This is a genomic window from Tibeticola sediminis, from assembly GCF_003843835.1.
GTDB lineage: Bacteria > Pseudomonadota > Gammaproteobacteria > Burkholderiales > Burkholderiaceae_C > Tibeticola > Tibeticola sediminis.
The window spans coordinates 56293-168547 of record NZ_RKQL01000006.1 but is presented as its reverse complement, the minus strand read 5'-3'; the positions used below and the strand labels follow the sequence as shown (position 1 = coordinate 168547).

Below are 112255 nucleotides of genomic sequence, written 5' to 3'. Positions count from 1 at the left end.
CCGATGCGCATCTTCAGACCCTTCATGTCGGCCAGCGACTTGATTTCCTTGCGGTACCAGCCGCCCATCTGCGCGCCGGTGTTGCCCATGGGGAAGTTCACGATGCCCACGTTGGCGTAGAACTCGCGCATCAGGCTCAAACCGTTGCCCTGATACATCCAGGCGGTCATCTGACGGCTGTTGAGGCCGAACGGAATCGCGCAATCCAGCGCGTAGGTGGGATCCTTGCCGAAGAAGTAGTAGGGCGCGGTGTGCGCCATCTCCACCGTGCCGTTCGAGGTACCGTCGAGCACGCCGAACGGAGGCATCAGCTCGCCGCCGGCGTGCACGGTGATGGTGAACTTGCCACCCGACAGCTCACCGACCTTTTTGGCAAACACTTCGGCCGCGCCAAAAATGGTGTCGAGCGACTTGGGGAAGCTCGAGGCGATGCGCCAGCGCATGGCCTGTTGGGCATGCACGGCCGGGGCCACGCCTGCAGCCAGCACGCCAGCAATGCCGGCGTGTTTGATGAGGGAACGACGATCCATAGAGAGGGTCTCCTGTCAGTAGTGGAACAAACCGGAACGGGCACGGCCTTCCCGGTGACTTTGTCGGTCAGCGCACATTGTAGGAAAGCCCCCGGGCACGCCGGGCCGGGTTTTCCCGCGCAGGGGCGGCCGGGGCAGCGGTTTTTGCCGTTTTCTTGCGCTCGCGCAAGGCAAACACAACATGGATCACACGCGCGTTGACGAGATTTCAAACGCGGTCGTCGCCACGCCGCGACAGCCGAGGCCGCAGCGCGTCCCCGGCCGGGATGCGCGACGCGCAAGGAGCTTGTTCAGCGTTGCCCTAAGCAACCGCCTTGAGCCCCGGACGCCCGCTGCCCACGAGCGCGCCAAAGCGGCTGCGGATGGATGCCTCGATGCCCGCGGCGTCGAGCCCTTGCAGCGCCAGCAGCTTCGCCGGATCGCCATGCTCGATGAACCGGTCGGGCAGACCCAGTTGCAGCACGGGGCGCAGCAACCCCGCCGCGTGCAGCGCCTCGCCCACCGCACTGCCCGCGCCTCCGGCGACGCAGCCTTCCTCGACCGTCACGAGCGCCTCATGCGTGGCGGCGATTTCCTGCAGCAGTTCGAGGTCCAGCGGCTTGGCCCAGCGCATGTTGACCACTGTCGCGTCGAGCCGCTCCGCCGCCTCCAGCGCCGGGTAGAGCAAGGTGCCGAAGGCCAGGATGGCCACCCCCTGCGGGGCGCCTTCGCGTTCGGGCTTGGACAGGCGCAGGCGTCGCAGCTCCGCTTTGCCAAAGGGCAGCCCTTCGAGCCCGGGCAGCGGCGCCACCCCCACGCCCGCTCCACGCGGATAGCGCACGGCGACCGGGCCGTTTTGCGCATAGGCGGTCGAGAGCAGCTGTCGGCACTCACGTTCATCGGCCGGGCAGGCCAGCGCCATGTTCGGGATACAGCGTAAATAGGCGATGTCATAGGCGCCCGCATGCGTCGCCCCGTCCGCACCGACGAGGCCGGCACGGTCGAGCGCGAACACCACCGGGAGATTTTGAATCGCCACGTCGTGGATGAGCTGGTCGTACGCGCGCTGCAGAAACGTGGAATAGATCGCCACCACGGGCTTGAGCCCTTCACAGGCCAGGCCGGCGGCGAACGTGACCGCATGCTGCTCCGCAATGCCGACATCGTGGTAGCGACCAGGGAAGCGCCGATGGAACTCGACCAGGCCCGAGCCCTCGCGCATGGCCGGCGTGATGCCCACGAGCCGCGGGTCCTGCTCGGCCATATCGCACAGCCACTGCCCAAAGATCTGCGTGAAAGTCGGCTTGACCGCTCCCGTGGGCGGCACGATGCCGACCGCCGGATCGAACTTCCCAGGGCCGTGATAGGCCACGGGGTCGGCCTCGGCGAGCTTGTAGCCCTGACCTTTTTTCGTGACCACATGCAGGAACTGCGGGCCCCTGAGCTGGCGCAGGTTCTCCAGCGTGGGAATCAGGGCGTCGAGGTCGTGCCCGTCGATCGGGCCGACATAGTTGAACCCGAACTTCTCGAACAGCGTGGCCGGCCCCACCATGCCCTTGGCGCCTTGTTCGAGCCGGCGGGCGAGCTCGAACAGCGGCGGCACGGGTTTGAGCACGGTACGGCCGACGTTCTTGGCCGCGGCATAAAACTGGCCGCTGAGCAGCTGCGCGAGATAGCGGTTGAGCGCGCCCACGGGCGGGCTGATCGACATGTCGTTGTCGTTCAAGATGACGAGCAGGCGGATGTCCTCCTGCACGCCGGCGTTGTTGAGCGCCTCGAAAGCCATGCCGGCGGTCATGGCGCCGTCACCAATGATGGCCACCGCATGGCGGTCTTCGCCCTTCATCTGTGCCGCGATGGCCATGCCGAGCGCCGCAGAAATGCTGGTCGACGAATGCGCCGTGCCGAAGGTGTCGTATTCGCTCTCGGTGCGCTGCGGAAAGCCCGAGAGCCCACCGAGCTGGCGCAGCGTGGCCATGCGCTCGCGCCGCCCCGTGAGAATTTTGTGCGGATAGGTCTGATGGCCCACATCCCACACCAGCCGGTCGCGCGGGGTGTCGAACACGTAGTGCAGCGCGATGGTGAGTTCGACGGTGCCCAGGTTGGAACTCAAATGCCCGCCGGTGCGCGCCACGCTCTCGAGCAGAAAGCTGCGCAGCTCATCGGCCAGCGGCTTGAGCTGGGCACGCGGCAGCCGCCGCAAATCAGCCGGATCCTGGATCGTTTCGAGCAGCGTGTGGATCATGGATGCCTCAAAAGCTCAATATTCCCGCCGCACCATCGCGTCGGCCAGTGCAGCCAGCGCCGAGAGTTGCGCCTGCGGGCAGGCCCGCTGCAGTTCGGACAGCGCGTCGAGTGCATGGCGATGCAGCTGCGCCGCCTCGGCGCGCGCGCCCTCGAGCCCGAGCAGCGTCACGAAGGTGGGTTTGTTCGCGGCGGCGTCCTTACCCGCGGTCTTGCCGAGCGTGGCCGCATCGGCCGTGACGTCGAGCACGTCGTCGACGATCTGAAACGCCAGGCCCACCGCCTCGCCAAACGCGCTCAGTGCCTGCCAGGCGGGCGTCACGGACGCCAAGCCCGTGGCCGCCGCGCCCAGGAGCACACTGGCCGTGAGCAGCGCGCCGGTTTTCAGGCGGTGCATGTCGCGCAGCGTTGCGGCGTCGAGCGTGCGCCCGACGCTTGCGAGGTCGATCGCCTGCCCGCCCGCCATGCCCGCATGGCCCGCGGCGCGCGCCAGCAAGCCGCACAGGCGGGCCTGGGTGGCGGGCGCGTGCGCGAGGCGCGGGGGCGTCACCGCCTCGGGTGGTGTCTGGGTTGGCGTGCCGGGCGACGCCTCGGGCGTGAGCAGCTCGAAGGCGAGCGCCTGCAGCGCGTCGCCCGCGAGCAGCGCGCCCGCCTCGCCGTAGCGCACATGCACCGTGGGCTTGCCCCGGCGCAGCACGTCGTTGTCCATGCAGGGCATGTCGTCATGCACCAGGGAATAGGCGTGGATGAGCTCGACCGCACACGCCGCGCGCAGCGCCGCATCGTCTTCGGGGTTTGCGCCAAGGGCTTCGGCGCTGGCGAGCACCAGCAAGGGCCGCAGGCGCTTGCCGCCATCGAGCACCGCATACCGCATGGCCTCGCCCAGACCCGCCGCCGCGTCTGCCGGAACCCAGGCTTCGAGCGCGGCTTCCACGCGGGCACGCCGCGCCTCGGCCCAGGCCGAAAAATCGAAGCCGCCGCTCATGACGCCGTCCATGGCTTGATCGCGCCTTCGTCGAGCACCTTGACCTGGTCTTCGACCGCCTGCAGCCGTTCACGGCAAAACGCGAGCAGCGCCGCACCCCGGCGATACGCGCCCAACAGTTCCTCGAGCGGCAACTGGCCCGATTCGAGGCGGGCGACGAGCTGCTCGAGCTCTTCGACGGCCGACTCATAGGTCGCAGGCAAGGGCCGCTCAGCGGGGGCTTTCTTGGCAGCGGGTTTGGCAGGGGTTTCGGACATGGCGGCAGCTGGGGAAACCGGGCATTTTACGGCGGCCGATCTGGAAAAGGGACAAACCCGAGCGCCCCGGGTACAATCGACCCCCCTCCGGAGGTCGGCGCAGCCGGCCTTTTTCGCGCCAAGGCTAGGGCAACACTGGATCAGTTCCCGCGATGGCGCGCGGGACTTGTTCAGCGTTGCCCTAACAGGCCGTTGAAAAACGTAGCGAGGATGGCCAGATGCAAGGCGCACGGAGCGCAGCGACCGAGACATATCAAATAGATAGGCGAGGGAGCGAGCACCGCGCAACGCCGCAGATGGCCCACCGCAGTAGTTTTTCAACGGCCTGCTAAGCAGCACAGCGCCCACCCTGCCCCTTCATAGGGGGAGTCTCTAGGTCAGGTCATCATGTCTGATTTAAGTCTTCAGCTCCAGCAGGCGAACAGCCAACTTCCAGTGTCCAGCTACTTCGACGAGGCGCTTTTTGCGCGTGAGATGGAACGGCTGTTCCAACGCGGGCCCCGTTATGTGGGTAATGCCCACGCGGTTCCCGAGCCGGGCGACTACTTTGCGCTGCCCCAAGAGGGCGAGGGCCGTGCGCTCGTGCGCCAGGCGGACGGCACGGTGGCACTGGTGTCGAACATCTGCCGCCACCGCCAAGCCATCATGCTCAAAGGCCGCGGCAACCTCTACACCGAGGCGAAGGGCCATGCCGGGGGCAACATCGTCTGCCCGCTGCATCGCTGGACGTACTCGGCCGCGGGTCAGCTCGTGGGCGCGCCGCACTTCGCGCAGGACCCCTGCCTGAACCTGAACAACTATCCCCTGCGCGAGTGGAACGGGCTGCTGTTCGAGGACAACGGGCGCGACATCGAGGCCGACCTCGCCGGCATGGGGCCGCGCGCGCAGCTCGACTTCAGTGGCTTCGTGCTCGACCATGTCGAACTGCACGAGTGCAACTACAACTGGAAGACGTTCATCGAGGTCTACCTCGAGGACTACCACGTCGGCCCCTTCCACCCAGGCCTGGGCCACTTCGTGACCTGCGACGACCTGCGCTGGGAGTTCGGGCGCGAGTATTCCGTGCAGACCGTGGGCGTCTCGGCCGCGTTCGACCGCCCCGGATCGGCCGTCTACCGGCGCTGGCATGAGCAGCTCCTCAAATACCGCGGCGGCGTCAAGCCCGAGCGCGGCGCGATCTGGCTCACCTACTACCCGCACATCATGGTCGAGTGGTATCCGCATGTGCTCACCGTCTCCACGCTGCACCCGGTGAGCGTGAACAAGACCCTCAACATGGTCGAGTTCTACTACCCCGAGGACATCGCCGCCTTCGAGCGCGACTTCGTCGAAGCCCAGCGTGCGGCCTACATGGAAACCTGCATCGAGGACGACGAGATCGCCGAGCGGATGGACGCGGGCCGCAAAGCGCTGCTCGATCGTGGCGACAACGAGGTGGGCCCCTACCAGAGCCCGATGGAAGACGGCATGCAGCATTTCCACGAGTGGTACCGCGCCGCCATGGGCATCAAACCCGTGCAAACTTGATCGCACAAGCTGACCACTCCACGCTGGGGTTCGGGGTTGTTTCCTGAAATTGATGCCATGCAGGCCGCGTGGATGGTCGTCGCCTCGCTGATGTTCGCGCTCATGAGCGTGTGCATCAAGTTTGCGTCGGCGCATTTCAACGTTGCGGAAATCGTCGCCTGGCGCGGCGCGATCGGTATCGCCTTCATGGCGGCATGGTGCCGCGCGCAGGGGGTGAGCGTGCGCACCCGAGTCCCGATGATGCATGTCTGGCGCAGCGTCGTCGGCGTCCTGTCGTTGGCGAGCTGGTTCTACGCCATCGCACACCTGCCCCTGGCCACCGCCATGACGCTCAACTACATGAGCGGCGTCTGGGTGGCCGCCTTTCTCGTCGGCGGCACGTTGGCCATGGGGCGGTTGCAAGACCTTGCGCGCCAGGGGCCCATCGTGCTCACCGTACTGGCCGCCTTCACCGGCGTGGTGCTGCTGCTGCGCCCGACGATCGAACAGAACCAGTTGTTCGCCGGGCTCATCGGCCTGCTTTCGGGGCTGGGCGCGGCGTTTGCCTATCTGCAGGTCGCCGCGCTGGGCCGCGTGGGTGAGCCTGAAGCCCGCACCGTGCTCTATTTCTCGGTGGGTGCGACTCTGGCGGGCTTCGTCGGCATGGCCTTCACCGGCACCAGTCCCTGGACCTGGCCGCAGGCGCTTTGGCTGCTGCCGATCGGGGTGCTCGCCGCGCTTGGGCAACTTGCGATGACCCGGGCCTATACCCGCGGTGCGACGCTGGTCGTGGCCAATCTGCAATATTCGGGCATCGTCTTTGCGGCGCTGTTCGGCCTGTGGCTGTTTGGTGACCGCATCGCGCCCATGGGCTGGGCCGGGATGGGCATCATCGTGGCGAGCGGCATCGCCGCAACCGTGCTGCGCGCCCGTGCACTTCCCAACCCACCCGCCGAAGAACACTGAACCTTGGATCCTATGTTCAACACCCTGATCTCCGTTGCCGAACTGCAATCCCTCATCGCGAGCGGCCGCCCGGTCGCTCTGTTCGATTGCAGCTTCGACCTGGCCGACCCTGCGGCGGCGGACCGGCTGTTTGCCGAGGCCCATCTGCCCAGCGCCCAGCAGGCGCATCTGGACCGCGACTTGAGCGCCCATGCCGGCGACGCCCGCGAAAGCGGCGGTCGCCATCCTCTGCCGACCCGAGCGACTTTTGCGCAGTGGATCGGCGCGCACGGCGTGGGCCCAGACACGCAAGTCGTCGTCTATGAGCGCAGCGGCGCCAATTTTTGCGGACGGCTGTGGTGGATGCTCAAATGGCTGGGGCATGAGGCGGTCGCGGTGCTCGACGGCGGGCTCGCGGCCTGGCAAGCCGCGGGCGGCGCGATCGAGCGTGGCCCCGCGGCACGCCCGGTGCCCCGCCGCTTCGAGGCTGGCGAAGCGCGCGCCCGCCTCGTGTGCACCGAAGCCGTCGCGCGCGACCTCGGCCGCCCCACGCAAACCCTGATCGACGCTCGAGCCCCCGCGCGCTTTCGCGGCGAAGTCGAGCCGCTCGACCCGGTGGCCGGGCACATCCCCGGCGCGCTCAACCGGCCATTCACCGAGAACTTCACGCCCGACGGGCGCTTCAAGCCGGCTGAGCAATTGCGCGCGGAATGGACGGCGCTGCTGGGCCTGCGATCGGCGCCGACCATCGTGCACCACTGCGGCAGCGGCGTGAGCGCCATACCCAACCTGCTGGCGATGGAAATCGCGGGTTTTCCGCGCACGGCGCTCTACGCGGGCAGCTGGAGCGAGTGGTGCAACACGCCGGGCCTGCCCGTCGCCCGAGGCTAGCCCAACCAGGAGCCGAGCATGAAAGCCCCCGAACTGCTGCTGCCCGCCGGCGGCCTGGAGCGCATGCGCACCGCCTTCGACTTCGGTGCCGACGCGGTCTACGCCGGTCATCCGCGCTATTCGCTGCGCGCGCGCAACAACGAATTCAGCAAACTCGAGCAGATCGCGCAAGGCATCGAGGAAGCCCATGCGCGCGGCAAGAAGTTCTTTCTCACGAGCAACCTGCTGCCGCACAACGACAAGGTGCGCACCTACCTGCGCGACATCGAGCCCATCATCCATATGCGCCCGGACGGCCTCATCATGGCCGACCCTGGCCTCATCAGCATGGTGCTCGAGCGCATGCACGAAGGGCCGTGGCCCGAGGTGCCGATCCACCTCTCGGTGCAAGCCAACACGCTTAACTCCGCCGCGGTGAAATTCTGGCAGCGCATCGGGGTGCGGCGCATCATTCTGTCGCGTGAATTGAGCCTCGACGAAATCGCCCAGATCCGCGACGATTGCCCGGACATGGAGCTCGAAGTCTTCGTGCATGGCGCGCTGTGCATCGCCTACTCGGGCCGCTGTCTGCTCTCGGGCTATTTCAACCGGCGCGACCCGAACCAGGGCACCTGCACCAACGCCTGCCGCTGGGACTACAAAACCCATGCGGCGACGGAGTCGAGCGACACCGGCGAGGCCGTCCCGCTGGCGCTCGATGCGGATTTCAGCTTTGCCGAGGAGGCCGCCCAAGCCGAGCGCGCCTTCGCCGCGTGCGGCGGAGCCCAGCGCCATCCGGCAGCCGACCGGGTCTATCTGCTCGAGGAAAAGGAGCGTCCGGGCCAGCTCATGCCCATCATGGAAGACGAGCACGGCACCTACATCATGAACAGCAAGGACCTGCGCGCCGTCGAGCATGTGGCGCGGCTGGTGCAGATCGGCGTCGATTCGCTCAAGATCGAAGGGCGCACCAAAAGCCGCTACTACGTCGCGCGCACCGCGCAGGTGTATCGCCGCGCCATCGACGAGGCCGTTGCGGGTCGGCCCTTCGACCCGGCGCTGCTCGGCGAACTCGAGGGTCTGGCCAACCGCGGCTACACGCCGGGCTTTCTGGAGCGCCGAGCGAGCCACACCTACCAAAATTACGAGCGCGGAAGCTCCGAGTCGCAGCGCAGCCAATTCGTCGGCGAAGTCCACGCCGTGCGTGATGGCTGGGCCGAGGTGGAGACGAAAAACCGCTTCGCGGTGGGCGACACGCTCGAACTCATCCAGCCCGAAGGCAACCGCAGCCTGGTGCTCGCGGCCATGCGCGACGCGCAGGGTGCGGCGCTCCGCGTCGCATCGGGCAGCCCGCTGCGGGTGTGGATCCCGCTCGAAGGCGCGCGGCCCGGCGCCATGCTCGCGCGGCGGCTCGACATCGCCGGCTCGATATAAAAAACCCCGACCCCCGGCGTGAATCGGTCGGGTGTTGCTCTACTTTTTGAGGCTCACCGAACCAGCACGGCGCGAAAGTCGTTGACGTTGGTGTGCGTGGGCCCGGTGACGAGCAAGTCGCCCAGCGGCTCGAAAAAACCGTAGGCATCGTTGCGCACCAGATGGTCGGCCAGCTTCAAGCCCAAAGCGCTGGCGCGCGCGAGCGTGTCGGGCGTGACGAACGCGCCGGCGTTGTCCTCGACCCCGTCGATGCCGTCGGTGTCGGCCGCCAGCCCCCAGATGCGCGGGTGGCCGGCCAAGGCCTGCGCCAGGCCCATGCAGAACTCGCCGGCGCGGCCGCCGCGGCCGCGGGGCTGGCCTGCTGCCTGTGGCCGCACCGTCACCGTGGTCTCGCCGCCGCTCAAGATCACGCACGGCGCCTCGAAGCTGCTGCGGCCCAGCGCGGTCGAGCGCGCGATGGCCGCATGCACCTTGCCCACCTCGCGCGACTCGCCCTCGATCTCGTCGCTAAGGATGTAGGCGTTGAGGCCCAGCGCACGCGCGGCGGCGGCCGCGGCCTCCAGGCTCTGCTGCGGCGTCGCGATCAGGTGCGTCATGCAGCGGGCTAGGCGCGGGTCGCCCGGCTTCGGCGTTTCGAGCGCGCCGCTTTGCAGGCCCTCGCGCACCGCCGGGGGGACGGCGATGGCGTAGCGGTCCAGGATTTCCAGCGTGTCGGCGCAGGTGCTGACGTCGGCGACCGTCGGCCCGCTCGCGATCACGCTCGGGTCGTCTCCGGGCACGTCGCTGATGGCGAGCGTCAGCACCCGCGCGGGTGCGCAGGCAGCCGCGAGCCGCCCGCCCTTGATGCGCGACAGGTGCTTGCGCACGGTGTTCATCTGCGCGATGTCGGCACCCGATTCGAGCAGCGCCCGGTTGATGCGCTGTTTGTCTTCGAGCGTGATCCCCTCGCACGGCAGCGTCAGCAGCGCCGAGCCGCCGCCCGAAATCAGGCACAGCACCAGATCTTCCTCTGTCAGCCCCTGGGTCAAGTCCAAAATGCGCGTGGCGGCGGCTACCCCGGCAGCATCGGGCACCGGGTGCGCCGCCTCGACGATCTCGATGCGCTCGGGCACACCGGGCGGGCGCGGCGGCGTGTGGCCATAGCGCGTGACCACCATGCCGGAGATCGGCACATCCCGCGGCCACAAGGCTTCGACCGCCTGCGCCATCGCACTGGCGGCCTTGCCCGCGCCCAGTACCAGGGTGCGGCCTGGCCTGGCTCGATCCGGCGGCGGAGGCAGGTAGGCGGCCATGTTGTGCAGCGGCAGCGCGCGCTGCACCGCTGCCTCGTAGAGGTGGCGCAGCAAGGCGCGCGGGTCGTCGGTGGGGTGCATGGGGGCCTCGCTCAATCCAGCCGCAACATCGAGGTTCTGCGGGGTATTCAGAGGCTGCATCCGTGCTGGCGCAGCCAATCGAGCCCGCGATCGGTCCCGCCCGCGGTCTCGTCGAGCGGGCGGTATTCGCAACCAATCCAGCCCGAGTAGCCTAGCCGGTCGATGTGCTCAAACAAAAATCGATAGTTGATTTCGCCGGTACCCGGCTCGTGCCGGCCCGGGGTGTCGGCGAGCTGCAGATGCCCGATGCGCGGCAACAGGGCCGCCAGGGTGTTGGCCAATTCGCCCTCCATCCGCTGCGCATGATAGATGTCGTACTGCAGCAAGACATGGTCCGCACCCACGGCGTCGATGAGCGCCACGGCCTGTCGCGGCCGGCTCACGAAGTAGCCGGGCATGTCATAAGTGTTGATGGGCTCGACCAACACGACGATCCCGAGCTTGCGGGCCTCGGCCGCGGCATGGCGCAGGTTGGCGATCCAGGTCGCTCGGGCTTCGTCCTCGGGCACGCCCGGCGGTCGTATCCCGGCCATGCAATGCCAGCGCGGCGTACCCAACACCCGCGCGTAGCGAGCCGCAAGCGCCACACCGTCCCGAAACTCCGCTTCTCGCCCAGGGATGCAAGCCAGCCCGCGCTCACCCGCTGCCCAGTCGCCGGGCGGGAGGTTGTGCAGCACGAGCTGCAGCCCATGCCGCCGCAAGCGCTCCGCGATGACCTCGGGCGGGAGCTCGTAGGGGAACAAGAACTCCACCGCTTTGAACCCGGCCCTGGCCGCGGCCTCGAAGCGATCCAAGAAAGGCCGCTCGGGCCAGAGCATCGAAAGGTTGGCTGCAAACCGAGGCATGTTGGAACCCGAAAAAAAAGCCCCGAAGAGCGGGGCTCGACGGGGCGTCGGGGGTGCGAACGATTAGACCGGAACCGCCTTGGCCCGCTCGACGTACTCGCCGATCTGGTCGAAGTTCAGATACTTGTAGATTTTGTCACCATTGGCGTTGATCACACCGATGTCGGCCAGGTACTCTTCCTTGGTGGGGATACGGCCCAGCTTGGAGCAGATCGCGGCCAGTTCCGCCGAGCCGAGGTAGACGTTGGTGTTCTTGCCCAGGCGGTTGGGGAAGTTGCGGGTGCTGGTGGACATGACGGTCGCGCCCTCTCTGACCTGCGCCTGGTTGCCCATGCACAAGCTGCAGCCGGGCATTTCCATGCGCGCGCCGGCCTGACCAAAGACGCCGTAGTGGCCTTCTTCGGTGAGCTGGTGCGCATCCATCTTGGTGGGCGGGGCCATCCACAGGCGCACGGGGATGTCGCGCTTGCCTTCGAGCAACTTGCTCGCGGCGCGGAAGTGGCCGATGTTGGTCATGCACGAGCCGATGAACACCTCGTCGATCTTCGCGCCGGCCACGTCCGACAGCGTCTTGGCGTCGTCGGGGTCGTTCGGGCAGCAGACGATGGGCTCGGTGATTTCGTTGAGGTCGATCTCGATGACCGCCGCGTATTCGGCATCCGCATCGGGCTCGAGCAGCTTGGGATTCTCGAGCCACGCCTCCATCGCCTTGATGCGCCGCGCCAGCGTGCGCGCATCTTGATAGCCGTCGGCGATCATGTTCTTGAGGAGCACGATGTTCGACTGGATGTATTCGATGATGGGCTCCTTGTCGAGCCGCACCGTGCAACCGGCCGCCGAACGCTCGGCCGAGGCGTCCGACAGCTCGAAGGCCTGCTCCACCTTCAGCTTGGGCAGCCCTTCGATCTCGAGGATGCGGCCCGAGAAGATGTTCTTTTTGCCTTTCTTCTCGACCGTCAGCAGCCCCTGCTTGATCGCGTAGAGCGGGATCGCATGCACCAAGTCGCGCAGCGTCACGCCGGGCTGCATCTCGCCCTTGAAGCGCACCAGCACCGACTCGGGCATGTCGAGCGGCATGACGCCGGTCGCCGCCGCAAACGCCACCAGGCCCGAACCCGCCGGGAAGCTGATGCCGATGGGAAAGCGCGTGTGGCTGTCGCCGCCCGTACCCACGGTATCGGGCAGCAGCATGCGGTTGAGCCAGGAGTGGATGATGCCGTCGCCCGGACGCAGCGCCACGCCGCCGCGCGTGCTGATGAACTCGGGCAGCTCGTGGTGCATCTTCACATCCACCGGCTTCGGATACGCCGCGGTATGGCAGAAGGACTGCATCACCAGATCGGCCGAGAATCCCAAACAGGCGAGGTCTTTGAGCTCGTCGCGCGTCATCGGGCCGGTCGTGTCCTGGCTGCCGACGGTCGTCATCTTCGGCTCGCAGTAGGTACCGGGGCGTACACCCTTGCCCTCGGGCATGCCGCAGGCACGACCCACCATTTTTTGCGCCAGCGTGTAGCCCTTGCCACTGTCGACTGGCGGCTTGGGCAGGCGGAAGACCGTCGAGGCCGGCAGGCCCAGATATTCGCGCGCCTTGGCGGTCAGGCCGCGGCCGATGATGAGGTTGATGCGGCCACCCGCGCGGACTTCATCGAGCAGCACCTCGCTCTTGAGCGCGAAGGTCGCGAGCACTTCGCCGTTGCGCTCGATCTTGCCGTCATACGGATAGATGTCGATGACGTCCCCGAACTCGATCTTGCTGACATCCACCTCGATCGGCAAGGAGCCGGAGTCTTCCTGGGTGTTGAAAAAAATCGGCGCGATCTTGCCGCCGAGCGTCACACCGCCAAAGCGCTTGTTCGGCACAAACGGAATGTCGTGGCCGGTGTGCCAGATCACGCTGTTCGTCGCCGACTTGCGCGACGAACCGGTTCCCACGACGTCGCCCACGTAGGCGACGAGGTGGCCTTTTTCCTTGAGCTTGTTGATGACGCTGATCGGGCCGCGCTTGCCGTCCTCATCCGGCTCGAAGGGTGCATCCGGACGCCGGTTCTTCAGCATCGCCAGCGCGTGCAGCGGAATGTCGGGACGGCTCCAGGCGTCGGGGGCCGGAGACAGGTCATCGGTGTTCGTTTCACCCGGCACCTTGAACGCGGTGACTGTGATCTTGTGCGGCACTTCCGCCCGCGAGAGAAACCATTCGGCATCGGCCCAGCTCTGCATCACCGCGCGGGCGTGGGCATTGCCCGCCTCGACCTTCTCGACGACGTCGTGGAAGGCGTCGAACATCAGCAGGGTCTTCTTGAGCGCTTCAGCGGCGATGGGCGCCACCTCGGGGTCGTCGAGCAGATCGATCAGCGGCTTGACGTTGTAGCCCCCGACCATCGTGCCGAGCAGCTCGGTCGCGCGGGCCTTGGAAATCAGGCCGACCTGGATCGAGCCGTGCGCCACGGCGGCGAGGAACGAGGCCTTCACCTTGGCCGCATCATCGACCCCCGGCGGCACGCGATGCACCAGCAGGTCGAGCAGTTCCTGCGGGTTCTCCCCGGCGGGCGGGTTCTTGATCAGCTCGATGAGCTCGGCCGTCTGCTGGGCCGACAGCGGCAGGGGCGGGATGCCGAGCGCTGCGCGCTCGGCGACGTGTTCACGGTAGGCTTTCAACATGGTCTTACTCCAGGGTTTCTCAGGCTATCGAATCAAAATTGAGGGGTCGGGCGGCGCTCCAGGCGAATCAAGGCCTGCATCTCAATTCGGCGCGGCGGCTTCGAGCAAGTGCTGCGGCGGGTTCTTTTTGTAGGCCTCGGCAACCGCCATCTGACGCTCGCTCATGCATTCATCGGCGAGACGCCGGCCGTTCTTTTGATCCATCAGCATCGACTTGTTCGCCAACTGGATCCAGACGGCGCCACGCTGCACATCCTCGAGGCGAATCGCGCCCGTGCGGCTCACCACCGGGTGCAGCCGGTAACGGTAGCTCTGCCCCTCGAGGTCGAAGTAACCGGGCTTGGCGGCATCGGCGACGAGCTTGATGCGCGCACCCAACTCACACGGGATGTTGCCGGTCTGAACCTGCTCGGCCACCGCAAGCTGCTCGGCCTGCAGCGGCTCCTCCGCTGCCGGTGCAGCGACCGCGGGGGTCTTCGCGGTGGCGGCTGGCTGCTTCGGGGCGGGGGCGTGTCTTTTCACGGCAGGCGCGCTCTTCGCCTCTTGCGGCGCGGCCCAAACCGATGGCGCCACAGCCAGACCCAGCAAAACCGCACCGCCCATCAGGCCGCGCACCCGCTTGTTGCAGATGTTCATCACCAGCTCCTTCTCTCGTGTGGCTTCGATCTCCGACGCTCAGGCGTCGAGCAAGGCCTTCATGGTAGACCCAAGCGGGCGGCCCGTGCGATGGGCGCGCTCGATCACCTGCCACCAGTAGCGGTAACTCGCCCGGTCATGCAGCACGCCGCCCACGTTCACGGGCCCCCAGTCCGCGCGCAGGGCCGCCTCGAGAACCGACTGCGCCTGCTCGACCTCGGCCGCATCGGGCGCGAAGGCCTCGACGATCGGCAACACCTGATCGGGGTGGATGCTCCACATCCGGGTGTAGCCGAACTCTCGGGCGGCGCGACGCGCTGCCTCGCGCAAAGCGGCGCGGTCGGCAATCTCGGTCACGACACCGTGCGCGGGAACCTTACCCCAGGCGTGCGCGGCCGAAGCCACCTCGAGCTTGGCGCGCACCACCAGCGGATGCGTAAACTGCCCCGTGGAAGTCATGGCCTGCGCCGGAACGGCTCCCCCGTGCGCCGAAACAAAGTCCATCAGTCCGAAGCTCAGCGACTGCACCCGGGGATGCGCGGCGATCTCGAACGCATGGTGCACGGCCCTCGGGGACTCGATCAAGACATGCAGCGGTAAATCGGCCCCACCCGCTGCGTCGATGGCGGCCACCGCCTGCGCGACGTCGTCGACGCTCTCGACCTTCGGCACCATCACATGACAGAGCCGCTGGCCGGCTTGAGCGACGATCTGCGCCACGTCCGACGCGAAGGCAGGATGGTCGACCGCGTGGACGCGAACGGCAACGCGCGCCCCAGGCGGCGCCGTCCGCGCGAGCTCGGCCACGAGCGCCGCATGTTCGGCCTCGCCACCCACGGGCGCACCGTCTTCGCAGTCGAGCGTGACGTCCATCACGCAGGTGCCGAAGGCCTGCTGCAATTCGGCCTGCAGCTGCAGGCTCTTGCGCATGCGGGCCTCGACGCCGCTGTAGTGATCGCACACCGGCAACAGCGGCGCCGACCGCGCGCCCAGCAGCACCTCGCGAGGATGGGCTTTCACGCTCGAGCGAAGAAGGGCGTGTTTCAGACGAGGTGCTTGACTGCCGCCTGCTCGTCCAGCAGTTCCTTGAGCGTGATGGCGATGCGCTCGCGGCTGAAGTCATCCATCGGCAAGCCTTCGACGACTTTGTATTCGCCGCCTTCGCAAACCACCGGGAAGCCGAACATGGTGTCTTTCGGAATGTCGTACCAGCCGTCGGACGGGATGCCCATCGTGACCCAACGCCCATTGCTGCCGAGCGCCCAATCGCGCATGTGGTCGATGGCGGCATTCGCCGCCGAGGCCGCCGACGACAGGCCACGGGCTTCGATGATCGCAGCACCGCGCTTGCCCACGGTCGGCAGAAACACCTCGCGGTTCCAGGTTTCGTCGTTGATCATCTCCTTGACGGACTGACCCTCGATGGTCGCGAACCGGTAGTCGGCGTACATGGTCGGCGAGTGGTTGCCCCAGACGCAGAGCTTTTCGATGCTGGAGACGGGCTTGCCGGTCTTGGCCGCAATTTGCGACAGCGCACGGTTGTGGTCCAGACGCAGCATGGCGGTGAAGTTCTTGCGCGGCAGATCCGGCGCACTCTTCATCGCGATCCAAGCATTGGTATTGGCGGGGTTGCCCACCACCAGCACTTTCACGTTGCGGCTCGCCACGGCGTTGAGCGCCTTGCCCTGCGCAATGAAGATGGCGCCGTTGACGGCGAGCAATTCGGCACGCTCCATGCCCGGCCCGCGCGGACGCGAACCGACGAGCAGCGCGTAGTCCGTGTCCTTGAACGCGGTCATCGGGTCGCTGTGCGCTTCCATTCCGGCGAGCAGCGGGAAGGCGCAGTCTTCGAGCTCCATCATCACGCCTTTGAGCGCCTTCTGCGCTTTCTCGTCGGGGATTTCGAGCAGTTGCAGGATGACGGGCTGATCCTTACCGAGCATCTCACCCGATGCGATACGGAACAACAAAGCGTAGCCAATCTGGCCAGCGGCGCCGGTAACGGCCACTCGAACGGGTTTTTTGCTCATGGCGAAGACTCCAGGTCAATCAGGAAGATGAAACATTGCACGGGTTCTGCCGCCCGACGCCCCGCGCAGGTGCTGTGCTGGCGAGCGGCCAGGCGCGGGCCATCGCAGGAACGGATTCAGCGTTGCCCGAGCGCGCCCACAGGGACGGCAGTGTACCGCCGATGGGGTCGAACGTCAATTTATCTTATGTCTTATATAAGATATGATAATGGCCGTTTTCGGTCTTTCGATCCTTCGTCTACCCTTCGTCCGTGTGCTGCCGGCACCATGCAACATCTACCCGTCACCCCGGAAGAGCCTGCCTCCGCAGCCGGCGTGGACACGCCGGCCTTCAGCCCGCTCTACCAACAGATCAAGGCACTGATTCTGCGCAGCTTGCAAGCCGGTGAATGGAAGCCGGGCGAAGCGATTCCGAGCGAGACCGAACTCGCCGGGCGTTTCCGCGTCAGCCAGGGAACGGTGCGCAAAGCCATCGACGAGCTCGCCGCCGAAAACCTGCTGGTGCGCCGCCAGGGCAAGGGCACCTTCGTCGCCACCCATTCCGAGCGCCAGGTCGAATACCGCTTCCTGCGGCTCAAGCCCGATGAGGGCGACCTCGACAGCGAAGGCCCCGCGCAGCGATCCATCCTCGACTGTCGCCGCGCCCGCGCGACGGGCGATGTCGCCCGCGGGCTGGGTCTGCGCCCGGGTGACCCGGTCATCCAGGTTCGCCGCGTGCTGTCGTTCAAAGGCGTCCCGACCATCCTCGAAGACCTCTGGTTGCCGGGGGTCGCCTTCAAAGGGCTCACGGCGGACGCCCTGGCCAGCTACCCGGGTCCGACCTATGCCCTGTTCGAGGAAGAATTTGGGGTGCGCATGGTTCGCGCCGAAGAACGCATTCGCGCCGTCGCAGCCGACCCGAGTCAGGCCGAACTGCTCGGCATCGCGCCCGGCTCACCGCTCCTGAGCGTCGAGCGCACCGCCTACACCTATGGCGACCGGCCCATGGAGCTGCGCCGCGGCCTCTACCGCACCGACACGCATCACTACTTCAACGAACTCCAATGAAGTCGGAACCGCCCGCCGTCGCAGGCCAAAGAAGCGCAGAATACTGGCGCGCGCCCCAGGGTCGCTCTGCGGCCGGCGCTCGCAATGGTGCAGCGCAATAGAATTCCCGCTTGCTTCCCCAACTCCCGCACCGATTCCCATAACAAACCGAGGACGTCGACCATGAGCATGACTGAAACCCGACCGCAACGACCCGAGTTCCGGAACATCAATGCCTTCAAGGACCTCACCACCTATCGGCTGCCGCCAGCCGGCTGGGTTTCGATCCTGCACCGAGTCAGCGGCGCGCTGATGTTCCTGCTGTTGCCCCTCATCATCTGGCTGTTCGATACGTCCGTCTCGTCGGAAATTTCCTTTGCGCGTTTCAAAGCCGCGTTCAACGTGGGGCTCGGTTTCGTCCCGGGCTGGTTCATGAAACTCGTGGCGCTGGCGCTGATGTGGGCGTTCATCCACCACCTGTTCGCCGGTTTGCGCCATCTCTACATGGAGGTGACGCACAAGCTCTCGAAGGAATTTGGCCGCCAATCGGCGGTCACGGTGCTCGTGCTGAGCCTTGGCCTGACGGCGGTTCTCGGCGCAAAGTTGTTTGGCTTGTATTGATCCGCGAGGAGTGAATCCATGGCTACTGTGAACTACGGCCCGAAGCGACGCGTCGTCGGCGCGCACTATGGTGTACGCGACTGGCTCGCCCAAGGAGCCACGGCCGCCGTGCTCGCCGCCTTTACCTTGGTGGTGCTCGTGCAACTGTTGTTCTCCGCCGGCCCGATCGGCTACGACACCTGGGCGGGTATTTTTGCGGCGCGCTGGATGAAGGTGCTGACCTTCTCGGTGATCGTCGCGCTGATCTGGCACGCCTGGATCGGTGTGCGCAACATCTGGATGGACTATGCCAAGCCCACCTCGGTGCGGCTGGTGCTGCAGGTCTTCACGCTCGTGTGGCTGTTGGGCTGCGCGGGTTGGGCGATCGAAGTGCTCTGGCGCCTGTAAGCCATCGATTCTGAAAGACGAGAGACCATGAGTTACACGAAAAAAGACATCGCCCGTCGTCGCTTCGACGTCGTCATCGTGGGCGCCGGTGGCTCCGGCATGCGTGCGTCGCTGCAACTGGCGCAAGCGGGCTTGAACGTCGCTGTTCTGTCCAAGGTTTTCCCGACCCGCTCGCACACGGTGGCGGCGCAAGGCGGCATTGGGGCGAGCCTAGGCAACATGTCCGAAGACAACTGGCACTACCACTTCTACGACACGATCAAGGGCTCGGACTGGCTCGGTGACCAGGACGCGATCGAATTCATGTGCCGCGAAGCACCCAAAGTGGTGTACGAGCTCGAGCACATGGGTATGCCGTTCGACCGCAACCCGGACGGCACCATCTATCAGCGGCCGTTTGGCGGACACACCGCGAATTACGGTGAAAAGCCGGTGCAGCGCGCCTGCGCGGCGGCGGACCGCACGGGCCATGCGATGTTGCATACGCTCTACCAGCAAAACGTCCGCGCCCGAACCCAGTTCTTCGTCGAATGGATGGCGCTGGACCTGATCCGCGACGCCGAGGGCGATGTGGTCGGCGTGACCGCGCTGGAGATGGAAACCGGCGACCTCTACATCCTCGAAGCCAAGACGGTCTTGCTGGCCACCGGCGGCGCGGGCCGCATCTTCGCGGCCAGCACCAACGCTTTCATCAACACGGGCGACGGCCTGGGCCTGGCCGCACGGGCCGACATTCCGCTGCAAGACATGGAGTTTTGGCAGTTCCACCCGACCGGCGTCGCCGGCGCCGGTGTGCTGCTGACCGAAGGCTGCCGCGGCGAGGGCGCGATTTTGCTCAACAGCAACGGCGAGCGCTTCATGGAGCGCTACGCGCCCACGCTCAAAGACCTCGCGCCGCGCGACTTCGTCTCGCGCTGCATGGACCAGGAAATCAAGGAAGGCCGGGGCTGCGGTCCGAACAAGGACTACATCCTGCTCAAGCTCGACCACCTGGGCGCCGAGACCATCCACAAGCGGCTGCCCTCGGTCTATGAGATCGGGGTGAACTTCGCCAACGTCGACATCACGCGCGAGCCGATTCCCGTCGTGCCGACCATCCACTACCAGATGGGCGGCATTCCGACCAACATCCACGGCCAGGTCGTCGTTCCTGACGCGCAAGGCCAGAATGTGCCGGTCCGGGGCCTGTATGCCGTCGGCGAGTGCTCGTGCGTAAGCGTGCACGGCGCCAACCGCCTGGGCACCAACTCGCTGCTCGACCTGCTGGTGTTCGGCCGCTCCGCGGGCAACCACATCGTCGAGTTCGTTCGCAGCTTCGGTGAACACAAGCCGCTGCCGGCGGATGCTGCAGACGCCACGCTCGAGCGCGTCAACCGCCTCGAAGACGCCACTTCGGGCGAGTATGCGCAAGATGTGGCCAATGAACTGCGCGCCACGATGCAACAGCATGCCGGCGTGTTCCGCACCCAAAAGAGCATGGACGAGGGCGTGGTCAAGGTCGCCGAGTTGCGCAAGCGCGTGGCGGCCATCGGGCTCAAGGACAAATCGCGCGTCTTCAACACCGCGCGCATCGAGGCGCTCGAGGTCGAGAACCTCATCGAAGCCGCACAAGCCACGATGGTATCGGCCGCGGCCCGCCACGAATGCCGGGGTGCGCACACCGTCAAAGACTACGAGCGCGCCGCCGACGACCCGGTCGCGCCGTTGGGCCGCGACGACGCGAACTGGCTCAAGCACACGCTGTGGCACCGCGCCACCAACAGCCTGAGCTACAAGCCCGTCAACCTCAAACCGCTGACGGTGGAATCGATTCCACCGAAAGTCCGCACGTTCTGAGCCGTCCGAACCGGAGCCCCATCATGGAAAAACGCACGTTCAAGATCTATCGCTACGACCCGGACAAGGACGCCAAGCCCTACATGCAGACGCTCGAGGTCGAACTCGACGGTCACGAGCGCATGCTGCTCGACGTCCTCATGAAACTCAAGGCCATCGACCCGACGCTTTCGTTCCGCCGCTCCTGCCGTGAAGGTGTCTGCGGCTCGGACGCGATGAACATCAACGGGAAGAACGGCTTGGCCTGCCTGACCAACATGCGCACGCTGCCGCAGACCATCGTATTGAAGCCGCTGCCCGGCCTGCCGGTGGTTCGCGACCTGATCGTGGACATGACGCTGTTCTTCAAACAGTACCACTCGATCAAGCCGTATCTGATCAACGACTCGATTCCGCCCGAAAAAGAGCGGCTGCAAAGCCCCGAGGAGCGCGAGGAGCTCAACGGCCTCTACGAGTGCATCCTCTGCGCCAGCTGCTCGACGAGCTGCCCGAGCTTCTGGTGGAACCCCGACAAGTTCGTCGGGCCCGCGGGTCTGCTGCAGGCCTATCGCTTCCTGGCCGACAGCCGCGACGAGGCCACGGCCGAGCGCCTCGACAACCTCGAGGATCCGTACCGTCTGTTCCGCTGCCACACCATCATGAACTGCGTCGACGTCTGCCCCAAGGGTTTGAACCCCACGCTGGCGATCGGCAAGATCAAAGAAATGATGGTCCAGCGCACCGTCTGACGACGCAGGGCGACACCGCTTGGAAACCGATCGCTTCCTCGAAGCCGGAGCCGACGACGAAGTCGTCAGCGAACGGGACTTGAGCCGGCTGCGGTGGCGATGCCGTCGCGGCCTGCTCGAAAACGACCTCTTCATCGAGCGGTTTTTCCAGCGTTACGAACGGCACCTGACCTACGCGCAAGCCCGCGGCCTCTACGCCTTGATGGCTTTGGCAGACAACGATCTGCTCGATCTGCTGCTGGCCCGGCGCGAGCCCGGGTCCGAGTGGGTCGGGCGGGGTGCCGAAGCGGTGCGGCTCGTCCTAGCCCAGCTTCGTGAGCCCCCATCACCCACCCTGGCCTGACCGATTTCCCAAACCACTCTCCTCGAGACCATGATGAAACTCTCCGACACCAAAGCCACGCTCTCGTTCTCCAACGGCAGCCCGAGCGTCGACCTGCCGGTCTACCAGGGCACGCTGGGCCCGGATGTGATCGACATCCGCAAGCTCTACGCGCAAACGGGCATGTTCACCTACGACCCGGGTTTTCTCTCGACCGCATCGTGCCAGTCGGCCATCACCTACATCGACGGCGACAAGGGTGAACTGCTGTATCGCGGCTACCCGATCGAGCAACTGGCCACGCAGTGTGACTATCTCGATACCTGCTATCTGCTGCTCAACGGGGAATTGCCCAACGCCAACGAACGCGATGAATTCCACAAGCTCATCATCAACCACACGATGGTGCATGAGCAGATGCAGTTCTTCCTGCGCGGCTTCCGTCGAGACGCGCACCCGATGGCGGTGCTCACGGGCTTGGTGGGTGCGCTTTCGGCCTTTTATCACGACAGCACCGACATCCACAACGCGGAACACCGCAAGATCGCGGCGATTCGCCTGATCGCAAAGATGCCCACTTTGGTCGCCATGGCTTACAAGTACGGCATCGGCCAGCCCTACATGTATCCGCGCAACGACCTGTCCTACGCGGGCAACTTCCTGCGCATGATGTTTGGCACGCCCTGCGAGGAATACAAAGTCAACCCGGTGCTCGAGCGCGCGCTCGACCGCATCTTCATCCTGCATGCCGACCACGAGCAAAACGCTTCGACCTCGACCGTGCGGTTGTGCGGCAGCTCGGGCACCAACCCCTACGCCGCGATTGCAGCCGGTGTGGCCTGCCTCTGGGGCCCGGCGCACGGCGGCGCCAACGAGGCCTGCCTGAACATGCTCGAAGAAATCCAGGCCATGGGTGGGGTCGCCAAGGTCGGCGAATTCATGGAGAAGGTCAAGGACAAGAGCTCGGGCGTCAAGCTCATGGGCTTTGGCCACCGCGTCTACAAGAACTACGACCCGCGCGCTAAGCTGATGCAAGAGACCTGCAACGAGGTTCTGTCCGAGCTGGGTCTCGAGAACGATCCGCTGTTCAAGCTCGCCAAGGAACTCGAAAAGATCGCCCTCGAGGACGACTATTTCGTGCAGCGCAAGCTCTACCCGAACGTCGACTTCTATTCGGGCATCGTGCAGCGCGCGATCGGCATTCCGGTGAGCCTCTTCACCGGCATCTTCGCGCTCGCGCGGACCGTGGGCTGGATCGCCCAGCTCAACGAGATGCTCGCCGACCCAGAGTACAAGATTGGCCGTCCGCGCCAGCTCTACACGGGTGCGGCGCGCCGCGACGTCAAGCCGCTCGATCAGCGCTGAGCACCGCCGCCGCGTGCCGCTCGTCCCTGCGGGCGGGCCGCGGCAGCCGCGCCGGTCACCGCCCACCCGCTCACCGCGGGCGGGCGGTGCCGTTTTGAGAAGTCACTTTTTGATAGCGTTACCTTGTGGTTTGACGCCGGGATTTCAGGGAAATTACCCAAAATTTCGCGCCTCGGGCCGTCCGGACGCCGGTCGAGAGACGCCGGCGGCATTGACCCTAAATCCGGCAGTTGACCGCTTTTCGCTGAATGCAAGGTGTTGGCGTCTCAACTATTTTCGGTGCGCAGTCCGTTCACCGTTTGGGTGAGCGCTGCGCACCCGTTCGAGCCGCCCTCGGGTGCGGGGGCGGCGTTGCAAATCCTCGCCATGGCACCCGCCATGTCTGCGGTTTGCGCCTTGCCCGCGCGCCCGATGACGACCCGCCCGGGCGCGCCCAACTGCCGGATTTAGGTTGACAGCGGCACCAACAGCGGTACCGACAGCCCTGCCCGATTAAAATCCGTCGTTCATCCCGCCACCGCAGCGCAGCACATCCTTCCATGACCCAGGCCGCACGCACGCTTTACGACAAGCTCTGGGACGAGCATGTCGTCCACACCGAGGAAGACGGCACCGCCATCCTCTACATCGACCGTCACCTCGTCCATGAAGTGACCAGCCCGCAGGCCTTCGAGGGCCTGCGCGAGGCGGGCCGCAAGGTCTGGCGCGTGAGTTCCGTCGTCGCCACGGCCGACCACAACACGCCCACGACGGGGTGGGAACTCGGTTACGACGGCATCACCGACCCGATCAGCAAAGAACAGATCCTCACGCTCGACGCCAACATCCGCGCGGTTGGCGCCGCGGCTTATTTCCCCTTCCTCAGCAAACGCCAAGGCATCGTCCACGTCATCGGCCCGGAGAACGGTGCCACGCTGCCCGGCATGACGGTGGTGTGCGGCGATTCGCACACCTCGACTCATGGCGCCTTCGGTGCGTTGGCCCACGGGATCGGCACGAGCGAGGTCGAGCATGTGCTGGCCACGCAGACCTTGCTCGCCAAGAAGGCCAAAAACATGCTGATTCGGGTCGAGGGCACCTTGCAACCGGGTGTTACGGCCAAGGATATCGTGCTCGCCATCATCGGGCGCATCGGTACGGCCGGCGGGACCGGCTACACCATCGAGTTCGCCGGCAGCGCCATCCGTGCGCTCTCCATGGAAGGCCGCATGACGGTGTGCAACATGGCGATCGAAGCGGGCGCACGCGCGGGACTCGTGGCGGTCGACGACAAGACCATCGAATACGTGCGCGGCCGGCTGCTCGCGCCGGGCACCGACACCGCCAGCGGCCGCTTCGTCGGTGGCCCCGAATGGGACCAGGCGGTGCGCTACTGGCGCACCCTGCACAGCGACCCCGGCGCCCATTTCGATGCGGTCGTCGAAATCGACGCCGCTCAAATCGTTCCTCAAGTGACCTGGGGCACCTCGCCCGAGATGGTCACCGGCATCGACGGCCGCGTTCCCGACCCCGACCGCGAGCGCGACCCGACCAAGCGCGCGGCCATCGAGCGCGCCTTGACCTACATGGGTCTCGAGCCCGGTAAGCCCATGACCGACATCGCCGTCGACAAGGTGTTCATCGGTTCCTGCACCAACAGCCGCATCGAGGACTTGCGCGAGGCCGCCGCGGTCGTCAAGCGGCTGGGACAGAAGGTGGCACGCCATGTGAAGCTCGCCATGGTCGTTCCGGGTTCGGGCCTGGTGAAAGAACAGGCTGAGCGCGAGGGCCTGCATGAAATCTTCCGGGCCGCGGGCTTCGACTGGCGCGAGCCAGGCTGCTCGATGTGTCTGGCCATGAACGCCGACCGACTCGAGCCCGGCGAGCGCTGCGCCAGCACCAGCAACCGCAACTTCGAAGGACGTCAGGGCGCGGGTGGCCGCACCCATCTCGTCTCACCCGCGATGGCCGCAGCCGCAGCCGTCCACGGGCATTTCGTCGATGTCCGGCCCTACGCCGGATGAATTTCGGAGGCCGTCCATGAAATCTTCGCTGCTCACCGGCGTGGTCCTGATGCTGGCTCTGGCTCTTGCCGGTTGCAACACGATCAAAGGCGTCGGCCAAGACGTTCAAAAAGCGGGCGCGGCCATCGAGAAGGCCGTGAAGTAAGCGCCTTCATGGCGCCTAAACCGAGCGAACAACATGCAGAAATTCACCGTGCACCAAGGGATCGTGGCCCCGATGGACCGCGAGAACGTCGACACCGACGCCATCATTCCCAAACAGTTCCTCAAGTCCATCCATAAAACCGGATTTGGGCCGCACCTGTTCGACGAATGGCGCTATCTCGACCCCGGTTACCCCGGCAAAGACCCCGCCACGCGCCGGCCCAACCCGGATTTCGTGCTGAACCAGCCGCGTTACGCGGGGGCCTCGATCCTGCTCGCACGCAAGAACTTCGGCTGCGGATCGAGCCGCGAGCACGCGCCCTGGGCACTCGAGCAATACGGCTTTCGGGCGCTGATCGCACCCAGCTTCGCCGATATCTTCTTCAACAACTGCTTCAAGAACGGCCTGCTGCCCATCACGCTGAGTGAGGCCACGGTCGACCAGCTGTTTGACGAGGTCGCGGCGTTTCCGGGCTATGCGCTCACCATCGACCTCGAGCGGCAGGTGATCGTCAAGCCGCAGGGCGAAGAAGTCCCGTTCGAAGTCAACGCCTTCCGCAAGTACTGCCTGCTCAACGGCCTCGATGATATCGGCCTGACCCTGCGTCACAAGGACAAGATCGCCGCCTTCGAGGCCGAACGCCTGGCCCGCATGCCCTGGCTCGCCCGCAGCTTGCCGCTCTGATGGGTTCGGCAGGGTTCGGTTCGGCCATTTTTGAGCTTTTTTGGCCGTTTGCCGGCGAAAAACAAGCGTTTCTAGCTCCTTTTCTGATAGCAAAATGAAAATCGCAGTTCTTCCCGGTGACGGCATCGGCACCGAAATCGTCGCCGAAGCGGTGAAGGTCCTCCAAGCGCTCGAGCTGCCCCTCGAGCTGGAGTACGCTCCTGTGGGCGGAGCCGCCTTCGAGGCCAGCGGCCATCCGCTGCCCGAAGCCACGCTGAAACTCGCGCGCGAAGCCGACGCCGTGCTCTTCGGTGCCGTGGGCGACTGGAAGTACGACACGCTCGAGCGCGCGCTGCGCCCCGAGCAAGCCATTCTCGGCCTGCGCAAGCACCTCGGCCTGTTCGCCAACTTCCGCCCGGCCATCTGCTACGAACAACTGGTCGGCGCCTCCAGCCTCAAGCCCGAACTGGTCGCGGGGCTGGACATCCTCATCATCCGCGAGCTCACCGGCGACATTTACTTCGGCCAGCCGCGCGGCCGCCGCGTCGCGACCGACGGGCACTTCCCCGGCGCCGAAGAAGCTTTCGACACCATGCGCTACAGCCGCCCGGAGATCGAGCGCATCGCCCATGTGGCGTTCCAGGCCGCGCGCAAGCGCAACAAAAAAGTCACCAGCGTCGACAAGGCCAACGTGCTCGAGACCTTCCAGCTCTGGAAGGACGTGGTCACGGAAGTCGGCCAGCAATACCCCGATGTGACGCTCGAGCACATGTATGTCGACAACGCCGCGATGCAGCTCGTCAAAGCGCCGAAGAAATTCGACGTCATCGTCACTGGCAATATGTTTGGCGACATCCTCTCCGACGAAGCCTCGATGCTCACTGGCTCGATCGGCATGCTGCCCTCGGCCAGCCTGAACGCGAAGAGCCAGGGCCTGTACGAGCCCAGCCACGGCAGCGCCCCGGACATCGCCGGGCAAGGCATCGCGAACCCGCTGGCGACCATCCTGAGCGCGGCCATGATGCTGCGCTTCTCGCTCAACCAGCCCGAAGCCGCCGAGCGCATCGAGACGGCCGTAAAACAAGTCCTGGCGCAGGGCTTGCGCACCCCCGACATCTGGAGCGCAGGCACGACCAAGGTCGGCACGGCGCAAATGGGCGATGCGGTGGTCCGAGCACTCGGCTGAGATTCGTTCGAATGGTCTGCCGGCGGCTTTGTCAGCTGGCGTCAAGCCGCGGCTCGCTACAATCTTGTCTTATGTTTACCACCAGCCCGTTCGACCCGAACTTCGCATCCGCCGCCATGGCCGATGGGGCTGCGCGCGCATACACCATCAAAACCACGACCATTCAGGGCTGATCCAGCCGGGTTCGTCGTGCGCCCTTCCCGGCCAGACGAGCCGGGCAAAAACAGCCGGGTCTGGAACTGTTTTTAACGAGAAAGGGCGTTTCAAATGAGCAAGTTGGTTGGTCTGGTCGGCTGGCGAGGCATGGTCGGCTCGGTGTTGATGGATCGCATGGTCGAAGAGAAGGACTTCGACCTGATCGAGCCGCTGTTCTTCTCCACCTCCAACGCCGGCGGTGCCGCCCCGGCGATGGCGAAGAACGAAACCCGACTGCAGGATGCGTTCGACCTCGAAGCCCTGCGGCGCTGCGACATCATCATCACCGCGCAAGGCGGCGACTACACCAAAGAAATCTTCCCCAAACTGCGTGCGGCGGGCTGGCACGGTCACTGGATCGATGCGGCGAGCACGCTGCGCATGGCCGAGGACGCGGTGATCATCCTCGACCCGGTCAACCGCGACGTCATCGACCGCGCGCTCGCAGCCGGCGGTCGCAACTGGATCGGCGGCAACTGCACCGTCAGCCTGATGCTGATGGCCATGGGCGGCCTGTTCAAGGCGGACCTCGTCGAGTGGGTCAGCGCCATGACCTATCAGGCGGCCTCGGGCGCCGGTGCGCAAAACATGCGCGAACTGTTGCAGCAAATGGGCGCCTTGCATGACGCCGTCAAGAACGAACTCGCCGATCCGGCCTCGGCCATTCTCGAGATTGACCGCAAGGTCGCTGCGACCCTGCGCTCGCCCGACTTCCCGACCCAACACTTCCGCAACGTTCCCCTGGCTGGCAGCCTGATACCGTGGATCGACGTGCCCGTCGAGCACGGCCAGAGCAAAGAAGAGTGGAAAGGCGGCGCCGAATGCAACAAGATCCTCGGCAAGCCCGCGTTCCGCAGCCCGGGCAGCATTCCCATCGACGGCCTGTGCGTGCGCATCGGCGCGATGCGCTGCCACTCGCAAGGGCTCACGGTCAAGCTGAAGAAGGACGTGCCGCTGGCCGAGATCGAAGCCCTGCTCGCAGGCGCCAACGACTGGGTCAAGATGGTGCCCAACGAACGCGAGGCGACCGAGCGCGCGCTCACGCCCGCCGCGGTCACGGGCACGCTGAGCGTCCCGGTCGGTCGTCTACACAAGCTCGCCATGGGGCCGGAGTACCTCGGCGCCTTCACCGTGGGCGACCAACTGCTCTGGGGCGCGGCCGAACCGCTGCGCCGCATGCTGCGCATCCTGCTGCAAGCCTGAGAGGCTGAGAGGCTGAGAGGCTGAGAGGCTGAGAGGGCGGCGCGGCGCTTGGTAAGGGCGCGCGGTGCCGTTGACCGTGTCCGGCGCCCACTCCTGCGTTGTCGACAGGCAACACCCAGGCGTCGTTCCTCGGCCGGATGCTCCAATGCAGCGCCCCCAAGGGCGCTTCGCCTTGTTTCTCCCCAGCAATGCTGTTACCTTCAAACGACCACGGTTTCGTGTCTGGATGGTCACGCATGATGAACAACACAAAATCCGGTGCGTCTGCAGGCACCGGATCGCAGCATGGGTCGCGCCGCGCGGTGCTCGACAAACCTTACCGGATGACCGCTTTGCGCGCAGCTGCGCTGGCGGCTTGGATCGCGGCAGGCTTGGCACCTGGCGCGGCGCAGGCGCTGGGGCTTGGGCCCATTCGGGTTCAATCGGCCCTCGGTGAGCCGCTGGATGCAGCGGTCGAGGTGCTGCAGATCGACGCCGACGAAGCGGCGAGTCTGCGGGTCAGCCTCGCGCCAGCGTCGGCCTTTCGTGCTGCCGGTGTCGACTACAACGCCGCACTCGCCGGTGCCAAAGTCACGCTCCAACAACGGCCCGACGGAACCCGCGTCCTACGCATCCAAGGGGAGCGGGCCGTCAACGAACCCTTTCTCGACCTGATCCTCGAGGCCAACTGGGCCAGCGGGCGCTTGACCCGCGAATACACGCTGCTGCTCGACCCGCCGAAAAACCCGGCCGCCAAGCCGGCCGATCGCGGCACGACGCTGCCGGCTGTCGTCAACGCGCCTCGCCCCGCCGCCCCGGTCGCGGTGGCGCCCGCAACGGCCACACCGCGACGCACGGAGGAGAGCGCAGCGCCAGGTACGGGCGGGACCGTGACCGTCCGCCGCGGCGATACGGCTTTGGGTATCGTGGCACGCCACAAGCCAGCGGGTGTCTCGCTCGAACAGATGTTGGTTGCCTTGCTGCGTGCCAACCCCGACGCCTTCGTGGGCGGGAATGTCAACCGCCTACGCGCCGGTGCCGTCGTGCGCCTGCCCGACGAGACGAGCGCGCGCGGTATCGAGCCGGGAGAAGCGCGGCAGGTGCTCGCCCTTCAGAGTGCGGACTTCAATGCGTTCCGTGGCCGTCTGGCCCGGTCGGTGCCAGCGGTTCAGACCGAGGTCTCGAGCCGCGCCGCAAGTGGCAAGGTCGAAACTCAAGTGACGGAACAGCGCCCGGCCGCGGTGGCTCCGGACAAGCTCACGCTGTCCAAAGGCAAAGTGGCCAGTGCCAACGACCGTGAAGCGCAAATCGCCGCCGAGTTGCGCAAGAAAGAGGCCGAGCAGCGCCTGGCCGAGCTGACCCGAAACGCCAACGAGTTGGCCAAGCTCCAAGCCAGCAGCGCGGCGCTCGGTGCAGCCAGTGCAGCGGCCTCGAAGCCGGGCCTGGCCGTGCCAGCGACCGCGCCCGCGGCCTCGGCGGCCGTGTCCGCCACGGCCCAGCCCGCCCCGGCTGCGGCTTCGGCACCGGCCGCCGCCGCTTCGATCGCTACATCGGCTGCCGCCGCACCGGCCAGCGCCGTTGCGAGCGCCCCGGCGTCCCAAGCCCAGGCGCCCGCTTCCCGGCCGGCCGTGGCGAAAGCGGCGCCCGCAGCCCCGGCACCCGAGCCCTCTTTACTCGACAGCTTGCTCGAGAACCCCTTGATTCCCGGTGCCGGTGCGGCCTTGATCGCCCTGCTGGCGGGCTTTGGTATCTATCGGATGCGTGCCAACAAGGCAAGCAAGGCGCACGAAGAGAGCAGTTTCCTCGAGAGCCGTGTACAGCCCGACTCGTTCTTTGGTTCGAGTGGCGGCCAGCATGTCGACACGAGCGACGAAAAACCCAGCGGCAACTCGTCGCTCGCCTACTCGCCGAGCCAACTCGAAGCGGGCGGCGATGTGGACCCCGTCGCCGAGGCCGATGTCTATCTGGCCTACGGACGCGATCTGCAGGCCGAGGAAATCCTCAAGGAAGCGCTCAAGCTGCACCCCAACCGGGTCGCCATCCACGTCAAGCTCGCCGAGATTTATGCCAAGCGGCGGGATGCCCGCGCGGTCGAGGCTCTGGCCAAACAGGTGCTCCGCATCACCGAAGGCATGGGCCCCGAGTGGCAGCGCTTGTGCGAGATCGGGCGTTCGATCGACCCCAACAACCCGGTCTATTCGGGGCAGGCCCCGGAATCGGCTCCGCCTACACCCGAATCCGCGCCCTCGCCGCTGTTCGCGCCCAGCACGATTCCAGTGAATCCGAAGCCGGAGTTTTCGCCCTCGCAGTCGGGCGTGGACTTCGATTTGAGCCAGTTCGACAGTCCCTTGCCGGAAGAGCCGAGCGGTGCACGAGGCGAACCCGCAGCCAGCGACACGGCCGCCACGCCGGCGCAAGCAGACCCGGCGCCTGCCGCTGAACCGGCGTTCGCCGCTGCCGCGGAAACCCAAGCTGCCGCCGAGCCCCTCGCCAACGCGCCCAAGGGCGGCGATGAAGCCTTGCTCGAATTCGATTTGGGCACTTTGTCCTTGGACCTCGAGCCGAATGCCGTGGCCGCCGCCACCGGTGCCCAGGCACCCACCCCTGCGTCTGCGGCTTCTTCGATGCCGCCGCTGAGCTTCGATTTCGAGCCGTCTGCGGCCCCGACCCCCGCCGCGCCAGCCCCCACCGAGCCCGCCTCGCTGGGCGGCGACGCCGATGAACTCGAAACCAAACTGGCGCTGGCACACGAACTGCGCGGCATCGGCGACACCGAAGGCGCGCGGGCCCTCGCCGAAGAGGTGCTCGCCGCCGCGTCGGGGCCCCTGAAGCTCAAGGCGCAGCAATTCCGGGACGATTTGGGTTGAGCGAGACTGCCAGAGACCCGGCTCCGGTCGCCAGGACCGGTCGCCGGATCGCGCTGGGCGTCAGCTATGACGGCCGCGGGTACCAAGGTTGGCAAAGCCAGCCCTCGGGCCAGACGGTGCAAGACCGGCTGGAGCGCGCGCTGGCCGACTTTGCTTGCAAACCCATCTCGACGCTCTGCGCCGGTCGCACCGATGCCGGTGTGCACGGTCTGATGCAGGTGGTGCATTTCGACACCGACATCGAGCGCGCCCCCGCATCCTGGGTGCGGGGCACCAACCGTTTCCTGCCCCCGGACATCGCGGTGCAGTGGGCGCAGCCCGTGCCGGCCGGCTTTCATGCGCGCGCCAGCGCCATTGCGCGGCGCTACCGCTATGTGCTGCTGGAGTCGCCGGTGCGCCCGAGCCTCGAAGCCGGGCGCGTGGGCTGGGTGTTTCGTCCGCTCGACGGCGTGGCCATGCACGCTGCGGCGGCGCACCTCATCGGCGAGCATGACTTCAGCTCCTTCCGCGCCGCCGAATGTCAGGCCGCAAGCCCGGTGAAGACCCTCACGCGCATCGACATCGAGCGCCGGGGGGCCTACTGGCGCTTCGAATTCGAGGCGAACGCTTTTCTTCACCACATGATCCGCAACCTCATGGGCTGTCTGGTCCGCGTGGGACAGGGGCTCGCGCACCCGGACTGGATGCGCGAGGTGCTCGCCGCCCGCAGCCGGGACGCCGCCGCGCCGACCTTTGCGCCCGATGGCCTGTATTTCGTCGGACCCGTCTACGCGCCCCACTGGGGCTTGCCGGAGCGGGTGGCTGCGTATGATTGGGCATGAGCCGCCCAACCGCCACGCAGTCCCCGCCCCCTGCCCTCGCCCCCACCGAGCCCCGCCCCCGCACCCGCATCAAGATCTGCGGCCTCACGCGCGAAGCCGATGTCGATGCGGCGGTCGCGGCCGGTGCCGATGCGGTCGGTTTCGTGCTCTATGCGAAGAGCCCGCGCTACGTGTCGCCCGAACGCGCAGCGGCGCTCGCCCGTCGTCTGCCGCCCTTCGTCACGCCGGTGCTGCTGTTCGTGAACGAAGACGCTTCCAAAATCAGAGCAATCACCGACCAATTCACGCCGGGTTTGCTGCAATTTCATGGGGATGAGACGCCCGAGGCATGCCTGGAAGCCGCGGCCACCTGCGGCTGGGCCTGGATGCGTGCGGCCCGCATCCCCGCGGGGTCGGCTTTCGACTTGCTAGAATTTGTCCACACTTGGCATCACGCCCAGGCCATCCTCCTCGACGCGCATGTCGAGGGTTACGGTGGCGGCGGCACCCCATTCGATTGGTCACTTCTTCCACCAAACGTCGACGCTCACCTCGTCTTGAGTGGTGGGCTCACACCTGCAAACGTGGGCGATGGCATCCGCGCGCTGCGCTCGCGCGGCCGCTCGCTCGCGGTGGACGTCAGCTCCGGCGTCGAAGCCCTCGGGCCTGACGGCCGCCCGCTCAAGGGCGTCAAGGACGCTCTGCGGATGCACCAGTTCGTCGCCGCCGTGCGTGCGGCCGACGCCTCCTGACCCGATAGGAACGCCAACGACCATGTTCGACTACCACCAGCCCGATCCAAGCGGGCATTTCGGCCGCTATGGCGGCAGCTTCGTGAGCGAAACGCTCACCCATGCCATCAACGAGCTGCGCGAGGCCTACGCGCGCTACCGGGACGACCCCGACTTCGTGGCCGAGTTCCACCACGAGCTCGCGCACTTCGTGGGACGCCCCTCGCCCGTCTACCACGCCGCGCGCACCAGCCGCGAACTGGGCGGCGCGCAAATCTTCCTCAAGCGCGAAGACCTCAACCACACCGGCGCACACAAAATCAACAACACGATCGGTCAGGCCATGCTCGCGCGCCGCATGGGCAAGCCGCGCATCATCGCCGAGACGGGCGCGGGCCAGCACGGGGTGGCGACTGCAACGATTTGCGCGCGCTACGGGCTTGAATGCGTGGTCTACATGGGCAGCGAAGACGTCAAGCGCCAAAGCCCCAATGTCTACCGCATGAAGCTGCTTGGCGCCACCGTCGTGCCCGTCGAGTCGGGCAGCAAGACCCTCAAGGACGCCCTCAACGAAGCCTTGCGCGACTGGGTTGCCAACGTCGACAACACCTTCTACATCATCGGCACCGTGGCCGGGCCGCACCCCTACCCGATGATGGTGCGGGACTTCCAGAGCGTCATCGGCAACGAATGCGTCAAGCAGATGCCCGAGATGCTGCGCGAGGCGGGCTGCACCGGCGACCAGCCCGACGTGGTGGTGGCCTGCGTGGGCGGCGGCAGCAATGCGATGGGCATCTTCTATCCGTATATCCCGTTCGAATCGACGCGGCTCATCGGTGTCGAGGCGGCTGGGCTCGGGCTCGAATCGGGCAAGCATTCGGCCTCGCTGCAAAAAGGCAGCCCTGGCGTGCTGCACGGCAACCGGACCTACATCCTGCAAGACGACAACGGCCAGATCACCGAGACGCACAGCATCAGCGCCGGGCTCGACTACCCCGGCGTCGGCCCCGAACACGCCTACCTCAAGGACATCGGCCGCGCCGAGTACGTCGGCATCACCGATCAGGAAGCGCTCGACGCCTTCCACCATCTGTGCCGCACCGAGGGCATCATCCCCGCGCTCGAATCAAGCCACGCCGTGGCCTACGCCTTGAAGCTCGCCCGCACCATGCGCCCGGACCAGTCCATCCTGGTGAACCTCTCAGGCCGCGGCGACAAAGACATCGGCACCGTGGCCGACCTCTCCGGCGCCGGCTTCTTCTGCCGCCCGAGCTGCGAAGGCCAAAGCGTCAAGGGCGGCGAGTCCATCATCCGCCTCGGGGAGTTGCCCGCATGAGCCGCATCCAGGAAACCTTCGCCCGCCTGCAAGCCGCTGGCCGCAAGGCACTGATCCCCTTTGTCACGGCCGGCTTCCCGTATGCCGACCTCACGCCCGAACTGCTGCACGGCATGGTGGCTGCCGGCGCCGACGTGATCGAGCTCGGCGTGCCATTCTCAGACCCGAGCGCCGACGGCGCCGTCATTCAAAAGGCCGGTGAGCGCGCGCTGGCGCTCGGCATTGGGCTCGCAGACGTGTTGCAGATGGTGCGCCGTTTTCGCCAGAGCGACACGCAAACGCCCATCGTGCTCATGGGCTATGCGAACCCGGTCGAGCGCTACGACCAGCGGCACGGTGCCGACGCCTTCATCCGCGACGCGGCAGCGGCCGGCGTGGACGGGGTACTGATCGTCGATTACCCGCCCGAGGAATGCGCCGACTTCGCGGCCAAGCTGCGCGCGCACGGCATGGACCTGATCTTCCTGCTCGCCCCGACCAGCACCGACGAGCGCATCGCCCAGGTGGCCCGAGTCGCCAGCGGCTATGTCTATTACGTCTCGCTCAAGGGCGTGACCGGCGCGGGCTCGCTCGACACGAGCGCGGTCGAAGCCATGCTGCCGCGCATCCGCGCCCAGGTCACGATCCCCGTGGGTGTGGGCTTTGGCATCCGCGACGCAGCGACCGCGCGCGAGATCGCGCGCGTGGCCGACGCGGTGGTGATCGGCAGCCGGCTGATCAGCCTCATCGACCCCTTACCCCGCGAGGCCGTGGTGCCTGCCGCCGCGGCCTTCCTGCGCGACATCCGCGCGGCACTCGACGACGTATCATCGGCGGCACGCGCGGCTTGAGTAGGCACATCGCGCGCCATCCCCATTGGAGGACCCATGAGCTGGCTCGAAAAACTGCTGCCCCCGAAGATCCAGAAGTCCGAAAAGACCGAACGCCGCGGGATCCCCGAGGGCCTGTGGACCAAGTGCCCGAGCTGTGACACCGTGCTCTACCGCACCGACCTCGAACAGAACCAGAACGTCTGCCCGAGCTGCGGCCACCACCACCGCATCGGCGCGCGCGCGCGGCTCAACCAGTTCCTCGACAACGAGGGGCGCTATGAGATCGGCCAGGAAGTGCTGCCGGTCGATGCGCTGAAATTCAAAGACAGTCGCAAATACCCCGAGCGGCTCAAAGAGGCACTCGAAGCCACGGGCGAGACCGATGCGCTGGTGGTCATGGGAGGCTCGGTCAAGGGCATCAGCCTGGTTGCGGCAGCCTTCGAATTCGACTTCATGGGCGGCAGCATGGGTTCGGTCGTGGGCGAGCGTTTCGTGCGCGGGGTCGAGACGGCCATCGAGCAGAAAGTGCCGTTCGTGTGCTTCACCGCCACCGGCGGCGCGCGCATGCAAGAAGGGCTGCTTTCGCTGATGCAGATGGCCAAAACGAACGCGGCGCTCACGCGCCTGGCCAAGAAGAAGCTGCCCTACATCAGCGTGCTGACCGACCCGACCATGGGCGGCGTGAGCGCGGGCTTTGCCTTCCTCGGCGACGTGGTCATTGCCGAGCCCAAGGCGCTGATTGGCTTTGCCGGCCCGCGCGTGATCGAATCCACCGTGCGCGTGACGCTGCCCGAGGGCTTTCAGCGCGCGGAATTCCTGCTGCAAAAAGGCGCCGTCGACCTGATTTGCGACCGCCGCGAGTTGCGCGACACGGTCGCCCGCACGCTCGCGATGCTGCAGCGCCTCAGCGCCGACGCGATCGTCGCCTGATTCTTTCGGCGCGCGCCGTCACGGACGCCCATTCGGCCGTGCCTCAGCGCAGCCAAGCGCCGAAACCCAACACCAGGTGCTGCAGGTTCGCCAGCACGATCGCTGCGATCTGCAGCAGCACCAAGAGAGCCAGCGGCGACAGATCCACCCCGCCCACGAGCGGAATCACCCGACGCAGCGGCGCCAGCAGGGGTGAGGTCAAACGTTCCAGCAACCACGCCATCGGCCCGCCGGGCTGCACCCACGACAGAATCGCCGCCACCAGCACCACGGCGCTGGCGATCGAAATCGCCATCTGCGCGAGACCAAAAAAGGCCAGCACCACGACCGCCGCCCACGAAGCGCCGCCGCCGTGCAGGGCCCACAGCAGCGCAAACTGAGCAAACTTCACCAGCCACGCGGCCAACAGACTGGCCAGATCCCACCGCCCGCTCGGCCGCAAACCGCGGCGCAGCGGCAGCACCAGCCAGTCGGTCACCGCCAAAATGAAACGCCCCGGCGGATGGTCCATGGAAACGCCCACGCCGCGCATGTACGCACGCAGCAAGCAAGCCCCGCCAAGCAGGCCGGTGCCAAACTCGAGCAACAGCACCAAAATTTCATTCAACATGCCGCGAGGTCCCGGATGGATGGTTGAGAATTCGAACGACCGAGCGTTGTGCAAAGGGATGACGCCCCAGGCGCTCCCGCCTGCACGCACGTTCCGATCATATCGAGAGCGCCCCCGCCATGACGCCCGCGACCCCTTCCCCACCCCCGTGCTGGCCCGAACCTCCCTTGAACGCTCCGCTCACGCTCACCAACGTCCCGCTGCTGCCACTCGCCAGCGTCGTCTTTCCCGGAGGCCGGCTGACGCTGCGCGCCGTCGCCGCGCCCACGCGCCATTGGCTCGAACGCTGTGCCGCCGCAGGTGCCCCGTTTGGCGTGGTGACACCCCGCCGTGGCTCCGATGAAACCGAGCCCCTGCCCACGGTGACGCCACCCGCTGCGCGCTTTCATGACTTTGGCACGCTCGCCGCGCTCACCGACGCCGGAGTGGGCGAAGCGGCCGCGTCTGCGCTGCAGATCCTCGGGCGCCAGGTTTTTCGCCTGCGCGACTGCCGCATGCTGCGCTCCGGGCTTTGGGTCGCCGATGTCGAACTGCTGAACCCGGACCGGCCCACGGCGATTCCGGCAGACCTCGCCGCGAGTGCGCAGGCCCTGCGCCAACTGCACGCGAACCTGCGGTTGCGCGGCGAGTCGCCCTGGCCGCCCGATGCGCCGCGCCGCTACGAGGACGCAGGTTGGGTCGCCAACCGCTGGGCCGAGATGCTGCCGGCACCCCCATCGATCAAGCTGCAGCTCATGGCCATCGAAGATCCGGCGCTGCGGCTCCAATGGGTGGCCGATCTGCTCGAGAAGACCGGCATCGTCCGAGGCTCGTAAACTTTCTTTTTGATAGCAGAAACCACCCGTTTTACGCGGGGGAAGGGCGAAAAAGCATCCCAACTGGCTGCAAGCATCGCCCCGCCGGCGTCGGAACAAACTTGGGCATTCAGCCCCGGCGCGGCTGGTATTCGGGCACCTGAGCCTGCAGCCAGCACCGCAGCGCGAGCGCATCGGGCGCGGGGCCGGCTTCGTCGATCCACGCCAAGGCAGCCAACAGCGCGGCTGCGGGCGGGACGGCGCGCGCCACGCGCAGCTTGGGGTGCGGCGTCGGGGCGGTGGTCTCACAATCGGCCAGCAATTCCTCATAGAGCTTCTCGCCCGGGCGCAGGCCGGTGTAGACGATGGGAACATCCTGCTCGGTCTTGCCCGAGAGCCGAATGAGCATGCGCGCGAGTTCGACGATCTTCACCGGCTCGCCCATGTCGAGCACGAAAATCTGCCCCGACTGACCCATCAGCGCGGCCTGCAGCACGAGCTGCGCCGCCTCAGGGATGGTCATGAAATAGCGCACGATCTCCGGATGCGTCACCGTCACCGGGCCGCCGCGTGCAATCTGCTCGGTAAAAAGCGGCACCACCGAGCCGCTCGAGCCCAGCACATTGCCAAAGCGCACCGCGACGAACCGGGTCGCCGGGTGCTGCGCGGCCACCGCCTGCACGGCCAACTCCGCGAGGCGCTTGCTCGCGCCCATGACGTTGGTCGGGTTCACCGCCTTGTCGGTGGAAACGAGCACGAAGCGCGCCGCCCCCACCTCGCCGGCCACCTGCGCGGCGTTGAGCGTACCCCGCACGTTGGTGCGCAGCGCCTCGATCTCGTTGTGCGTCTCCATCAGGGGCACGTGCTTGTAGGCCGCGGCGTGGAACACCACCGCAGGCCGGTGCGCCTGGGCAATCGCGCGCAGGCGTTGCAGCTCGCGCACGTTGGCGGTGTAGTAGACGCCTTCGAGCTGCGGGTGCGCCGCGCGAAGATCCTGTTCGAGCCGGTACACGGCGTACTCCGACACATCCACGCACACCAGCCGCGCCACGCCGAAGCGCGCAATCTGCCGGCACAGCTCCGAGCCAATCGAGCCCCCCGCCCCGGTGACGAGCACCGTGCGGCCCGCGAGCATCTCCGACAGCCCCGCCACGTCGAGCTGCACCGGCGCGCGGCCCAGCAGGTCTTCGAGCGCCACCGCCCGTGGGCCCGCCCCCTCCCCCTGCAACCAGTCGTCCGCGCGCGGTGGGGTGAGCAGCGACAAGCCGTGTTCGGCCGCGGCGAGCAAGGCCTCGCGCCGCCAGGCCGAGCCCGGCGCAGCCAGCACCAGCGCCACCCGCGCGCCCGCCTGCTGAACCGCCTGCGGCAGGCCGTCGAGCGTGCCGAGCACCCGCACGCCCTGCAGCGCCCGGCCGACCTCCTCACGCTGCGGCGAGACGATGCCCACCGGCACCACCCGGGCCGAGTCCTTCAGCGTTCGCAGGGCCTGCGCCGCCTCGGCCACGCTGCCCAGCAGCAGCGCGGGCACGCCGGTGCCGGGCACGCGCGGCGCGCGCCGCTCGGCCAGCAGCCGCGACAAGGCCCGCACCCCGCCCAGCGCCAGCAGCACCAGCAAAGGGTGCAGCAGCAGCACCGAGCGCGGGAAATTCGGCACCCGCAGCATCAACACCGCCACCGCCGTGAACAAGGCACCGGCCGCCACCCCCGCCACCAGCCGCTGCAGTTCGGCCAGGCTGGTGTAGCGCCAGATGTGCCGGTACACGCCCGCGCCGGCAAGCGCCAGTGCAAACGCCAGCACCGGCACCGCCAGCGTCTGCACCATCAGCGCGGAAAACTCCTCCGGCACGTCGAGGTTGAACCGCAGCCAGAAGGCCGCCCACCAGGCCGCCGCAACGAGCAGCACGTCCAGCGCGGCGCTCCCCACCCGAAGGCGCAGGGCCTCAAGCCGCATGGGCGTCCTCGGCGGTGGCGGTCAGCGCCTCGCGCAGCAGCGCAATCACCCGCTCCTGCTGCGCCTCGTCCATGTTCGAGCCCGAGGGTAGGCACACGCCCGCGGCAAACAGCGCGGCCGACACATCCTGCCCGGGGGTGTGCGCGAAGTACGGCGCACCGGCAAACAGCGGCTGCAGGTGCATGGGCTTCCACACCGGCCGCGCCTCCACCGCGTGGCGGGCGAGGCGTTGCATCAGCGCGGCCGTGCGGGCCGGCGCGTCGGCGCCGTCGAGCGTGAAGCAGCTCAGCCAGCGCGTGCTCTCGCAGCCCGCGGGCTCGGGCATCCAGCGCAGCCCCGGCACATCGGCCAGGGCTTCTCGGTAGCGCGCGAACACGGCCCGCCGCTGCGCCACGCGCGCATCGAGCACCCGCAACTGCCCGCGGCCAATGCCGGCGAGCACGTTGCTCATGCGGTAGTTGAAACCCACCTCGCGGTGCTCGTAATGGGCGGCCGGCTCACGCGCCTGGGTCGAGAGCTTGCGCGCGCGGGCCACCAGCGCCGCATCGTCGGACACCAGCATGCCGCCACCCGACGTGGTGATGATCTTGTTGCCGTTGAAGGAGAAGACGCCCACACGCCCGAAGCTGCCGCTGGCGCGGCCCTTGTAGCGCGCGCCCAGCGATTCGGCCGCGTCTTCGAGCACCGGCACACCATGGCGCTCACAGATCGGCAGGATGGCGTCCATGTCGGCGCTCTGGCCGTAGAGGTTCACCACGATCACGCAGCGCGGCAGGCGACCCTCGCGCCGCGCCCAGTCGAATGCGCGCTCGAGCGCCTGCGGCGAAAGGTTCCAGCTGTTCGGCTCGGAGTCGATGAACACCGGCCGCGCACCGCAGTACAGAATGGGGTTGCAACTGCCCACGAAGGTGAGCGACGAGCAGAACACCGTGTCGCCCGGCTGCACGCCCAGCAGCAACAGCCCGAGGTGAATCGCCGCCGTGCCCGAACTCAGCGCGGCGGCATGGCCCACGCCCACGCGCGTCGCCACCTCCTGTTCGAACGCATCCACGTGCGGACCCAGCGGCGCGATCCAGTTGCTGCGGAACGCCTCCTCGACGAAGGCGGTCTCCTCCTCGCCCAGATGGGGCGAGGACAGCCAGATGCGTTGCGAAAGCTCGCGCCGCGTCACCAGGTCGCGCACCCGCCCCGCGGCGTCACACACCGGCAGATGGTCGATGCCGTGCGCGTCCATCAGCCGCAGCAAGGCCTCGGCGCTGGCGGCTTCGTCAGCCACCACCGGGGCCTGGGCGGGCAGCGTGGACAGCGGCGCCTGCGCGTCGACGCCGGCGAGTACGGCGCGGCGCAGGTCGCCATCGGTCACGGTGCGCAGCAGGCGGCCTTCGGCGTCCACGACGAGCAGGATGCCGCGCCCGGTCTGGTTGAGCCGCGCCAAGGCCTCGGCCCAGGGGGTCTCGGGAGACAGGCACAGCAACGCAAGACGGGGGTTCATGGTGGGCGGGCGCGCAAGAGGCGTCAGTAGGTGTTGATCTTGTCGAGCAGGTCCGGGGCGATGGGCGTGTCCGCGAGCAGTTCGACGATGCGCTCGGCCGCACGGCCGTCGCCGTACACATTGGCTGGCGCAAAGCGGCCATGCGCCAGCGCCTGCTGCAAGGCCGCGGCGATCTCTGCCGGGCGCACGCCGCAATCGAAGGTGTTGGCATTGCGCTCGCGGCCGCGCTGTCGGTCACCCACGTTGAGCACCGGCGTACCCAGCGACGCTGCCTCGATGATGCCCGAAGACGAGTTGCCCGCCAGCAGATCGGCATGACGCAAGGCCTCGAGATAGTGCGGCCGCTCCAGGTGCGTGATGCGCACGAGCCGCGCGCCGAGTTGCGCCGAGGCCGCGTCCAGCGCCTGCAGAATGCCGGCCGACCCCGCATCGGCATTGGGCTCGAGCCAGACCAGGTGCAGGTCGCGCGAGCGCGCCGCCTGGCCCAGCGCATCGGCCAGCGCCTGCGTCTGCTGCGCGGCGTCGTGCATCTGCTGCACCACCGGATGGAACAGCACCAGCGCATAGCGCGCAGCCGCGTCCAGCCCCAGCCGGGCCAGGGTGCGATCCCGCGGTGCGTCGAGCACCGCCGCCAGTCCATCGAGGCTGGGCGCACCGGTGACCCAGACATGCTCCGGCCGCTCGCCCATGCGGATCACCCGCTCGCGCGAGCCCTCGGTGGCCACGAAATGCCAGTGGCTGAGCTTGGTGATGGCATGACGCACCGGCTCATCCACGGTGCCCGAGCGCTCCCCCCCATGCAGGTGCACGACCGGAATGCCCAGATGCAGCGCCGCAATCGCGCCGGCGAGCATCTCGCCGCGGTCGCCGAGCAGCAGCAGCAGATCGGGGCGCTCGCGTTCGAGCACGTCGGTCAGCGCGCCCACCAGGTGCCCGATGCCACGCGCCATCGCGGCCGGGCTGCGCGCATCGACCTCGGTGGGCATGCGCGCGGCGATGGACAGGCCGCTGGCTTCGATCTCGCGCACCGTCTCGCCGAAGGCCGGGCTCAGATGCATGCCGGTGACGGCCAGTTGCAGGCGCAGGCGGGGGTGCGCGTCGATGGCCTGCAACACATGGCGCATCAGACCGAAATCGGCGCGCGTGCCGGTGACGTACAGCACACTGCGGCGCGGCCCGGACATCACCCCAGCACCTCCGGCGTCAGCGTGGTCCAGGCGCTCAGGGCGACGCGCAGCCGCTGGCCCGGCAAGGCGCCCAGCAGCGCCGGCGCCAGCCCCGTGCCCGGGCGGCGCAAGGCCAGGTCGTCGGCGGTGAGCACATGGCCCGCCGGCAGATCGCGCACCACCACGATGCTGCGCCGGGCCACGTCGCGGGTGTTGGCCTCGATGGGCTGCGGGCGCTTGACGCCGTCACCCAGCATGGCGCTGACGGTGCGAATGCCCGCCACCATGCGCGCGAAGGCCGCGGGGTCCGCCGAGGCGCGGTGGTCGGGGCCGGGCAGGGCCGTGTCCAGCGTGAGGTGCTTCTCGATCACGCAGGCCCCGAGCGCCACCGCAGCCAGCGCGGCCTCCATGCCATGGCTGTGGTCCGAATACCCCACCGGCAGGCCCGTGGCCTGCGCCAGCGTGGTGATGGCGCGCAGGTTCAGGGCGTCGGCCGGCGCCGGGTAGGCCGAGGTGCAGTGCAGCAGCGTGAGCGAGGGCGGCGTCGTGAAGCCGGCCACCGCCCAGCGCGCGCGGATCCAGCCCAGGGCCTCGTGCACCTCCTCCAGCGTGGCCATGCCGGTGGACACGAGCAAGGGCAGCCCGGTGGCCGCCGCGTGTTCGAGCAGCGGCCGGTTGGTCAACTCACCCGAGGGCAGCTTGAGCCGGCGCACACGGAGCGCGACCAGTTCGTCGACCGCAGGTTCGGAAAAGGGCGTGGAGAAGAACTCGATGCCGATCTGCGCGCAGTGCGCGGCGACCCGGGCATGCGCCTCGAGGTCGAGCTCGAGCGCGCGAATCATCTCGAACTGGCTGGTCGCGCCGGTGTTGGTGCGCTGGTAGTCCGCCGTGGCCGCCGTGGGCGTGACCACGTCTTCGGCACGAAACGTTTGAAACTTCACCGCGTCGGCCCCCGCGGCCTTGGCGGCGTCGCACAGGGCGAGCGCGAGGTCGAGGCGGCCGTTGTGGTTGACGCCGGCTTCGGCGATGACGAACACGTCAGTCATGTTGGGTCTCCACAGCCTGGGTACGCTGCGCACGTTGATGCAGCCACTCGGCCAGTTCGAAATCGAAGCGGTCGTCGATGTCGACCGAGCGTTCGCGCGGCATCGGGAACGGCCGCGAGCGCACCGCCCAGAAGCCCTCGCGCGCCGCGCGCCCCAGGGCGGCACGCTGCCAGACGTAGATCGCACCGTTGAGCCCCCAGACGGCCGGCGCGTCCTGCCGCCGCGCAAACGCTGCCGGCTTGGACAAGGCGAGCGTGCCGTCGGGCTGCGCTTCCACCAGCGTGTAGTACGGATTGTGCGAGGGCTCGGTGACGCTGACGACCAGTTCCGCCCCGGTGCGCGTGAACTCGGCCAGCGCCCCTTCGATGTCGGCCGGGGTGCGCAGCGGCGAGGTGGGCTGCAGATCGACGACCGTCGCGATGACCAGCCCCTGGGCTTCGAGGTGGCGCACCAGGTGCTCGATGGCGGGCAGTTTGCCCGCTTCGTCGGTGGCCAGTTCGGCCGGCCTGCGGTAGGGCACGCGCGCACCCGCCGCAGCAGCGACCGCGGCGATCTCTTCGTCATCGGTCGAGACATGGACTCCGGCCAGCCCGGCGCAGGCCAGCGCCTGCTCGATGCTGTGCACGATGAGCGGCTTGCCGGCGAAGGGCAACAGGTTCTTGCGCGGCAAGCCCTTGCTGCCGCCGCGCGCACAGACGGTGGCGATGGTGAGGCCGCTCATGCGGCCGCCTTTCGCGCGATGACCACCCATTCGACATGAAGCTTCTGTCGGTTCTGCAGGGTGCGAGAAACCTGTTCCACGCTCACCCGCTCCCATGGGGCGAACAGCTCATCGAGGTCGGCCTCGGTGGCGAAGCGCACCGCGCCCGTGCCGGCGAACGGCCCCTCGGCGCAGCGCCACGCGTGGTGGCCGGCGGGCTCGCCGGTGCCTTCGCCCCAGCAGCCGGCCGCCGGCGTGCGCACATAGAGCCAGCCGCCGGGCTTGCAGACGCGGTGCATGTCGGCATAGACCCTGCAGGCCGATGCGTGATCGACGCAGGTCACGGCGTCGCAGTCGAGCACGGCGTCGAAGCGGGCATCTGCCCAGGGCAAGGGCTCGCACATGTCGCCCGCGCGCAGACTGCCCTCGCCGGCGGCGGTGCGCCATTCGGGCACCTCCTCGTCGAGGCGGGTCTGGGCGCGGCGAAGGCCCGCCTCACTGCCCTCGAGCCCGCTGACTGCATAGCCTTCACGGGCAAGGAACCAGAGGTTGGCGCCGGTGCCAAAGCCGACTTCGAGCACCCGGGTGTCGCTGCGCGGCTGCCGGGCACCGAGTCGCTGGGCGGCAAAGCGCACCAGGTCTTCGGCCGGGTAGCGGCCCCAGGCGTGCTGCGTGAACATGTCTTCCCAGAGGGGGTCGCGTGCCATGGTGGTTCGTTTCTCTTGTGCTCTGTCTTCGGTTCTGCTTCAGTCCAGCAACACCCGCGGCGGCGGTGACTGCGGGCTGTAGCCCCGCCGCGCGGCCAGCGCCCAATACGCCGCCGGGTCGTGCACCGCCTCGCCCACGTAGAACGGCAGCGTGTGCCGTGAAAACCCCAGCTTGTAGAACAGCAGCGGATTGTCGGCTCGCGTGTCGGTGCCGCCGCCGAGGTACAAGGCCTCCAGCCCCTCGGCCGTGGCGCGCTCGATGGCTGCAGCCTGCAGCAGATAGGGGGTGCCCAGCGCCTTGCCGCGCTCGCTGCTCGCGCCCAGATGGTATTCCGCAATCCGCGCGCCTAACAGGTACACGGCTGCGGACAGCCATTCATCCTCGTGCTCGCACACCAGCAGCCGCGCGTGCGGCAGGCCGCGCAAGGCGGCGAAATAGGGGTCGGCAAACAGATAGAACGGGCGGGCGCCGATGGCCCGCATGCCCTCGCGGTAAAAGTCAGCGAAGCGGGCCCAGTCGGCGGCGCCGTCGCTCCAGCGTGTGCGCACGCCGTGGCGCGTTGCGCGGTTGATCTTTCGGCGCGTGAGGGTGTTGAAACCTTCCGAAGCGGCCATCCCCTGCAGCTTCACCGACACCGTCTGGCGGTTGAGCTGCACCTTGCCGAAGAACCCGCGCTGGGACGGCACCTGCGGGTGAAAGCGCGCGAGTTCGGCCACGACGCGCCGGCTGCGGCACCAGTCCTGCCACAGCGCCCAGACGGCGGCCAGGGCCTCAGGCGCTTCGCAGGGGCTGAGCGCGCCGCCGTAACCATAGGGTGAGATGGCACCCAGCCAATCGGCCTGACCCGCGAGGGGCTGCAGATGCACCGAGGTGAGCCACTCGAAACCGGCGCCGTCGAGCGCCACATGCACACAACGCAAGGCCGGGTCGCGCCAGGCGTCGGCCTGCGCGAAGTCGGGGCTGAGCGAAGCGACCTGCCAATCCGGCGGCAGCGCGGCGAAGCGTCGGCGCGCTTCTTCGAGCGTGAGTTCGCGCAGCTCCATCACACGCGCACCCCCTGCCAGGTGGACAGACCGCGTGCCACGGCCAGCACCGCGTCGGTGGCCGACGCGGGGCCAACCGTCGCCGCGGCGCGGTTCGCTGCTTGCGGCCGGGCGTCGGCAGGCCATGCGGTGTCGAGCGCATCGAGTGGCAATGCGCGCTGGGCGATGCCCATCCGCTCGAAGGGGCTGAGCGCGTCAAGAACAGAGCCGCGGATCTGCGTGACCGGCTGCCCCGCAAGCGCTGCCTCCACGCCTACCGTCGACACGGTCACCAGCACTTCGTCGCCGGCGTGCAGCCAGGCGTGCAGGGGCACGTCGGCGGTGCAGACGCGGATGCGCGGGTGCGCGAGGGCGGCGATCTCGTCGGCGGGCGGCTCGCTGGGGTGGCGACGCAGCCACAGCGCCAGTCGCGGGTCGGCCCGCACGATGTCGATCAGGCGCTGCTCGATGCGGCGCGGCCACGTGGGGTCGCCCCTGCCCTCGATGCCGCTGACCTGCACCGGCTCGGGCGAGGTCGCCAGCAGCAGCACGTGGTGCGCCTCGAAGCCCGCCGCCCGACGCAGCGCCGCGCCTTGCGCCGGCAGGGCCGGATCGCGCAGGCTGTCGAAGGCGGGGTTGCCGGTCACGTGAATGTGCTCGCGCGGGCGACCGGCGGCGATGAATTCGGCGCGCACGGCTTCGTTCAGCACGCACAGCGCGTCGGCATAGTCGGGACGGGCCAGGCGCGCGCGCTCCCAGATGCCGAAGAGGTCGAGCAGGCACAGGCTGGGAATGCCCAGCGCACGCGCCGATTCGATCGCGGCCTGCTCGGCGCGGGGGGAATTGGTCGCGAGCACCAACGCGGGCGCATAGCGCCGCAGCGCCCGCTCGAGCACGGTCAGCGGCAGGAAGGCCTGACGGCCATCGCGCGCGTACTGCGCGGCGGCGGCCGACGCACCCAGCCGCCGTTCCAGATCGGCGTAGGACAGGCCGAGGTAGGCGACCGACTCTTCGCGCTCGGCGGCCTTGACCTCGAGCGCATCGGCCAGGCGCGCGCCTGCGGCCAGCGCGGGGCCATCGCCCGGCTCGACGAGATCGCGAAAGCCGATGGTGGGCAAGCCCGCCGCGCGCGCGAGCGGCGCCGCCGTGGTCAGTGCCAGCATCAGCGGCTCGGCCAGACCGAGCGCGCGCACCCGCTCGGCCACCGGCAGCAGCGCCTTGACATGGCCGCCACCGTAGCAGACGAACAGCCAGGTGGGCGGTCGCTTCATGCCACCTCCTGCGGTGCGAGCGCAGCCGGCTGGTCGCCGAGCAGCGGCGCGGCCCACAAAGCCAGCGCCGCCAGCGCGCGCAGCTCGCGGGTGTGGTTGGCGCGGCCGCTGCGGTGGGCGTCGAGCATGGCCTCGATCGGCTGCCACTCGAAGCAGTGGGCGATCAAGGGGCTGTGCTGCAGCGTCTGACGCAACCAGGCGTGACGCGCGCCGCGGAACCATTCGCCGATGGGAACGGTGAACATCTGCTTGCGGCGAAACGCGAGCGTTTCGCCGATGAGGGGCGCCACCGCACGCTTGAACGCGTGCTTCTTGTCGCCATCGGGCGCGAGTTTGGTAGCGCCCGGCGTGCGGAAGGCGAACTCCATGACGCGCCAGTCGAGCATGGGCGTGCGGGCCTCGATGCTCACGGCCATGCCCATGCGGTCGGGCTTGACGAGGTTGTTGCCGCTCAGCAGCAGTTGCATGTCGAGGTAGAGCGCCTGGTTGATACGGTCGAAGTGCGCGGCTTCGTCGAACCAGGGGCGCGCGGCGACCTCGAAGCTGTCGAGGCCCTCGAGCTGCGCGCGCAACGCGGGGCGGTAGAGCGCCGCCTTGGCCGCGGGCGTGAGCAGCGAGATGCTGTCGAAGTACGCGCGCTGGAAGGCCGCCAGCGGCAGGGTCTGCGCGTCGCGGCGGGCGAAAAACTGGGCGTACTTGTCGTAGCCGGCGAACAACTCGTCGCCGCCGTCACCGGTGAGCACCACCTTGACGTGCCGGGCGGCGAGCTCGCTCACGCGCAGCGTGGGCATGAAGGAGGCGTCGCCGTGCGGCTGGTCGAGCGCGGCGAGCACCTGGGGCCAGCGCCCGAGCATGTCGGGCGAGGCGACCTCGCAGGTGTGGTCGCAGCCAAAGCGCCGGGCGGCCTCGGCGGCATGGGCCGATTCGTCGAAGCGCGGGTCGTCGGAGCCGATGCAGAAGGTCTTGACGGGCGCGCTGACATGCCGCGCCATGAGGCCGACGATGGTGCTCGAATCGACACCGCCCGAGAGGAAGGCGCCAAACGGCACGTCCGCGCGCAGGCGGATGCGCGTGGCGTCGTCGAGCAGGCTCAGGCACTCCTCGGCCCAGGCGGCGTGGGGTTGCGGCGTCTCGGCCTGGTCGGCCAGGCGCCACCAGCGCTCGGTGTGCACGCGACCGTCGCGGCCGTGGCGCTGCCAGGTGCCGGGCATGACGTGGCGCACCGTGCGCCAGATGGTCCAGGGCGCGGGGATGTAGTTGAAGCTGAGGTAGTGATGGATTGCTTCGAAATCAATAGCATTGAAGCCGCGATTTGCGCCGGCGTACGGCCAGAATGCCTTGATTTCTGAGGCAAACAGGGTGGTTGAGCCGGCCTGCATCACATAGAGGGGCTTGACGCCGATGCGGTCGCGCGCGAGGTATAGCGCGTCCTCGCGCGCGTCGTCGATGGCGATGGCGAACATGCCGTTGAGCCGCTTGAGGCAGGCGATGCCCTCGCGCTCGTAGAGCCGCAGGATGACTTCGGTGTCCGAGTGGGTGTCGAGCCGCACGCCCGCTGCGCGCAGCTCGGCGGCGAGCTCGACGTGGTTGAAGATCTCGCCGTTTTGCACCACGGCGATGCGGCCGTCATCGCTCACGAAGGGCTGGTGGCCGCCGGCGAGGTCGATGATGGCGAGCCGCCGGTTGCCCACCGCCACGCCGCGCGCGCGGTCGTGGTGCAGGCCCGCGTCATCGGGGCCGCGGTGGCGCAGCGCGTCGCCCATGGCGGCCAGCGTCTCATCGGAGAGCGCGTCGCGCCGGGGGCTCCAGTAACCGAAAATGCCGCACATGCTCAGTTCGCTCCCCGACCGCTGAGCCGGCCCAGCGTCCACCAGAGGATCTTCAGGTCCAACCCGAACGAGGCCTCGCGCACGTAGCGCAGATCGGCTTCGAGCCGCTCGCGCTCGGTGCAGTCGGAACGGTACAAGGCCTGCGCCAGTCCCGTGAGGCCGGGCCGCACGCTGCAGCGCAGCGCCCAGTCTTCGGGCGCGTACAGGCTTTGCTGCGCCGGCAGGTCGGGGCGCGGTCCGACGAGGCTCATCTCGCCCTTGAGCACGTTGATGAGCTGCGGCAGCTCGTCCAGACTCGTGCGGCGGATGAAGCGGCCCACGCGCGTGATGCGCGGGTCTGCCCCTTGCGTGTAGTAGGGCCCGCGGGCGGCGGCGTCCTTCACCATGCTGCGGAATTTCAGCATCTGAAACGGCCGCCCACCGAGGCCGATGCGCGCCTGCCGGAACAGCACCGGCGGCCCATCCTCGAGCCACACTACCAGCGCCACCGTGGCGAGCACGGGGCTGAGCAGCAGCAGGGCGAGCGCGCTGGCTGCGAAGTCGAACGCGCGCTTGATCATGCCGAGGCCCCCGCCTTCCCGGCATCGGTGCGCGGCATCTGCGCGGCAATCGCACGGATTCGCTCGGCAATGCGCACGCGGTCGGCCTCCACCTCCTCGGGACGACGCCGCGCCAGCGCCGATTCGGCCGCGCGCAAGGCGGCCACCGCCGCCTCGAACGGCTCGGGCGCGTCACTGCGCTGGAAGGTGCGCGAGAGGATCACCGCCTGCGACCCCAGCCGAAGATGCTCGGCCAGCACATCGCGCCCCGAAAGCAAGCCCTCGTCGAGCCGCGCGATGCCCCCAAAGCCAAACCGCCGCCCGTGGCTACGCGCCTGCGCGGCCACCCGGTCCACCCAGCCCAGCGCCAGCGGCTCGAACATGAAGCGCAGGCCGAGCGCCAGATGCAAGTCGTTGAGGCCGACGAACACCTCATCGAGCCCGGGCGTCGCCACCCAGTCCTCGATCGAAGCCAGCGCCTCTGCGGTTTCGAGCAGCGCCGTGACCGGCACGCGGCCCGCCACGCAGGCGCAAAACGCGCTCAATTCACGCGGCTCGCGAAACATCGGCAGCATCAGCCGGTCGGCGCCGCGCGCCAGAGCCGCCTCCACCTCGCCGGGCGTGCCCGGGTGCCAAGGGTTGAGCCGCACCATCAGGGGCGCCTCGGGTGCCGCCGCACGCACGGCCGCCACATCGTCGAGCGTGTGGGTGCTGATGAAGCTGTTGCGCCCGGCCTGCCGCTCGGCCTTGCCGTGGCGCTCCAGGTCGACGAAGAGCCGCATCTCCGGCAGGGCCGCACAGCGGCGCGCCAGCGCAGGGTCAGCGGTGATCTGGATCAGTTCGAGCATGGGAAACAGATTTCGGGCCTGAATTATGGACGACCCACCGCCCGCAACGGCAGGCCGCTCAGTGCCGCCACCGCGCCCACGAGGGCGGCCGCGCCCACCGCGCCGCCGAGCGGCCCCCGCAGCGCCCACAGACGGGCAGCCCACCCCGCGCCGTCCGCAGCGGCCCCGTCCACCCCCCAAGCCGCAACCCCTACCGAACAAGCCAGCAGCACCGCCCCCGTCGCCAGCATGAGGCGCAGCGGCAAGAGCCGCCGCAGTGCGCCCAGGCCCGGCCCCAACAGAGCCAGCAGGCCGACGGCCACGAGCGCGAGCACCGCGTCCAGCGCCGCCATCTGCGCCCGCCCCGATGCGGGCAAAGCCAGATTCGAGGCCAGCAAGGTCGCAAGCCCCAAGGCCCAAACCAGCGCCGCCACGCGCAGCCGCGCCTGCGAAGCCAGCGCGGTGAGCGCCACCGCGATCAGCGCCTGCGGCAGCAAGCTCCACGCGCCGACCCGCGCCCACTGCGCGAGCGGCACCAGCGCCTCCGCCGGCATGCGCCCCCAGCCAAAGAGCAGCATCGCCAGAGCATCGGCGCCGACGATGAGCCCGGCTGCGGCCATGCAGGCCAGCGTCCAAGCCAGCGCCATGGCGGCGCGCACCCGCGACTCGGCCGCCGCGCGGTCAGCAGGGCTGCCCAAGGCTGCGGCGTAGGCGGCCGCGATGGCGGGAAAGCTCAGCGACGCCGCCAGTTGCACCGCCAGCACCAGCGGCAACTCGACGAGCTTCCAGGCGTAGTTGAAGGTGGTCAGCGCGCCCTCGCCCGCCGCCGACGCCATGGAGCGCGCGGCGAATGGCAAAGCCAGCGGCAAGCCGGCGGCCAGCGCCGCCCAGAGCCAAACCGCCGTGCCCGGCAGCGGCGTCGAGCGCGGGCGCGCGCCTGCAGGCGCCGGCGCAGCCGCTGCCTCCGGGGCCGCCGCCCCGTCCACCCATCCCCGGCGCCGCGCCGCCAACCACCACAGCCTCGCCGCCATCGCCAGCAGCAAAACCAGGCCCAATCGGTCTATTGCCGGCTCAGAATCGGGCTTCATTGCTATGAAAAACAAAGCGGTCACGAGCACGCCATTGACCACCAGATTGGCCGCGTACAAGCCCACGAAGTCACGCCGGTGCTGCGCGCGCGTGCTCCACAGCGCTGCCAGCAAGGCCAGCGGCAGCGCCATCGCTGCGTAGATCAGGCCCCGTGCGGCCGCGTCCCGTGCCGGCCCGCTCAGGCCCGGCGCCAACGCCGCCAGCACACCGAGGCGACCGCCGGCCAGCAGCAGCGCCAGCACCGCACCGATCGCCAACAGGGCGCGCGCTACGCGGCGCTCGCTCTCGGCCTGCGCCGCCGCGCTCTGCTGCGCCCACAGCGGCAGCAACACATAGGACAAGGCGCCGGCAGCCACGAGGCCGGTGATCCAGTCGGGCAGCGCGAGCATCAGCACCACCGCGTCGGCCAGCCCCGAGGCCCCGAAAGCCGCCGCCTGCGCCGACTCGCGCAAGAGCCCGAGCACGCGACTGGCAAGCAAGAGAACCAGCGAGACGACTCCGGCCTTGAGCAACATGGTGGCGCGGATTATGACAACGCCCCCTGAGCGCCAGCGCCGCGCCCTAAAATCAAGCGTTTTGCCGCCTCGAGACCCTCCACCATGTCTGACACCCCAGTCACTGCGCCCCAGGACGAAAACCAGCTCATCGCCGAGCGCCGCGAGAAGCTCAAGGCCCTGCGCGAGGCGCAGAAGGCGGGCGGGCCCGTCGCATTCCCGAATGATTTCAAGCCGGCCCACCATGCCGCGGACCTGCTCGCGCACCATGGGGGAAAAAGCGCCGAACTGCTGCAGGAGCAAAACCTGCACGTGCGCGTGGCCGGCCGCATGATGCTCAAGCGCGTCATGGGCAAGGCCAGCTTTGCGACGCTGCAGGACGCCAGCGGCCGCATTCAGATCTACATCACCCGCGACGGCGTGGGCGAAGACGTCTACGCCGCGTTCAAGCACTGGGACCTGGGCGACATCCTCGGCGTCGAAGGAACGCTGTTCAAGACACGCACCGGTGAGCTCTCGGTGCAGGCCACGCGCATCCGGCTGCTGACCAAGAGCCTGCGCCCCATGCCCGACAAGTTCCACGGCATGCAGGACCAGGAGATGAAATACCGCCAGCGCTACGTGGACTTGATGACCGACCCGGCCGCGCGCGACCGCTTCGTCGCGCGAAGCAAGGCCATTGCGTCGATCCGCCAGTTCATGGTCGAGCATGGCTTTCTCGAGGTCGAAACGCCCATGCTGCACCCGATTCCCGGCGGTGCCAACGCGCGGCCCTTCGTCACGCACCACAACGCGCTCGACCAGGAGATGTATCTGCGCATCGCGCCCGAGCTCTACCTCAAGCGCCTGCTGGTCGGCGGTTTCGAGCGGGTGTTCGAGATCAACCGCAACTTCCGCAACGAGGGCATCTCGGTGCGGCACAACCCCGAGTTCACCATGATGGAGTTCTACGCGGCCTACTGGAATTACCGCGACCTCATGGACTTCACCGAAGCGCTGATCCGCGACGCCGCCCAGAAAGCCGTGGGCACGCTGCAACTGACCTATGGTGGCAAGACGGTGGACCTGTCTCAGCCGTTCGAGCGCCTGACCATCCCGCAAGCCATCGAGCGCCACACCGACGCCGGCGAGCGCGTCGCTGATCGGGAGTGGCTCATCGCCAGCCTGAAAAAGCTCGGCCTCTCCGAAGAGAAAGACCGCCTCTCGAGCCGGTCGCTCGCCGCGTTGCAGGTGCTCTATTTCGAGGAAACGGTCGAAGAAAAGCTCTGGCAGCCCACCTTCATCATGGAGCACCCGACGGAAATCTCGCCGCTGGCGCGCGCCAACGACAATCACCCGGAAGTCACCGAGCGCTTCGAGCTCTACATCACCGGGCGCGAGTTCGGCAACGGTTTTTCCGAACTCAACGACGCCGAAGACCAGGCCGCGCGCTTTGCCGCGCAGGTCGCCGCCAAGGACAGCGGCGACGACGAGGCCATGTATTTCGACCACGACTTCGTGCGCGCGCTCGAATACGGCATGCCCCCGGCCGGCGGCTGCGGCATCGGCATCGACCGCCTCATGATGCTGCTGACCGATTCGCCCAGCATCCGCGACGTCATCCTCTTCCCCGCGCTGCGCCGCGAGCACGAGGCAGCGCCGCACCCACGAGGCTGAGACAACGGCGAATCGGCCCCGCAAAGGGCCTATTCCGGGTTGCCGAAGATCTACGGCAACCGCTCGAGCGCGTGCTGGTAGGCCTCGCTGCGCATCAGTTCATCCCACTCCAGAGCCGGCGCAGCGGGCAGCAGCGAGCGGCGGCGCGCTTCACTCGCGCCGCGCGGCGACCAACGGCCGCGCACCACCGCTTCCGAGAGGCCATCGAGCAAGGCGTCGATCGGCGCGCCGCCCTCGAGCGACTGGTTGCACAGCAGCACCAGGTCGCAGCCCGCCTCGAGTGCCGCCAGCGCCGCCTCGGTGTGGCTCACCGCTCGGCCATCGAGCATGCGCGCGCCCGCCATCGACAGGTCGTCGCTGAATACCGCGCCGGTGAAGCCCAGGCGCGCGCGCAAGATGTCCTCGAGCCACACCCGCGAAAAGCCCGCGGGCCGCGCATCGACCTTCGGATAAATCACATGCGCGGGCATCACCGCCGCCAGCGTGCTCGACAGCCAACCGTAGGGCGCCGCGTCGGCAGCCAGCAGGGTGCGCAGCCCGCGCGGATCGACCGGAATGTCCACATGCGAATCCGCCCGCACATAACCATGCCCCGGAAAGTGCTTGCCGCAGTGCTGCATGCCCGCGCGCAGCAGGCCATGCATGAGGCTCTTGGCCAGCAGCGTCACGACGCGCGCGTCGCTGTGAAAGGCGCGGTCGCCAATGACGCTGCTGCGCGAGGCGCCGGTGCGCCCGTCCGGCCAATCGAGGTCGAGCACGGGCGCAAAGCTCAGGTCGACCCCACAGGCGCGCAGTTCGGCGCCGAGCACATAGCCCGCCGCGCTGGCCGCGTCTTGCGCGCGCAAAGCACCCGCCCCGACCGGCCCCTTGCCGTCATCCAACCACATCTCGCCGAAGACGCGCATCGGCGGCAGATGCGTGAAGCCATCCTCGCGAAAACGCTGCACACGGCCGCCTTCATGGTCCACGCAGATCAACAAATCCTCGCGCACGTCCTTGATCGAAGCGCACAGTTCGGTCAGCTGGTCGCGGCTTTGCCAGTTGCGCGCGAACAAAATCAAGCCGCCCGTGAGCGGATGCGCCAGACGCCGCCGGTCGTCCTCGGTCAGAGCCGTCCCGGCGATGTCGATGCTGATGGGTGCGCCAAAATCCATGATCTGTACACTTTCTTTTTGATAGCAATAAACGTCCATTTCACGCCGGCAATGCAGCAGAAATGGCTAAAAATCCGGCGACGGCTCGGCCGAGCGCATGCGCGGGGCCAAAGTGCCTGGCCTCAGCTCGACGACACAATAAGCACAGGCCATGTCCCCTTCGTCGCTCACGCTCAGGTGCGCCACCAGGCCGCGCGCGGCGCACCACTGCGCCAAGGCGCCGTGCAGCACCACCGTGGGCTGACCGCTGGGCAGGCGGCCCACTTCGCAGTCGCGCCAGCGCATCGGGGAGCGCAGCCCGAGCCCGATGGCCTTGCTGAAAGCCTCCTTGGCGGCAAAGCGCGTGGCGAGAAAACGCGTGCCGCGTTCCGGCCAACGCGCGCTGCGCTGGCGCCAGGTCGCCAATTCGCCTTCGGCGAGGATGCGCTCGGCAAAACGCTCCCCGTGCCGCGACAGCGCCGCAGCGATGCGCCGCACATCGCACAAATCGGTTCCGATGCCGTAAATCATCCTCGGCCCATCATGCGGCCGCGCGGGCGATGCAATCGAGATAGGCGCGCACCGTGGCGTCATAACCGAGCTCGAGCGCATCGCTGATGAGCGCGTGGCCGATCGAGACCTCGCGCACGCCAGGCACCTGGCGCAGGAAGTCGGTGAGGTTGTCGCGATTGAGGTCGTGGCCCGCGTTGACCTCGAGTCCCGCGTCCAGCGCCGCCAGCGCCGCAGCCCGATAGCGCTCGAGCTGCTCGGTTTCACTCGCGTGACCATAGGCGGCGGCGTAGGGCTCTGTATAGAGCTCGATGCGATCGGCGCCCACCGCACGGGCAGCCGCCATCTGCTCGGGCACGGGGTCCATGAACAGGCTCACCCGCACGCCCAGCGTCTGGCACTCATGGATCAGCGGCCGCAGGCGCTCGGCGTCGTCGGGGAAAGTCCAGCCGTGGTCGCTCGTGAACTGGCCCTGCGCGTCCGGGACGAAGGTCGCTTGGTGTGGCCGCACCGCGCGGATGAAGTCCATGAGGTTGTGAAACGGATTGCCCTCGATGTTGTATTCGCGGCCCGGCCAGTCCTGCAGCAGCTCGGCGAGTTCGTACACATCGTGGGCACGGATGTGCCGCTCGTCGGGCCGCGGGTGAACCGTGATGCCGTGCGCGCCCGCCGTCAGACACAGCGTGGCCGCGCGCGTGACGCTCGGTATGCCCAGATGACGCGTGTTGCGCACCAAGGCGACCTTGTTGAGGTTGACGGAAAGGGCCGTGTGTTTCATGTGGGACTCGAAGGAACGCAGCGGAAAGGGAGCGCAGCGGAAAGGGTCAGAGGGCTTGGAGGTCGATGAGCATCTGCCGCGTGCGCAGCGTGCCCACCCCGCAATGGTAGGTCAGCAGCCGCCGCAACTGCGCGCGCAGCGCCGCAGGCATCGAAGCGCAGACCTGCAGCAGCGCCGGATAGGGCGGATCGGTGTCCAGCGCGGCCTGCAGCGCCCGCCAGTGCCGTGCCTCGAGCGCGGCCGTGTCGTCGTCGTGCGCGACCCGGATGCCGCCCTCCGGCACGAGGCAATACAGGCTTCCCTCGTGCAGCGGCTCGAGCGTGAGCGTCTGCAGGTCGAGCTGCGGCAACAGCCCGATCTCGCGCAGCAGCAAAAGCTCGAAGGCCCGCAAGGCTGCGGGGTCACTGTCGACCCGCGGCTCGGCCAGCGCGCGCACCGTGGCCGCGTAGGCGTCGAACAGGCCCGGATGGGGATCATCGCGGGCGAGCAGGCGCAGCAGCAGCTCATTGAGGTAGTAGCCCGCAAGCAGCGCGTCCCCCGTGGGCATGACATGGCCGCCCACCCATTCGGCCGCCTTCAGGGTGCGAATCTCCGCGTCACCCCCAAAGCTCAGCCGCAGGGGTTGCAGCGGCAGCAACACCGGGCGGAAATTGGAACTGGGGCGCTTGGCCCCCTTGGCCACCAGCGCCACCCGACCCTGATGGCGGGTAAAGACCTCGAGAATCAGGCTCGACTCGCTCCAGTCATAGCGGTGCAGCACGTAGCCGGGCTCGTCGGCGATGCGTTTCATCGGCGGCAGCGACCCCCGAGGCGAACCTCACTCGTAGCCAAAGGAGCGCACCCGCGCCTCGTCGTCGGCCCAGCCGGAACGCACCTTGACCCACAACTCGAGGAACACCTTGGCGTCGAACAGCCGCTCGAGCTCCTGCCGCGCCTCGGTGCCGATGCGCTTCAAGCGCTCGCCTTTTTCGCCGATGACCATCGCCTTGTGCCCCTCGCGCTCGACCACGATCGTCGCAGCGATGCGCACCAATCGCTGATGGGTGCGCCCGGGCTCCTCTTCGAAGCGCTCGACGAGCACCGCCGAGGTGTAGGGCAGTTCGTCGCCGGTCAGGCGAAAGAGCTTCTCGCGCACGATCTCGCCGGCCAGAAAACGCTCGCTGCGGTCGGTCAGTTCGTCCTCGCCGTACCACCAGGGCTGCTCGGGCAGATAGCGCTCACAGACCTGCAGCAGCCGCTCGACATCCTTGGGGTTTTTTGCCGACATCGGCATGAATTCCGCAAACGGATGCCGCTCCTGCATCGACTTGAGCCAAGGCGCGAGCGTGGCGCGCCGGTGCACGGAGTCGAGCTTATTCGCCACCAGAACGACCGGAATGCCGGGTTTGAGCAAGGCAAGCACCTGCGCGTCGGCCAAGGTGAAGCTGCCGGCCTCGACGACGAAGAGCACGAGGTCCACGTCGTCGACCGCACCCAAAACCGTCTTGTTGAGCGACTTGTTGAGCGCCGTGTGATGCCGCGTCTGAAAGCCCGGCGTGTCCACGAACACGAACTGCGTCGCGCCCCGGGTGCGGATACCGGTGATGCGATGGCGCGTGGTCTGCGCCTTGCGCGAGGTGATGCTGATTTTTTGCCCCACCAGCGCATTGAGCAGCGTGGATTTACCGACGTTGGGCTTGCCCACGATCGCAATCAGCCCACAGCGCTGCCCACCCGCCTCCGGCTGCTGCGGCGTGGCAGCGATCGCCTCGGAGGCCGACGCCTCGACCGGTGACACGGAACCGCCGCCCGGGGTCACGCTGGCCGCGGCCGCCTTGGTGGACGCCGGGTCGGCATCGGGAATCAAGGGCTCGGTGTTCATCGCGGGGGGTGGTTCTCGAGTTGGACCAGCATCGCTGCCGCGGCCGCTTGTTCGGCCGCCCGACGCGAGGGGCCGGTGCCGGTGGCGCTGCGCTTGAGCGCCGCGACCTGACACTCGACTTCGAAGGTTTGTTGGTGTGCGGCGCCATACGTCGCCAGCACGCGGTACAGCGGCAAAGCCATGCGACGCGCCTGCAGCCACTCCTGCAAACCGGTCTTGGGGTCTCGCGCCGCCGCTTTCATTTCAGGGCGAATGTCCACGTGCCGAAACAGCCGACGCACCAAGGCGTTGGCCGCATCGAACCCCGCGTCCAGGTAAACCGCGCCGAGCACGGCTTCGAGCGCGTCGGCCAGGATCGACGGTCGCTGCTTGCCGCCCGAGCGCTGCTCACCCTCGCCCAAGCGCAACATCGACGACAGATCGAGGCCGCGCGCCAATTCGGCGAGCGTTTCCTGCCGCACCAGGTTCGCCCGCACGCGCGAGAGATCGCCCTCGGGCAAACCGCTCAGGCGCTCATACACCAGATGGGCAACCGCCAGGTTCAGCACGGAGTCGCCGAGAAACTCGAGCCGCTCGTTGTGGTCGGCACTGAAGCTGCGGTGGGTCAGCGCGCGCTGCAGCAAGGCCTCATCTTTGAACCGATAAGCCAGACGCTGCTGCAGCAGTTCCAAGGGCGCCGCCTCCATGCGCGCCGCCGCGTGTCCCGGGGCACTCACGGCGCGCTGCTGCCGCGGTACTTGAGCAGCAAGTACGCCGGGCCGACGAGGTGGATTTCCTTGTTGTAGGCAAAGCGCACCACGACCCGGTCACCCTCTTTCGTGATGTCGAGGTCGTTGGGCGTGACCGAGGTGATGTCATCGACTTCGGTGGCGCGTTGGAAGATGTTGCGCACCTCGGCCACCGTCGTGCCTTCGCTGGCCTTTTTCACGGCTTTCTTCACCGCCAGATATTCGACGACCGTCGGGAATACCTGCGCCCCGACGACCATCACACTGCCCACCACGGCGGCGACGAACAACATGCCGATGAACGTGATGCCGCGCTGGTGTCGGCCCAAACCGCTCCGGGTGATCCTCATGGTCTGCTCCTCCGATGCTCGATGGGCGCTTGCCTGCATCCGCCCTTGCCTCACTGAAACGATCCGATCCGGTTGAGCTTGCTGAAGCTCATCCAGATGAAAAACGCCCGCCCGACGATGTTGGCGTCCGGGACGAAGCCCCAATAGCGGGAGTCGAGCGAGTTGTCGCGATTGTCGCCCATCATGAAGTAGTGGCCCTCGGGCACGCGGCAAACCACGCCTTCGACGCTGTAGCGGCAATGGTCGCGGAACCGGAAGTCGCTGGCCCCGAGCACCATGGCTGGGCGATCCGGGTCGTTGAGCAAGCGGTGCGCGCGGCCGTCGAGCGTCTCCTCGAACTGGGGGAAGTAGCGCATCGCGTCCTCGTCGAAGAAGTCGGGCAAGGCGCGGGTGGGCACAGGCTGACCGTTGATGGTCAGCCGCTTGTTGAGGTAGGCCACCTCATCGCCCGGCACGCCCACGACCCGCTTGATGTAGTCCACGCTGGGTTTGGGCGGGTAGCGAAACACCACCACGTCGCCGCGCCGCGGTGGCGTACCTTCGGTGATCTTCGTGCGCAGCACCGGCAGCCGCAGGCCATAGGTGTATTTGTTCACGAGAATCAAGTCGCCGACGAGCAGCGTCGGGATCATCGAGCCCGAAGGAATCTTGAACGGCTCGACCACGAAGGAGCGCAACAGGAACACCGAGACGATCACGGGGAACAGCCCAGCGGTCCAATCGAGCCACCAGGGCTGCATCAAGAGCCGCTCACGCGCCGCTTCGACGGGTGCGGAGGCGTCGCTCACCAGCCCCAGGCGCTCCTGTTCGGCCCGCCGTGCCTCGGCCTCTTGCTCGAGCCTTGCGGCCGCCGCGCGCCGCGCGGGCAGGAAATGCCACCGCTCGGCCACCCAGTAGAGCCCCGTCACGAGTGAGGCGGCAAAGAGCAGCAGCTCGAAGTTCCCTTCGATCCAACCCAAGTACCAAGCCCCTGCGTAAGCGGCAAAGGCAGCCAGAATCGCGCCAGTGAGGACAGGCATTTAATCTTCCACCTGCAAGATCGCGAGGAAGGCTTCCTGCGGGACTTCGACCGAGCCGATCTGTTTCATGCGTTTCTTGCCTGCTTTTTGTTTTTCGAGGAGCTTGCGTTTGCGGGTGATGTCACCGCCGTAGCATTTTGCCAGCACGTTCTTGCGCAGCGCCTTGATGGTTTCGCGCGCAATGATGTTCGAGCCGATCGCGGCCTGGATCGCCACATCGAACTGCTGGCGGCTGATGATCTCGCGCATCTTGGCCACCACCGCGCGGCCGCGGAACTGCGCCTGCGTGCGGTGCACGATGATCGAGAGCGCATCGACCTTCTCGCCGTTGAGCAGGATGTCGACCTTCACCACGTCCGACGCCCGGTACTCCTTGAACTCATAGTCCATCGAGGCGTAGCCGCGGCTGACCGATTTGAGCTTGTCGAAGAAGTCCAGCACGATCTCGCCCAGCGGCATTTCGTAGGTGAGCATCACCTGGCGGCCATGGTAGGCCATGTTGATCTGCACGCCGCGTTTCTGGTTGGCCAGCGTCATCACCGGCCCCACGTATTCCTGCGGCATGTAGAGATGCACGGTGACGATGGGCTCGCGGATTTCCGCGATCCGCGCCGGCTCGGGCATCTTCGAGGGGTTCTCGACCATGACGACTTCGCCGTCGGACTTCACCACCTGGTAGACCACACTCGGCGCGGTGGTAATGAGGTCCTGGTCGAACTCGCGCTCGAGCCGCTCCTGCACGATCTCCATGTGCAGCAAGCCCAGAAAGCCGCAGCGGAACCCAAAACCCAGCGCCTGCGACACCTCGGGCTCGTAGTGCAGCGAGGCGTCGTTGAGCTTGAGCTTTTCCAGCGCGTCGCGCAGCGCGTCGTATTCGCTTGCTTCCGTCGGGTAGAGGCCGGCGAACACCTGCGGCTGGATTTCCTTGAAGCCGGGCAAGGGCTCGGTCGCGGGAGTCAAATGGGCGCCGCTGGCGGTCTTGACCGAGGTCACCGTGTCCCCCACCTTGGCCGCCTGCAATTCCTTGATGCCCGCGATGATGTAGCCCACCTCACCCGCTTCGAGCGACTCGCGCGGCTGGTTGGCCGGCGTGAACACGCCGAGCTGGTTGGCTTCATACGTGGCGTCGGTGGCCATGAGCTTGATGCGCTCGCCTTTTCTCAAGTGGCCGTCGACCACACGCACCAGCATCACCACGCCGACATAGCTGTCGAACCAGCTGTCGATGATCATGGCGCGCAGCGGCGCCTCGGGCTTGCCCCGCGGCGGCGGAATCTTGGCCACGATGGCTTCAAGGATCTCGTCCACGCCCATGCCGGTCTTGGCCGAGCACGGGATGGCCTCGGACGCGTCGATACCGATCACGTCCTCGATCTCGGCCTTGGCGCGTTCGGGATCGGCTTGCGGCAAATCCATTTTGTTGAGCACCGGGATCACTTCGACGCCAAGGTCGAGCGCGGTGTAGCAGTTCGCCACCGTCTGCGCCTCGACACCCTGGCTCGCGTCAACGACCAGCAGCGCGCCCTCGCAAGCCGAGAGCGATCGGCTCACCTCGTAGGAAAAATCGACGTGGCCCGGCGTGTCGATCAGGTTGAGGTTGTAGACCTGACCGTCGCGCGCCTTGTACTGCAGCGCGGCGGTCTGCGCCTTGATGGTGATGCCGCGTTCCTTCTCGATGTCCATCGAGTCGAGCACCTGCTCGCTCATTTCACGGTCCGACAGCCCGCCGCAGCGCTGGATCAGGCGGTCGGCGAGCGTCGACTTGCCGTGGTCGATGTGCGCAATGATCGAAAAATTTCGGATGTGTTTCATTGCTGAGGGGGTTGGGCAGGCCATCAGGGCCTGCGGCTTGGGCAAAAAAAACGCGCCCGCGATCGGGGCGCGCTGCGTGATCGGACTCGGCGCCGTCACCCCGAATTCGTTGGGCAACAGGCGCCAGTACCGACCCGGGTGCGATATTTTACGGGCTTTACCGCCCCGGCCGGATCAGCGCGTACTGCGCCCACTCGCCGCGGCGGAAGAGCACGCTGACGGGTTTGGATCGGTCGAGCCGCGCCAAGGCCGCTTCGAAGTCGCGCACGTTGGCCACTTCGATGTTGCCGACCTGCAGGATCACATCCCCCTCGCGTAGGCCCGCACGCGCGGCCGCATCGGTCGCCGCATCGACATGCACGCCGCCTTTGAGCTTGAGCTCGCGCCGCTGCGCTTCGCTGAGGTCGCTCACCGACAGGCCCAGATGCGCCACGGTCAGCGCGGATTTGGGCTTCTCGGGCTTGCCACCGCCCTTTTTCGCCACCGGCTTCTCGGGCTCGAGTTCGGCCACCACGATGCTCAGGTCTTTGTTCGCGCCGCGGCGGAACACCGTCACCGTGCTTCGGGTGCCTGGCTTGGTGCCGCCAACGATGCGCGGCAAATCGCTCGCACTGTCGATCGGCTTGCCGTCGAATCGCAGGATGATGTCGCCCGGCTCGATGCCGGCCTTTTCGGCGGGCGAACCCGGCTCGACCGCCCGCACCAAAGCGCCCTGCGGCTTGGCCAGCCCGGCGGCTTCGGCCACATCCTTGGTCACGCGGTCGATCTGCACGCCGATGCGCCCGCGCGTGACATGCCCCGTGCTGCGCAGCTGATCGCTCACGCGCATGGCCTCGTCGATCGGAATCGCGAAGGAGATCCCCATGAACCCGCCCGAGCGCGAATAGATCTGGCTGTTGATGCCCACCACCTCGCCGCGCATATTGATCAGCGGCCCGCCGGAATTGCCGGGGTTGATCGCGACGTCGGTCTGGATGAAGGGCAGATAGTCGCCGGTGTCCCGCTGCTTGGCGCTGACGATGCCGGCCGTGACGGTGTTCTCCAGGCCAAACGGCGAGCCGATGGCCAGCACCCATTCCCCGACCTTGAGACGGCTGACGTCGCCGATCTTGACCGCAGGCAAGCCGCTGGCCTCGATCTTGACCACCGCCACATCGCTGCGCTTGTCGGCGCCGACGATGCGTGCCTTGAACTCGCGCTTGTCGGTGAGCGTGACGATGACTTCGTCGGCATCGGCGACGACATGCGCATTGGTCATCACGTAGCCATCCGGCGAAAGAATGAAGCCCGAGCCGACGCCGCGCGGCCGCTCCTCCTCCGGCGCACGGTTGTTGGGCCGCGGCGCTTGGCGCGGAATGTTGGGCATGGGCACACCAAAGAAGCGCCGGAAAAATTCCTGCATGTCGGGGTCGATCTCGACATCCTCCTGCGGCGCGCGCACGCGTTCGATGGTGCGAATGTTGACCACCGAGGGCCCGACCTGTTCGACGAGGTCGGTGAAGTCCGGCAGCACACGCACCGCCTGCTGCTGCGGAGACTGGGCCAGCGCGGGCGCCTGCGGAATCCAAGCCGCCCATGCAGCGGTCACGCACAAACCCATGGACACCCACCGGCGCCAGGCGCCGTGCGTGTCCCGAAGGGACAGGGATCGATTCGTCATCATGTTCTCCGTGGTTGACTCGACTGTCGAAGTGGGCACGCCCCGCGCACCGGCACATGCCCGTAAGCCATCACCGCCCGCCCGGGCGCGGGCGTCCATCCGTCAACGTCCGACACGGCGCAGGTTGACCAGCAGCGCGTCGAGCGTGCGCAAGGGCACCTCACCCACGGCAGTCAGCCACCACGCGGGCGGGCTGGCCACCTCGGCGGGCCGGGAGCGCATCTGCGTCGCGCCGACCCGTGCGGTCAAGCTCGTGCCGTGCCGCCGCGCCTCGTAGGGCTCGATGAACACCGAAACCGCAGCCAATCCGTCGGTCCAGATGCACTGGAGCACCCAACGATCGCGTGCGGCCTCACCAGCGGCGCCCGCCCGCCACGGGGCTTCATGGCGGCGAACGCAGCGATCGAGGGCGAAGCCTTCAGGCACCACGTCCATGCGCCAGCCTTCGGCCTCGAGGCTCGTGGGCTCGAGCGGCTCGCGCCACAAGCGAAATCCCTCGGGCAGCTCGAGCCGGGGCGCGAGCACCTCGGAGTGGATGACCGGCTGGAAGGAAAGTTCCGTAAAACTGGTTTCTTCGAGCACCCGACCGCTGCCGGCGTCGAGGATCTGCCGCCGCAGCACCAGCCCGCCCTCGCGCGCCCGCCAGACTTTCTGGGCAAACCGCAGGGCGTCTCGGGGCCAGACCTCGTAGCCATCGGCCACATGGCCGGCCACCCGCCCAACACCGATCGCGCGGAAGTGGTAGAGCGCTTCGAGGGCGGTCCCCGGCGGGTGCTTGAGGTCGGGGAAGGTGCTCAGTAAAACCATCGGCTCGACGCGCACCAGGCGCTGCGGCGTGTCCCAGACGACGACCTGTTCGTCGCTGCGAAACACCACGCGCTGCGCGCCGCTGAGCATTTCGACCCGCTCGAGCGTCGCTGCCCCGGTATGCACATGAACGAGCCGAGCCGTCGAGAGCACGCCGCCATCGGCCGAGACGACCAGCGTGCCGGCATAGCTGCGCTGACGCGCCGCCTGATGCAAATCCTCGAGCCACGCCGCCAACCCTCCGGCTTCGGCGGTCACCGCCGGCGGTGCCCCCGCGGATGGGGCGGCCAGCGACCCCGCGGGTGCAACCGCGACGGGCGCCGCCCCGGCGACCACGGGCACCGCCAGCAGCCCAGCCCATAACCCGATCGCTTGCGCACCCCAGAGCACGGCCAGCCGCGCGACCCGCCCCGCGGCGAGTCGCCCGCGCCAAATCCAAGCTCGCCGCGCGCACCCCTGTGTGCGCTCGCCTGCGAAGGGTACCCGCCAGGGCGCACGAGGCGCGAGGGATGCACGCTGCAGCATCAGCGCACCGGAGCGTTCAGACCCACGCGCTGGATCGTGCGCGCTTCGACGCCAAGCTCGCCCATGCCCGGCCCCCAGGGTCGATGGGCGGCGAGGAAGCGGTCCAGCTCCGGATCGCGCAAAACAACGCCATCGCGCGCCTCGACCGCACCGCTGGCGCCAAACGTGGCGCCTTCCACCGCCGCCGGCGCGGTCACGCGCGCCGACATGGGCGCTCGCGTCGCCAACACCCAGGCGTCACCGGCGGTGGCCATCGGTGCCCCGGGGCCCGCATCCCCGGAGGGCCGGGCAAACTGAAGGCCGAGCGAGACCACCGCCACCAGCGAAGCGACCGCAGCAGCAAGCCGCCACCGCCAGACCGGATCGTTGGCCGCCGGACGGTTTTCCCAGTCTTTTTGATTGGATGCCGGGGTAATTCGGTGCGTTGTTGCTATTGATTCAGAAGCGTCGTGGAGCGCCATCGGGGGCAGCTGCGCCTGAGCCGCCTCGGCCTCGATGAGCTGGCGAACCCGCTGCGCAAACGCACGGTCGCCCAATTGCGCGGCGCTGCCCACCGCCTGGGTCCGCAGCACCTCACCGGCCAGCCGGTAGAGCCGCCAATTGGCGCACGACGTGTCGTCGGTGCTGACTTCGTCGATCGTGAGCGCCAGCGCTGCACCCTCGAGTTCACCGTCGAGCAGCGCGCTGATGCATTCGTCGGACGGGGGCAGCGCTCCGATGCGGGTCGCGGAAGTGGGTGTCGATGTATTCACGGGACTCCGATGAAAGTTCGTCAAATTCGGCTCTGGGCGGGACGGGGCGGGCTTTCACCAGCGCTTGCCGCTGCGGTGCTCGAGCAGCGGCCGCAGCCTCGACGCGATGGCTTCGCGTGCACGAAAGATCCGCGAACGCACGGTTCCGATCGGGCTGTTCATGACGTTGGCGATTTCTTCATAGCTCAAGCCGTCGATCTCGCGCAGCGTCACGGCCTCGCGCAACTCGGGCGGCAGGTCCTCGACTGCGGCATGGACGGCCTCGGCGATTTCCCGCGCCGCCAGTTCCGATTCCGGGGTTTCCGCCGTCGTTGGTTCGTCTTTCGCGCCGGAAGTTTCATCGTCTTCGGCTTCGGCGCTGTCGCTGCGGGTCTGCGGCATGCGCTTGAGTTCCAGCAAGGCTTTTTTGGCGGTATTGACCGCAATCCGGTACAGCCAGGTATAGAACTGCGCGTCGCCGCGGAACTGCCGTAGCGCCCGCCACGCACGGATGAAGGCTTCCTGCGTGACCTCTTCGACCAGGGCGGGGTCGCGAATCATGCGTGCCACGAGCCGCTCCACCCGGCGCTGATACTTCAGCACGAGCAATTCAAAGGCGCGGGTGTCCCCAGCCTGAGCCCGCTCGACCAGCGGCCGGTCCTCGTCGGGCAGGGGTGATGCGGACCCTGCGCCTTGCGCGGGCCGCTCGCTCGACTCATCCATGGTCGGCCTCCTGCCGCCGCGCCGTTGCGACGATGGCCCGCCGCAGCGCGCCCCAGTGTTCCGGGTCGAAGCTGCAAGACAGCCAAAGCCACCTCGGCCCCGAACCGTCCACCCGCTCGACCCACAGGAAGCGGCCACCGTCGAGGCGCACGCGCCAGGCACTGCAGCTTGCCCCTTGCGGCCCGAGCCAGCGCTCGCCATCGAATTGCAAGCAGCCCTCGGAAGGCTGGCCCAGCGTGCGCAGGGCAAACCCCGCACTGCCGAGGGCGACGGCACCTGCCGCCCATGCCGCGCCCCAGGACAAGCCGGCCCGCACCCCAAGGGCAAGGAAGATCAGGGTCGAAAACAAAAGCGCTGCGACCACCGCCTTGGGTCCGGCGGTGGGTCGCAGCGCATAACGAACGGCGGGAACCTGATGGTGCCGCCGCGCGTGGTGTCTCCCGTGCCGCTCCACGGGCATGGAGTCAGGGACAGGGAGGGAATTGGGCGTGCCCGTAAGGACGGCCCAAAACGCGCCCGAGTAGGCGCAAAGCAGCCCCATCGCTCGGGCTACTGCGAGCATTTCCAACGCCCTCGGGCGTACTTTGGGACGTCCAGGCGGGCATGACCGATTTCCTCTCAGCCTCTCAGAGACGGCGGAACACCAGCGAGCCGTTGGTGCCGCCGAAGCCGAAGTTGTTCTTGAGCGCGACGTCGATCCGCATGTCCCGCGCCGTGTTCGCGCAGTAGTCGAGGTCACACTCCGGATCTGGGTTCTCGAGGTTGATCGTCGGCGGGCACTTTTGGTGGTACAGCGCCAGCACGGTGAACACACTCTCGATGCCGCCGGCCGCACCCAGCAAATGCCCGGTCATCGACTTGGTGGAGCTCACGACGATTTTCTTCGCGTGCTCGCCCAGCGCTGCCTTGATGGCATTGGTTTCATTGATGTCACCCAGCGGCGTCGACGTTCCGTGGGCGTTGAGGTAATCCACCGCCTCGGGACCGACGCCTGCATTGGCCAGCGCCTGAACCATCGCCCGCCGCGGACCGTCCATGTTCGGCGCCGTGATATGGCCGGCATCGGCGCTCATGCCAAAGCCCGCGAGCTCGGCGTAGACCCGTGCCCCGCGCGCCTTCGCATGTTCGTAGGACTCGAGCACCATCACGCCCGCGCCCTCGCCCAGCACGAAGCCGTCGCGGTCCCGGTCCCAGGGGCGGGAGGCGCGCTCGGGCTCATCGTTGCGGGTGGAGAGCGCCCGCATGGCCGCGAAGCCGCCGATGCCCAAGGGCGAAACCGTGGACTCAGCGCCGCCGGCGATCATCACGTCGGCATCGCCGTATTCGATCATGCGGCCCGCTTCGCCGATGCTGTGCAAGCCCGTCGTGCAGGCCGTGACGATGGCGAGGTTCGGACCTTTGAAGCCAAACCGCATCGACACATGGCCCGAGATCATGTTGATGATCGAGGCCGGAACGAAAAACGGCGTGATGCGCCGCGGCCCCCGCGCCACGAGCTCGGCGTGCGTCTCCTCGATCAGGGGCAAGCCGCCGATGCCCGAGCCGATGATGCAGCCGATGCGCGTCGCGGCTTCTTCGGAGAGCGCCTCACCCGTGGGCAGGCCGGCATCTTCGACGGCCTGGACCGCCGCCGCGATGCCGTAATGAATGAAGGTGTCCATCGTCCGCGCATCTTTGGGCGACAGATAGGCACCGAGGTCGAAGCCCTTGACCTCACCGGCGATGCGGCAGGAAAACGCCGACGCATCGAACCGGGTGATGGGGCCGATGCCGGAGCGCCCAGCGAGCAGGTTGGACCAGCTCTCGGCCACCGTGTTTCCCACGGGGCTGATGCAGCCCAAACCCGTGACGACGACGCGACGACGGGTCATGTTCGATCAGGCCTGCTTGGACTTGGCGTAGTCGATGGCGGCTTGCACCGTTGTGATTTTCTCGGCGTCCTCATCCGGGATTTCGATGCCGAACTCATCTTCCAGCGCCATCACCAGTTCCACCGTGTCGAGCGAGTCCGCACCGAGGTCGGCCACGAAGGCTTTCTCATTGGTGACCTGGGACTCTTCCACGCCGAGTTGCTCGGCGATGATCTTTTTGACACGTGCTTCGATATCGCTCATGGGTTCCCTCTGAGGGTTGTGAAAAGCTTGATTTTAACCAGCCTAGAGGCCGGTCCCTAACGACAGGCCTGCGGCCTGGCATGAAGCCCGAGCGCAGACACCCCGGCGCGCAGGGCACAAGCGCCGCGCCTCAGCCTCTCAGGCCATGTACATCCCACCGTTGACGTGGATCTCCTGGCCCGTGATGTAGCCCGCCTGGGGACTCGCAAGAAACGCGACGGCGTGGGCGATGTCCTGCGGCCGGCCCAGGTGGCCCAGCGGGATTTGGCTCAGCAACGCTTTCTGTTGCTCTTCCGTGAGCGCAGCCGTCATGTCCGTCTCGATGAAGCCCGGCGCCACGCAGTTGACGGTGATGCCACGGCTGCCGAGCTCACGCGCCAGCGCCCGGCTCATGCCGGCCACCCCGGCTTTGGCCGCGGCGTAGTTGGCCTGCCCCGGGTTGCCCGAGGCCCCGACCACGCTCGTGATGTTGATGATGCGCCCGTAGCGCTGCTTCATCATCGGGCGGATCACGGCGCGGCTGAGGCGAAACACGGCCTTGAGGTTGGTGTCGAGCACCGCATCCCAATCTTCGTCCTTGAGCCGCATCGCCAGCATGTCCCGGGTGATCCCGGCGTTGTTGACCAGCACCTGCAATCCGCCGTGCTCCTTCACGATGCTCTCGACCAGCGCCTCGACCGCCGGTGCGTCGTTCACATCGAGCCGCACCCCCCGCGAACCCGAATCCGAGCCGAGCGCTGCCGAAATCCGCATCGCCCCCTCCTCGGTCGTGGCCGTGCCGATGACCCGAAAACCCTGTTCCGCCAGTTGGCGGGCAATGGCCGCGCCGATCCCCCGGCTGGCGCCCGTAACCAAGGCCACTTGGCCTTCCATTCGCTCTTGCGACATCGTCGATGCTTTCTTCTGAGAGGACATTCCAGACAGCGACTGGCCTCAAGCCAGCCGCGACTTCCATTCGGCCAAGGCCGCCGGACCGTCGATCGCCCCGCTCTCGAGCGAGGGATCGATCCGCTTGACCAGCCCCGAGAGCACCTTGCCAGGCCCACACTCCACCACCGTGGAAACGCCGCGCGCCTTCATCGCCACCACCGTCTCGACCCAGCGAACCGGGCCAAAGGCCTGCCGATACAGCGCATCACGAATCCGTGCCGGGTCGCGCTCGATGGCCACATCGACGTTGTTGATGACATCGATCCGCGGCGGCGCAAACTCGGTTTGTTCGAGCCGCTCGCGCAATCGCTCGGCCGCGGGCCGCATCAGGCTCGAGTGAAACGGCGCCGAAACCGGCAGCGGCAGCGCCCGCTTGGCACCGGCCGCCTTGAGGTGCTCGCAGGCGCGCTCCACCGCCGCGCGCGTGCCCGCAATCACCGTTTGTATCGGATCGTTGAAATTGACCGCTTCGACCCGCTCGCCTGAGGCCGGATCGAACTCGGCCGTCACCGCCGCGCAACCCGAAACCACTTGGTCGGCCGGCAGCCCCAGAATCGCCGCCATGGCGCCGGTGCCGACCGGAACCGCCTCCTGCATGGCTGCGGCGCGCAGACGCACGAGCGGCGCCGCCTGCGCCAGGCTCAGCGCCCCGGCCGCCACCCAAGCCGAGTATTCGCCCAAGGAATGCCCGGCCAGCAAAGCGGGCTCGGCACCGCCCTCCGCACGCCAGGCGCGCCAGGCAGCCACACCCGCCACCAGCATCACCGGCTGCGTGTTGGTCGTCAGCGCCAGCGCCTCCTTGGGCCCTTCGTGGATGAGCTTGGCCAGATCCTCACCCAAGGCATCCGAAGCCTCGGCCACGGCCTCGCGCACCGCCGGGTGATCGCCCCAGGCGTCGAGCATGCCAACCGACTGCGAACCCTGGCCCGGGAATACAAAGGCAAACGTACTCATGTCTCTCTCGGATTTTTAGAAGAAATCAGGCGATCGCCGGCAGAAACCGACCCCCTGTTGCTACATTTTGAGGAACACAGAGCCCCAGGTGAAGCCCCCGCCCACCCCCTCGAGCAAGACCGTCTGGCCGCTCTGGATGCGCCCGTCCCGCACCGCGGCGTCGAGCGCGAGCGGAATCGACGCGGCCGAGGTGTTGCCGTGCTGATCGACCGTCACGATCACGCGATCCATCGGCAGCTTGAGCTTGCGCGCAGCACTTTGCATGATGCGCACATTCGCTTGGTGCGGCACGAGCCAGTCGACTTCTTCCGAGCCCATGCCTGCGCGCTGCAACACCGCGCGGGCCGTTTCTTCCAACACCCCGACCGCGAGCTTGAACACCGCCGGCCCATCCATCTTCAGCAAGGGGTCGCCCAGCACCTGCCCGCCCTGCACATGGCCAGGCACGCACAGGATGTCGAGATGGCGGCCGTCGGCGTGGATGTCGGTGGCCAGGATGCCCGGCCGCTCGGACGCTTCGAGCACAACCGCGCCCGCCCCGTCACCGAACAAGACACAGGTCGTCCGGTCCTTGAAATCGAGAATGCGGCTGAACACCTCGGCGCCGATCACGAGCGCACAGCGGGCGGAACCCGAGCGGATCATGGCATCGGCCACGGTCAGCGCATAAATGAAACCGGTGCAGACCGCCTGCAGGTCGAACGCGGGGCAACCGGCGATCCCCAATTTGCGCTGAACGATGGTGGCCGTCGAAGGAAACACCATGTCCGGCGTCGATGTGGCGACGATGATCAGGTCGACCTCGGCCGGTGAGCGGCCCGCGGCATCGATCGCGCGGCGCGCGGCCTCGGCGCCCAAATCGCTGCTGAACATGCCCTCGTCCGCGAAGTAGCGCGCGCGGATGCCGGTCCGCTCGACGATCCAATCGTCCGAAGTTTCGATGCCGTCCCGAGCGAGACGCTCGACCATGTCGGCATTGCTGAGTCGGCGCGGCGGCAGCGCGCTGCCGGTGCCGGTGATGCGAGAGTAAAGGCTCATGGATTCGTGGGTGCAGTGCTGGCGCCCGCGGGGGCCGCAACGCCCAGCGCCAGCAAGGGCGCCGCGTGGGCGATGCGCGCCTCGACGCGATCGAGCAAATGGTGACGGGCGGCATCATACGCCCGCTCCAGCGCGAAGCCGAATGCCAGCGCATCCGCCGAACCGTGGCTCTTGAACACCAAGCCACGCAGACCCAGCAGCGCCGCACCGTTGTAGCGCCGGTGATCGACCCGCTTCTTGAATGCCGCCAAAACCGGGTAGGCCACCACCGCCGCAAGCTTCGTCCCAAGGTTGCGCGAAAATTCTTGCTTGAGGAACTCCGCAATCATGCTGGCAAGCCCTTCGCTGGTCTTGAGCGCCACGTTGCCGACGAAGCCGTCGCACACCACGATGTCGGCCGTTCCCTTGAAAATGTCGTTGCCCTCGACGTTCCCAATGAAATTGAGGTCTCCCGCCTCCCCCGCCGCGCGCAGCAATTCACCCGCGCGCTTGATCATCTCGTTGCCTTTGATTACCTCTTCGCCGATGTTGAGCAAGCCCACCGACGGCGCCGTGCGACGCTCATCGAGCACCGAAACCAGGGCCGAACCCATGACCGCGAACTGCAACAGGTGCAGCGCCGTGCAATCCACGTTCGCCCCGAGATCGAGCACCGTCGTCGCCCCGCCGCGCACGTTGGGCAACTGGGTCGCAATCGCCGGACGATCGATGCCCTCGAGCGTCTTGAGCAGATAACGGGCCACCGCCATCAGCGCGCCGGTGTTCCCGGCCGAGACCGCCGCCTGCGCCTGGCCGTCCTTGACCTGGGCGATCGCCACGCGCATCGACGAATCGCGCTTACGCCGCAGCGCGACCTCGACCGGGTCGTCGCTCGCCACCACCTCGCTGGCAGTCACGACCCGCGTGCGCGGCCAGTCGATCTTGGCCAGCGCCTCGGGCAGCCCCACGAGAATCAGCGACGCATCGGGATGGCGCTCCAAAAACTGGCGGCAGGCCGGCAAAGTGATCTCGGGGCCGAAATCGCCCCCCATGCAATCGACCGCAAGGGTCAGGGAACTCGTCGTCATTGCGGATGGGCCAGAGGTGGTGTGTCGCGGCGTCGCGCCCGACAAAGAAAAAGGCCCGAGCTACCTGCGTAGCAACGGGCCTCGTCCTGCGCCAACGGCTCAGGCTTCGGATTTCGGCTTGATCACCTGGCGGCCCCGGTAGAAACCGTTGGGCGTGATGTGGTGGCGCAGATGCACCTCGCCGGTGGTCGGCTCGATCGCAATACCGGGCACCGTCAACGCGTTGTGCGAACGGTGCATGCCGCGCTTGGACGGCGATTTCTTGTTTTGCTGGACAGCCATGTTGGCTCCTTTGAGTCGAATGGAGAAAAATCACGGAATGCAGGGAGCAATCCAAAGGACACCTGCCGGCTGGGGAACCGCCCAAAGGCATAAGGGTTTCCGACCCCTGCGTCGAACGTCTCAAACCTAGGTCGAGACAGCCTTTCATTATACCGCAGCAGTGCCACGTGGCGGCCCGCATGGCGCCCGAGCCGCACAGCCCCGGTCAATCCCGCCCCTTTTTCCCCGCCGTCCACTGAGCCAGCACATCGAAGGGCCGCGCCCGCTCGGCCTGCGCCGCCTCGAAGTCTGGATCGACCACGGCGAAAGGAACATCGACCGGGCATTGCTCGTGCTTGGGCACGATCGGCAGTGCCAACAACAACTCGTCTTCGATCAGCGCATGGAGGTCAAAGTCCTTCGACAGCACCAGGACATCCTCCTCGACCTCGTCATCGAGCCGCTCGGCGATCGATTCGTCGGCCGCAAAGCGGAACCACCGGTCCACCTCGACCGGGATCTCGACCCGACCGAGACAACGCTGGCAAAGCAAGGGCACCACCGCCTGCAGCTGCAGATGCAACCAGATCTGCGGCCCGCCCCCCAGTTGCGGCCGCGCCTCACCGAGCCCGCGCGCCTGCACCGACAAGCCTTCGACGCCCCCCACCGCATCGGCGACCACACGCGCAAAGCCTGAGAGGGGCTCCACGATCTCGAACGTGCCGCCGCGCCGGGCAAAGGCGTCAATGTCGACTCGCTTGAGATTGAAGATCGGCTTCATGGCGCGAGTGTAAGAGAATCGCCGCATGCACGTCCCCCAACAAGCCCCTGCGCGCCGCCCGCTGATCCTCGGCTCGACCTCGGTCTATCGCCGCGCCTTGCTTGAACGCTTGCAGATCCCCTTCGAAGTCACCGCTCCCGAGGTCGATGAGAGCCCCCTGCCCGGCGAAACCCCAGCCCGCTTGGCCGCCCGCCTCGCGCTGGCCAAGGCCCAGGCGGTGGCCCAGCGCCATCCTCGAGCGATCGTCATCGGCTCTGACCAAGTGGCCGATCTGCATGGCGAGTCCTTGGGCAAACCTGGCACACACGAGCGCGCCCGCGCCCAGTTGCAGCGGATGCGCGGCCAGTGGGTCCACTTTCACACCGCCGTCGCGGTGGTCTGCATCGAAGCCGATTTTGCGCAAACCGAGTGCGCGGAGGTTCGGGTTCGCTTTCGCGCGCAGGCAGATGGGCTCGACGACGAGGCGATCGAGCGCTATCTCGCCGCCGAGCCCGCCTACGACTGCGCCGGAAGCGCGCGCAGCGAGGGGCTCGGTATCGCCTTGCTCGACTGCATCGAAAGCGACGACCCGACGGCGCTCGTCGGGCTGCCGCTGATCCGAACCTGCCGACTCTTGCGAGCCGCCGGGCTGCAGCTGCCATGACCCAGCCCTCGAAAACGTCGTTGTCCGATGCAGTGGGCCAGCCCGCCGCACCCCGGCTCGGACGGCTGTTCCTGGTACCGGCTCCGCTCGACCATGGCTGTGCGGAACCCACCCGGCTCGAAGACTCCCTGCCCTCCGGCACCCTGGCGGCTGCCGCGCAGATCACGCACTGGATCTGCGAAAACGCGCGTTCGGCTCGGGCCTATCTGAAGCGCATCTCGGCCATCGTGCCGCTGGCCGCCCCCCTGCAAGCGCAGCACATCACCGAGTTACCGCGCCTGGCCCACAAGAAAGGGGATCATTCTGGCGCTGCTGGCGCCGAATACGACGCGGCAGGCCTCTTGGAGGCGGCGCGGGCCGGCGCCGACATGGGACTGCTCAGCGAAGCCGGCATGCCCGGCATCGCCGATCCCGGCAGTGCGGTCGTCCGCGCCGCGCACCGTCTGGGCCTGCCCGTCATTCCGCTCGTGGGTCCCGTCTCGCCAGTCCTGGCGCTGGCGGCCAGCGGGCTCAACGGGCAAAACTTCGCCTTCATCGGTTATCTCCCGCAAAACCCCGATGAACGGGTGCAGCGCATCCGCGCCCTCGAGGCCTACGCGATCAAGACCGGACAAACCCAGTTGTTCATCGAAACACCCTATCGCAACCGCGCCCTGCTGCAGGCCTTGGTGCAAACGCTGGCTCCCCAAACCCTGCTGGCCGTGGCCTGGGGCGTCACGCTGCCGGGTGGCCGGATCATCAGCCAGCCGGTCAGCGCGTGGCGAACGATGGCGATCGACGCCGTCGCAGCCGAATGGCCCGCGGTGTTTGCGATCGGGCGATAGCTCGGTCGGCTCGTCAGCGCAGCGGGGGTGCCGTCCGAAGCGCCCGAGCCGCGCCCTCACCCACCGCGGCGCCAAATCGCTTGACGAGCCGCTCGGCGACGTTTTCGCGGCGGGTGTAATCGACGATGTCTTCCGCGTGAACCACATCGCGGGCGACGGAGTCGAGCGTTCCGTATGCATCGGCCAGACCCAATTCGATCGACTGCTGGCCGGTCCAAAACAGCCCGCTGAACATGTCGGGATGCTCCTTGAGCCGATCCCCGCGCCCTTTTTTCACGGCTGCGATGAATTGCGCATGAATCTGGTCGAGCATCGTTTGCGCGTGGGCGCGCTGGGCCTCGGTTTGCGGACTGAACGGATCCAGGAAACCTTTGTTCTTTCCCGCCGTCAGCAGCCGTCGCTCGATGCCCAGCTTGTCCATCAAGCCGGTAAAGCCAAAGCCATCCATGAGGACGCCGATGCTGCCAACGATGCTGGCCTTGTCCACATAAATCCGGTCGGTCGCTGCCGCGATGTAATACGCGGCAGAGGCGCAAGACTCTTCCACGACCGCATAAATCGGCTTGCCGTGCTGGGCACGCAGCCGCGCGATCTCGTCGTTGATGATGCCCGCCTGCACGGGGCTGCCGCCGGGCGAATTGATCAGCAGCACCAGCGCGCGCGAACCCGAATCTTCGAGCGCGTCGCGCATCGCGGCAACCACCTGGGCCGCGCTCGCCTCGCCGTCGGAGGTGATTTCGCCCTTGATCTCGACCACTGCGGTGTGCGCGGTCGACGGCTCCTTGGGGACCGCCCCATTCGAGTAAAACATCCAGGCCAGGGCGACGAAAAACAGCAGCCACCCGAGGCGAACGGCCGTGCGCCAGCGACGCGCGGCTCGCTGCTCCTCGAGGGCCGCAAACGCCAACCGCTCCAGCGTCTGGCGCTCCCAGCCCGCCGCGGCGGCGTCGGAGGCCGCAGAGACAGCAGAAGTCGCGTCTTCGGGCGTCGCGACCGGACGCTCAGCATCGTTTGAATTCATGGAGATCGATCGTCAAAGGTCATCAAAAGTCGGCTCGGGCTGTATGTCTTTCGAGGGCCGCCAAAACACCGTGCCGGCGACCTCTTCGACCGTAATCGCGGTCAGCGGGCCTCGGCAGGGTCCTGCGGCGCAAGCACCCGTATCGGGCCGGTACGTGGCACCATGCGTGGCACAGATCAGCCATTGTCCACTGGAGTCGAAAAACCGGTTCGGCTGAAAGTCCATCTCCATCGGCAGGTGGCTGCACCGATTCAGGTAGGCATGGACACGGCCGCGCCAGCGCACGGCAAACGCCCGACACGGCTCTGCGCGCCAACGAACCTCGAACGGCACGGCGTCGCCGCCCTCCAGCAAATCCGAGCTGGCACACAAAGCCACGGGCTGATCGACGGGCGCCATGCACTCAGCCTCGTTCGCGCAGCCAGCGCTGAAGATCAGGGACCGTAGGCGCCACATACAGTGGCTGCAAGGGCTGCAACAGCGCGGGATCGTGCGCCCCATACGCGACACCCACCGCCGGACAGCCGGCGTTGCGCGCCATCTCCAGGTCGTGGGTGGTGTCCCCAATCATGAGCGTGCGGTCTGGGTCGGAGCCAAGCTCCTCCATGAGTTCGAAGAGCATCTGGGGATGCGGCTTGCCCGCCGTCTCCTCGGCAGTCCGCGTCGCCGAGAAATACGGGCGCAGGCCGCTGTGGTTCAGCGCTTCATCCAGACCCCGCCGGCTTTTGCCGGTCGCCACCGCGAGGGTGCGACCGGCACGCTGGAGCTCTTCGACCAAGGCCCGAACGCCGTCGAACAGGGCGATCTCGTGTTGGGCAGCGAAATAATGGTGGCGGTAGCGGGCCACCAGATCCGGCAGACGCTCCTGCGCCACATCCGGCGCCGCCCGGCGCATGGCCTCGGCCAGGCCGAGGCCGATCACCCAACTCGCCTCGGCTTCATCGGGCACGGTCCCGCCGACGTCTTCGACCGCCTGCCGGATGCAGCGCACGATGAGCGCCGTTGAATCGAACAGCGTGCCGTCCCAGTCAAAGACGATGAGATCAAACCGAGCGGTTGCGGACATGGTTCCAAAACTCCTCGAGATCCGGCGGCGGCGCGGCCTCGAGCGCCATGCGCGCGCCGGTCGTCGGATGGTCAAACTCCAGCTTCCACGCGTGCAGGGCCATCCGCCGCAAGCCACTGCGTGTCAAAGCCTTGTTCCGATCAAAGTCGCCATATTTATCATCCCCGGCAATCGGGTAGCCCGCCGACGCCAGGTGCACACGGATCTGATGGGTGCGCCCGGTTTTGATCGTGACCTCGAGCCAGGTGAAACCGGGTGCGCGCTCGCGCACCCGCACGAGCGAGAGCGCGGCCTGCGCATCCGGGTCGTCGCGGGTAGCCACCCGAACCCGACGCTCACCCTCCGATCCAGCCGTCGCACCCGCGGAACCCGCAGCCACCAAATACCGCTTGAGCGGTGCATCCAGCACTTTGAGCCGCTGCGGCCATTCGCCCAGCACCCACGCCAGATAGGTCTTACCCGTCTGGCGGCTACGGAACTGTTCCTGCAGCCGCGTCAAGGCACTGCGCCGCCGCGCTACGAGCAAAATGCCGCTGGTTTCGCGATCGAGCCGATGGACGAGTTCGAGAAACCGCGCCTCGGGCCGGGCCTGCCGGAGTTGCTCGATCACGCCGTAACTCACCCCCGAACCGCCATGCACGGCGACGCCCGCAGGCTTGTGGATCGCCAGCAAGGCCTCGTCTTCGTAGAGAATTTCGAAGTCGCGCGGGGGTGCGGGTCGCAGAGCCGCAGGCGCAGCCTGGGCCACTCGGACCGGCGGCACCCGAACGAGGTCGCCACACTGCAGCCGGGTGTCGGCCTGCGCGCGCGCCTTGTTGACCCGCACCTCGCCACTGCGAATGATGCGGTACACATGGGTCTTGGGCACCCCTTTGAGTTGCCGCAGCAAATAGTTGTCGAGTCGTTGCCCGACGCCCGACTCATCGACCGTGAGGTGACACACCCGAGCCGCGTCCGGCACCTGCGGCTGCCCCTCGGGCCCTATAATGCGGCTCACGGTCGTCGGAAAGTGGTTAAGTTCGATGGAAATACGCCCCGAAAGCGGGGAGTTTATTCGACTTCAATCCCGACGCCGGTAGGTCGATGCCGCCTGAAACCATGCCGCGCAGACTGAAGGCTCGAGCCGACAGTGGCACGCCATGACCTGGGCTAGAGCCGACACCTGAAACCCTGAACGAATACCCGAGATTCGCGCGCCCAAGCCGTGCGCGAACGGATCAAAAGCGAGACATGCCGTGTGGTTCCTGACGATGCTGATGTTCTGGCGCTGGCTGCCGATGCCCGCGCAGCACATGGCATCGGCCGTTTGCAGCCGCCCCTCGTTGGCTGACGCCTTCGTCGAGTCGCCGCTGCCTGAAGGCCGCGCCCGCACCCTCGCCCTCATCCACGCCCCCCCACGCCCACAGAGGAGCTGAGGCTCTCTCCGTCGCGGCCGCCTGCGGCAACGGTTTTCTCCAGGTTTCCCGGTTTCGACTCCGGCATCGTGTGCCCCGCGAGGGCAGGTACTTTCATTTTTGAGGTTCCGCGATGAAACGGATGTTGATCAACGCAACCCAGGCCGAAGAACGCCGCCTGGCCATCGTCGATGGGCAAAAACTGCTCGACTACGAGATCGAAATCGAAGGGCGCGAGCAGCGCAAGGGCAATATTTACAAGGCCGTCGTGACGCGGGTCGAGCCTTCGCTCGAAGCGTGCTTCGTCGACTACGGGGAGGATCGCCACGGCTTCCTACCCTTCAAGGAAATTTCACGCCAATACTTCGCCGACGGCGTAGCGCCCAGTCAGGCGCGCATTCAGGACGTGATCCGCGAAGGCGACGAACTCATCGTCCAGGTCGAGAAGGAAGAGCGCGGCAATAAGGGCGCGGCATTGACGACGTACATCTCCCTGGCCGGGCGCTACGTCGTCCTGATGCCGAACAACCCCCGCGGCGGCGGCGTCAGCCGGCGCATCGAGGGCGAGGACCGCGCCGAGCTCAAGGAGGCGATGGACCAGCTCGAATACCCCAAGGGCATGTCCATCATTGCCCGTACCGCGGGCATCGGACGCAGCGCGGCCGAACTGCAATGGGATCTGAATTACCTGCTCAAACTCTGGACGGCGATCGAAAACGCGGCCAAAGGAAGCAAGGGCCCGTTTCTGATCTATCAGGAATCGAGCCTGGTCATCCGCGCCATCCGGGACTATTTCAATCAGGACATCGGCGACATCCTGATCGACACCGACGACATTTACGAGCAGGCGCAGCAGTTCATGTCGCACGTGATGCCCGAGTACGCCGCTCGCGTCAAACGGTATCGCGACGATGCCCCGTTGTTCTCGCGTTTCCAGATCGAACACCAGATCGAGACGGCCTACGCGCGCACCGTTGCGCTGCCCAGCGGCGGCGCGATCGTCATCGACCACACCGAAGCCTTGGTTGCGATCGACGTCAACTCGGCCCGCGCCATCAAGGGGGGTGACATCGAGGAAACGGCGCTGCGCACCAACCTCGAAGCCGCCGATGAGGTAGCCCGCCAGATGCGCCTGCGTGACCTCGGCGGTCTGATCGTGATCGACTTCATCGACATGGAGGAAAGCAAGAACCGCCGCGAAGTCGAAAATCGCCTGCGCGATGCGCTGCGCCAGGACCGCGCGCGCGTGCAGTTCGGCTCGATCAGCAAGTTTGGCCTGCTCGAAATGAGCCGCCAGCGCCTCAAGCCCGCGCTGTCCGAGGGATCTTCGATTCCGTGCCCGCGCTGCGGCGGCGCCGGCCACATCCGCGACACCGAAAGCTCGGCCTTGCAGATCCTGCGCATCATTCAGGAAGAGTCGATGAAGGACAACACTGCCTCGGTGTTGTGCCAAGTCCCGGTGGATGTCGCCTCCTTCCTGCTCAACGAAAAGCGCACCGAGATCGCCAAAATCGAACTCAAGCAGCGCATCCACGTGCTCGTCGTGCCCAACAAAGCGTTGGAGACGCCCAACTACAAGCTCGAGCGGCTGCGCCACGACGACCCGCGGCTCGACCTCATCGAGCCCAGCTACAAGCTGGCCGAAGAAGTCGAGGACCCGACCTCGATCACCCGCCGCTCGCAAGAGCCGACGAACCGCCAAACGCCCATGATCAAGGGCGTGCTGCCCGACATGCCCGCTCCGGCCCCCGCCCCGGCCCCGGTCGCAGCGGCACCCGACGCGACCGCGCCTGCCGCTGCACCCGTGCCGCTGACGACGGCCCCAGGCAAGAGCGGCGGCTTCTTCGGCTGGATCAAGGCCTTGTTCGCTCCGGCCGCTGCCACCCCACCCAGCGCACCCGAGCCGAGCGCCGTCCCTGCCGCGCCCGCATCGCGCACCACCAACGGCGAGAGCAACCGGGGCGGGCGCGGCAATGGGCACAATGGGCAGCGAAGCTCAGGACGCCGGAACGATCGAGGCGAGGGTCGGCGCGACAACCGCCGCGGCGGCGAAGCGGCTGGTGAACGCGCCACGGTCCGCCAGGGCGGCTCCGCCGAGGCCGAGTTGAACGCGTCGTCGTCGCCGACCGTCGCGCCGAACACCGGTTCATCCGGCGCGACGCAGCGACCGCGCGGCGGGCGCAACGATCAGCGACGCGAGCGGCCTGAAGGCCGTCCCGAAGGGCGCGCCGAGCGTCCCGCCCGCCCCGAATCGGCTGGCACGGCCACCGAGACGGCTGCATCGACCACCCCGGACACCGAAGCGCTGACGGCGCAGAACTTGGGCGCAGAAACCGTCACGACTTCCGTCGAACCGAAGGGCACGCGCGATCGCCGCCCGCGCGAGCGTGGCCGCCGCGAACGCCGCGACCGCGACACCACACGCGAGACCGAAGCTGCACCAGCTCCCGACCGGGAAGCAGCCGCAACACCGGCCGCCCCGGCGGACGAAGCCGCGCCCAGCACCAGCGGGCGTCGTTCGTATTTCGACCGCCCCGAGACCGCCGCGATGCAGCCAGCAACAGCGCCAGCGGCCCCCGCGCCGAGCGAAGCGCTGGCAGAGTCGACTCCCGCCCCGCAGGCGGCGGCGCCCGCGGAGCCGGCTCCGGCTCAGCAAGCAGCCCTGCCTGCCGAAGCACCCGCGCCAGCGGCTGCAGCCGCTCGGGCCGAGCCCGCAGCACCGGCTGCGGTCGAGCCGTATCGGCTGCCTGTGGACAGCCTAGAAGCCTTGGCGCGAGCGTCGGGCTTGGTTTGGGTGCATTCCGATGCGGCCAAGGTCGCGGCGGCCCAGCAAGCCATCGCCGCCGAAGTCGCGCCGCCGCGGGTTCCGCGCGAGCGCCCCGCACCCGTGGCCCCGGATGACGCGCCGCTGATCCTGGTGGAGACACGACGCGACCTCAAGAACCTCGAACTTCCCTTCTGAGAGGGGTAGGTGATCTCCCCCCCTAGGCGACGCGCGAGCGCCGCCGCCGGGATGGGATGAGCGGCGCGGCGCTGGCGAGCGGCCGCTTCAGCTCAGAGGCTGAGAGGGAATTGGGCGTGCCCGAAGGGGCGCCCCAAAACGCGCCCGAGTAGGCGCAAAGCACAGCCGTAGCTCGGGCTACGGCGCGCATTTGCAACGCCCTCTGGCGTGTTTTGGGGCGTCAAAGCGGGTATGACCGATTGCCTCTCGGCCTCTCAGACGGCTGCGGCCTGCTTCCAGGCCGTCATCGCGGCTGCCGTGTCGTTGCGACGCTCGGCCAACTCGGCGAGTGCCACCCAGGCAGCCCGCAGGAGGCGTGCCTGCTCGAGGCTCGCAGCGGCTTGCTGCAGTAAAGACTCGGCCTTGCCCCAAAGCTCGCGCTGTTTGCACGCCATGCCCGCGAGGTATTGCAAATGCCCGTCGCGGGGGTGGCGCTGCTGTGCCTGCTCGATGCGAGCAAGCCATTCGCGGTCGGCGGCGCCGTCACCGGTGATGAGGCAACGCTCGAGTGCCAGCACCAAGCCCGTGCGCAAAGCGGCGGTCGATTCGCCGCCGGCCTCGAACACCTGCACCCAAACCGGCTCGAGCCAACGCCGCGCCAGCACCGGACTGCCCGAGAGGTCGAGCAGTCGGCGCGCGGCGGCTACCGCCACTTCCGGCAACGCACGTTCGACGGCCGTGCACTGCTGCCAGGCCTGAACCACTTGCTCGGGCTCGCGGCTTTGTTCGATCCAATCGATCGCGAGGCTGCGTAGCAAGCTCAGGCCCGCCTGCGGCGCGAACGCGCGGTGCTTGACGAGCAAACGCGCGGTCTCGAGGGCGAGTTGGGTCCGCCCGCCGACACGGGCGGCTTTCAAGCGCAGGCGCAGCGCCACCGTGCGCCGCTGCGCGCCCTGCGGCAGGCTGGAGAGCCAATCGAGGGCGGCCGCGGCGTCGTTGTCATCCAGCGCCCACTGGGCCGCCCGCAAGCGCGCGGCCTCGGCCCATACCGCAGGCGCGGCCGCGACAGCGCCCGACCCAACGTGGGGCGGATTCAGAATCTGCTGCAGATGCTCGTCGCGCGCGCGGTGGTCCCGCAGCGCATGCGAAGCGTCGGCTGCGGCCAGGTGCGCCTGCGCCCGCAGTGCGACGGCCGTCTCCGCGCCCAAGGCCCGAGCCAGGTCGGGCGATTGCAGGCGTCCGAGGGCTTCGAGGGCGGAACGCCGCGCCCGCGTGTAACGCCCGGAGCGCTCCCAGGCCAAGGCATCGTGCAGCGAGCGATGCACAGCGCGCTCGCGCTGCTGCAAACGCCAGGCACGGGCTTGGGCCGGCAGCGCCCGCAAGGCGCCGAGGGCGCGCATGGCGGCGTAGAGCAGCGCAAAGCCGACGACGAGCCCGAGCAGCACCAGATTGAGCGACAGATCGACCCGCCAAGGTGGCCAGAACACGCTCACGGTCGCCACGTTCTCCCCGGCGAACAGGGCGAGCGCGACGGCCACCGCGAAAAGGATGAGCAGGCGAATCACGATGCGCATCGGAGCCACCAACGACGATCAGCCGAGCCGGTCAACGCGTGGCTCCTGCGGCGGCGGCCAGCGCGGCCAACGTTTCGTCGACCCGCGGCAGCTCGGCGCTGCGCATCTGACTCTGGATTTGCTGCAAGAGCGTGGCAGCCAACTGGGTCTTCTTCGACGCGGGGTCGAAATAGCGGTTGATCAGGTCCGCCGCAGCAGCCAGATCGGCGCGCGCCGCCGCATGTTGGCGCGCCAGCAGCCCCAACCGCGCGTTGATGATGCGAAGCTTGAGGTTTTCGCGCAGGAAAAAGCCCTGTTCAGGCGAGAGCAACGCGGCCTCGGGCTGCGGGATTCGCGAGACCCGAACCAGGCCCTGGAACGGCTGCCAGACGCGCGCGAGCCAGCGCTGCCACAGTGGGTCTTCGGCCCGAAGCGGCGGCGCATCGGCCGGCGCCCGCCCCTGGCTGCGGGGCGGCGGATCGGCGGCCAGTGGGATTTCGTCGACGAGCCGCACGAGTTCGTCGAGCTTGACCAGCAAGGCGGGCGTGTCCGGCAGGTTGGCGCTTCGTATGCGGTCGATGTCACGGGCGAGCGCACGCTGCAGCGGGGCGAGTCGCGGCTGGGCCACACGGGCCAGTCGCTGCTCGGCGCTCTTGAGCTGAGCGAGCAGCGGTTGCGGACTGCCGGTGAGTTCCGCCTGCTGCTGGCCGAGCCGGATCGCCGCCTCGATGTCGACGATGAGGTTTTCGTCACGCGAACGCGACAGGGTCTGGAGCAACTCTTCAATCTGGCTGCGCTGCAAGGAAACTTCGGCCAGGCGAGCCTCGAGCACCGCCTGCCGCGACGCGGCGTCGCGCGCCTGGTCGAGCGCTTGCCGCGCCAGGGTCCGTGCCTCGATGGACTGGGCGGTGGCCTCGGCACTTTGGCGGGCGAGCTGTTCGGCCATGCCCGAAACTTTCTGCCACAGGAAAAAGCTACTGGCGAGCGCCAGCCCCGAGGCCAGCGTCAACCAAAACCAAGGCTGCCGCCACAGCGCACGGGATGCGCCTGCTGCCGCCTGCGGCACAACAGCAGCGCCCTCGTGCGGCGCATCCGAGGGCATGGCATCGGGGCTGTGCGGCGCTGGCTCGTTCATTGCAACGATTTTATCGACGCGGCAACGGCTGCGGGGTCGCTCGGGCACAAAGCGACCGAGCCGAATCCGAGCGCCCGTGCCGCCTCGGCGATCCGCGTATGGGTTGCGAGAGCGCGTGCCCGTTGCCAAGGCGCGTCGGGCAGCCTCCGGCGCAGCACGCCCAGCGCCTGCGTGCTGCTCAGCACCCAAACCGCCCGATGGTCGAAGGCCCACTGCACGAGGGCGATCTCCTCCAGCCCCAGCTCGGCCGGCAATCGTCGATACGCAACCACCCCGTCGACGAGCGCACCCGCCGCGAGCAGCCGATCGGCGAGCCATTCACGCCCCTCCGGCCGCCCTTGGGCATCACCGCCGCGAACGATCAGCACCCGCACGCCAGGCCGCACCCCGGGGCTGACCTGCTGCCACAACGCCTCGGAGTCGAACGCGCCCGCCTGCAGCGCGGGCGCGTCGATGCGCTCGGCGGGCCAACCACGCTCCAGCAAGGCCCGCCGCGTCCCCGGGCCGGTCACCCACGCTCTTGTTTTCAGAGCTATCGAAGACCAATTCACGCTGGCATGGCCCGGTTTTGATCCCAAAAAATGCGCCACGGCCGCAGCGCTGACGAACATGACGGCGTCGTAGGCGCCGAGCTGCTCACGCGCGGCCTCGAGCGCGGGCGTGGGCGACACCGCACCGATCTGGAGCAGCGGCAAGGCCCAGGCCCAGATGCCCAGATTCTCGAGCGAGCGCACCCAGCGCGCGGCCTGCGGCTCAGGCCGGGTGACGATCGCAACCGGCATCGTCATCGCGCCGCGCAACCCGGCTGCCGCGGCGCCGTCACCGCGCGCCCTGAGCGCGAAGGTCTGCCGCCACGCGCACGCCGAGCGCCTCGGCCTGCGCGGAATCGCCGACTTCAGCGCTGCCCTCGGCACGCAGCAGCGGCGCGACGCCCTCGGGGTCGCCCCAGGCGGCCGACAGCTTGAGCGTGCCGCCAGCGAGCACCGCATGGGCCGCCAAGGGCATCGAGCAGCTGCCACCGAGCGCACGGCTCACCGCCCGCTCGGCGCTGACGCAAAGCCAGGTTGCGGCATCGGCCAGCGGCGCCAAAGCGGCTTCGAGATCATGGCGATCGGCCCGGATCTCGATGCCCAGCGCGCCCTGGCCAGCAGACGGCAGCATTTCGTCGGGCTCGAAGACGCGCCGGATGCGTGCGCCCAAACCCAGCCGTTTGAGGCCGGCCGCGGCGAGGACGATGGCCGCATATTGGCCCTCGTCGAGCTTGCGCAGCCGCGTGTCGAGGTTGCCGCGCAGGGGCTCGATGCGCACGTCCGAGCGACCCAGCTCGGCCAGCCGCGCGCGCAGCAGCACGGTGCGGCGCAGACTCGAGGTCCCGACCACCGCACCCGCGGGCAAATCCTCGAGCCCGGCGCAGACCGCCGACACCCAGGCGTCCCGCGGATCTTCCCGCGCCATGACACAGGCCAGCGCGAAGCCCTCGGGCAAATCCATGGGCACGTCTTTGAGCGAATGCACGGCGAGGTCCGCCCGCCCCTCGGCCAGCGCCACCTCGAGCTCTTTGACGAACAAACCCTTGCCGCCGACCTTGCTCAGGGTGCGGTCGAGGATCTGGTCGCCGAGCGTGGTCATTCCGAGCAACTCGACGCCGAAACCCAGCGACTGCAAACGCGCACGGACGTGTTCCGCCTGCCACAGGGCCAAGCGGCTTTCCCGGGTCGCAATGACCAGAGACGAAGGGGCGGACGTCAAAATCGATCCTCCAAGAGGCATGCCAAAACGGCGTTGATGCTAGCATGTGCGCTTCGCACCAGCCCCGCAGGGGCTCGGCGTGAAACCGGGTCCGGTGCAGCCGGACCTCTTGTCGACCCCATCGGCCAGCGGGTCTCGACCCGTGGGTCGAATCCTGCCCAACCCGATGACCGCCCCCTCCGAATCCGCACCGGCCGCCCGCCCATCCCCCGCCCGTTCCTCCACGCCCGCCCGTCACGCTGCGAGCGACGCCGAGCGTCCCTTGATCGAAGACATTCGCCTCTTGGGGCGTCTGCTCGGTGACGTCATCCGCGAGCAGGAAGGGGACGACACTTTTGACCTCGTCGAGCAGATCCGACGCTTGTCGGTGGCCTTTCACCGCCACGCCGACCAGGCGGCCAACGCGGCGCTCAAGCGGCGGCTCAAAAGCCTCAGCAGCGAGCAAGCCGTCCGCGTCATTCGCGCGTTCACCTATTTCAGCCACCTGGCCAACCTGGCCGAGGACCGGCATCACATCCGACGGCGCGCCGTCTACGAACGCGCGGGTCGCTGGCAAGAAGGCTCACTCGAACACGCGCTGCGTCGCCTGCACGGCCACGGCATCGACGCCCAGACCATCGCCCGCACGCTCGAGCACGCCTACATCTCCCCGGTGCTGACCGCCCACCCGACCGAGGTGCAGCGCAAGAGCATCCTCGACGCCGAACGCAGCATCGCCCGGCTGCTCGCCGAGCGCGACGAGATCCGTGCCCGCTCCGCCGCGCAGGGCCTGAGCCGCGACGCGCTGCTGCCCAAGGAATTGGCTCGCAACGAAGCCGCCTTGCGTGCGCGCATCGTCCAGCTCTGGCAAACGCGTTTGCTGCGTTTTTCCAAGCTCACCGTCGCCGATGAGATCGAAAACGCGCTGAGCTACTACGAGACGACCTTCCTGCGCGAAATCCCACGCCTCTACGCCGACCTCGAAGACGCGCTCGGCCAGTCCTCCGTGGCGGCCTTTCTGCGCATGGGTCAGTGGATCGGAGGCGACCGCGACGGCAACCCCAACGTCACCGCCGAGACGCTTGCTTACGCGCTGTCGCGGCAGTCCGATCTCGCGCTGCGCCACTACCTCACCGAAGTTCACCATCTCGGCGCCGAGCTCTCGATGTCGACCCGACTCGTCGCGGTGACGCCCGAAATGCAGGCGCTGGCCGATCAATCGCCCGACCGCAACCCGCACCGGGCCGACGAGCCTTACCGACGCGCGCTCACCGGGGTTTACGCGCGGCTGGCAGCCACCCTCAAGGCGCTCAGCGGCGGCGAGGCCGCGCGGCACGCGGTGGCACCGCAAAACCCGTACCCCGACGCCGCGCAGTTCCTGGCCGAGCTTCGCGTCATCGAAACCTCGCTGCGCGCGCATCACGGCGAGGCCTTGATTCCGCAACGTCTGCGCGGCCTGATCCGCGCCGTCGAAGTCTTTGGCTTCCATCTCGCCACGATCGACCTGCGGCAAAGCTCCGATCAGCATGAAGCGGTCGTGGCCGAACTGTTGCGCGTGGCGCGGGTGGCCCCGAACTACGAAGTGCTCGATGAACGCGCGCGGCAGGAACTGCTGCAACGCCTGCTCTCGGACGCGCGCGTCCTACGCGTGCCCGACGCGGACTACTCCGAGCGCACCCGCAGCGAACTCGCCGTGTTCGAAACCGCGCGCCGCATGCTCGACCGCTACGGCGCGGCAGCCATTCGGCACTACATCATCAGCCACACCGAGACGGTCAGCGACCTGCTCGAGGTGCTGCTGCTGCAAAAAGAGGTCGGGCTCATGCGCGGCACGCTCGACGGCGAGGGCTCGGCGCGGCTCATCGTCGTGCCGCTGTTCGAAACCATTGCCGATCTGCGTCACGCCGCCGACATCCTGCGGGACTTCTATGCGATCCCAGGCGTCCTCGACCTGATCGAGCGTTCGGGCGGCGAGCAAGACGTGATGCTGGGCTACTCCGACAGCAACAAGGATGGCGGCATCTTCACCAGCAACTGGGAGCTCTACCGCGCGGAAATCGCCTTGGTCGAGTTCTTCGACGAACTCCATCGTTCGGGGCGGCCGGTGCGGCTGCGCATGTTCCACGGGCGCGGGGGCACGGTGGGTCGCGGCGGCGGCCCGAGCTATGAAGCCATCCTCGCCCAACCCCCCGGAACCGTTCGCGGCCAGATCCGCCTGACCGAGCAGGGCGAGGTCATCAATTCCAAATACGCCAACCCCGAAATCGGGCGACGCAACCTCGAAACCCTGGTTGCGGCCACGCTCGAGGCGAGCCTGCTGCAACCCACCCGAGCCGCCACACCCGCCTTTCTCCAGGCCGCCGCGCAGTTGTCGGAATCGAGCATGCAGGCATATCGGGATCTGGTCTATGAAACGCCAGGGTTCGAGCGTTTCTTCTTCAACGCCACACCGATCCGGGAGATCGCCGAGCTCAACATCGGCTCGCGTCCGGCCTCCCGGCGCGCCAGCCAGCGCATCGAGGACCTGCGCGCCATCCCCTGGAGCTTCAGCTGGGGGCAATGCCGGCTGACCCTGCCGGGCTGGTATGGCTTTGGGTCAGCGGTGGCGCAATTCCTCGATCGGCCCAGCGCGCCCGAGCGCGAGCGTGCGCTCGCGCTCTTGCAAAAGATGTACCGCCAGTGGCCCTTCTTCCGGACCCTGCTCTCGAACATGGACATGGTGCTCGCCAAGAGCGACCTGGGCTTGGCGTCGCGTTATGCGGAGCTGCTCCCCGATGCGCGCCTGCGCCGGCGCATCTTCACCGCGATCGAGACCGAATGGAGGCGCACCATCGACGCTTTGGAACGCATCACCGGCGCGACCGAGCGCCTCAGTGGCAATGCCGCACTGGCGCGTTCCATCCGAAACCGCTTTCCCTACATCGATCCGCTGCACCACTTGCAGGTGGAATTGGTCCGCCGCTATCGCAGCGGTGCCGATGACGAGCGCGTGCGGCGCGGCATCCATATTTCCATCAACGGCATCGCGGCGGGCTTGCGCAACACGGGCTGAGAGGCTGAGCCCCGTTTCGGGCGCCGTGCACACCGGCAAATGCCTCTGGCGCTCGCCCCCGGCTCGACCTTGCGTCAACGCCGGCGCAAGACGTGGATGTATTCGCCCGCAGGGGTCTGTTGCTGCTCGACCAATTCGTTGCCGGTCTGGCGCGCGAAGGCCTGGAAGTCGCGCACCGAGCCCGCGTCCGTCGAGACGACGCGCAGCACCTGGCCACTTTGAAGTTCGGACAATGCTTTCTTGGCCTTGAGAATCGGCAACGGGCAGTTGAGCCCGCGGGTGTCGATCTCCTTGTCGATGTTCATACAGCGTCACTCCTTTGGCTTCGGGCCATTCTAAGGAAGAGCAGGAAAGCCTGCCGAAGCCAGTTCGACCAACGCCCCCACCGAGTACCACGCTCGGCGTCTGGCCCTGTCCTTGGCCGATCGCTCATGCCGGAAAAACGCCGGTGGAGAGATAGCGGTCGCCGCGGTCGCACACGACGAACACGATGGTCGCATCCTCGACCGAGGCCGCGATTTGCTGGGCAACCCAGCAGGCGCCCGCAGCCGAAATGCCCGCGAAGATCCCCTCCTCGCGCGCAAGGCGCCGGCACATCTCCTCGGCATCGGCCTGACTGACGTAGACCAGCTCATCGACCGCCTTCGGGTCGTAGATTTTGGGCAGATATTCGGGTGGCCATTTGCGGATACCCGGAATCCGCGAACCCTCGGACGGTTGCGCCCCGATGATGCGGACCGCCGGATTTTTCTCCTTAAGGAAGCGCGACACGCCCGTGATCGTCCCAGTCGTCCCCATGGCGCTGACGAAATGCGTGATCCGCCCCTGGGTCTGCTCCCAGATCTCCGGGCCGGTCGTCTCATAGTGGATGCGCGGGTTGTCGGGGTTGGCGAACTGGTCGAGCACGCGCCCTTTGCCTTCGCGCACCATCTTGTCGGCCAGATCGCGTGCGTACTCCATGCCCCCGCTTTTGGGCGTGAGGATGAGTTCCGCCCCAAAGGCCTTCATGGTCTGCGCCCGCTCGATGGAGAGGTCCTCCGGCATGATCAGCACCATGCGGTAGCCCCGTATGGCCGCGGCCATGGCCAGCGCGATGCCGGTGTTGCCGCTCGTGGCTTCGATCAGCGTGTCGCCCGGCTGGATTTCGCCGCGCTCCTCGGCCCGCCGGATCATCGACAGAGCTGGCCGATCTTTCACCGAGCCCGCCGGGTTGTTGCCCTCGAGCTTGCCGAGGATGATGTTGCGGCGCGGTCGCCAGGTTGCCGCGCCGAGCCTCTGCAAGGCCACCAACGGCGTGTGGCCGACCGCGTCTTCAATCGTCGGGTAGTTCATGCCGACACTGTGCCATAATTTTGGCTTCAGTCCTGCCCGCCCGGGTGGTGAAATTGGTAGACGCAGGGGACTCAAAATCCCCCGCCGCGAGGCGTGCCGGTTCGAGTCCGGCCCCGGGCACCAGCCTATTCCTTCAGCCCCACGACCCCAGCCGGGGTTGTGTGCGAAGCCCAGATTCAGAACGGATGAGCCGGCCCATAGTCGCCACTGGCGGCGACATGGCTCACGATGTGCCCATCCTCTCCGAGCAGGTGCACCCCAAAACCTGGCGGCTCGCTGCGCCAGGCCGTCAGCCCCTCTTCGCGCCAGTCGAGCGCGATTTGATGCGCCGTCGATGGCACCGTCAGGGCGGGCACGCCCCCCAGACACTGAAAATCGGGCGATGCAGGTGCCCGCAAATGAGCCGGCGAACCTGGCTATGCCGCGACAAGATCCGGGCGAGTTCATCGCCGCCTTCGCGTAAGCCGATTTGGTCCATGTGCTCGATGCCACTGCGAAACGGCGGATGGTGCATGGCGACCACGGTCGGCGCATCCGGCTCGGCCGCCAAAGTCTCTTCCAGCCAGCGCAGCCGCCGAGCGCACAAAGCGCCGTGCGACGCGCCTGCAACGACCGTATCGACCGCCACCACACGCCAATCGCCCAGGCGCTGCGCATACAGCACGAAGGGCTCGAGCCCAGGATCAGCACCCGCCTGAAGATAGCGATGATCCGGGAACGACCGGCGCAGCGCGGCTGCCGAATCGTGGTTGCCCGGCATCAACCACAGCGGGCAGCCCAGGGGTTCGAGCAGGGTGCGCAAATGGGCATACTCGTCCTCGTGTCCCGCGTCGACGAGGTCGCCACTCACGAGCACCGCATCGGGCCGCTCGGGCAGGGCCCGCACGCTTTGGACCGCACGTCGAAGAAATTCCGCCGTGTCGATTTCGCCTTCGAGAAGACGGCCTGGACGCACGATGTGCGGGTCGCTGAGCTGGACCAGAACGCGAAACCGGGAAAGAGGCATCATGGGTCAACCGCCGAGGTGCAAAGGCCGCTGCTGCAGTCGTACCGGCCGGTTTGAGTGATCACGGGGGGCTCATGTTAATGCGCTCTTGACGATCGGAGGAGCAGTACCCATCTAGAAACGCGCTGCTCAAGCACTTTTCCACACGTTCCGGCCTCGGAGGTCCTGATGAACAAGAAAGCGGTCACTCGCCGTCCCTCGCTGCCGCTGCTGCTCTGCGGAGCGGCGGTGCTTGCCGCCATGCCCTGGGCGGCGCAGGCCGACGAATGGGCGCGGGTGGTGTCGTCGACCCCGATCGTGCAGCCGGTCACGGTGCAGCGGCAGGTCTGCGCCCCGCCAGCCACCCCGCCAAGCCCAACGAGCACGGGTGTCGGTGCCGTGATCGGAGCCATAGCCGGCGGGGTGATCGGCAATGCCATCGGCGGCGGCTCAGGGCGCGACCTCGCCACCGGTGCCGGAATCGTCGGCGGCGCGATCGTCGGCAACCAGATCGAAAGCTCGAACCGTGCCCAAGCTCAAGCGGCCCAGCAGTGCACGACGCAGAACGTGGTCGAAAGCCGGGTCATCGGCTACCAGGTCACGTGGGAATACGCGGGCAAACAATACATCACGCACATGGCGCAAGACCCGGGTGCCTGGGTGCGGGTGCAGATCATCCCGATCGAGCCCGCAGCCTTGGGCCCCACCCCGGCAGCAGCCTCACCGGTTCCCATGCCTCGCTGAACGGCGGGCTGCGATTAGGGGAACCGGCTGCCTTGGTGCGCAGCGACTCAGCGGGTGGCGTTGATGCCGATAAGCGCATCGACTTCGGCCGCGAAGTCATCCGGCAGCGCGGCCCAAGGGTCGGCTGCGGGAAGCCGGGTCGAGTAGACCCAAGCGATGCGGCGCTGAGCCAAGGACCGCACGACTGCCGCATCATCGCCCGCGGCGTAGGCCAGTTCGGCAAACATCCCCGGGGAATAGTTTTGCGTCCAACTCGCTTGACCGCTCGAAAGAACCGTATCCGCGGGGTCTTCGGCGTCGATAAAGACGTCTGCGGTCCGATTCTCGGCAAACGCCTGATCGAAGGCGACGCCCGGATTCGCGACGATCATGGCACCCAGGCCCTTGCTTCGGACGTACGTGGCCAGCGTGCCGTAATATTTCAGGTTGCGCGACGTGGCGGTCGAGGCCATTTCGTCGAAGAAGATGCCCGCCACCGGGTACCAAGAAAAATACCGATCCACGTCGGCTTGCACGGCGGAGAGCGACCGCTTTCCATACGAGGTGTAGACATAACCCAGCACCCGCCCGCCGGATTGCGCGACGGCCTGCGCGGCTGCGAGGTAATAGGCATCGAGTCGGCGCCCTGGCCCGCTCGACGGATTCATGATCGCCAGCAAAGGCACACGGGTCGCCGTCGTCGCCAACACGTTCCAGGAGCTCATGTCGACGCTCGGGTTGATGTAGGCCGGCACCAGCAAGCCCAGCGGTCCCAAAGACGTCTGCGCGCGTGCAGCGCCGCCCATGATGGCAGACGCTCCCAACGCCAGAAACCGACGCCGAGCGATCCACGAGGAGCGATTCGAAATGGTCATGAGTTTCTCCCTGCGTTTGAGTTGTCCCGACCGCAAGCCTATGCAAGAAGTCCGCGGCAACAACGTTTCGCATTGATACAGACGAAAGCGTTTATGCACCCAGCAGCCGCGCGCGGAAAGTCAACACAAAAGCAGCACCCTCATGTGACACCCAGCCAGCACCGATGCCAAATATTCCACACGGATGGGCGCGTGCCCTGGCCCCAAGCCCGTCTGCGGCCCAAGCCGCCCCGCGCCCGTGTGATGATCGGCACTGCTGGCGCTCAGCGGCGCCGGCAAGCCACTCCGGCTGTACCGCTGACGATCCACGCGGCTCGCGGCCGGGCCTTTTTGTCGAAACAGGAGACTGAACCATGAGCGACTATCTCGCCGACGTCCGCAAATACGCCCCCAATGCCAGCGAAGCGGCAGTCAACGCCATCGTGAAGTACTGCGGTATTGCGCTGCGCAATCCGGATTCATCCTTGGTTTCTGGTTCCGACCCCAAGGAGCTCGCGACCGTCCGCGACGGCTTTGCGGCCAAGAAACTGGGGCTGTCGCCGGAGGCTGCCGAAGCGGGGATTGCAAAAGTCCTGGAAAAACTCAAGGGCGTCAACCGCAAGAGCCGCGTGACCTTTTATTACCTGCTGGCCGAAGCCACCGGCACGCTCGACAAGCTTGCCTGAGCCAATTTCCGTGCTTTTTACGCTGGAGGCCGGCGTCAATAGCCGGCTCTTCGCTATTTTTTAGAGAGCAAGCCGACGGTCGGTGTCGGGTACTGCAGGCGCAGCCGAAGTTCGCGCTTGAGGCGCGTATTGACGAGCCGACGGCTTTCTCCCATGAAGCTCAGCAGCGAAATCGGCAGCGTCCGCTCCGCCTCGGAGCGCCGCACGCGCGGCGGCCGGGGCAGTCCATAGAGGTCCGCGGCGAGGTCCATGTAATCGCCCATGCGCAAGCTGCTGTCGTCGCTGACGTGGAGCACGCGCTGCGCAGACCCCCGCCAAAGCGCGAGCAGGCAGGCGCGCGCCAGATCGTCGGCGTGGATATGGTTGGTGTAGACGTCATCCTCCGCGGCAAGGACGGGGGTGCCCCGCAGCAGTCGCTCCCGCGGCGTACCACCAGGCCGATCGGGCGCGTAAATGCCGGGGATCCGCAGGATCGTCACGCGCGTGCCGCCGCGCCCGAAAAACCGGAGCATCCGCTCGGCGTCCACCCGCCTTTGCGCACGCGGGGTCTGAGGCGCCACAGGGCGGGTTTCCGCGACCCACGCGCCCCGACAGTCTCCATACACGCCCGAGGTCGATCCATAGACGAGTGATCGTGGCCGGCTGCGGCGACGCAGGGCTTGGGTCAGCGCCGCAGTGCGTCGATCGCGCCACCATTGCTGGCCCGCGTCGCTCGGTGGCGGTGCCAGATGAACGACGCGCGTGGCGATGCCGGCGAGCCGAGCGAGCGTCTCGGGTCGATCGAGGTTGCCAAGCAGTGGGGTGATGCCAGCGGAACGCAGTTGCGGCACCCGCTCGGGCGACGAGGTCAATGCATAACGACGCACGCGCGGCTTGAGGCGTGCGGCGACGCGCAAGCCCACGTCCCCGCAACCGACGATGAGGACGCGCTCGCGGCGAAAGCGCGCAGGCAGTGCGCCGAGAGGACTTTGGTTTGAAGGCAAAATTCGGTTCCCCAATCACTGGCTAAACAACGCGGCAAGCCCCGCAGAACCGCAGAGGCGGTCGGCCCCTGAATGCTCGATGTCCGAGCCCAGCACGGAATCGACCCGCGCTGGGGCTGCCCAGCGTTGCACTCGAAGGATACCCAAACATGCCTTACACCATCACCGTTGAGCCCAGCGGGCGCTCGTTCGAGGCGCGCGAGGCCGAAACCATCCTCTCGGCCGCGCTGCACCACGGCGTGGGCCTTCCCTATGGTTGCAAGGACGGGGCCTGTGGCTCTTGCAAATGCAAGCTGCTCGACGGGCGCGTGGTGCACGGCCCGCATCAAGAGAAGGCCTTGTCCGCCGCGGAGGAGGCACAGGGCTATGTGTTGACCTGCTGCGCGGTTGCGCAAAGCGACGTCGTGATCGAGTCCCGGCAGGTCACGGCCGAAGGACTTCCCCCGATCAAGAAAATGCCCGCGCGCGTCGTCCGGCTCGAGCGGCTCGCCAGCGACGTCATGCGCCTCGAACTGCAGCTGCCGGCGGGCGATGCCTTCACCTACCTCGCGGGCCAGTACCTCGACATCCTGCTGCGCGACGGCACGCGTCGCAGTTACAGCATGGCCAACGCACCCCACACGCTGATGCGCACCCTCGAAGGGTCGAGCACGCCCGTGCCGGTCGCCGAGTTTCACATCCGGCACATGCCCGGGGGCAAGTTCACCGACCATGTGTTCGGCGCGATGAAAGAGCGCGAAATTCTGCGCGTCGAAGGACCGCAGGGCAGCTTTTACCTGCGCGAGGAATCTGACCGGCCCATGGTGCTGCTCGCATCGGGCACGGGCTTCGCCCCAATCAAAGCATTGATCGAACATCTGCAATTCATCGGCAACACCCGTCCCGCAACCCTATATTGGGGCGGCCGTCGCCCGGCCGACCTGTACCTGGACGCCTGGGTGCGCGCGCAACTGCCGACCACGCCTTGGCTGCGTTACGTGCCGGTGGTGTCGGACGCGCAGCCCGAAGACGCCTGGACGGGGCGCACCGGCTTCGTGCACCGTGCCGTGCTCGAAGACACGCCGGACCTCAGCGGCCACCAGGTCTATGCCTGCGGCGCGCCCATCGTCATCGAGTCGGCCCGCCGCGACTACCTGGCCGCGGGTCTGCCCGAACAGGAATTCTTCGCCGACGCCTTCACCACCGAGGCGGACAAGGCGGCTGCGTAAGTCATGGCTGCCGCGCGCATCCACCATCGGGCCCGCCCGTGGCGGCACGCGGCTGCAGCCGTGCTGGGTGTCAGTTGGGCCCTCGCCAGCCACGCCGAGAGCCCCATGCTCACCGACGACGCCGGGACGTTGGACGCCGGTGGCTTCAAGATCGAGGCTCGCCACACCTGGGATGCGCTGGCCCGCAGCGAGGAGCTGGCCTTTGGCTTTGCGCCCCTGCCCAAGGTGGAACTGGGCCTATCGGCCGCCTCCGAGCGCGATCGGACAAACCACCCCGCAGACACCGCCCAAGTGCGCGGCCTCTCCGTGAAGTGGGTGCCGCTGCAGAGCGAAACCGGCCTGAGCCTGGGCGTGCTGCTGGACTCTATCAGTGCCGACGTTGGCGGTCGTGCTTTTGCTTGGCGATGTGGCGGCTGGCGCGGTTTTGCTCGTGGGCGAGGTGACGGCGCTCTGCCGGGGTGACCACGCCGTCGGCCTTGGCGCGGGTTTCCGTCCGCTCGATGCGGGCTTGCTCCGCCTCGAGGCGCTGCGTTTCGCGCGGCGTCAGCTGGCCCGAAGCCACGCCTTGGGCCATGCGCTGTTGCTGATGGGCTTCACGCTGGTCCACCCGAGGCGTCGCCGGTTGCGCAATGGTGCTGCCGGCTGCTGCGAAGGTGGCGGTCAAGAACAGCGTCCGCAGAAGTTGGTTCATCGTGGGCTCCTTCCAATAAATCAGAGTGTTGGATCGTGAATCGACGGCGACCAAGCGCCTGTCCGACCACACCCCAGCAACGCCAACCGAGGCGTTGCCGATGACCCCAAGAACGTAAAGCCGGGTAAGGGATTGTTGCGATGCGCCGCCAGCGCGTCGGGGTGAGAATCTCGGTATGAAACGTCGATGCCTGCTCCAGAAAGCCGCCTGCGCGTCCCTCGGATTGAGCGTCCTGCCCTGGTCCGCGGCCGACAGCGGCAAACCCCTGCGCCTCATCGTTCCCTATGCGCCCGGTGGGCCGATCGACACCACGGCGCGGGTGCTGGCCGAGCAGGTCAAAGGCTCACTCGGGCCGGTGGTCATCGAAAACCGGCCCGGCGCGGGTGGCAACATCGGCGCCGATGCGGTGGCCAAAGCAGCGCCCGACGGCTACACCATCGGGATTGCGGCGGTGGCGACCCATGCCATCAACCCTTGGCTGTTCGCGAAAATGCCCTTCGACGCCGCGCGCGACTTCGCCCCCATCACGCAAATGGTGCGCGTGCCCAATGTGCTGGTCATGAATGCGGCGACGGCCGAGCGGCTGCGCATCCGCAGCGTCAGCGACCTGGTCGCCTATGCCCGCTCCCGCCCGGGCGAGCTGAACTACGGCAGCGGCGGCAACGGCAGCGCCGGGCACCTGGCCGGGGAATGGTTCAAGCGCGAGGCCAAGATTTTCGTGGTCCACATCCCCTACAACGGCGGTGCGCCGGCGCAACTGGCGTTGCTGTCGGGCCAGGTCGACTTCAACTTCGACAACCTCGCCACCGCCGCGCCCAACCTGAGCGCAGGCAAGATCCGGGCACTGGCGGTCACGACGGCGCAGCGCAGCCCCCCTGCTGCCCGACGTTCCCGCTCTGGCCGAGACCCTGCCAGGCTTTGCGATCGATACCTGGTGGGGGCTGGTCGCCCCCGCGGGCACCCCGCCCGAGCGCATCGCGCAGCTCAACACCGCCTTCGTCGCTGCGCTCAACGACGCGCAGGTGCGCCAGCGCTTTGCACGCCTGATGGCCGAGCCGGTGCCGAGCACGCCGCAAGCCTTTGGGGCCTTCATGCAAGCCGAACGCGCGAAATACGAGCGCATCGTGCGCATGACGGGGGCTCGGGTCGACTGAACTGAACCGCAGCATTTTCGAGAGAAATTGCCCGGATCCCAGCGCGAAACGGTGCTCTTTAGCTATTGTTTTTGCACTTTTGCGACCGCTTCGAGGGCCTCGCGGACGCCGCCGAGTTGTCGACGCGAGACCTGCAGGCGCTCCTCCAGGCCGTCGAGCCGCACCCACCAGAGCTCGTCCCATTCGGCGTCAGGCGCGCGCTCGAGCGCACGCAAGGCATGGCGAGCCACCAAAGCGTTTCGGTGCACCCGCAGGAAGTAGTCGCCGTGGTGTTGTTCGAGCTCGCTGAGGCTGCCCTCCGCGATGTAGCTGCGCTGCGCGGTGCGCAAGGTCAAATATTTGAGTTCGGCCTTGACGTAAAGGACTTCGTGGATCGGCACACGCTCGACCCGGCCCCGCTCGTGCACCAGCAAGGCTTGCGCTGCGGGCGCCGGCGCGCGCCGCTCGGACGACTGAGGGGGCGCAGGCTGGCGCGATCGCACCTTGCGCAGCGCCATCGACAGCCGCTCCGCGCGAACGGGCTTGGTGAGGTAGTCGAGCGCTTCGACGTCGAAGGCATCGAGCGCATGTTCACTGTAGGCGGTGACGAAAATCACGGCGGGCGCACTGCCCGCCTCGCGCCACTGGCGCGCGAGCGCGAGTCCGTCGGTTCCGGGCATGTGGATGTCGAGCAGCACGCAGTCAAAACGCCGCTGCGCGAGTAAAGCGGCTGCGGTAGCCCCGTCTGCGGCTTCGGCGGCGACTTGGGCCGCCGGGTCGGGGCAAGCCTCCACCAGCCGGCGCAGCCGCGCGCGGGCCAAGTCCTCGTCGTCCACCAGCAAAACCTGCAACGGTGCCGATGCTGCCTCGATGCCTTCAGCCATGGGGGCCTCCCGTGGCCATGGGCTCTGCTGGGATTTCGATGCGCACGCGGTAGCGCCCGTCGACCAGGCCCGCATCGAAGCCCACCTCGACATCATGCAGCAGCGCCAAGCGCGAGCGCACGTTTTCGAGCGCGATGCCGTTGCCCGCTGCGCCCGCGCCCCCCGGCAAGCTGTTGACGAGGGTGATGACGACCCGCCCACCCCGGCGCTCGGTGCGCAACTCGATCTCGGCGCCCGTGGGGCTGGGCTCGACCCCATGCCGCACCGCGTTTTCGATCAAGGGCTGCAGCAGCAGCGGCGGCAGCGCCGCGCCTTCGGCCGCAGGGTCGAGCGACCAGCGAATCTGCAAGCGACGCCCAAAGCGCACCTGCTCGATTTCGAGGTAGCGGCGCGCCAGTTCCAGCTCGCGCGCCAGCGGAACCGCGCCCTCGGGCGACTGCAAGCCCAGCCGGAACAACTCGGCCAGGTCTTCGAGCACGGCCTCGGCCCGCGCCGGCTCGTCGCGCACGAGCGCGATGGCGGTGTTGAGCGTGTTGAACAGAAAGTGCGGCCGGATGCGTGCCTGTAGTTCAACCAACCGCGCCTGCACGTCCGCGGGCGAACGAGCCCGCGCGCGCCAAACCAGCGCGGCGACGAGCTGCGCGGCCATCATCGCGCCAGCGAGCGCACTGGCCAACCACGGCACGGACGTTGCAAACCCAGCCAAGGCGAGCAAGCCGCATCCGTAGAGGCCCATGAGCGCGCCCAAAGCCGCGCCCGCCAGGTACTGCCCTGGTAATGTCAACCGCGCCAAAGGTCGCTTGAGCATGCAGGCCACGATCAACCAAGCCAGCGTCGCGGGCAAGACCGCCCCCGTGGCCATCGAGAAGCGCCAGAGCCAGCCCATGAGGTCGCGCGACTCGAACATCACCATCACCGCCGTCCACGCCTCGACGGCCAGCACGGCACGCAGCACCACGCCGGTGCGGCAAGCGTCGAAGACCAGTGGGCCGCCGTTGCTCGCTCGGCCTGGGCCTGCTGCATGCGTGGCCCGAGGGCTAGGGCAACGCTGAACAAGTCCCTCGCGCGCCGCGCATCCCGGCTGCGGGCGGTCTGCGTCGTTGCAAATCCTCGCCATAGCTTGGGCTATGGCTGCGGTTTGCGCCTCGCATCCCATCCCGCGGCCGGGCGCGCGCCATCGCAGGAACTTATTCAGCATTGCCCTAGGGGTCGATAGAATTTGCGCTTCGCTCATCCGGATTCGGCTCGTGTGGCTGGCAATTATTGGCGACATCCCCGCGCGCCGCCACCGCGTCGAGCCGCCTGCACGTGGCGGCCCGGCCATCACCCGCCGGCCCGCATCGGTCCCTCCCCGCTCCTATCCCGCGATTCCACGCATGTCACAAAACCAATTCGACAAGAAGTCCCAGGCCTGGTCGGCGCTGTTCTCCGAGCCGATGAGCGATCTCGTCAAACGCTACACCGCGAGCGTGTTCTTCGACCAGCGCCTATGGCGCGCGGACATCGCCGGCAGCCTCGCACATGCCGAGATGCTCGCCGCGCAAGGCATCATTTCAGCCGCCGATTGGGCCGATATCCAGCGTGGAATGGCGCAAATCCGCTCCGAAATCGAGAGCGGCGCGTTCGAGTGGAAGCTCGACCTCGAAGACGTACACCTCAATATCGAGGCGCGCCTGACGCAGCTCGTCGGCGACGCGGGCAAGCGGCTACACACCGGCCGCAGCCGCAACGACCAAGTGGCGACCGACGTGCGGCTATGGCTGCGCGATGAAATCGACGCGATTGGCGCCTTGCTCGAAGAACTGCAGCGCGCACTGGTCGACGTCGCCGCCGAGCATGTCGACACCATCATGCCGGGCTACACGCACCTGCAGGTCGCACAGCCCGTGAGCTTTGCGCACCATCTGCTCGCCTATGTGGAGATGTTCGCCCGCGACGCCGAGCGCCTGGCCGACGCGCGCCGCCGCACCAACCGGCTGCCGCTGGGCAGCGCAGCACTCGCCGGCACCACCTACCCGCTCGATCGCGCGCGCGTGGCCCGCACCCTGGGCATGGTCGACGAGCGCGGCGAGCCTCAGCTCTGCCAAAACAGCCTCGACGGCGTGAGCGACCGCGACTTCGCGATCGAGTTCACCGCCGCCGCGTCTTTGTGCATGGTGCACATCAGCCGCCTGTCGGAAGAGCTGATCCTGTGGATGAGCCAGAACTTCGGCTTCGTGCAGATCGCCGACCGCTTCACCACCGGCAGTTCCATCATGCCGCAGAAGAAAAACCCCGACGTGCCCGAACTCGCGCGCGGCAAGACTGGCCGCGTGGTGGGCCATCTGATGGGCCTCATCACGCTCATGAAAGGCCAGCCGCTCGCCTACAACAAAGACAACCAGGAAGACAAAGAGCCACTGTTCGACACGGTCGACACGCTCAAGGACACGCTGCGCATCTTTGCCGAGATGATCGGTGGGCAGCTAAACCCCGCGACCGGCCGCAAGGAAGGCGGCATCCGGGTCCATGCCGTCGCCATGGAAGAAGCCGCGCGCAAGGGCTATGCCACCGCCACCGACCTCGCCGACTACCTGGTCAAGAAAGGCCTGCCCTTCCGCGACGCGCATGAAACCGTCGCCCACGCGGTGAAAGCCGCGCAAAGCCACGCCTGCGACCTCTCCGAGCTGCCGCTCTCCGTCCTGCAAGCCTTCCACCCCGCGATCGGGCCCGATGTGTACGACGTGCTCAGCCTGCGCGGGTCGCTCGACGTCCGCCGCACACTCGGCGGCACCGCACCCGAGCAGGTCCGCGCGCAGATCGAGCGCCACCGCCAGCGGCTGGGCTGAAGGTCAGGCCCCAAGGGCAACGCTGAACAAGTCCCTCGCGCGTCGCGCATCCCGGCGGCGGGCGGTCTGCGTCGTTGCAATTCCTCGCCATAGCTGCGGCTATGGCTACGGTTTGCGCCTCGCATCCCATCCCGCAGCCGGGCACGCGCCATCGCAGGAACTGATTCAACGTTGCCTTAACCACGGCGCAACAGGCCGAAGGCGAACTGGCGACCGTATCCCTGCTTGAGCGCCAAATGGATCCAGGTCATCGCAAACGGCTCCAGGTAGCGCGCGGCCATGAGCGGCCCCAGATCCACGGCATCGAAACCGATCAGCGTGGCCAGCGCCATCACACGCTGGCGGGCGTCGGCATCGTCACCGCAGACCGGCATCATCGGCACGCCGTCCGGGTAGTGGCTATCCGCCATGTTTTCAGCGCCGGTGGTGTTGAAAGCCTTGACCACACGCGCGCCCTTGGCCAGTTTGGCGAGTTCCTCGGCGCCCGACGTCGTGGTGCCGACCAGCAGCCCGTTCAAGCCCGGGGCCAACGGATTGGTGGCATCGACCAGGATCTTGCCCTGCCAGTCGGACACGCTTTGCGCGATGACGGGCAGTGCCGCATAGGGCACGGCCAGGATCACGACATCGCTGGCGTCTATCGCCTGCGCAGTGGTGGTCACGCGGGCGCGATCCCCCAAGGCGGAGACTGCGTCCCGATATTTGCCGGGATCCGGCACGCCAAAGACCACCGACTCTCCGCGCCGGGTCAGAGCGCTGCCCAGCGCCATGCCAACGTTGCCGGCACCGATGATGGAAATGCTCATGTCTTTCTCCTGGGTCGAACGTGGATGGGAAGTTGGAATTGGGTGCTCAGAGCCAGACGCTGCGGTGCTCGGCCACGAAGTCCGGCCATGCCGTCGCGGGGCGGCCCAGCAGGCGCGGAACATCGTCAGTGACCTCGGCGACCCAGCCAGCGGCGATGATGCGGTTCAGGCTCGACATCGCCTGCACCAAGGGCTCGGGCATACCCGCTTGGCGCATGCCAGCCATCGCCTGGTCCTCGCTGATGGGCACCAGCGTCACCGTTCGCCCGATTTCGCGGCTGATGACCGCCAGCGCCTCGGCGTTGGTGAGCGCCTGCGGCCCGGTCAGGGTGTAAGCCCGTCCGGCGTGGTCATCGGGTGCCATCAGAACCCGAGCGGCCACAGCCGCAATGTCCCGTGCGTCGATGAAGGGCACGCGCCCCTCACCTTGAGACGAGTACACCGTGCCCGAGCGGATCATGTCGCGCAGGAAGCTGGTGAAGTTCTGCATGAAGTTCTTCGGACGCAGCAAGGTATAGGCGAGCCCCGAGTCGATGACGATCTGGTCACAGCGGCCTTGCAGGCGGGCAATGGCGATGTCTGACGTCGGGTCTGCACCGGCGCCGGAGACCCTGACGATGTGTTGGACACCTTCAGACCGCGCCGCGTTGACCGCATGCAGAGTCATGGTTTCCATGTCGGGATGCGCCGGCGTGACCAGAAACAGCCGATCCACCCCTTGCATGGCGGACCGGGTCGATGCGGGTTCGAGCAGGTTCAAGGCACGACCTGAGGCCTGTGCGACGGGCTCCCCTTTCGGAGAAGCCGCGATGACCTCGAAATCGGGGGCGTCGTGCAACAGTTGGGCGACCAAGGCCCGGCCAATATTGCCGGTGGCACCGGTAACGAGAACGCGGGGCATGTTGCTCATGTTCAACGCCCCAGCGCTTCGACGACCAGCCGGGCGGTCTCTTCGCCCGAAAAGTTCTGCTGGCCGGTGATCAGGTTGCCGTCGCGCACCGCAAAGCTGCGCCACAGGCCGGCCTGCACATAGTTGGCACCGATGGCCTTGAGCCGGTCCTCGATGCGCCAGGGCATCACATGTTTGTCACGCGGCAGCAATCCATAACTCCACACGGCGTTGTCCGCGTAGTCCTCCTCGCAGTTGGCAAATCCGGTCACGGTCTTGCCCTTGGCGATCAGCTCGCCATCCGACCCTTTGGCGTAGGCCAGCACCGCCACGCCATGGCACAGCGCTGCGGCGACCTTGCTTGCGGTATGGAACTCGGCGAACTTGGCATGCAGATCGGTCGCGTGCTCAAAGGTAAACATCGGCGCCTGGCCGCCAGCCACCACGATGGCGTCGAACGCGGCGACGTCGACGTCGGCCACCTTCTTCGTGTGGTCGACCAGCGCCTTGAGTTCCGGCGTGTGGATGAAACCCTGGCTGATCAAATCGGCTTTGCTGTAGCCGCTGGGGTCGTTCGGGTCGCTCATCGCGTCGGCTTCGCACGCGCCGCCGTTCGGGCTGAACAGCTCGACCTCGTAACCGGCCTCGGTGAACACGTGGTACGGGTGGGTCAACTCGCTCCACCAGAAGCCTACCGGCCAGCCGGTGGTGCTCGAGACAGCAGGGTTGGCAATCACGATGGCGACGCGCTTCTTGGCGTTGGGGTTCAGGACGTTGGGGTCTTTGAGGCTCATGGCGATCTCCCGGAAAGTTGAAGAGGAAACGGAACGCAGTCTCTTTCGTTTCCGAATTCAGATAAATCGCTCAGAATGCGAATCTCTGTTGTCGCAAACAACAACAATGGAACTCAGTCACCTCGAAACCTTCGTCAAGGTCGTACAGACCGGCAGCTTTACAAGGGCGGCCGAGCAGTTGCGCAGCCAGAAAGCGCAGGTCTCGCGTGTCGTCAGCCAGCTCGAGGCCGAATTGGGCGTGCGCCTGCTCGCACGCACGACCCGTTCGCTCTCACTGACTGAAGTCGGGCGCGAGTTTTTTGAACGGGCGGTCGGCATCCTGGGCGCAGCCGACGAGGCGCGACGCGCGGTGCAGCACGCGCAGGGTGAGCCGCGAGGGACCTTGCGCCTGACCTGCGGCGTCGAATTCGGCCTGCTGGCGGTCAACGGCTGGGTGCGCGACTACTTGCGGCGCTACCCCGCGGTGGCCGTGGACCTCGAAATGACCGGGCGGGTGGTCGACATCGTGCACGAGGGCTTCGATCTGGCGGTGCGCGTGGGCCCATTGGCCGACTCGACACTGGCCGCACGCAAGCTGGGCGAACTGCATTACGGCCTGTACGCGGCGCCCACTTATCTGCAGCGCCACGAGCCACCGTGTCACCCGCAGGACCTGGCGCAGCGCGCGCTCATTCGCTTCTCGGGCTCACGCTTGCGCAGCGTCTGGGTCTTCCACCGTGGCGCCGAAACCCAGCGCATCGATCCGACGCCGCGCCTCAACGTGAACAACAGCCTCGCCGTGCGCGACGCCGCACTCGACGGCCTGGGCATCGCGCAGCTGCCCCAGCTGCTGGCCGAGACCGAAGTCGAAGCCGGCCGCCTGGTGCCCGTGATGACGGACTGGGCCTTGCCCTCGGCCCCCGTCCATGCGGTGTTCGCAAGCGCGCGCTACCTGACGCCCAAGGTGCGCAGCTTCATCGACCTCGCGATCGACGCCTTTGCACGATGATTCACCGCCTTCACGTATCAAAAACCCCTCGATGCCGGCATGAAATGGTGTTCCTCTGCTATTCTTTTTCGACTGCCTGAAACGGCGGAAAGCACCATGCCGCAAAGAGAGCCCGCCGCCCCCGAGTCCGACACACGCCGTCGTGTGCTGCGAGCGGCCGCGGCGCTCGGCGTGGCCGCGCTGCTCGCCGCCTGCGGCACGCGGCCGGTGCGCTCGCCAGAGCCCGCACCCGCGGTACCCGTGTCCGCACGCCTGAGCGAGCACGAGGCGCAGCAAGTGGTGATCGCCGCGCTCGGCCTCGTCGGCACGCCGTACCGCTACGGCGGCAACACGCCCGAAGGGGGTTTCGACTGCAGCGGCCTGATCGGCTACGTCTACCGCAACGCGGCCAGCCTCAGCCCGCCGCGCACCGTCGCCGCGCTCGATGGCTGGGGCCAAGCCGTGCCAGCCGAAGACCTGCGCGCGGGTGACCTGGTGCTGTTTGCCAATGGCGGCCCGCCAACGCACGCGGGTATTTACGTGGGCGACAACCGCTTCGTGCACGCGCCCTCGAGCGGCGGCCAGGTGCGGCTGGACCGCCTCGACGCGCGCCACTGGGCGCGCCAGCGCATCAGCTACCGGCGACCCTGAGGGGCTGAGAGGCCGAGAGGGCAGCATGGCCCCAGAGTCGGTCCGTCATTTTTTTCAACACGCGCGAGCCCAATTTCAGTTGGGGCTCTGGGCGGGCGCGGCTAGCATTCGGGCCATCGACCCAGACACACGAGGAGCACCATGCCGACCATCATCACCAACGTCGAAGACCTGCGCGTTCTGGCCCAAAAACGCGTGCCGCGCATGTTCTACGACTATGCCGACTCCGGCTCCTGGACCGAAAGCACCTACCGCGCCAACAGCGCCGACTTCCAGAAAATCAAGCTGCGCCAGCGCGTGGCCGTCAACATGGAGAACCGCTCCACGGCGACCACGATGGTGGGGCAAAAGGTGGCGATGCCGGTGGCACTGGCGCCCACGGGCCTGACCGGCATGCAGCATGCCGATGGCGAAATCCTCGCCGCGCGGGCCGCGCGCAAGTTCGGCGTGCCGTTCACGCTTTCGACCATGAGCATCTGCTCGATCGAAGACGTGGCGCAGCACGCGGGCGAGGGTTTCTGGTTTCAGCTCTATGTGATGAAGGACCGCGGCTTCATCGAACGCCTCATCGACCGCGCCAAGGCGGCGAACTGTGGCGCGCTGGTGCTGACGCTGGACCTGCAGATCCTCGGCCAGCGCCACAAAGATCTGAAAAACGGTCTGTCCGCGCCGCCCAAGCTCACGATCAAGAACATGATCAACATCGCCACCAAAGCGCGCTGGGCCTTGGGCATGGCGGGCACGAGGCGGCGCCAGTTCGGCAACATCGTCGGCCATGTGCAGGGCGTCTCCGATATGGCCAACCTCGCGGCCTGGACGGCCGAGCAGTTCGACCCCGCGCTCAACTGGGGCGACGTGGAATGGATCAAGAAGCGCTGGGGCGGCAAGCTGATCCTCAAGGGCATTCAGGACGTGGAGGACGCCCGCTTGGCCGTGCAGTCAGGGGCGGATGCACTCATCGTCTCCAACCACGGCGGCCGCCAGCTCGACGGCGCGCAGTCGAGCATCGAGGCGCTGCCCACCATCGTCGACGCGGTCGGCAAAGACATCGAGGTGCACATGGACGGCGGCATCCGCAGCGGCCAGGACGTGTTCAAGGCGCGCGCGCTCGGCGCCCGCGGCACCTACATCGGCCGCGCCTTCCTCTACGGCCTCGGCGCCATGGGTGAGGCCGGCGTGACCAAGTGCCTCGAAATCATCCACAAAGAACTCGACCTCACCATGGCCTTCTGCGGCCACACCCAGATCGACACCGTGGGCCTGGACGTGCTGCTGCCGGGGACTTACCCGACGCCGCTGCGCGCGGGATGAGGCAACGCTGAACCAGCTCCTGGATGACCCGCGAGCGGCTGCGGGATGGAATGGGAAGCGCGTACCGCAGCGCCAGCCCAGCCAGCAGAGCAGCGCCTCGACGACACCGCGGCGCGCAACAGCACCTGCCCGCTGCCTTCGATGCACGCACCGCTGGCCTTGAGCGCCGCTTCGAGCCGCCTCCCTCTGCGAGGCAAGCCACGGCCTCGCGCGCACTGTGCCACAGCCTTGCCCTATGCTCCAGGGTGTGAGCCCGCCCGCCCTGCCCCGCCGCATCGCGCACCTGGACATGGATGCGTTCTACGCCTCCGTGGAGTTGCTGCGCTACCCGCAGCTCAAGGGCCTGCCGGTGGTGATCGGTGGGGCGCGGCGGCGCGCCGATGATGCGCTGCTGCAGGCACATGCGGGCTTGCCGCTCTCAGAAATTCCGGTGGCGGCCTTTCCGCGCCTCAAGGAATACACGGGCCGCGGCGTCATCACCACCGCCACCTATGCGGCGCGCGCCTTCGGCGTGGGCTCGGCGATGGGCTTGATGAAGGCGGCCCGGCTGTGCCCCGACGCCATCCTGCTGCCGGTGGATTTCGACGAATACCGGCGCTACTCGCGGCGCTTCAAGCAGGTCATCACCGAGATTGCGCCGGTGATGGAGGACCGCGGCGTCGACGAGGTCTACATCGACTTCACCGACGTGCCCGGTGGCCAGCGCGAGGGCGGGCGGGTGCTGGCGCGGCTGATCCAAAAGAGCATCTTTGACGCCACGGGCCTGACCTGCTCGATCGGCGTCGCACCGAACAAGCTGCTGGCCAAGATGGCGAGCGAATTTCGCAAACCCAATGGCATCGCCATCGTGCAGCCCGAAGATCTGCAGACGCTGATCTGGCCGCTGCCCTGCCGAAAGATCAACGGCGTGGGCCCAAAAACTGCGGCTCGGCTTGCGGCGCTGGGCATCGAGACGATCGGCCAATTGGCCGCGTGCGAGCGGGCCTGGCTCGTCGAGCAGTTCGGCGCGAGCCACGGCGCCTGGCTGTTCGATGCCGCCTGGGGCCGCGACGACCGCCCCGTCGTGACCGAGAGCGAGCCGGTGAGCATCAGCCGCGAAACCACCTTCGAGCGCGACCTGCACGCCGTGCGCGACCGCGAGGCGCTGGGCGCGATCTTCACGCGGCTGTGCGAGCAGGTGGCCGAAGACCTCGTGCGCAAGGGTTATGCCGGCCGCACCATCGGCGTGAAGCTGCGCTATGCCGACTTCCGCCGCGTCACCCGAGAAACGACGCTGGAGCACGCCACCGCCGACGCGGCGCACATCCGCCGGGTGGCGGGCCTGTGCCTCAAGCGTCTGGACCTCACCCAGCGCTTTCGGCTGCTGGGCGTGCGCGTGGGCTCGCTGCAACCGCTGACGGCGACCTCGGCGCCAGGCGCGGGCAGGATTTCTGAAACAATTCGGCCGGACCCCGGCGTCAATCGGTCCGATGCTGCTCCTAAGACCGAAGCAATCACACCTTCCTTGTTCTGATGGATTTCGCCAGCCTCGCCCCTGCCATCCTTGCCCTCGCCCCCACCCTCGCCCTGGGCGCGGCGGTGGGCCTGGTGATGGCGCTCACCGGGGCGGGCGGTGGCATTCTGGCGGTGCCGCTGCTGGTGTTTGGCCTGCATCTGCCGCTCGCGCAGGCGGCGCCCACGGGGCTGATTGCGGTAGGCACGGCGGCGGCGCTGGCGGCGGCGCTGGGCCTGCGCGAAGGCATCGTGCGCTACCGGGCGGCCGGCTTCATGAGCGCGTTCGGCATGGCCATGGCGCCGCTGGGCGTGTGGCTGGCAGCACGCCTGCCCGCCACGCCCATGCTGCTGGGCTTTGCCGCGCTGCTGCTTTTCGTTTCCTGGCGCAGCCTGCGGCCGGCACCTCCCGAGGCCGCGCAGACCGAGGGCCACATTCCCTGCCGACTCAACCCCGCTGAGGGCCGGCTGCGCTGGACCCCGCGCTGCGCGCGCGCGCTCGCGGCGACGGGACTGGCTTCGGGCCTGCTCAGCGGGCTGTTTGGCGTTGGCGGCGGCTTCGTCATCATCCCGGCGCTGCAGCAGCTGAGCAACCTCGACCTGCGCAGCATCCAGGCCACCGCCCTCGCCGTGATTGCCCTGGTCTCGGCCAGCGGCGTGGCTGCCGCCGCAGCCAGCGGCGCGCTGCCCTGGGCTGTGGCGCTGCCTTTTGGGGCGGGCGCGGTCGCGGCGCTGCTGGCCGGTCGCGTGCTGGCCAAGCGTCTGCACACCGGACATCTGCGCCGCGCGTTTGGCCTGCTCACCCTGATCGTCGCAGCCATGATGATCGCGCGCGCCTTGGGCTGGACGCTGCGTTGAAGCGACTCCCAAGGCCCGATATTCGACGGCGCACGCCGCGCCAGTGACGCGAGCTAGACGCACCGCTCTGATCCCGGGCGGCGGGTGCGCTTACGATCGACTCCGTGCCCGTGCCGGGCCGGTTTCAACTTTGCTTTTCTCCGGAAACACCGACCATGACATCCAACGCCACCCCTGCCACGCCTCCTGTGTTGAGCTGCTTTGCGCTCAGCGTGGAGCAGCATGTCGCCCACTTGGTGCTCAACCGGCCCGAGGCGCTCAACACCATGCACCCGACCTTCTGGCGCGAGCTCGACGCCGCGCTGTCCTGGCTGCACATGAGCCCGGCCGCGCGGGTGCTGGTCATCAGCAGCACGGGCAAACATTTCTCGGCGGGCATGGCGCTCGAAACCTTCAGCGGTGCCATCACGCTCGACGAGCGGACGGCCGAGGGCCGCGCGGCGATTTTCGATTTGCTCTCAGACATGCAGGCCACCTTCACCAAGCTCGAAACGCTGCGCATTCCGGTGATCGCCGCCATCCAGGGCGGCTGCATCGGCGGCGCGGTGGACATGGTGACGGCCGCGTGCATTCGCTACTGCACGGCCGATGCCTTCTTCTGCGTGCAAGAAATCAACATCGGGATGGTGGCCGACGTGGGCACGCTGCAGCGGCTGCCCAAGCTGATCCCGTTGGGCATCGCCAAAGAGATGGCCTACACCGGACGGCGTATGGGCGCACAACGCGCGCTGGCCTGCGGGCTGGTCAACGAAGTGTTCGAGACGCAGGCCGCCATGCTGGACGCGGCGCTGCAGTGCGCCGCCGAAATCGCCAGCAAGCCGCCGGTGGCGATCTGGGGCAGCAAGCAGGCGCTGCACTACGCGCGCGACCACTCGGTGGAAGACAGCTTGCGCCAGATGGGCTGGCTGCAGTCGGCCGTGTGGAGTTCGCCCAACGTGCGCGAAGCCATCATGGCGATGCAGCAAAAACGCAGCCCCGACTTCCCCGACCTCGCGCCGCTCGCGCGCTTTGCGGACCAAGGCTGAGGCTGAAGTTGCCCGCGCCGTCGATTCAACCTAAATCCGGCAGTTGACCGCTTTTCGCGAAAAGCAAGGTGTTGATGTTTCATCAAGTTTCGGTGCGGAGGCCGTTCACCGCTTGGGTGAGCGCTGCGCAACCGTTCGAGCCGCCCCCGGGCCCGAGGGCGGCCCGCACGGGCGCGGTCAACTGCCGGATTTAGGTTCAATGGCTCACGCGGCCGACCGGGCAGCCGCCCTGAACGACCGAGATCGCGTTGCGGCCTCTCGCCCTACTGCCGTGCCGTGCGCACGTTGGCCGGCAAGGGTGCGGGGTGGCTGCTGCGCCAGGGGTTGATGTCGAGGCCGCCGCGACGGGTGTAGCGGGCGTAGACGGTGAGCTTGGCGGGTTTACAGCGGGTCCAGAGGTCCATGAAGATGCGCTCGACGCATTGCTCGTGAAACTCGTTGTGGTTGCGAAAGCTCACGAGGTAGCGCAGCAGGCCCTCTTGGTCGATTTGCGGCCCGCTGTAGTGAATTTGCACGCTCGCCCAGTCGGGCTGGCCGGTGACGAGGCAGTTGCTCTTGAGCAGATGGCTCACCAGGGTTTCTTCGACGGGCTGTTCGTCGAAGGCGGCGCGCAGCAGTTCGGGCGCGGGGGTGTCGTGCGTGCATTCGACGTCGAGGCGGTCGAGGCTGAGGCCATCGAGTTCATGAATGGGCTGCGCGTCGAACGCCTCCGGCCCGAGCAGGCGTACGCCCACGCTCGCGCGTACCGGTCCACCCTGCCAGACGGCCGCGCTCAAGTCCTCGCGCAGGCGCGTGCGCACGGCCTCGGCATCGTCGAAGCGGGTGTTGTTGTAGCTGTTGAGGTAGAGCTTGAAGGACTTGCTCTCGACGATGTGGGTGCTCTCGGCCGGCACGGTGATGTGCGCGATGGCGACCTGCGGCTTGCCGCGCGGGTTGAGCCAGGAGACTTCATAGGCGGTCCAGAGGTCGGCCCCGCCGAAGGGGGGCGCACCGGTGATGCCGATCTCGGCACGCTTGGGCGCGCGCGGCAGCGGAAACAGCAGGCTCGGGTCGTAGCGGTCGCAGTAGCGCGCCGGCTTGCCCAGCGGCGACTGCTCGGGCCGCAAGTCCTGCGCGGCCGGGGAGGAAGACTCAGACGGATGCTTCGATGGGGATGGGTTCATGGATGGGCTCCTTCGGTGGCGCCGGGGCGCTCGGGGCTGGCCGCGCGCAGGTGTTCGATCAGGGCGGGCAGCACGCGCTCGACCACGCCGCTGGGCAGGTCGTGCCCCATGCCCTCGATGCCGAGCATCCGCGCGCCGGGAATGCGCCGCGCGGTGTCGAGGCCGCAGGCATAGGGCACGAGCGGATCGGCCTTGCCGTGGATCACGAGCGTCGGCGCACGGATGCGGCCAAGCCGCTCGGCGCGGTCCACGTCGCCAATCACCGCCGCCATTTGCCGCAGCGTGCCCGCTGGGCTGTGGCTGCGGCGCACGCTCGCGAGGATGCGCGCGCGCAGCTCCGCCTCGTCGACATGGAAGTCGGGGCTGCCAATGGCGGTGAAGATGCGCAGGTAATGCTCGACCAAGTCGAGCGGCGAGCCGCTCGGTGGGCGCTGCAACAGCGACTTGAGAATGCGCGAGTCCGGCCCGGGCAGGCCGCGCGCGCCGCTCGAACTCATGATGCTGGTGAGGCTCAGCACCCGCTCTGGGGCGAGCAAGGCCACGCGCTGCGCAATCATGCCGCCCATGCTCATGCCGACGACGTGCGCGCGCGCGATCCCCAGCGCATCGAGCACGCCGAGGGCATCGCGCGCCATGTCCTCGAGGGTATAGGGCGGCCGCGGCTTGAGGCCCAGCCGATGCTGCAGCCCCACCCACAGCAGGTTGGGCACGCCCAACGCGTCGAGATGGGTGGACAAGCCCGCGTCACGGTTGTCGAAGCGCACGACCCGAAAGCCCGCGTCCTGCAAGCCCTGCACCAGCGCCGGCGGCCAGTCGGTGAGCTGCAGCCCCAGGCCCGAGATCAGCAGCACCACCGGCCGCTCGGCCTGCGTGCCGTCGGCGCCACTGTCCTCGACTTCGAGCTCGAGTCCGTTTGCTTTTATTTTCATAGCATTCAACCTAAATCCGGCAGTTGGGCGCGCCTGGGCGGGTCGTCATCGGGCGCGCGGGCAAGGCGCAAACCGCAGCCATGGCGGGTGCCATGGCGAGGATTTGCAACGCCGCCCCCGCGCCCGAGGGCGACTCGAACGGGTGCGCAGCGTTCACCCAAAAGGTGAAGGGCCTGCGCACCGAAAATTGCTGAAACATCAACACCTTGCTTTTCGCGAGCAGCGGTCAACTGCCAGATTTAGGTTCAATGACCATTTCACGCCGGCATATGGCGAGAAACCTTCAAAAAGATACCCACCAGACGCCGCGGTGGCGACCGCAGGCCGCCTTGGCCACTCAATACGGCCGCTCACGCAGCCACTTGGTCGCAATCCACTTCTCACCCTCAAGCACGGGCGCGCCGCCGTGCAGCGTGCGCGTGGCGGGGTGGGGCATGGGGTAGCTGAAGAACACGGCATTGCCCCGCCGCGGCGCGACCGCAATGCCCGCGTCGGGGAAGGTGGTGGCGCCGCCGCGCAGCGGCTCGTCGAGGTACATCACGAGCGTGCCCACGCGCTGCCCGCCGTGTTCGGTCAGCCGCGCCGTGCCGGGGGCGGCAGGGTCGAAGTAGTCGTAGTGCGGCTTGTATTCGGCGCCCGAGCAATAGCGCAGCACCTGGATGCCCTCACCGTGCTCGACGGGCCAATTCAGCAGCCGCGCAATGCGCGCTTCGATGCGCGCAATCAGCGGGCTTTCGCCGCGCGTGAAGAACATGCCCGCGCTGGTGCGGTCGTCGTTGAGTTCTTCACCGCCGGTGCGCGTGTCCACGGTCATCGAGCGCTTGAGGCGGGGCGCGGCTTCGGCTTTGAGTTGCTCACATTCGTCATCGGACAGGAAGCCGCCGAACACCACCAATCGCGGCAGGGCGACGGTCGTGAGCACCGCGACGCGCCGGTCGCCCGCGTCGATCCAGGTGGGTTCGCCGCGGAGGTCGGGCTCGGGCACGGGGCGGCTGGCTTCGGCGATCAGTGTGTCAACGGCCACACCTTGGTCGCGCAGGTGCTCGGCCAAGGTTTGCTCCAGAGCCGCCACCGCCACGTCTTCGGCCCAACCGGCGGCGCGCATGGCCTGCAGCAGCGCGGGCAGCTCGCAGCCAGCCTCGGCCTGCGCAATGATCCACTGACGCAGTTCGGGCGTGATCGAAGCGGAAGTCGACGCCGAGGTGAAAGCCGCCATGCCTCCGCCCTTTATGCAGCCACCCGGCGGCGGAACACCAACCGGTCGGGGGTCGATGCCTCGGGCGCGTAGCCATAGCCGTCGAGGT

The 112255-nt window shown here is 67.5% G+C and carries 110 protein-coding genes, 1 tRNA gene and 1 pseudogene (2 of these 112 running past the window's edge); 42 read left to right on the top strand and 70 right to left on the bottom strand.

The genetic code is table 11. The annotated features are described in order from the left end of the window. From EDC62_RS12035 to EDC62_RS12020, 4 genes are all read right to left on the bottom strand, one after another. A protein-coding gene (locus tag EDC62_RS12035) for a TRAP transporter substrate-binding protein (protein ID WP_124224061.1) crosses the window boundary here: on the bottom strand, positions 1–530 show its beginning. The gene continues 550 nt to the left of window position 1, outside the view; only the first 530 of its 1080 coding nucleotides appear in the window; the start codon lies at positions 528–530; its stop codon lies beyond the left edge, outside the window. A gap of 301 nt (positions 531–831) precedes the next feature. Next, the gene (gene dxs / locus EDC62_RS12030; protein WP_124224060.1) at positions 832–2754 is read right to left on the bottom strand and encodes a 1-deoxy-D-xylulose-5-phosphate synthase; all 1923 of its coding nucleotides are present in this window, start codon (positions 2752–2754) and stop codon (positions 832–834) included. Positions 2755–2769: 15 nt separating this feature from the next. Continuing rightward, positions 2770–3750, bottom strand: coding sequence for a polyprenyl synthetase family protein (locus EDC62_RS12025; protein WP_124224059.1), 981 nt, complete (start codon positions 3748–3750; stop codon positions 2770–2772). Next, positions 3735–3995, bottom strand: coding sequence for an exodeoxyribonuclease VII small subunit (locus EDC62_RS12020; RefSeq protein WP_124224058.1), 261 nt, complete (start codon positions 3993–3995; stop codon positions 3735–3737). Before EDC62_RS12020 ends, EDC62_RS12025 begins: the two co-directional genes overlap by 16 nt. Before the next feature lie 387 nt (positions 3996–4382). Here EDC62_RS12020 and EDC62_RS12015 point away from each other — a divergent pair, with 387 nt between their 5' ends. From EDC62_RS12015 to trhP, 4 genes are read left to right on the top strand one after another with little or no spacing between them, the layout of a single operon-like run. Then, a complete protein-coding gene (locus EDC62_RS12015) occupies positions 4383–5522 on the top strand; it encodes an aromatic ring-hydroxylating oxygenase subunit alpha (RefSeq protein ID WP_124224057.1) in 1140 nt (379 codons plus the stop codon). A gap of 57 nt (positions 5523–5579) precedes the next feature. After that, positions 5580–6467 (top strand): DMT family transporter, encoded by an 888-nt coding sequence (locus EDC62_RS12010; RefSeq protein WP_124224056.1) that lies wholly within the window; start codon positions 5580–5582, stop codon positions 6465–6467. 12 nt (positions 6468–6479) lie between these two features. Further along, entirely contained in the window at positions 6480–7337 is an 858-nt protein-coding gene (locus EDC62_RS12005; protein WP_124224055.1) for a sulfurtransferase, read from the top strand. Between the two features lie 18 nt (positions 7338–7355). After that, positions 7356–8750 carry a prephenate-dependent tRNA uridine(34) hydroxylase TrhP gene (gene trhP, locus EDC62_RS12000; protein ID WP_124224054.1) on the top strand — a complete coding sequence of 465 codons (1395 nt, stop codon included), beginning with the start codon at positions 7356–7358 and terminating at the stop codon, positions 8748–8750. A gap of 53 nt (positions 8751–8803) precedes the next feature. Here trhP and EDC62_RS11995 read toward each other — a convergent pair whose 3' ends face one another. The 6 genes from EDC62_RS11995 to EDC62_RS11970 all read right to left on the bottom strand — a co-directional run bounded on the left by EDC62_RS11995 (position 8804) and on the right by EDC62_RS11970 (position 16292). Then, positions 8804–10123, bottom strand: coding sequence for a glycerate kinase type-2 family protein (locus EDC62_RS11995; protein ID WP_211331004.1), 1320 nt, complete (start codon positions 10121–10123; stop codon positions 8804–8806). Between the two features lie 47 nt (positions 10124–10170). Continuing rightward, positions 10171–10968 carry a 2-oxo-tetronate isomerase gene (gene otnI / locus EDC62_RS11990; RefSeq protein WP_124224053.1) on the bottom strand — a complete coding sequence of 266 codons (798 nt, stop codon included), beginning with the start codon at positions 10966–10968 and terminating at the stop codon, positions 10171–10173. A gap of 63 nt (positions 10969–11031) precedes the next feature. After that, entirely contained in the window at positions 11032–13626 is a 2595-nt protein-coding gene (acnB, locus tag EDC62_RS11985; protein WP_124224052.1) for a bifunctional aconitate hydratase 2/2-methylisocitrate dehydratase, read from the bottom strand. 81 nt (positions 13627–13707) lie between these two features. After that, complete coding sequence (locus EDC62_RS11980; RefSeq protein ID WP_245968863.1) at positions 13708–14262, bottom strand: hypothetical protein; 555 nt, start codon at positions 14260–14262, stop codon at positions 13708–13710. A 39-nt stretch (positions 14263–14301) separates the two neighbouring features. Further along, positions 14302–15282 (bottom strand): HpcH/HpaI aldolase/citrate lyase family protein, encoded by a 981-nt coding sequence (locus EDC62_RS11975; RefSeq protein WP_245968862.1) that lies wholly within the window; start codon positions 15280–15282, stop codon positions 14302–14304. 23 nt (positions 15283–15305) lie between these two features. Continuing rightward, complete coding sequence (locus tag EDC62_RS11970) at positions 15306–16292, bottom strand: malate dehydrogenase (RefSeq protein ID WP_124224051.1); 987 nt, start codon at positions 16290–16292, stop codon at positions 15306–15308. A gap of 267 nt (positions 16293–16559) precedes the next feature. Between EDC62_RS11970 and EDC62_RS11965 the strand changes: the two genes are divergently transcribed. The 19 genes from EDC62_RS11965 to accD all read left to right on the top strand — a co-directional run bounded on the left by EDC62_RS11965 (position 16560) and on the right by accD (position 35427). Beyond that, positions 16560–17339, top strand: coding sequence for a GntR family transcriptional regulator (locus EDC62_RS11965; protein WP_245968861.1), 780 nt, complete (start codon positions 16560–16562; stop codon positions 17337–17339). Between the two features lie 168 nt (positions 17340–17507). Beyond that, positions 17508–17939: a succinate dehydrogenase, cytochrome b556 subunit gene (sdhC, locus tag EDC62_RS11960; RefSeq protein WP_124224073.1), complete on the top strand. Its 432-nt coding sequence runs from the start codon at positions 17508–17510 to the stop codon at positions 17937–17939. 18 nt (positions 17940–17957) lie between these two features. Continuing rightward, a complete protein-coding gene (gene sdhD, locus EDC62_RS11955; protein WP_124224049.1) occupies positions 17958–18326 on the top strand; it encodes a succinate dehydrogenase, hydrophobic membrane anchor protein in 369 nt (122 codons plus the stop codon). Between the two features lie 27 nt (positions 18327–18353). Beyond that, complete coding sequence (sdhA, locus tag EDC62_RS11950) at positions 18354–20162, top strand: succinate dehydrogenase flavoprotein subunit (RefSeq protein WP_124224048.1); 1809 nt, start codon at positions 18354–18356, stop codon at positions 20160–20162. Positions 20163–20185: 23 nt separating this feature from the next. Further along, complete coding sequence (locus EDC62_RS11945) at positions 20186–20890, top strand: succinate dehydrogenase iron-sulfur subunit (RefSeq protein WP_124224047.1); 705 nt, start codon at positions 20186–20188, stop codon at positions 20888–20890. 19 nt (positions 20891–20909) lie between these two features. Continuing rightward, positions 20910–21233, top strand: a complete 324-nt coding sequence (locus tag EDC62_RS11940; protein ID WP_124224046.1) for an FAD assembly factor SdhE — start codon at positions 20910–20912, stop codon at positions 21231–21233. 33 nt (positions 21234–21266) lie between these two features. After that, positions 21267–22577: a citrate synthase gene (locus EDC62_RS11935; RefSeq protein WP_124224072.1), complete on the top strand. Its 1311-nt coding sequence runs from the start codon at positions 21267–21269 to the stop codon at positions 22575–22577. Positions 22578–22835: 258 nt separating this feature from the next. Then, positions 22836–23027 carry a hypothetical protein gene (locus EDC62_RS11930; protein WP_124224045.1) on the top strand — a complete coding sequence of 64 codons (192 nt, stop codon included), beginning with the start codon at positions 22836–22838 and terminating at the stop codon, positions 23025–23027. Between the two features lie 89 nt (positions 23028–23116). Beyond that, the gene (gene leuC / locus EDC62_RS11925; protein ID WP_124224044.1) at positions 23117–24580 is read left to right on the top strand and encodes a 3-isopropylmalate dehydratase large subunit; all 1464 of its coding nucleotides are present in this window, start codon (positions 23117–23119) and stop codon (positions 24578–24580) included. 16 nt (positions 24581–24596) lie between these two features. Continuing rightward, positions 24597–24725, top strand: coding sequence for an entericidin A/B family lipoprotein (locus EDC62_RS11920; protein WP_124224043.1), 129 nt, complete (start codon positions 24597–24599; stop codon positions 24723–24725). A gap of 33 nt (positions 24726–24758) precedes the next feature. After that, entirely contained in the window at positions 24759–25409 is a 651-nt protein-coding gene (gene leuD, locus EDC62_RS11915) for a 3-isopropylmalate dehydratase small subunit (protein WP_124224042.1), read from the top strand. Between the two features lie 94 nt (positions 25410–25503). After that, positions 25504–26574, top strand: a complete 1071-nt coding sequence (gene leuB, locus EDC62_RS11910; protein WP_124224041.1) for a 3-isopropylmalate dehydrogenase — start codon at positions 25504–25506, stop codon at positions 26572–26574. Positions 26575–26841: 267 nt separating this feature from the next. Continuing rightward, entirely contained in the window at positions 26842–27972 is a 1131-nt protein-coding gene (asd, locus tag EDC62_RS11905) for an aspartate-semialdehyde dehydrogenase (protein WP_124224040.1), read from the top strand. A gap of 236 nt (positions 27973–28208) precedes the next feature. After that, positions 28209–30818, top strand: a complete 2610-nt coding sequence (locus EDC62_RS11900; RefSeq protein ID WP_245968860.1) for a type IV pilus assembly protein FimV — start codon at positions 28209–28211, stop codon at positions 30816–30818. After that, positions 30815–31639 carry a tRNA pseudouridine(38-40) synthase TruA gene (gene truA, locus EDC62_RS11895; protein ID WP_124224039.1) on the top strand — a complete coding sequence of 275 codons (825 nt, stop codon included), beginning with the start codon at positions 30815–30817 and terminating at the stop codon, positions 31637–31639. The genes EDC62_RS11900 and truA overlap by 4 nt, the downstream gene beginning before the upstream one ends. Then, a complete protein-coding gene (locus EDC62_RS11890; RefSeq protein WP_124224038.1) occupies positions 31636–32370 on the top strand; it encodes a phosphoribosylanthranilate isomerase in 735 nt (244 codons plus the stop codon). Before truA ends, EDC62_RS11890 begins: the two co-directional genes overlap by 4 nt. 22 nt (positions 32371–32392) lie before the next feature. Further along, positions 32393–33685 (top strand): tryptophan synthase subunit beta, encoded by a 1293-nt coding sequence (gene trpB, locus EDC62_RS11885; RefSeq protein ID WP_124224037.1) that lies wholly within the window; start codon positions 32393–32395, stop codon positions 33683–33685. Next, positions 33682–34515 (top strand): tryptophan synthase subunit alpha, encoded by an 834-nt coding sequence (gene trpA, locus EDC62_RS11880; RefSeq protein WP_124224036.1) that lies wholly within the window; start codon positions 33682–33684, stop codon positions 34513–34515. The genes trpB and trpA overlap by 4 nt, the downstream gene beginning before the upstream one ends. 36 nt (positions 34516–34551) lie before the next feature. After that, entirely contained in the window at positions 34552–35427 is an 876-nt protein-coding gene (gene accD / locus EDC62_RS11875) for an acetyl-CoA carboxylase, carboxyltransferase subunit beta (RefSeq protein WP_124224035.1), read from the top strand. 43 nt (positions 35428–35470) lie between these two features. Here the strand turns inward: accD and EDC62_RS11870 are convergent, their stop codons facing one another. Then, a complete protein-coding gene (locus tag EDC62_RS11870) occupies positions 35471–36037 on the bottom strand; it encodes a YggT family protein (protein ID WP_124224034.1) in 567 nt (188 codons plus the stop codon). A gap of 167 nt (positions 36038–36204) precedes the next feature. Between EDC62_RS11870 and EDC62_RS11865 the strand changes: the two genes are divergently transcribed. After that, entirely contained in the window at positions 36205–36852 is a 648-nt protein-coding gene (locus EDC62_RS11865) for an LON peptidase substrate-binding domain-containing protein (RefSeq protein ID WP_170159071.1), read from the top strand. A gap of 109 nt (positions 36853–36961) precedes the next feature. Here the strand turns inward: EDC62_RS11865 and EDC62_RS11860 are convergent, their stop codons facing one another. From EDC62_RS11860 to EDC62_RS11805, 12 genes are read right to left on the bottom strand one after another with little or no spacing between them, the layout of a single operon-like run. Beyond that, entirely contained in the window at positions 36962–38782 is a 1821-nt protein-coding gene (locus EDC62_RS11860) for a polysaccharide biosynthesis protein (protein WP_124224032.1), read from the bottom strand. Beyond that, positions 38772–40274: a DegT/DnrJ/EryC1/StrS family aminotransferase gene (locus EDC62_RS11855; RefSeq protein ID WP_124224031.1), complete on the bottom strand. Its 1503-nt coding sequence runs from the start codon at positions 40272–40274 to the stop codon at positions 38772–38774. The genes EDC62_RS11860 and EDC62_RS11855 overlap by 11 nt, the downstream gene beginning before the upstream one ends. Before the next feature lie 23 nt (positions 40275–40297). Continuing rightward, positions 40298–41458 (bottom strand): UDP-N-acetylglucosamine 2-epimerase, encoded by a 1161-nt coding sequence (neuC, locus tag EDC62_RS11850; protein ID WP_124224030.1) that lies wholly within the window; start codon positions 41456–41458, stop codon positions 40298–40300. Beyond that, on the bottom strand, positions 41458–42486 hold the full coding sequence (gene neuB, locus EDC62_RS11845) for an N-acetylneuraminate synthase (protein WP_124224029.1): 1029 nt from the start codon (positions 42484–42486) through the stop codon (positions 41458–41460). The genes neuC and neuB overlap by 1 nt, the downstream gene beginning before the upstream one ends. Further along, positions 42479–43207 carry an acylneuraminate cytidylyltransferase family protein gene (locus EDC62_RS11840; protein WP_124224028.1) on the bottom strand — a complete coding sequence of 243 codons (729 nt, stop codon included), beginning with the start codon at positions 43205–43207 and terminating at the stop codon, positions 42479–42481. Before EDC62_RS11840 ends, neuB begins: the two co-directional genes overlap by 8 nt. Continuing rightward, entirely contained in the window at positions 43204–43893 is a 690-nt protein-coding gene (locus tag EDC62_RS11835; RefSeq protein WP_124224027.1) for a class I SAM-dependent methyltransferase, read from the bottom strand. Before EDC62_RS11835 ends, EDC62_RS11840 begins: the two co-directional genes overlap by 4 nt. A 39-nt stretch (positions 43894–43932) precedes the next feature. Continuing rightward, entirely contained in the window at positions 43933–44937 is a 1005-nt protein-coding gene (locus tag EDC62_RS11830) for a GNAT family N-acetyltransferase (protein ID WP_170159070.1), read from the bottom strand. Then, positions 44937–46187, bottom strand: a complete 1251-nt coding sequence (locus EDC62_RS13050) for a UDP-glycosyltransferase (RefSeq protein WP_170159069.1) — start codon at positions 46185–46187, stop codon at positions 44937–44939. The genes EDC62_RS11830 and EDC62_RS13050 overlap by 1 nt, the downstream gene beginning before the upstream one ends. Then, a complete protein-coding gene (gene asnB / locus EDC62_RS11820) occupies positions 46184–48016 on the bottom strand; it encodes an asparagine synthase (glutamine-hydrolyzing) (protein WP_124224024.1) in 1833 nt (610 codons plus the stop codon). The genes EDC62_RS13050 and asnB overlap by 4 nt, the downstream gene beginning before the upstream one ends. A gap of 2 nt (positions 48017–48018) precedes the next feature. Beyond that, complete coding sequence (locus EDC62_RS11815) at positions 48019–48576, bottom strand: sugar transferase (protein ID WP_124224022.1); 558 nt, start codon at positions 48574–48576, stop codon at positions 48019–48021. Continuing rightward, positions 48573–49403, bottom strand: coding sequence for an aldolase/citrate lyase family protein (locus EDC62_RS11810; protein ID WP_124224019.1), 831 nt, complete (start codon positions 49401–49403; stop codon positions 48573–48575). Before EDC62_RS11810 ends, EDC62_RS11815 begins: the two co-directional genes overlap by 4 nt. Positions 49404–49426: 23 nt before the next feature. After that, positions 49427–50986, bottom strand: coding sequence for a lipid II flippase MurJ (locus EDC62_RS11805; RefSeq protein ID WP_124224017.1), 1560 nt, complete (start codon positions 50984–50986; stop codon positions 49427–49429). Between the two features lie 84 nt (positions 50987–51070). Here EDC62_RS11805 and lysS point away from each other — a divergent pair, with 84 nt between their 5' ends. Next, positions 51071–52621: a lysine--tRNA ligase gene (gene lysS, locus EDC62_RS11800; RefSeq protein ID WP_124224015.1), complete on the top strand. Its 1551-nt coding sequence runs from the start codon at positions 51071–51073 to the stop codon at positions 52619–52621. A gap of 50 nt (positions 52622–52671) precedes the next feature. Here the strand turns inward: lysS and nagZ are convergent, their stop codons facing one another. The 22 genes from nagZ to EDC62_RS11690 form a co-directional block, all read right to left on the bottom strand. Beyond that, complete coding sequence (gene nagZ, locus EDC62_RS11795; protein WP_124224013.1) at positions 52672–53775, bottom strand: beta-N-acetylhexosaminidase; 1104 nt, start codon at positions 53773–53775, stop codon at positions 52672–52674. 66 nt (positions 53776–53841) lie between these two features. Continuing rightward, the gene (acpS, locus tag EDC62_RS11790) at positions 53842–54285 is read right to left on the bottom strand and encodes a holo-ACP synthase (RefSeq protein WP_124224011.1); all 444 of its coding nucleotides are present in this window, start codon (positions 54283–54285) and stop codon (positions 53842–53844) included. Between the two features lie 10 nt (positions 54286–54295). Then, entirely contained in the window at positions 54296–55042 is a 747-nt protein-coding gene (locus tag EDC62_RS11785; RefSeq protein ID WP_124224009.1) for a pyridoxine 5'-phosphate synthase, read from the bottom strand. A gap of 46 nt (positions 55043–55088) precedes the next feature. After that, positions 55089–55841, bottom strand: coding sequence for a DNA repair protein RecO (gene recO, locus EDC62_RS11780; protein ID WP_425469997.1), 753 nt, complete (start codon positions 55839–55841; stop codon positions 55089–55091). An 18-nt stretch (positions 55842–55859) separates the two neighbouring features. Beyond that, the gene (gene era / locus EDC62_RS11775; RefSeq protein WP_124224005.1) at positions 55860–56903 is read right to left on the bottom strand and encodes a GTPase Era; all 1044 of its coding nucleotides are present in this window, start codon (positions 56901–56903) and stop codon (positions 55860–55862) included. Beyond that, positions 56900–57589, bottom strand: coding sequence for a ribonuclease III (rnc, locus tag EDC62_RS11770; protein ID WP_124224070.1), 690 nt, complete (start codon positions 57587–57589; stop codon positions 56900–56902). The genes era and rnc overlap by 4 nt, the downstream gene beginning before the upstream one ends. A 26-nt stretch (positions 57590–57615) precedes the next feature. Continuing rightward, positions 57616–57981 carry a DUF4845 domain-containing protein gene (locus tag EDC62_RS11765; RefSeq protein WP_124224003.1) on the bottom strand — a complete coding sequence of 122 codons (366 nt, stop codon included), beginning with the start codon at positions 57979–57981 and terminating at the stop codon, positions 57616–57618. Positions 57982–58031: 50 nt separating this feature from the next. Beyond that, positions 58032–59000, bottom strand: a complete 969-nt coding sequence (gene lepB / locus EDC62_RS11760; RefSeq protein ID WP_124224001.1) for a signal peptidase I — start codon at positions 58998–59000, stop codon at positions 58032–58034. Beyond that, positions 59001–60812 (bottom strand): translation elongation factor 4, encoded by a 1812-nt coding sequence (gene lepA / locus EDC62_RS11755; RefSeq protein ID WP_124223999.1) that lies wholly within the window; start codon positions 60810–60812, stop codon positions 59001–59003. A 157-nt stretch (positions 60813–60969) separates the two neighbouring features. Next, positions 60970–62412: a DegQ family serine endoprotease gene (locus EDC62_RS11750; RefSeq protein WP_124224069.1), complete on the bottom strand. Its 1443-nt coding sequence runs from the start codon at positions 62410–62412 to the stop codon at positions 60970–60972. A 162-nt stretch (positions 62413–62574) separates the two neighbouring features. Further along, complete coding sequence (locus tag EDC62_RS11745) at positions 62575–63804, bottom strand: MucB/RseB C-terminal domain-containing protein (RefSeq protein ID WP_124223997.1); 1230 nt, start codon at positions 63802–63804, stop codon at positions 62575–62577. Beyond that, positions 63804–64556, bottom strand: coding sequence for a sigma-E factor negative regulatory protein (locus EDC62_RS11740; RefSeq protein ID WP_170159068.1), 753 nt, complete (start codon positions 64554–64556; stop codon positions 63804–63806). Before EDC62_RS11740 ends, EDC62_RS11745 begins: the two co-directional genes overlap by 1 nt. Positions 64557–64610: 54 nt before the next feature. Beyond that, positions 64611–65258 (bottom strand): RNA polymerase sigma factor RpoE, encoded by a 648-nt coding sequence (gene rpoE, locus EDC62_RS11735; protein ID WP_124223993.1) that lies wholly within the window; start codon positions 65256–65258, stop codon positions 64611–64613. Then, complete coding sequence (locus EDC62_RS11730) at positions 65251–65718, bottom strand: hypothetical protein (protein WP_148089188.1); 468 nt, start codon at positions 65716–65718, stop codon at positions 65251–65253. Before EDC62_RS11730 ends, rpoE begins: the two co-directional genes overlap by 8 nt. A 166-nt stretch (positions 65719–65884) precedes the next feature. Beyond that, complete coding sequence (gene fabF, locus EDC62_RS11725) at positions 65885–67129, bottom strand: beta-ketoacyl-ACP synthase II (protein ID WP_124223989.1); 1245 nt, start codon at positions 67127–67129, stop codon at positions 65885–65887. 6 nt (positions 67130–67135) lie between these two features. Continuing rightward, positions 67136–67372, bottom strand: a complete 237-nt coding sequence (acpP, locus tag EDC62_RS11720; RefSeq protein ID WP_124223987.1) for an acyl carrier protein — start codon at positions 67370–67372, stop codon at positions 67136–67138. Positions 67373–67510: 138 nt separating this feature from the next. Beyond that, positions 67511–68260, bottom strand: a complete 750-nt coding sequence (gene fabG / locus EDC62_RS11715; protein ID WP_124223985.1) for a 3-oxoacyl-ACP reductase FabG — start codon at positions 68258–68260, stop codon at positions 67511–67513. A gap of 45 nt (positions 68261–68305) precedes the next feature. Continuing rightward, complete coding sequence (gene fabD, locus EDC62_RS11710) at positions 68306–69256, bottom strand: ACP S-malonyltransferase (RefSeq protein WP_124223983.1); 951 nt, start codon at positions 69254–69256, stop codon at positions 68306–68308. 60 nt (positions 69257–69316) lie between these two features. Then, the gene (locus tag EDC62_RS11705) at positions 69317–70294 is read right to left on the bottom strand and encodes a beta-ketoacyl-ACP synthase III (protein WP_124223981.1); all 978 of its coding nucleotides are present in this window, start codon (positions 70292–70294) and stop codon (positions 69317–69319) included. Next, positions 70291–71361 carry a phosphate acyltransferase PlsX gene (gene plsX, locus EDC62_RS11700; RefSeq protein WP_124223979.1) on the bottom strand — a complete coding sequence of 357 codons (1071 nt, stop codon included), beginning with the start codon at positions 71359–71361 and terminating at the stop codon, positions 70291–70293. Before plsX ends, EDC62_RS11705 begins: the two co-directional genes overlap by 4 nt. Before the next feature lie 99 nt (positions 71362–71460). After that, positions 71461–71643 (bottom strand): 50S ribosomal protein L32, encoded by a 183-nt coding sequence (rpmF, locus tag EDC62_RS11695; RefSeq protein ID WP_124223977.1) that lies wholly within the window; start codon positions 71641–71643, stop codon positions 71461–71463. A gap of 205 nt (positions 71644–71848) precedes the next feature. Continuing rightward, complete coding sequence (locus EDC62_RS11690; protein ID WP_124223975.1) at positions 71849–72403, bottom strand: YceD family protein; 555 nt, start codon at positions 72401–72403, stop codon at positions 71849–71851. 25 nt (positions 72404–72428) lie between these two features. Here EDC62_RS11690 and EDC62_RS11685 point away from each other — a divergent pair, with 25 nt between their 5' ends. Together EDC62_RS11685 and EDC62_RS11680 are read left to right on the top strand one after the other, a co-directional pair. Beyond that, positions 72429–73046: a Maf family nucleotide pyrophosphatase gene (locus tag EDC62_RS11685; RefSeq protein ID WP_124223973.1), complete on the top strand. Its 618-nt coding sequence runs from the start codon at positions 72429–72431 to the stop codon at positions 73044–73046. Next, complete coding sequence (locus EDC62_RS11680) at positions 73043–73870, top strand: SAM-dependent methyltransferase (protein ID WP_245968858.1); 828 nt, start codon at positions 73043–73045, stop codon at positions 73868–73870. The genes EDC62_RS11685 and EDC62_RS11680 overlap by 4 nt, the downstream gene beginning before the upstream one ends. 13 nt (positions 73871–73883) lie before the next feature. Here EDC62_RS11680 and EDC62_RS11675 read toward each other — a convergent pair whose 3' ends face one another. From EDC62_RS11675 to EDC62_RS11660, 4 genes are read right to left on the bottom strand one after another with little or no spacing between them, the layout of a single operon-like run. Then, positions 73884–74891, bottom strand: coding sequence for a S49 family peptidase (locus tag EDC62_RS11675; RefSeq protein WP_124223971.1), 1008 nt, complete (start codon positions 74889–74891; stop codon positions 73884–73886). Between the two features lie 12 nt (positions 74892–74903). Next, complete coding sequence (locus EDC62_RS11670; RefSeq protein WP_124223970.1) at positions 74904–75290, bottom strand: Rieske (2Fe-2S) protein; 387 nt, start codon at positions 75288–75290, stop codon at positions 74904–74906. Positions 75291–75294: 4 nt separating this feature from the next. Next, positions 75295–75957, bottom strand: coding sequence for an HAD family hydrolase (locus EDC62_RS11665; RefSeq protein ID WP_124223968.1), 663 nt, complete (start codon positions 75955–75957; stop codon positions 75295–75297). After that, positions 75935–76954: an RluA family pseudouridine synthase gene (locus EDC62_RS11660; RefSeq protein WP_124223966.1), complete on the bottom strand. Its 1020-nt coding sequence runs from the start codon at positions 76952–76954 to the stop codon at positions 75935–75937. Before EDC62_RS11660 ends, EDC62_RS11665 begins: the two co-directional genes overlap by 23 nt. Before the next feature lie 238 nt (positions 76955–77192). On the opposite strand from EDC62_RS11660, the gene EDC62_RS13045 reads away from it, so the two are divergent. Further along, entirely contained in the window at positions 77193–77372 is a 180-nt protein-coding gene (locus EDC62_RS13045; RefSeq protein WP_170159067.1) for a hypothetical protein, read from the top strand. 112 nt (positions 77373–77484) lie between these two features. Then, the gene (locus tag EDC62_RS11655) at positions 77485–80313 is read left to right on the top strand and encodes an Rne/Rng family ribonuclease (RefSeq protein WP_124223964.1); all 2829 of its coding nucleotides are present in this window, start codon (positions 77485–77487) and stop codon (positions 80311–80313) included. A 254-nt stretch (positions 80314–80567) separates the two neighbouring features. Here the strand turns inward: EDC62_RS11655 and EDC62_RS11650 are convergent, their stop codons facing one another. From EDC62_RS11650 to hemC, 4 genes are read right to left on the bottom strand one after another with little or no spacing between them, the layout of a single operon-like run. Continuing rightward, positions 80568–81866, bottom strand: a complete 1299-nt coding sequence (locus EDC62_RS11650) for a heme biosynthesis HemY N-terminal domain-containing protein (protein WP_124223962.1) — start codon at positions 81864–81866, stop codon at positions 80568–80570. A 31-nt stretch (positions 81867–81897) separates the two neighbouring features. Continuing rightward, positions 81898–82980 carry a uroporphyrinogen-III C-methyltransferase gene (locus EDC62_RS11645; protein ID WP_124223960.1) on the bottom strand — a complete coding sequence of 361 codons (1083 nt, stop codon included), beginning with the start codon at positions 82978–82980 and terminating at the stop codon, positions 81898–81900. Continuing rightward, positions 82977–83768 (bottom strand): uroporphyrinogen-III synthase, encoded by a 792-nt coding sequence (locus EDC62_RS11640; RefSeq protein ID WP_245968857.1) that lies wholly within the window; start codon positions 83766–83768, stop codon positions 82977–82979. The genes EDC62_RS11645 and EDC62_RS11640 overlap by 4 nt, the downstream gene beginning before the upstream one ends. A 31-nt stretch (positions 83769–83799) precedes the next feature. Continuing rightward, positions 83800–84750, bottom strand: coding sequence for a hydroxymethylbilane synthase (gene hemC / locus EDC62_RS11635; RefSeq protein ID WP_124223958.1), 951 nt, complete (start codon positions 84748–84750; stop codon positions 83800–83802). Positions 84751–84895: 145 nt separating this feature from the next. Between hemC and ppc the strand changes: the two genes are divergently transcribed. Then, positions 84896–87760 (top strand): phosphoenolpyruvate carboxylase, encoded by a 2865-nt coding sequence (gene ppc, locus EDC62_RS11630; RefSeq protein WP_124223955.1) that lies wholly within the window; start codon positions 84896–84898, stop codon positions 87758–87760. 74 nt (positions 87761–87834) lie between these two features. Here the strand turns inward: ppc and EDC62_RS11625 are convergent, their stop codons facing one another. Both EDC62_RS11625 and cysM read right to left on the bottom strand, forming a co-directional pair. After that, positions 87835–88065, bottom strand: coding sequence for a sulfurtransferase TusA family protein (locus EDC62_RS11625; protein ID WP_124223953.1), 231 nt, complete (start codon positions 88063–88065; stop codon positions 87835–87837). A 124-nt stretch (positions 88066–88189) separates the two neighbouring features. Further along, on the bottom strand, positions 88190–89092 hold the full coding sequence (gene cysM / locus EDC62_RS11620; RefSeq protein WP_124223951.1) for a cysteine synthase CysM: 903 nt from the start codon (positions 89090–89092) through the stop codon (positions 88190–88192). Positions 89093–89130: 38 nt separating this feature from the next. Here cysM and EDC62_RS11615 point away from each other — a divergent pair. Next, a tRNA-Leu gene (locus tag EDC62_RS11615) sits at positions 89131–89215 on the top strand. A 53-nt stretch (positions 89216–89268) separates the two neighbouring features. Here the strand turns inward: EDC62_RS11615 and EDC62_RS13260 are convergent. Continuing rightward, positions 89269–89448 carry a hypothetical protein gene (locus tag EDC62_RS13260; protein ID WP_342767075.1) on the bottom strand — a complete coding sequence of 60 codons (180 nt, stop codon included), beginning with the start codon at positions 89446–89448 and terminating at the stop codon, positions 89269–89271. After that, the gene (locus tag EDC62_RS11610; protein ID WP_342767074.1) at positions 89436–90101 is read right to left on the bottom strand and encodes a phosphodiesterase; all 666 of its coding nucleotides are present in this window, start codon (positions 90099–90101) and stop codon (positions 89436–89438) included. The genes EDC62_RS13260 and EDC62_RS11610 overlap by 13 nt, the downstream gene beginning before the upstream one ends. Positions 90102–90266: 165 nt before the next feature. On the opposite strand from EDC62_RS11610, the gene EDC62_RS11605 reads away from it, so the two are divergent. Beyond that, positions 90267–90821: a glycine zipper 2TM domain-containing protein gene (locus tag EDC62_RS11605; protein ID WP_124223949.1), complete on the top strand. Its 555-nt coding sequence runs from the start codon at positions 90267–90269 to the stop codon at positions 90819–90821. Between the two features lie 47 nt (positions 90822–90868). Here EDC62_RS11605 and EDC62_RS11600 read toward each other — a convergent pair whose 3' ends face one another. Further along, positions 90869–91675: a spherulation-specific family 4 protein gene (locus tag EDC62_RS11600; RefSeq protein ID WP_124223947.1), complete on the bottom strand. Its 807-nt coding sequence runs from the start codon at positions 91673–91675 to the stop codon at positions 90869–90871. Positions 91676–92028: 353 nt separating this feature from the next. On the opposite strand from EDC62_RS11600, the gene EDC62_RS11595 reads away from it, so the two are divergent. Further along, positions 92029–92340 (top strand): DUF2853 family protein, encoded by a 312-nt coding sequence (locus EDC62_RS11595; RefSeq protein WP_124223945.1) that lies wholly within the window; start codon positions 92029–92031, stop codon positions 92338–92340. Between the two features lie 53 nt (positions 92341–92393). Here EDC62_RS11595 and EDC62_RS11590 read toward each other — a convergent pair whose 3' ends face one another. Further along, on the bottom strand, positions 92394–93323 hold the full coding sequence (locus EDC62_RS11590) for an SDR family oxidoreductase (RefSeq protein ID WP_124223943.1): 930 nt from the start codon (positions 93321–93323) through the stop codon (positions 92394–92396). A 149-nt stretch (positions 93324–93472) separates the two neighbouring features. On the opposite strand from EDC62_RS11590, the gene EDC62_RS11585 reads away from it, so the two are divergent. Further along, on the top strand, positions 93473–94531 hold the full coding sequence (locus tag EDC62_RS11585; RefSeq protein ID WP_124223941.1) for a CDP-6-deoxy-delta-3,4-glucoseen reductase: 1059 nt from the start codon (positions 93473–93475) through the stop codon (positions 94529–94531). 367 nt (positions 94532–94898) lie between these two features. On the opposite strand, the gene EDC62_RS11580 is transcribed toward EDC62_RS11585, so the two are convergent. Next, positions 94899–95222 carry a hypothetical protein gene (locus EDC62_RS11580; protein ID WP_124223939.1) on the bottom strand — a complete coding sequence of 108 codons (324 nt, stop codon included), beginning with the start codon at positions 95220–95222 and terminating at the stop codon, positions 94899–94901. 175 nt (positions 95223–95397) lie between these two features. On the opposite strand from EDC62_RS11580, the pseudogene EDC62_RS11575 reads away from it, so the two are divergent. Further along, a pseudogene (locus EDC62_RS11575) lies at positions 95398–96376 on the top strand (Bug family tripartite tricarboxylate transporter substrate binding protein). Between the two features lie 62 nt (positions 96377–96438). Here EDC62_RS11575 and EDC62_RS11570 read toward each other — a convergent pair. Both EDC62_RS11570 and EDC62_RS11565 read right to left on the bottom strand, forming a co-directional pair. Next, positions 96439–97239, bottom strand: a complete 801-nt coding sequence (locus EDC62_RS11570; protein ID WP_124223937.1) for a LytR/AlgR family response regulator transcription factor — start codon at positions 97237–97239, stop codon at positions 96439–96441. Further along, the gene (locus EDC62_RS11565; protein WP_425469995.1) at positions 97232–98197 is read right to left on the bottom strand and encodes a sensor histidine kinase; all 966 of its coding nucleotides are present in this window, start codon (positions 98195–98197) and stop codon (positions 97232–97234) included. Before EDC62_RS11565 ends, EDC62_RS11570 begins: the two co-directional genes overlap by 8 nt. A 418-nt stretch (positions 98198–98615) precedes the next feature. Here EDC62_RS11565 and argH point away from each other — a divergent pair, with 418 nt between their 5' ends. Beyond that, complete coding sequence (gene argH, locus EDC62_RS11560; protein ID WP_124223933.1) at positions 98616–100067, top strand: argininosuccinate lyase; 1452 nt, start codon at positions 98616–98618, stop codon at positions 100065–100067. A 176-nt stretch (positions 100068–100243) separates the two neighbouring features. On the opposite strand, the gene EDC62_RS11555 is transcribed toward argH, so the two are convergent. Genes EDC62_RS11555 through EDC62_RS11545 form a run of 3 tightly spaced genes read right to left on the bottom strand, consistent with a single transcriptional unit; the run spans position 100244 to position 102556 of the window. After that, positions 100244–100996, bottom strand: a complete 753-nt coding sequence (locus tag EDC62_RS11555; RefSeq protein WP_124223931.1) for an NADPH-dependent F420 reductase — start codon at positions 100994–100996, stop codon at positions 100244–100246. After that, positions 100920–101783, bottom strand: a complete 864-nt coding sequence (locus tag EDC62_RS11550) for an SDR family oxidoreductase (RefSeq protein WP_124223929.1) — start codon at positions 101781–101783, stop codon at positions 100920–100922. Before EDC62_RS11550 ends, EDC62_RS11555 begins: the two co-directional genes overlap by 77 nt. A 2-nt stretch (positions 101784–101785) precedes the next feature. Continuing rightward, the gene (locus EDC62_RS11545) at positions 101786–102556 is read right to left on the bottom strand and encodes a type 1 glutamine amidotransferase domain-containing protein (protein ID WP_124223927.1); all 771 of its coding nucleotides are present in this window, start codon (positions 102554–102556) and stop codon (positions 101786–101788) included. 106 nt (positions 102557–102662) lie between these two features. Between EDC62_RS11545 and EDC62_RS11540 the strand changes: the two genes are divergently transcribed. The 6 genes from EDC62_RS11540 (at position 102663) to EDC62_RS11515 (ending at position 108859) form a co-directional block, all read left to right on the top strand. Then, entirely contained in the window at positions 102663–103544 is an 882-nt protein-coding gene (locus tag EDC62_RS11540; RefSeq protein WP_124223925.1) for a LysR family transcriptional regulator, read from the top strand. A 96-nt stretch (positions 103545–103640) separates the two neighbouring features. Beyond that, positions 103641–104174: a C40 family peptidase gene (locus tag EDC62_RS11535; RefSeq protein ID WP_124223923.1), complete on the top strand. Its 534-nt coding sequence runs from the start codon at positions 103641–103643 to the stop codon at positions 104172–104174. Positions 104175–104315: 141 nt separating this feature from the next. Then, positions 104316–105485 (top strand): alpha-hydroxy acid oxidase, encoded by a 1170-nt coding sequence (locus tag EDC62_RS11530; RefSeq protein WP_124223921.1) that lies wholly within the window; start codon positions 104316–104318, stop codon positions 105483–105485. A gap of 235 nt (positions 105486–105720) precedes the next feature. Further along, positions 105721–106998, top strand: coding sequence for a DNA polymerase IV (dinB, locus tag EDC62_RS11525; RefSeq protein WP_124223919.1), 1278 nt, complete (start codon positions 105721–105723; stop codon positions 106996–106998). Then, positions 106998–107834 carry a sulfite exporter TauE/SafE family protein gene (locus tag EDC62_RS11520; RefSeq protein ID WP_124223917.1) on the top strand — a complete coding sequence of 279 codons (837 nt, stop codon included), beginning with the start codon at positions 106998–107000 and terminating at the stop codon, positions 107832–107834. Before dinB ends, EDC62_RS11520 begins: the two co-directional genes overlap by 1 nt. A gap of 155 nt (positions 107835–107989) precedes the next feature. Beyond that, a complete protein-coding gene (locus tag EDC62_RS11515; protein WP_124223914.1) occupies positions 107990–108859 on the top strand; it encodes an enoyl-CoA hydratase-related protein in 870 nt (289 codons plus the stop codon). A 263-nt stretch (positions 108860–109122) separates the two neighbouring features. Here the strand turns inward: EDC62_RS11515 and queF are convergent, their stop codons facing one another. From queF to yaaA, 5 genes are all read right to left on the bottom strand, one after another. After that, positions 109123–110022 (bottom strand): NADPH-dependent 7-cyano-7-deazaguanine reductase QueF, encoded by a 900-nt coding sequence (gene queF / locus EDC62_RS11510; protein ID WP_124223912.1) that lies wholly within the window; start codon positions 110020–110022, stop codon positions 109123–109125. Further along, positions 110019–110951 (bottom strand): alpha/beta fold hydrolase, encoded by a 933-nt coding sequence (locus EDC62_RS11505; RefSeq protein ID WP_124223910.1) that lies wholly within the window; start codon positions 110949–110951, stop codon positions 110019–110021. The genes queF and EDC62_RS11505 overlap by 4 nt, the downstream gene beginning before the upstream one ends. 10 nt (positions 110952–110961) lie before the next feature. After that, entirely contained in the window at positions 110962–111150 is a 189-nt protein-coding gene (locus EDC62_RS11500) for a hypothetical protein (protein ID WP_124223907.1), read from the bottom strand. A 138-nt stretch (positions 111151–111288) separates the two neighbouring features. After that, entirely contained in the window at positions 111289–112167 is an 879-nt protein-coding gene (locus EDC62_RS11495) for a 2OG-Fe(II) oxygenase (protein ID WP_124223905.1), read from the bottom strand. An 11-nt stretch (positions 112168–112178) separates the two neighbouring features. Then, positions 112179–112255, bottom strand: partial view of a peroxide stress protein YaaA gene (gene yaaA / locus EDC62_RS11490; protein ID WP_124223903.1) — the 3' portion only. Its footprint extends 700 nt past the window's final position; the window shows 77 of its 777 coding nt (coding positions 701–777); its start codon lies beyond the right edge, outside the window; its stop codon occupies positions 112179–112181.

Coding starts and splice junctions, on each gene's coding strand:
- dxs (WP_124224060.1), bottom strand. CDS start 2,754: ATGATCCACACGCTGCTCGAAACGATCCAGGATCCGGCTGATTTGCGG.
- EDC62_RS12025 (WP_124224059.1), bottom strand. CDS start 3,750: ATGGACGGCGTCATGAGCGGCGGCTTCGATTTTTCGGCCTGGGCCGAG.
- EDC62_RS12020 (WP_124224058.1), bottom strand. CDS start 3,995: ATGTCCGAAACCCCTGCCAAACCCGCTGCCAAGAAAGCCCCCGCTGAG.
- EDC62_RS12015 (WP_124224057.1), top strand. CDS start 4,383: ATGTCTGATTTAAGTCTTCAGCTCCAGCAGGCGAACAGCCAACTTCCA.
- EDC62_RS12010 (WP_124224056.1), top strand. CDS start 5,580: ATGCAGGCCGCGTGGATGGTCGTCGCCTCGCTGATGTTCGCGCTCATG.
- EDC62_RS12005 (WP_124224055.1), top strand. CDS start 6,480: ATGTTCAACACCCTGATCTCCGTTGCCGAACTGCAATCCCTCATCGCG.
- trhP (WP_124224054.1), top strand. CDS start 7,356: ATGAAAGCCCCCGAACTGCTGCTGCCCGCCGGCGGCCTGGAGCGCATG.
- EDC62_RS11995 (WP_211331004.1), bottom strand. CDS start 10,123: ATGCACCCCACCGACGACCCGCGCGCCTTGCTGCGCCACCTCTACGAG.
- otnI (WP_124224053.1), bottom strand. CDS start 10,968: ATGCCTCGGTTTGCAGCCAACCTTTCGATGCTCTGGCCCGAGCGGCCT.
- acnB (WP_124224052.1), bottom strand. CDS start 13,626: ATGTTGAAAGCCTACCGTGAACACGTCGCCGAGCGCGCAGCGCTCGGC.
- EDC62_RS11980 (WP_245968863.1), bottom strand. CDS start 14,262: ATGAACATCTGCAACAAGCGGGTGCGCGGCCTGATGGGCGGTGCGGTT.
- EDC62_RS11970 (WP_124224051.1), bottom strand. CDS start 16,292: ATGAGCAAAAAACCCGTTCGAGTGGCCGTTACCGGCGCCGCTGGCCAG.
- EDC62_RS11965 (WP_245968861.1), top strand. CDS start 16,560: ATGCAACATCTACCCGTCACCCCGGAAGAGCCTGCCTCCGCAGCCGGC.
- sdhC (WP_124224073.1), top strand. CDS start 17,508: ATGACTGAAACCCGACCGCAACGACCCGAGTTCCGGAACATCAATGCC.
- sdhD (WP_124224049.1), top strand. CDS start 17,958: ATGGCTACTGTGAACTACGGCCCGAAGCGACGCGTCGTCGGCGCGCAC.
- sdhA (WP_124224048.1), top strand. CDS start 18,354: ATGAGTTACACGAAAAAAGACATCGCCCGTCGTCGCTTCGACGTCGTC.
- EDC62_RS11945 (WP_124224047.1), top strand. CDS start 20,186: ATGGAAAAACGCACGTTCAAGATCTATCGCTACGACCCGGACAAGGAC.
- EDC62_RS11935 (WP_124224072.1), top strand. CDS start 21,267: ATGAAACTCTCCGACACCAAAGCCACGCTCTCGTTCTCCAACGGCAGC.
- leuC (WP_124224044.1), top strand. CDS start 23,117: ATGACCCAGGCCGCACGCACGCTTTACGACAAGCTCTGGGACGAGCAT.
- EDC62_RS11920 (WP_124224043.1), top strand. CDS start 24,597: ATGAAATCTTCGCTGCTCACCGGCGTGGTCCTGATGCTGGCTCTGGCT.
- leuD (WP_124224042.1), top strand. CDS start 24,759: ATGCAGAAATTCACCGTGCACCAAGGGATCGTGGCCCCGATGGACCGC.
- leuB (WP_124224041.1), top strand. CDS start 25,504: ATGAAAATCGCAGTTCTTCCCGGTGACGGCATCGGCACCGAAATCGTC.
- asd (WP_124224040.1), top strand. CDS start 26,842: ATGAGCAAGTTGGTTGGTCTGGTCGGCTGGCGAGGCATGGTCGGCTCG.
- EDC62_RS11900 (WP_245968860.1), top strand. CDS start 28,209: ATGATGAACAACACAAAATCCGGTGCGTCTGCAGGCACCGGATCGCAG.
- EDC62_RS11890 (WP_124224038.1), top strand. CDS start 31,636: ATGAGCCGCCCAACCGCCACGCAGTCCCCGCCCCCTGCCCTCGCCCCC.
- trpB (WP_124224037.1), top strand. CDS start 32,393: ATGTTCGACTACCACCAGCCCGATCCAAGCGGGCATTTCGGCCGCTAT.
- trpA (WP_124224036.1), top strand. CDS start 33,682: ATGAGCCGCATCCAGGAAACCTTCGCCCGCCTGCAAGCCGCTGGCCGC.
- accD (WP_124224035.1), top strand. CDS start 34,552: ATGAGCTGGCTCGAAAAACTGCTGCCCCCGAAGATCCAGAAGTCCGAA.
- EDC62_RS11870 (WP_124224034.1), bottom strand. CDS start 36,037: ATGTTGAATGAAATTTTGGTGCTGTTGCTCGAGTTTGGCACCGGCCTG.
- EDC62_RS11860 (WP_124224032.1), bottom strand. CDS start 38,782: ATGCGGCTTGAGGCCCTGCGCCTTCGGGTGGGGAGCGCCGCGCTGGAC.
- EDC62_RS11855 (WP_124224031.1), bottom strand. CDS start 40,274: ATGAACCCCCGTCTTGCGTTGCTGTGCCTGTCTCCCGAGACCCCCTGG.
- neuC (WP_124224030.1), bottom strand. CDS start 41,458: ATGTCCGGGCCGCGCCGCAGTGTGCTGTACGTCACCGGCACGCGCGCC.
- neuB (WP_124224029.1), bottom strand. CDS start 42,486: ATGACTGACGTGTTCGTCATCGCCGAAGCCGGCGTCAACCACAACGGC.
- EDC62_RS11840 (WP_124224028.1), bottom strand. CDS start 43,207: ATGAGCGGCCTCACCATCGCCACCGTCTGTGCGCGCGGCGGCAGCAAG.
- EDC62_RS11835 (WP_124224027.1), bottom strand. CDS start 43,893: ATGGCACGCGACCCCCTCTGGGAAGACATGTTCACGCAGCACGCCTGG.
- EDC62_RS11830 (WP_170159070.1), bottom strand. CDS start 44,937: ATGGAGCTGCGCGAACTCACGCTCGAAGAAGCGCGCCGACGCTTCGCC.
- EDC62_RS13050 (WP_170159069.1), bottom strand. CDS start 46,187: ATGAAGCGACCGCCCACCTGGCTGTTCGTCTGCTACGGTGGCGGCCAT.
- asnB (WP_124224024.1), bottom strand. CDS start 48,016: ATGTGCGGCATTTTCGGTTACTGGAGCCCCCGGCGCGACGCGCTCTCC.
- EDC62_RS11815 (WP_124224022.1), bottom strand. CDS start 48,576: ATGATCAAGCGCGCGTTCGACTTCGCAGCCAGCGCGCTCGCCCTGCTG.
- EDC62_RS11810 (WP_124224019.1), bottom strand. CDS start 49,403: ATGCTCGAACTGATCCAGATCACCGCTGACCCTGCGCTGGCGCGCCGC.
- EDC62_RS11805 (WP_124224017.1), bottom strand. CDS start 50,986: ATGTTGCTCAAGGCCGGAGTCGTCTCGCTGGTTCTCTTGCTTGCCAGT.
- lysS (WP_124224015.1), top strand. CDS start 51,071: ATGTCTGACACCCCAGTCACTGCGCCCCAGGACGAAAACCAGCTCATC.
- nagZ (WP_124224013.1), bottom strand. CDS start 53,775: ATGGATTTTGGCGCACCCATCAGCATCGACATCGCCGGGACGGCTCTG.
- acpS (WP_124224011.1), bottom strand. CDS start 54,285: ATGATTTACGGCATCGGAACCGATTTGTGCGATGTGCGGCGCATCGCT.
- EDC62_RS11785 (WP_124224009.1), bottom strand. CDS start 55,042: ATGAAACACACGGCCCTTTCCGTCAACCTCAACAAGGTCGCCTTGGTG.
- era (WP_124224005.1), bottom strand. CDS start 56,903: ATGAACACCGAGCCCTTGATTCCCGATGCCGACCCGGCGTCCACCAAG.
- rnc (WP_124224070.1), bottom strand. CDS start 57,589: ATGGAGGCGGCGCCCTTGGAACTGCTGCAGCAGCGTCTGGCTTATCGG.
- EDC62_RS11765 (WP_124224003.1), bottom strand. CDS start 57,981: ATGAGGATCACCCGGAGCGGTTTGGGCCGACACCAGCGCGGCATCACG.
- lepB (WP_124224001.1), bottom strand. CDS start 59,000: ATGCCTGTCCTCACTGGCGCGATTCTGGCTGCCTTTGCCGCTTACGCA.
- lepA (WP_124223999.1), bottom strand. CDS start 60,812: ATGAAACACATCCGAAATTTTTCGATCATTGCGCACATCGACCACGGC.
- EDC62_RS11750 (WP_124224069.1), bottom strand. CDS start 62,412: ATGGGTTTGTGCGTGACCGCTGCATGGGCGGCTTGGATTCCGCAGGCG.
- EDC62_RS11745 (WP_124223997.1), bottom strand. CDS start 63,804: ATGCTGCAGCGTGCATCCCTCGCGCCTCGTGCGCCCTGGCGGGTACCC.
- rpoE (WP_124223993.1), bottom strand. CDS start 65,258: ATGGATGAGTCGAGCGAGCGGCCCGCGCAAGGCGCAGGGTCCGCATCA.
- EDC62_RS11730 (WP_148089188.1), bottom strand. CDS start 65,718: ATGCCCGTGGAGCGGCACGGGAGACACCACGCGCGGCGGCACCATCAG.
- fabF (WP_124223989.1), bottom strand. CDS start 67,129: ATGACCCGTCGTCGCGTCGTCGTCACGGGTTTGGGCTGCATCAGCCCC.
- acpP (WP_124223987.1), bottom strand. CDS start 67,372: ATGAGCGATATCGAAGCACGTGTCAAAAAGATCATCGCCGAGCAACTC.
- fabG (WP_124223985.1), bottom strand. CDS start 68,260: ATGTCGCAAGAGCGAATGGAAGGCCAAGTGGCCTTGGTTACGGGCGCC.
- fabD (WP_124223983.1), bottom strand. CDS start 69,256: ATGAGTACGTTTGCCTTTGTATTCCCGGGCCAGGGTTCGCAGTCGGTT.
- EDC62_RS11705 (WP_124223981.1), bottom strand. CDS start 70,294: ATGAGCCTTTACTCTCGCATCACCGGCACCGGCAGCGCGCTGCCGCCG.
- plsX (WP_124223979.1), bottom strand. CDS start 71,361: ATGACGACGAGTTCCCTGACCCTTGCGGTCGATTGCATGGGGGGCGAT.
- rpmF (WP_124223977.1), bottom strand. CDS start 71,643: ATGGCTGTCCAGCAAAACAAGAAATCGCCGTCCAAGCGCGGCATGCAC.
- EDC62_RS11690 (WP_124223975.1), bottom strand. CDS start 72,403: ATGAAGCCGATCTTCAATCTCAAGCGAGTCGACATTGACGCCTTTGCC.
- EDC62_RS11685 (WP_124223973.1), top strand. CDS start 72,429: ATGCACGTCCCCCAACAAGCCCCTGCGCGCCGCCCGCTGATCCTCGGC.
- EDC62_RS11680 (WP_245968858.1), top strand. CDS start 73,043: ATGACCCAGCCCTCGAAAACGTCGTTGTCCGATGCAGTGGGCCAGCCC.
- EDC62_RS11675 (WP_124223971.1), bottom strand. CDS start 74,891: ATGAATTCAAACGATGCTGAGCGTCCGGTCGCGACGCCCGAAGACGCG.
- EDC62_RS11670 (WP_124223970.1), bottom strand. CDS start 75,290: ATGGCGCCCGTCGATCAGCCCGTGGCTTTGTGTGCCAGCTCGGATTTG.
- EDC62_RS11665 (WP_124223968.1), bottom strand. CDS start 75,957: ATGTCCGCAACCGCTCGGTTTGATCTCATCGTCTTTGACTGGGACGGC.
- EDC62_RS11655 (WP_124223964.1), top strand. CDS start 77,485: ATGAAACGGATGTTGATCAACGCAACCCAGGCCGAAGAACGCCGCCTG.
- EDC62_RS11650 (WP_124223962.1), bottom strand. CDS start 81,866: ATGCGCATCGTGATTCGCCTGCTCATCCTTTTCGCGGTGGCCGTCGCG.
- EDC62_RS11645 (WP_124223960.1), bottom strand. CDS start 82,980: ATGAACGAGCCAGCGCCGCACAGCCCCGATGCCATGCCCTCGGATGCG.
- EDC62_RS11640 (WP_245968857.1), bottom strand. CDS start 83,768: ATGACGATGCCGGTTGCGATCGTCACCCGGCCTGAGCCGCAGGCCGCG.
- hemC (WP_124223958.1), bottom strand. CDS start 84,750: ATGCCTCTTGGAGGATCGATTTTGACGTCCGCCCCTTCGTCTCTGGTC.
- ppc (WP_124223955.1), top strand. CDS start 84,896: ATGACCGCCCCCTCCGAATCCGCACCGGCCGCCCGCCCATCCCCCGCC.
- EDC62_RS11625 (WP_124223953.1), bottom strand. CDS start 88,065: ATGAACATCGACAAGGAGATCGACACCCGCGGGCTCAACTGCCCGTTG.
- cysM (WP_124223951.1), bottom strand. CDS start 89,092: ATGAACTACCCGACGATTGAAGACGCGGTCGGCCACACGCCGTTGGTG.
- EDC62_RS11610 (WP_342767074.1), bottom strand. CDS start 90,101: ATGATGCCTCTTTCCCGGTTTCGCGTTCTGGTCCAGCTCAGCGACCCG.
- EDC62_RS11605 (WP_124223949.1), top strand. CDS start 90,267: ATGAACAAGAAAGCGGTCACTCGCCGTCCCTCGCTGCCGCTGCTGCTC.
- EDC62_RS11600 (WP_124223947.1), bottom strand. CDS start 91,675: ATGACCATTTCGAATCGCTCCTCGTGGATCGCTCGGCGTCGGTTTCTG.
- EDC62_RS11595 (WP_124223945.1), top strand. CDS start 92,029: ATGAGCGACTATCTCGCCGACGTCCGCAAATACGCCCCCAATGCCAGC.
- EDC62_RS11585 (WP_124223941.1), top strand. CDS start 93,473: ATGCCTTACACCATCACCGTTGAGCCCAGCGGGCGCTCGTTCGAGGCG.
- EDC62_RS11580 (WP_124223939.1), bottom strand. CDS start 95,222: ATGAACCAACTTCTGCGGACGCTGTTCTTGACCGCCACCTTCGCAGCA.
- EDC62_RS11570 (WP_124223937.1), bottom strand. CDS start 97,239: ATGGCTGAAGGCATCGAGGCAGCATCGGCACCGTTGCAGGTTTTGCTG.
- argH (WP_124223933.1), top strand. CDS start 98,616: ATGTCACAAAACCAATTCGACAAGAAGTCCCAGGCCTGGTCGGCGCTG.
- EDC62_RS11555 (WP_124223931.1), bottom strand. CDS start 100,996: ATGTTCCGCGCCTGCTGGGCCGCCCCGCGACGGCATGGCCGGACTTCG.
- EDC62_RS11550 (WP_124223929.1), bottom strand. CDS start 101,783: ATGAGCAACATGCCCCGCGTTCTCGTTACCGGTGCCACCGGCAATATT.
- EDC62_RS11545 (WP_124223927.1), bottom strand. CDS start 102,556: ATGAGCCTCAAAGACCCCAACGTCCTGAACCCCAACGCCAAGAAGCGC.
- EDC62_RS11540 (WP_124223925.1), top strand. CDS start 102,663: ATGGAACTCAGTCACCTCGAAACCTTCGTCAAGGTCGTACAGACCGGC.
- EDC62_RS11535 (WP_124223923.1), top strand. CDS start 103,641: ATGCCGCAAAGAGAGCCCGCCGCCCCCGAGTCCGACACACGCCGTCGT.
- EDC62_RS11530 (WP_124223921.1), top strand. CDS start 104,316: ATGCCGACCATCATCACCAACGTCGAAGACCTGCGCGTTCTGGCCCAA.
- dinB (WP_124223919.1), top strand. CDS start 105,721: ATGCTCCAGGGTGTGAGCCCGCCCGCCCTGCCCCGCCGCATCGCGCAC.
- EDC62_RS11520 (WP_124223917.1), top strand. CDS start 106,998: ATGGATTTCGCCAGCCTCGCCCCTGCCATCCTTGCCCTCGCCCCCACC.
- EDC62_RS11515 (WP_124223914.1), top strand. CDS start 107,990: ATGACATCCAACGCCACCCCTGCCACGCCTCCTGTGTTGAGCTGCTTT.
- queF (WP_124223912.1), bottom strand. CDS start 110,022: ATGAACCCATCCCCATCGAAGCATCCGTCTGAGTCTTCCTCCCCGGCC.
- EDC62_RS11505 (WP_124223910.1), bottom strand. CDS start 110,951: ATGAAAATAAAAGCAAACGGACTCGAGCTCGAAGTCGAGGACAGTGGC.
- EDC62_RS11500 (WP_124223907.1), bottom strand. CDS start 111,150: ATGTTTCAGCAATTTTCGGTGCGCAGGCCCTTCACCTTTTGGGTGAAC.
- EDC62_RS11495 (WP_124223905.1), bottom strand. CDS start 112,167: ATGGCGGCTTTCACCTCGGCGTCGACTTCCGCTTCGATCACGCCCGAA.